The 115,343-nt window shown below is 35.0% G+C and carries 101 protein-coding genes, 4 tRNA genes and 1 CRISPR repeat array (2 of these 106 only partly in view); of the genes, 58 read left to right on the top strand and 47 right to left on the bottom strand.

Features of this window, described 5'->3' with window-relative positions:
• The 3 genes in view from ACM6F9_RS10785 to ACM6F9_RS10775 are tightly spaced (at most 50 nt apart) and all read right to left on the bottom strand, a layout consistent with a single transcriptional unit that may run on beyond the window.
• Nucleotides 1–27: the 5' portion of a hypothetical protein gene (locus tag ACM6F9_RS10785; RefSeq protein WP_414845731.1), read on the bottom strand. 411 nt of this gene lie to the left of the window's left edge; the window shows 27 of its 438 coding nt (coding positions 1–27); its start codon is at nucleotides 25–27; its stop codon lies off the left edge, out of view.
• A gap of 28 nt (nucleotides 28–55) precedes the next feature.
• On the bottom strand, nucleotides 56–2,881 hold the full coding sequence (locus tag ACM6F9_RS10780; RefSeq protein ID WP_414845730.1) for a T9SS type B sorting domain-containing protein: 2,826 nt from the start codon (nucleotides 2,879–2,881) through the stop codon (nucleotides 56–58).
• A 50-nt stretch (nucleotides 2,882–2,931) separates the two neighbouring features.
• The gene (locus tag ACM6F9_RS10775; protein WP_414845729.1) at nucleotides 2,932–7,443 is read right to left on the bottom strand and encodes a GEVED domain-containing protein; all 4,512 of its coding nucleotides are present in this window, start codon (nucleotides 7,441–7,443) and stop codon (nucleotides 2,932–2,934) included.
• A 790-nt stretch (nucleotides 7,444–8,233) separates the two neighbouring features.
• Here ACM6F9_RS10775 and ACM6F9_RS10770 point away from each other — a divergent pair.
• Entirely contained in the window at nucleotides 8,234–8,992 is a 759-nt protein-coding gene (locus tag ACM6F9_RS10770; RefSeq protein WP_414845728.1) for a response regulator transcription factor, read from the top strand.
• Nucleotides 8,993–9,130: 138 nt separating this feature from the next.
• Here ACM6F9_RS10770 and ACM6F9_RS10765 read toward each other — a convergent pair whose 3' ends face one another.
• Entirely contained in the window at nucleotides 9,131–9,490 is a 360-nt protein-coding gene (locus ACM6F9_RS10765; RefSeq protein ID WP_105703547.1) for a prevent-host-death protein, read from the bottom strand.
• Nucleotides 9,491–9,743: 253 nt separating this feature from the next.
• Between ACM6F9_RS10765 and gndA the strand changes: the two genes are divergently transcribed.
• From gndA to ACM6F9_RS10740, 5 genes are all read left to right on the top strand, one after another.
• Nucleotides 9,744–11,162, top strand: a complete 1,419-nt coding sequence (gene gndA / locus ACM6F9_RS10760; RefSeq protein WP_414845727.1) for an NADP-dependent phosphogluconate dehydrogenase — start codon at nucleotides 9,744–9,746, stop codon at nucleotides 11,160–11,162.
• A 14-nt stretch (nucleotides 11,163–11,176) separates the two neighbouring features.
• A complete protein-coding gene (gene zwf / locus ACM6F9_RS10755; RefSeq protein WP_414845726.1) occupies nucleotides 11,177–12,658 on the top strand; it encodes a glucose-6-phosphate dehydrogenase in 1,482 nt (493 codons plus the stop codon).
• A 27-nt stretch (nucleotides 12,659–12,685) separates the two neighbouring features.
• Nucleotides 12,686–13,396: a 6-phosphogluconolactonase gene (pgl, locus tag ACM6F9_RS10750; RefSeq protein WP_414845725.1), complete on the top strand. Its 711-nt coding sequence runs from the start codon at nucleotides 12,686–12,688 to the stop codon at nucleotides 13,394–13,396.
• A gap of 689 nt (nucleotides 13,397–14,085) precedes the next feature.
• Entirely contained in the window at nucleotides 14,086–14,724 is a 639-nt protein-coding gene (locus tag ACM6F9_RS10745) for a TetR/AcrR family transcriptional regulator (RefSeq protein ID WP_414845724.1), read from the top strand.
• 732 nt (nucleotides 14,725–15,456) lie between these two features.
• The gene (locus ACM6F9_RS10740) at nucleotides 15,457–16,095 is read left to right on the top strand and encodes a TetR/AcrR family transcriptional regulator (protein ID WP_414845723.1); all 639 of its coding nucleotides are present in this window, start codon (nucleotides 15,457–15,459) and stop codon (nucleotides 16,093–16,095) included.
• A 68-nt stretch (nucleotides 16,096–16,163) separates the two neighbouring features.
• Here ACM6F9_RS10740 and ACM6F9_RS10735 read toward each other — a convergent pair whose 3' ends face one another.
• The 4 genes from ACM6F9_RS10735 to ACM6F9_RS10720 are packed head-to-tail and all read right to left on the bottom strand — an operon-like array spanning nucleotide 16,164 to nucleotide 21,686.
• Nucleotides 16,164–17,690 (bottom strand): peroxidase, FMP-type, encoded by a 1,527-nt coding sequence (locus ACM6F9_RS10735; RefSeq protein ID WP_414845722.1) that lies wholly within the window; start codon nucleotides 17,688–17,690, stop codon nucleotides 16,164–16,166.
• Between the two features lie 18 nt (nucleotides 17,691–17,708).
• Complete coding sequence (locus ACM6F9_RS10730; protein ID WP_414845720.1) at nucleotides 17,709–19,163, bottom strand: ferritin-like domain-containing protein; 1,455 nt, start codon at nucleotides 19,161–19,163, stop codon at nucleotides 17,709–17,711.
• Nucleotides 19,164–19,167: 4 nt separating this feature from the next.
• Nucleotides 19,168–21,243 (bottom strand): GMC oxidoreductase, encoded by a 2,076-nt coding sequence (locus ACM6F9_RS10725; RefSeq protein ID WP_414845719.1) that lies wholly within the window; start codon nucleotides 21,241–21,243, stop codon nucleotides 19,168–19,170.
• On the bottom strand, nucleotides 21,240–21,686 hold the full coding sequence (locus ACM6F9_RS10720) for a hypothetical protein (protein ID WP_414845718.1): 447 nt from the start codon (nucleotides 21,684–21,686) through the stop codon (nucleotides 21,240–21,242). The genes ACM6F9_RS10725 and ACM6F9_RS10720 overlap by 4 nt, the downstream gene beginning before the upstream one ends.
• A 474-nt stretch (nucleotides 21,687–22,160) precedes the next feature.
• On the opposite strand from ACM6F9_RS10720, the gene ACM6F9_RS10715 reads away from it, so the two are divergent.
• The gene (locus ACM6F9_RS10715) at nucleotides 22,161–23,477 is read left to right on the top strand and encodes a M20 metallopeptidase family protein (RefSeq protein WP_414845717.1); all 1,317 of its coding nucleotides are present in this window, start codon (nucleotides 22,161–22,163) and stop codon (nucleotides 23,475–23,477) included.
• On the opposite strand, the gene ACM6F9_RS10710 is transcribed toward ACM6F9_RS10715, so the two are convergent.
• Both ACM6F9_RS10710 and ACM6F9_RS10705 read right to left on the bottom strand, forming a co-directional pair.
• Complete coding sequence (locus ACM6F9_RS10710) at nucleotides 23,474–23,890, bottom strand: RidA family protein (protein WP_414845716.1); 417 nt, start codon at nucleotides 23,888–23,890, stop codon at nucleotides 23,474–23,476. The genes ACM6F9_RS10715 and ACM6F9_RS10710 overlap by 4 nt on opposite strands.
• A gap of 286 nt (nucleotides 23,891–24,176) precedes the next feature.
• Entirely contained in the window at nucleotides 24,177–24,779 is a 603-nt protein-coding gene (locus tag ACM6F9_RS10705) for an FMN-dependent NADH-azoreductase (RefSeq protein WP_414845715.1), read from the bottom strand.
• A 102-nt stretch (nucleotides 24,780–24,881) separates the two neighbouring features.
• On the opposite strand from ACM6F9_RS10705, the gene ACM6F9_RS10700 reads away from it, so the two are divergent.
• Together ACM6F9_RS10700 and ACM6F9_RS10695 are read left to right on the top strand one after the other, a co-directional pair.
• The gene (locus ACM6F9_RS10700) at nucleotides 24,882–25,253 is read left to right on the top strand and encodes a winged helix-turn-helix transcriptional regulator (protein ID WP_414845714.1); all 372 of its coding nucleotides are present in this window, start codon (nucleotides 24,882–24,884) and stop codon (nucleotides 25,251–25,253) included.
• Between the two features lie 111 nt (nucleotides 25,254–25,364).
• Complete coding sequence (locus ACM6F9_RS10695) at nucleotides 25,365–25,961, top strand: Crp/Fnr family transcriptional regulator (protein WP_414845713.1); 597 nt, start codon at nucleotides 25,365–25,367, stop codon at nucleotides 25,959–25,961.
• Between the two features lie 160 nt (nucleotides 25,962–26,121).
• Here the strand turns inward: ACM6F9_RS10695 and ACM6F9_RS10690 are convergent, their stop codons facing one another.
• From ACM6F9_RS10690 to ACM6F9_RS10670, 5 genes are all read right to left on the bottom strand, one after another.
• A complete protein-coding gene (locus tag ACM6F9_RS10690) occupies nucleotides 26,122–26,964 on the bottom strand; it encodes a universal stress protein (RefSeq protein WP_414845712.1) in 843 nt (280 codons plus the stop codon).
• A complete protein-coding gene (locus tag ACM6F9_RS10685; RefSeq protein WP_414845711.1) occupies nucleotides 26,961–27,437 on the bottom strand; it encodes a MarR family winged helix-turn-helix transcriptional regulator in 477 nt (158 codons plus the stop codon). The genes ACM6F9_RS10690 and ACM6F9_RS10685 overlap by 4 nt, the downstream gene beginning before the upstream one ends.
• A 224-nt stretch (nucleotides 27,438–27,661) precedes the next feature.
• Nucleotides 27,662–28,867 (bottom strand): MFS transporter, encoded by a 1,206-nt coding sequence (locus ACM6F9_RS10680; RefSeq protein WP_414845710.1) that lies wholly within the window; start codon nucleotides 28,865–28,867, stop codon nucleotides 27,662–27,664.
• Nucleotides 28,868–28,955: 88 nt separating this feature from the next.
• On the bottom strand, nucleotides 28,956–29,870 hold the full coding sequence (locus ACM6F9_RS10675; RefSeq protein ID WP_414845709.1) for a helix-turn-helix domain-containing protein: 915 nt from the start codon (nucleotides 29,868–29,870) through the stop codon (nucleotides 28,956–28,958).
• A 177-nt stretch (nucleotides 29,871–30,047) separates the two neighbouring features.
• The gene (locus ACM6F9_RS10670) at nucleotides 30,048–30,563 is read right to left on the bottom strand and encodes a hypothetical protein (RefSeq protein ID WP_414845708.1); all 516 of its coding nucleotides are present in this window, start codon (nucleotides 30,561–30,563) and stop codon (nucleotides 30,048–30,050) included.
• Nucleotides 30,564–30,682: 119 nt separating this feature from the next.
• On the opposite strand from ACM6F9_RS10670, the gene ACM6F9_RS10665 reads away from it, so the two are divergent.
• From ACM6F9_RS10665 to ACM6F9_RS10625, 9 genes are all read left to right on the top strand, one after another.
• Complete coding sequence (locus ACM6F9_RS10665; RefSeq protein WP_414845707.1) at nucleotides 30,683–32,095, top strand: PLP-dependent aminotransferase family protein; 1,413 nt, start codon at nucleotides 30,683–30,685, stop codon at nucleotides 32,093–32,095.
• 306 nt (nucleotides 32,096–32,401) lie between these two features.
• Entirely contained in the window at nucleotides 32,402–32,578 is a 177-nt protein-coding gene (locus ACM6F9_RS10660; RefSeq protein ID WP_047377485.1) for a histone H1, read from the top strand.
• 206 nt (nucleotides 32,579–32,784) lie between these two features.
• The gene (locus tag ACM6F9_RS10655; RefSeq protein WP_414845706.1) at nucleotides 32,785–33,939 is read left to right on the top strand and encodes a carboxypeptidase-like regulatory domain-containing protein; all 1,155 of its coding nucleotides are present in this window, start codon (nucleotides 32,785–32,787) and stop codon (nucleotides 33,937–33,939) included.
• Between the two features lie 152 nt (nucleotides 33,940–34,091).
• Entirely contained in the window at nucleotides 34,092–35,663 is a 1,572-nt protein-coding gene (locus ACM6F9_RS10650) for a M28 family peptidase (RefSeq protein ID WP_414845705.1), read from the top strand.
• A gap of 104 nt (nucleotides 35,664–35,767) precedes the next feature.
• On the top strand, nucleotides 35,768–37,237 hold the full coding sequence (locus ACM6F9_RS10645) for a tetratricopeptide repeat protein (RefSeq protein WP_414845704.1): 1,470 nt from the start codon (nucleotides 35,768–35,770) through the stop codon (nucleotides 37,235–37,237).
• A gap of 266 nt (nucleotides 37,238–37,503) precedes the next feature.
• Complete coding sequence (locus ACM6F9_RS10640) at nucleotides 37,504–37,998, top strand: helix-turn-helix transcriptional regulator (RefSeq protein ID WP_414845703.1); 495 nt, start codon at nucleotides 37,504–37,506, stop codon at nucleotides 37,996–37,998.
• 344 nt (nucleotides 37,999–38,342) lie between these two features.
• A complete protein-coding gene (locus ACM6F9_RS10635) occupies nucleotides 38,343–38,834 on the top strand; it encodes a helix-turn-helix transcriptional regulator (RefSeq protein WP_414845702.1) in 492 nt (163 codons plus the stop codon).
• 798 nt (nucleotides 38,835–39,632) lie between these two features.
• On the top strand, nucleotides 39,633–40,343 hold the full coding sequence (locus ACM6F9_RS10630; RefSeq protein ID WP_414845701.1) for a hypothetical protein: 711 nt from the start codon (nucleotides 39,633–39,635) through the stop codon (nucleotides 40,341–40,343).
• Between the two features lie 783 nt (nucleotides 40,344–41,126).
• Nucleotides 41,127–42,080 (top strand): tail fiber protein, encoded by a 954-nt coding sequence (locus tag ACM6F9_RS10625; RefSeq protein ID WP_414845700.1) that lies wholly within the window; start codon nucleotides 41,127–41,129, stop codon nucleotides 42,078–42,080.
• 84 nt (nucleotides 42,081–42,164) lie between these two features.
• On the opposite strand, the gene ACM6F9_RS10620 is transcribed toward ACM6F9_RS10625, so the two are convergent.
• The gene (locus ACM6F9_RS10620; RefSeq protein ID WP_414845699.1) at nucleotides 42,165–42,815 is read right to left on the bottom strand and encodes an HAD family hydrolase; all 651 of its coding nucleotides are present in this window, start codon (nucleotides 42,813–42,815) and stop codon (nucleotides 42,165–42,167) included.
• 46 nt (nucleotides 42,816–42,861) lie between these two features.
• The gene (locus tag ACM6F9_RS10615; RefSeq protein ID WP_414845698.1) at nucleotides 42,862–44,985 is read right to left on the bottom strand and encodes a Tex family protein; all 2,124 of its coding nucleotides are present in this window, start codon (nucleotides 44,983–44,985) and stop codon (nucleotides 42,862–42,864) included.
• Between the two features lie 218 nt (nucleotides 44,986–45,203).
• Between ACM6F9_RS10615 and cas9 the strand changes: the two genes are divergently transcribed.
• The 4 genes from cas9 (at nucleotide 45,204) to ACM6F9_RS10595 (ending at nucleotide 52,980) form a co-directional block, all read left to right on the top strand.
• Entirely contained in the window at nucleotides 45,204–49,523 is a 4,320-nt protein-coding gene (gene cas9 / locus ACM6F9_RS10610; RefSeq protein WP_414845696.1) for a type II CRISPR RNA-guided endonuclease Cas9, read from the top strand.
• Nucleotides 49,524–49,527: 4 nt separating this feature from the next.
• Nucleotides 49,528–50,421, top strand: coding sequence for a type II CRISPR-associated endonuclease Cas1 (gene cas1 / locus ACM6F9_RS10605; RefSeq protein ID WP_414845694.1), 894 nt, complete (start codon nucleotides 49,528–49,530; stop codon nucleotides 50,419–50,421).
• On the top strand, nucleotides 50,418–50,756 hold the full coding sequence (cas2, locus tag ACM6F9_RS10600) for a CRISPR-associated endonuclease Cas2 (protein WP_414845693.1): 339 nt from the start codon (nucleotides 50,418–50,420) through the stop codon (nucleotides 50,754–50,756). The genes cas1 and cas2 overlap by 4 nt, the downstream gene beginning before the upstream one ends.
• Nucleotides 50,757–50,813: 57 nt before the next feature.
• Nucleotides 50,814–52,015: a CRISPR direct-repeat array (repeat unit 47 nt; unit sequence GTTGTGACTAATCACGAAGATAATAAATTTTGAAAGCAATTCACAAC).
• Nucleotides 52,016–52,302: 287 nt separating this feature from the next.
• Entirely contained in the window at nucleotides 52,303–52,980 is a 678-nt protein-coding gene (locus ACM6F9_RS10595; protein ID WP_414845691.1) for a YceI family protein, read from the top strand.
• A gap of 70 nt (nucleotides 52,981–53,050) precedes the next feature.
• Here the strand turns inward: ACM6F9_RS10595 and ACM6F9_RS10590 are convergent, their stop codons facing one another.
• Complete coding sequence (locus ACM6F9_RS10590; RefSeq protein WP_414845690.1) at nucleotides 53,051–53,407, bottom strand: hypothetical protein; 357 nt, start codon at nucleotides 53,405–53,407, stop codon at nucleotides 53,051–53,053.
• 182 nt (nucleotides 53,408–53,589) lie between these two features.
• On the opposite strand from ACM6F9_RS10590, the gene ACM6F9_RS10585 reads away from it, so the two are divergent.
• From ACM6F9_RS10585 to ychF, 7 genes are all read left to right on the top strand, one after another.
• A complete protein-coding gene (locus ACM6F9_RS10585; RefSeq protein ID WP_414845689.1) occupies nucleotides 53,590–53,844 on the top strand; it encodes a DUF1294 domain-containing protein in 255 nt (84 codons plus the stop codon).
• 88 nt (nucleotides 53,845–53,932) lie between these two features.
• Nucleotides 53,933–54,139 carry a bacteriocin-like protein gene (locus tag ACM6F9_RS10580; RefSeq protein WP_414845687.1) on the top strand — a complete coding sequence of 69 codons (207 nt, stop codon included), beginning with the start codon at nucleotides 53,933–53,935 and terminating at the stop codon, nucleotides 54,137–54,139.
• Nucleotides 54,140–54,276: 137 nt separating this feature from the next.
• On the top strand, nucleotides 54,277–56,082 hold the full coding sequence (gene typA, locus ACM6F9_RS10575; RefSeq protein ID WP_414845686.1) for a translational GTPase TypA: 1,806 nt from the start codon (nucleotides 54,277–54,279) through the stop codon (nucleotides 56,080–56,082).
• A gap of 195 nt (nucleotides 56,083–56,277) precedes the next feature.
• On the top strand, nucleotides 56,278–58,143 hold the full coding sequence (locus tag ACM6F9_RS10570; protein WP_414845685.1) for a DUF1028 domain-containing protein: 1,866 nt from the start codon (nucleotides 56,278–56,280) through the stop codon (nucleotides 58,141–58,143).
• 171 nt (nucleotides 58,144–58,314) lie between these two features.
• Complete coding sequence (locus ACM6F9_RS10565) at nucleotides 58,315–59,931, top strand: glycoside hydrolase family 10 protein (RefSeq protein ID WP_414845684.1); 1,617 nt, start codon at nucleotides 58,315–58,317, stop codon at nucleotides 59,929–59,931.
• A gap of 233 nt (nucleotides 59,932–60,164) precedes the next feature.
• On the top strand, nucleotides 60,165–60,716 hold the full coding sequence (locus tag ACM6F9_RS10560) for a ferritin (protein WP_414845683.1): 552 nt from the start codon (nucleotides 60,165–60,167) through the stop codon (nucleotides 60,714–60,716).
• 179 nt (nucleotides 60,717–60,895) lie between these two features.
• On the top strand, nucleotides 60,896–61,987 hold the full coding sequence (gene ychF, locus ACM6F9_RS10555; protein WP_414845681.1) for a redox-regulated ATPase YchF: 1,092 nt from the start codon (nucleotides 60,896–60,898) through the stop codon (nucleotides 61,985–61,987).
• A 392-nt stretch (nucleotides 61,988–62,379) separates the two neighbouring features.
• On the opposite strand, the gene ACM6F9_RS10550 is transcribed toward ychF, so the two are convergent.
• On the bottom strand, nucleotides 62,380–62,538 hold the full coding sequence (locus ACM6F9_RS10550; protein ID WP_414845680.1) for a bacteriocin: 159 nt from the start codon (nucleotides 62,536–62,538) through the stop codon (nucleotides 62,380–62,382).
• A 230-nt stretch (nucleotides 62,539–62,768) separates the two neighbouring features.
• Between ACM6F9_RS10550 and ACM6F9_RS10545 the strand changes: the two genes are divergently transcribed.
• On the top strand, nucleotides 62,769–63,008 hold the full coding sequence (locus tag ACM6F9_RS10545; RefSeq protein WP_414845679.1) for a hypothetical protein: 240 nt from the start codon (nucleotides 62,769–62,771) through the stop codon (nucleotides 63,006–63,008).
• Nucleotides 63,009–63,014: 6 nt separating this feature from the next.
• Nucleotides 63,015–63,512, top strand: coding sequence for an NAD-dependent epimerase/dehydratase family protein (locus tag ACM6F9_RS10540; protein ID WP_414845861.1), 498 nt, complete (start codon nucleotides 63,015–63,017; stop codon nucleotides 63,510–63,512).
• Nucleotides 63,513–63,596: 84 nt separating this feature from the next.
• Here ACM6F9_RS10540 and ACM6F9_RS10535 read toward each other — a convergent pair whose 3' ends face one another.
• Nucleotides 63,597–64,250 (bottom strand): hypothetical protein, encoded by a 654-nt coding sequence (locus ACM6F9_RS10535; protein WP_414845678.1) that lies wholly within the window; start codon nucleotides 64,248–64,250, stop codon nucleotides 63,597–63,599.
• 695 nt (nucleotides 64,251–64,945) lie between these two features.
• Here ACM6F9_RS10535 and ACM6F9_RS10530 point away from each other — a divergent pair.
• From ACM6F9_RS10530 to ACM6F9_RS10515, 4 genes are all read left to right on the top strand, one after another.
• Nucleotides 64,946–65,155, top strand: a complete 210-nt coding sequence (locus ACM6F9_RS10530; protein ID WP_414845677.1) for a helix-turn-helix domain-containing protein — start codon at nucleotides 64,946–64,948, stop codon at nucleotides 65,153–65,155.
• Between the two features lie 58 nt (nucleotides 65,156–65,213).
• A complete protein-coding gene (locus tag ACM6F9_RS10525) occupies nucleotides 65,214–66,152 on the top strand; it encodes a helix-turn-helix domain-containing protein (RefSeq protein ID WP_414845676.1) in 939 nt (312 codons plus the stop codon).
• An 89-nt stretch (nucleotides 66,153–66,241) separates the two neighbouring features.
• Nucleotides 66,242–67,006 (top strand): SDR family NAD(P)-dependent oxidoreductase, encoded by a 765-nt coding sequence (locus ACM6F9_RS10520; RefSeq protein WP_414845675.1) that lies wholly within the window; start codon nucleotides 66,242–66,244, stop codon nucleotides 67,004–67,006.
• A 575-nt stretch (nucleotides 67,007–67,581) separates the two neighbouring features.
• Nucleotides 67,582–68,823, top strand: coding sequence for a tail fiber domain-containing protein (locus tag ACM6F9_RS10515; protein WP_414845674.1), 1,242 nt, complete (start codon nucleotides 67,582–67,584; stop codon nucleotides 68,821–68,823).
• Between the two features lie 105 nt (nucleotides 68,824–68,928).
• Here ACM6F9_RS10515 and ACM6F9_RS10510 read toward each other — a convergent pair whose 3' ends face one another.
• The gene (locus ACM6F9_RS10510; RefSeq protein WP_414845672.1) at nucleotides 68,929–70,077 is read right to left on the bottom strand and encodes a methionine aminotransferase; all 1,149 of its coding nucleotides are present in this window, start codon (nucleotides 70,075–70,077) and stop codon (nucleotides 68,929–68,931) included.
• Nucleotides 70,078–70,548: 471 nt separating this feature from the next.
• Here ACM6F9_RS10510 and ACM6F9_RS10505 point away from each other — a divergent pair, with 471 nt between their 5' ends.
• The 7 genes from ACM6F9_RS10505 (at nucleotide 70,549) to ACM6F9_RS10475 (ending at nucleotide 79,354) form a co-directional block, all read left to right on the top strand.
• On the top strand, nucleotides 70,549–72,435 hold the full coding sequence (locus tag ACM6F9_RS10505) for a DNA topoisomerase IV subunit B (protein ID WP_414845671.1): 1,887 nt from the start codon (nucleotides 70,549–70,551) through the stop codon (nucleotides 72,433–72,435).
• A gap of 166 nt (nucleotides 72,436–72,601) precedes the next feature.
• Nucleotides 72,602–73,018 (top strand): hypothetical protein, encoded by a 417-nt coding sequence (locus tag ACM6F9_RS10500; RefSeq protein ID WP_414845670.1) that lies wholly within the window; start codon nucleotides 72,602–72,604, stop codon nucleotides 73,016–73,018.
• 6 nt (nucleotides 73,019–73,024) lie between these two features.
• Nucleotides 73,025–75,616 carry a DNA gyrase/topoisomerase IV subunit A gene (locus ACM6F9_RS10495; RefSeq protein ID WP_414845658.1) on the top strand — a complete coding sequence of 864 codons (2,592 nt, stop codon included), beginning with the start codon at nucleotides 73,025–73,027 and terminating at the stop codon, nucleotides 75,614–75,616.
• Between the two features lie 45 nt (nucleotides 75,617–75,661).
• Entirely contained in the window at nucleotides 75,662–76,303 is a 642-nt protein-coding gene (locus ACM6F9_RS10490) for a rhomboid family intramembrane serine protease (protein WP_414845657.1), read from the top strand.
• Between the two features lie 31 nt (nucleotides 76,304–76,334).
• Nucleotides 76,335–77,423 (top strand): helix-turn-helix domain-containing protein, encoded by a 1,089-nt coding sequence (locus ACM6F9_RS10485; protein ID WP_414845656.1) that lies wholly within the window; start codon nucleotides 76,335–76,337, stop codon nucleotides 77,421–77,423.
• Between the two features lie 159 nt (nucleotides 77,424–77,582).
• Entirely contained in the window at nucleotides 77,583–78,368 is a 786-nt protein-coding gene (locus tag ACM6F9_RS10480; RefSeq protein ID WP_414845655.1) for an SDR family NAD(P)-dependent oxidoreductase, read from the top strand.
• Nucleotides 78,314–79,354: an NAD-dependent epimerase/dehydratase family protein gene (locus ACM6F9_RS10475; protein WP_414845654.1), complete on the top strand. Its 1,041-nt coding sequence runs from the start codon at nucleotides 78,314–78,316 to the stop codon at nucleotides 79,352–79,354. The genes ACM6F9_RS10480 and ACM6F9_RS10475 overlap by 55 nt, the downstream gene beginning before the upstream one ends.
• An 18-nt stretch (nucleotides 79,355–79,372) precedes the next feature.
• On the opposite strand, the gene ACM6F9_RS10470 is transcribed toward ACM6F9_RS10475, so the two are convergent.
• The 8 genes from ACM6F9_RS10470 to ACM6F9_RS10435 form a co-directional block, all read right to left on the bottom strand.
• Nucleotides 79,373–80,914, bottom strand: a complete 1,542-nt coding sequence (locus ACM6F9_RS10470) for a lectin-like domain-containing protein (RefSeq protein ID WP_414845653.1) — start codon at nucleotides 80,912–80,914, stop codon at nucleotides 79,373–79,375.
• Nucleotides 80,915–80,921: 7 nt separating this feature from the next.
• The gene (locus ACM6F9_RS10465) at nucleotides 80,922–81,494 is read right to left on the bottom strand and encodes a hypothetical protein (protein ID WP_414845652.1); all 573 of its coding nucleotides are present in this window, start codon (nucleotides 81,492–81,494) and stop codon (nucleotides 80,922–80,924) included.
• Nucleotides 81,495–82,035: 541 nt separating this feature from the next.
• Nucleotides 82,036–82,395, bottom strand: a complete 360-nt coding sequence (locus ACM6F9_RS10460; protein WP_414845651.1) for a DUF4180 domain-containing protein — start codon at nucleotides 82,393–82,395, stop codon at nucleotides 82,036–82,038.
• Nucleotides 82,396–82,399: 4 nt separating this feature from the next.
• Nucleotides 82,400–83,422, bottom strand: coding sequence for a serine hydrolase domain-containing protein (locus tag ACM6F9_RS10455; RefSeq protein WP_414845650.1), 1,023 nt, complete (start codon nucleotides 83,420–83,422; stop codon nucleotides 82,400–82,402).
• Between the two features lie 27 nt (nucleotides 83,423–83,449).
• Nucleotides 83,450–84,298 carry a peptide chain release factor N(5)-glutamine methyltransferase gene (gene prmC / locus ACM6F9_RS10450; protein WP_414845649.1) on the bottom strand — a complete coding sequence of 283 codons (849 nt, stop codon included), beginning with the start codon at nucleotides 84,296–84,298 and terminating at the stop codon, nucleotides 83,450–83,452.
• Entirely contained in the window at nucleotides 84,299–85,057 is a 759-nt protein-coding gene (gene yaaA, locus ACM6F9_RS10445) for a peroxide stress protein YaaA (RefSeq protein ID WP_414845648.1), read from the bottom strand.
• Nucleotides 85,058–85,061: 4 nt separating this feature from the next.
• Nucleotides 85,062–85,763, bottom strand: a complete 702-nt coding sequence (locus tag ACM6F9_RS10440; RefSeq protein WP_414845647.1) for a lysostaphin resistance A-like protein — start codon at nucleotides 85,761–85,763, stop codon at nucleotides 85,062–85,064.
• A 44-nt stretch (nucleotides 85,764–85,807) separates the two neighbouring features.
• Complete coding sequence (locus ACM6F9_RS10435; protein ID WP_105703630.1) at nucleotides 85,808–86,419, bottom strand: L-threonylcarbamoyladenylate synthase; 612 nt, start codon at nucleotides 86,417–86,419, stop codon at nucleotides 85,808–85,810.
• A 101-nt stretch (nucleotides 86,420–86,520) separates the two neighbouring features.
• Here ACM6F9_RS10435 and ACM6F9_RS10430 point away from each other — a divergent pair.
• The 3 genes from ACM6F9_RS10430 (at nucleotide 86,521) to ACM6F9_RS10420 (ending at nucleotide 86,815) form a co-directional block, all read left to right on the top strand.
• Nucleotides 86,521–86,593, top strand: a tRNA-Met gene (locus ACM6F9_RS10430).
• Nucleotides 86,594–86,631: 38 nt separating this feature from the next.
• A tRNA-Met gene (locus ACM6F9_RS10425) sits at nucleotides 86,632–86,704 on the top strand.
• Between the two features lie 38 nt (nucleotides 86,705–86,742).
• Nucleotides 86,743–86,815 (top strand) — tRNA-Met (locus tag ACM6F9_RS10420).
• A 93-nt stretch (nucleotides 86,816–86,908) separates the two neighbouring features.
• Here ACM6F9_RS10420 and ACM6F9_RS10415 read toward each other — a convergent pair.
• Together ACM6F9_RS10415 and ACM6F9_RS10410 are read right to left on the bottom strand one after the other, a co-directional pair.
• Nucleotides 86,909–87,688, bottom strand: a complete 780-nt coding sequence (locus ACM6F9_RS10415; RefSeq protein WP_414845646.1) for a GLPGLI family protein — start codon at nucleotides 87,686–87,688, stop codon at nucleotides 86,909–86,911.
• Nucleotides 87,689–87,751: 63 nt separating this feature from the next.
• Nucleotides 87,752–87,967, bottom strand: coding sequence for a hypothetical protein (locus ACM6F9_RS10410; protein ID WP_414845645.1), 216 nt, complete (start codon nucleotides 87,965–87,967; stop codon nucleotides 87,752–87,754).
• A 220-nt stretch (nucleotides 87,968–88,187) separates the two neighbouring features.
• On the opposite strand from ACM6F9_RS10410, the gene ACM6F9_RS10405 reads away from it, so the two are divergent.
• Nucleotides 88,188–88,622, top strand: coding sequence for a hypothetical protein (locus tag ACM6F9_RS10405; RefSeq protein WP_414845644.1), 435 nt, complete (start codon nucleotides 88,188–88,190; stop codon nucleotides 88,620–88,622).
• Nucleotides 88,623–88,956: 334 nt separating this feature from the next.
• Nucleotides 88,957–89,029: transfer RNA gene (locus ACM6F9_RS10400), tRNA-Met, on the top strand.
• Between the two features lie 167 nt (nucleotides 89,030–89,196).
• Here ACM6F9_RS10400 and ACM6F9_RS10395 read toward each other — a convergent pair.
• Both ACM6F9_RS10395 and ACM6F9_RS10390 read right to left on the bottom strand, forming a co-directional pair.
• Entirely contained in the window at nucleotides 89,197–89,433 is a 237-nt protein-coding gene (locus ACM6F9_RS10395; protein ID WP_414845643.1) for an Ada metal-binding domain-containing protein, read from the bottom strand.
• A gap of 33 nt (nucleotides 89,434–89,466) precedes the next feature.
• Nucleotides 89,467–90,180, bottom strand: a complete 714-nt coding sequence (locus tag ACM6F9_RS10390; protein ID WP_414845642.1) for a 2OG-Fe(II) oxygenase — start codon at nucleotides 90,178–90,180, stop codon at nucleotides 89,467–89,469.
• 182 nt (nucleotides 90,181–90,362) lie between these two features.
• Here ACM6F9_RS10390 and ACM6F9_RS10385 point away from each other — a divergent pair, with 182 nt between their 5' ends.
• Entirely contained in the window at nucleotides 90,363–90,809 is a 447-nt protein-coding gene (locus tag ACM6F9_RS10385) for a GNAT family N-acetyltransferase (RefSeq protein WP_414845641.1), read from the top strand.
• 350 nt (nucleotides 90,810–91,159) lie between these two features.
• Here the strand turns inward: ACM6F9_RS10385 and ACM6F9_RS10380 are convergent, their stop codons facing one another.
• The 8 genes from ACM6F9_RS10380 to ACM6F9_RS10345 all read right to left on the bottom strand — a co-directional run bounded on the left by ACM6F9_RS10380 (nucleotide 91,160) and on the right by ACM6F9_RS10345 (nucleotide 97,766).
• Nucleotides 91,160–91,741, bottom strand: a complete 582-nt coding sequence (locus tag ACM6F9_RS10380; protein WP_414845640.1) for a hypothetical protein — start codon at nucleotides 91,739–91,741, stop codon at nucleotides 91,160–91,162.
• 320 nt (nucleotides 91,742–92,061) lie between these two features.
• On the bottom strand, nucleotides 92,062–92,628 hold the full coding sequence (locus tag ACM6F9_RS10375; protein ID WP_414845639.1) for a glutathione peroxidase: 567 nt from the start codon (nucleotides 92,626–92,628) through the stop codon (nucleotides 92,062–92,064).
• A gap of 35 nt (nucleotides 92,629–92,663) precedes the next feature.
• The gene (locus ACM6F9_RS10370; protein WP_414845638.1) at nucleotides 92,664–93,335 is read right to left on the bottom strand and encodes a Crp/Fnr family transcriptional regulator; all 672 of its coding nucleotides are present in this window, start codon (nucleotides 93,333–93,335) and stop codon (nucleotides 92,664–92,666) included.
• 150 nt (nucleotides 93,336–93,485) lie between these two features.
• Entirely contained in the window at nucleotides 93,486–94,253 is a 768-nt protein-coding gene (locus ACM6F9_RS10365) for a LytR/AlgR family response regulator transcription factor (RefSeq protein WP_414845637.1), read from the bottom strand.
• Nucleotides 94,228–95,160 (bottom strand): sensor histidine kinase, encoded by a 933-nt coding sequence (locus tag ACM6F9_RS10360; protein ID WP_414845636.1) that lies wholly within the window; start codon nucleotides 95,158–95,160, stop codon nucleotides 94,228–94,230. Before ACM6F9_RS10360 ends, ACM6F9_RS10365 begins: the two co-directional genes overlap by 26 nt.
• Before the next feature lie 224 nt (nucleotides 95,161–95,384).
• Nucleotides 95,385–96,278 carry a hypothetical protein gene (locus ACM6F9_RS10355; protein ID WP_414845635.1) on the bottom strand — a complete coding sequence of 298 codons (894 nt, stop codon included), beginning with the start codon at nucleotides 96,276–96,278 and terminating at the stop codon, nucleotides 95,385–95,387.
• A gap of 54 nt (nucleotides 96,279–96,332) precedes the next feature.
• Complete coding sequence (locus ACM6F9_RS10350; protein ID WP_414845634.1) at nucleotides 96,333–96,806, bottom strand: hypothetical protein; 474 nt, start codon at nucleotides 96,804–96,806, stop codon at nucleotides 96,333–96,335.
• 3 nt (nucleotides 96,807–96,809) lie between these two features.
• Complete coding sequence (locus tag ACM6F9_RS10345; protein ID WP_414845633.1) at nucleotides 96,810–97,766, bottom strand: heme-binding domain-containing protein; 957 nt, start codon at nucleotides 97,764–97,766, stop codon at nucleotides 96,810–96,812.
• 420 nt (nucleotides 97,767–98,186) lie between these two features.
• Between ACM6F9_RS10345 and ACM6F9_RS10340 the strand changes: the two genes are divergently transcribed.
• The 5 genes from ACM6F9_RS10340 (at nucleotide 98,187) to ACM6F9_RS10320 (ending at nucleotide 103,006) form a co-directional block, all read left to right on the top strand.
• Complete coding sequence (locus ACM6F9_RS10340) at nucleotides 98,187–98,552, top strand: BlaI/MecI/CopY family transcriptional regulator (RefSeq protein ID WP_414845632.1); 366 nt, start codon at nucleotides 98,187–98,189, stop codon at nucleotides 98,550–98,552.
• Nucleotides 98,553–98,557: 5 nt separating this feature from the next.
• Nucleotides 98,558–100,435 carry a M56 family metallopeptidase gene (locus tag ACM6F9_RS10335; protein ID WP_414845631.1) on the top strand — a complete coding sequence of 626 codons (1,878 nt, stop codon included), beginning with the start codon at nucleotides 98,558–98,560 and terminating at the stop codon, nucleotides 100,433–100,435.
• 64 nt (nucleotides 100,436–100,499) lie between these two features.
• Nucleotides 100,500–101,390 (top strand): GLPGLI family protein, encoded by an 891-nt coding sequence (locus ACM6F9_RS10330; RefSeq protein ID WP_414845630.1) that lies wholly within the window; start codon nucleotides 100,500–100,502, stop codon nucleotides 101,388–101,390.
• Nucleotides 101,391–101,559: 169 nt separating this feature from the next.
• On the top strand, nucleotides 101,560–102,126 hold the full coding sequence (locus tag ACM6F9_RS10325; RefSeq protein ID WP_414845629.1) for a sugar O-acetyltransferase: 567 nt from the start codon (nucleotides 101,560–101,562) through the stop codon (nucleotides 102,124–102,126).
• Between the two features lie 19 nt (nucleotides 102,127–102,145).
• Nucleotides 102,146–103,006 (top strand): GLPGLI family protein, encoded by an 861-nt coding sequence (locus ACM6F9_RS10320; RefSeq protein ID WP_414845628.1) that lies wholly within the window; start codon nucleotides 102,146–102,148, stop codon nucleotides 103,004–103,006.
• A gap of 71 nt (nucleotides 103,007–103,077) precedes the next feature.
• Here ACM6F9_RS10320 and ACM6F9_RS10315 read toward each other — a convergent pair whose 3' ends face one another.
• Nucleotides 103,078–104,058, bottom strand: coding sequence for a serine hydrolase domain-containing protein (locus tag ACM6F9_RS10315; protein ID WP_414845627.1), 981 nt, complete (start codon nucleotides 104,056–104,058; stop codon nucleotides 103,078–103,080).
• A 124-nt stretch (nucleotides 104,059–104,182) separates the two neighbouring features.
• The gene (fsa, locus tag ACM6F9_RS10310) at nucleotides 104,183–104,836 is read right to left on the bottom strand and encodes a fructose-6-phosphate aldolase (protein WP_414845626.1); all 654 of its coding nucleotides are present in this window, start codon (nucleotides 104,834–104,836) and stop codon (nucleotides 104,183–104,185) included.
• Between the two features lie 310 nt (nucleotides 104,837–105,146).
• On the opposite strand from fsa, the gene ACM6F9_RS10305 reads away from it, so the two are divergent.
• Nucleotides 105,147–105,635 (top strand): YdeI/OmpD-associated family protein, encoded by a 489-nt coding sequence (locus ACM6F9_RS10305; protein ID WP_414845625.1) that lies wholly within the window; start codon nucleotides 105,147–105,149, stop codon nucleotides 105,633–105,635.
• A gap of 73 nt (nucleotides 105,636–105,708) precedes the next feature.
• Here the strand turns inward: ACM6F9_RS10305 and ACM6F9_RS10300 are convergent, their stop codons facing one another.
• A complete protein-coding gene (locus ACM6F9_RS10300) occupies nucleotides 105,709–106,245 on the bottom strand; it encodes a tetratricopeptide repeat protein (protein ID WP_414845624.1) in 537 nt (178 codons plus the stop codon).
• A 195-nt stretch (nucleotides 106,246–106,440) separates the two neighbouring features.
• Here ACM6F9_RS10300 and pepE point away from each other — a divergent pair, with 195 nt between their 5' ends.
• The 4 genes from pepE to ACM6F9_RS10280 all read left to right on the top strand — a co-directional run bounded on the left by pepE (nucleotide 106,441) and on the right by ACM6F9_RS10280 (nucleotide 110,643).
• Nucleotides 106,441–107,133, top strand: a complete 693-nt coding sequence (pepE, locus tag ACM6F9_RS10295; RefSeq protein WP_414845623.1) for a dipeptidase PepE — start codon at nucleotides 106,441–106,443, stop codon at nucleotides 107,131–107,133.
• Entirely contained in the window at nucleotides 107,133–107,993 is an 861-nt protein-coding gene (locus tag ACM6F9_RS10290) for a hypothetical protein (protein ID WP_414845622.1), read from the top strand. Before pepE ends, ACM6F9_RS10290 begins: the two co-directional genes overlap by 1 nt.
• Before the next feature lie 93 nt (nucleotides 107,994–108,086).
• Nucleotides 108,087–109,460 (top strand): D-alanyl-D-alanine carboxypeptidase/D-alanyl-D-alanine-endopeptidase, encoded by a 1,374-nt coding sequence (dacB, locus tag ACM6F9_RS10285; RefSeq protein ID WP_414845621.1) that lies wholly within the window; start codon nucleotides 108,087–108,089, stop codon nucleotides 109,458–109,460.
• A 7-nt stretch (nucleotides 109,461–109,467) separates the two neighbouring features.
• On the top strand, nucleotides 109,468–110,643 hold the full coding sequence (locus tag ACM6F9_RS10280) for a sensor histidine kinase (protein WP_414845620.1): 1,176 nt from the start codon (nucleotides 109,468–109,470) through the stop codon (nucleotides 110,641–110,643).
• Nucleotides 110,644–110,765: 122 nt separating this feature from the next.
• Here ACM6F9_RS10280 and ACM6F9_RS10275 read toward each other — a convergent pair whose 3' ends face one another.
• The 3 genes from ACM6F9_RS10275 to ACM6F9_RS10265 form a co-directional block, all read right to left on the bottom strand.
• The gene (locus ACM6F9_RS10275; RefSeq protein ID WP_414845619.1) at nucleotides 110,766–112,622 is read right to left on the bottom strand and encodes a peptidase M61; all 1,857 of its coding nucleotides are present in this window, start codon (nucleotides 112,620–112,622) and stop codon (nucleotides 110,766–110,768) included.
• Nucleotides 112,623–112,754: 132 nt separating this feature from the next.
• Nucleotides 112,755–114,386 carry a M1 family metallopeptidase gene (locus tag ACM6F9_RS10270; protein ID WP_414845618.1) on the bottom strand — a complete coding sequence of 544 codons (1,632 nt, stop codon included), beginning with the start codon at nucleotides 114,384–114,386 and terminating at the stop codon, nucleotides 112,755–112,757.
• A gap of 134 nt (nucleotides 114,387–114,520) precedes the next feature.
• Nucleotides 114,521–115,343, bottom strand: the end of a protein-coding gene (locus ACM6F9_RS10265; protein WP_414845617.1) for a reprolysin-like metallopeptidase. Its footprint extends 2,138 nt past the window's final position; 823 of the gene's 2,961 nt are visible here — the last part of the coding sequence; its start codon lies beyond the right edge, outside the window; the stop codon is at nucleotides 114,521–114,523.

Raw genomic sequence — 115,343 nt, 5'->3', positions numbered from 1 at the left:
AAGGAATATATATAGTAGCTTTTTCATGCTTAAAATAGGTATTTAAATATTGATATTAGTTTCTGTTTTTTACCATAATCCATCCCGTATATTTTATTGGAGTCTGTTTTTTGTTGGTCTCATTCCAGCCCATGTCAAACCAGTAGTTTCCGGTAGAAACTTTTTTACCGCCTATACTTCCTTCCCATTTGTATCCGTTCAATTTACTTCCTTCATGGATTTTACTTCCATACCTGTCATAAATACTGAATGTGAAATTAGGTTTGTCAGATAAAGCAGAGTAGTCCAGTACATCGTTTATTCCGTCACCATTAGGCGTGATGATGTTGATCAGATTCGGAACCGTAATTTCTACCTCTACGGGAGTACAGTTGTAAGCATCTTTTACATAAAAAGTATGGCTTCCGCGAGGAACATTGGTGAATATATTCTCATTTTGCCAGCTTACATTATCCATCGAATATTGATAAGGCGCAGTTCCTGCAATTACAGTCAGGGTAACGGTATTATTACTGATATTAATTTCCGAAATAACAGGGTTTTCAGAAGGATAAACCTTTACGGTCTGTCTGGTAGTACATTCTCTGGTTTTCAGATCTACCCAGTACGTTCCAACCCCCACATTTTTAATGGATTGTGTGGTTGCTCCGGTACTCCATAGATAAGAAGTAAATCCTGATCCAGCATCCAGTGTGATGGTATTTTCCATACAGATAATCTGATCCTTTAATACATCTGAGTAAGTAGGAGGGATCACAGTAAGCGTTACTTCTGCAATTCTGTAACATCCGTTGGCATTGCTTACCTTAATATAAACTACTCCGTCAGGAGCGATATAATTGGCGGGAGTCAGAATTTCATTGGTTCCATTTTGGGCATCAGCCGGAGAAGGGTAATATTGTTTAATGGTTCCCGGCTGCACATTCACTCCGGCAGAGGTTAAGTCAAATTTACCAAGTACCGGATTGGAAGGCTCAAAACATGATCTTAAGGCTGCATTTTTAACAATGGGACTTTCAGAAACTGTTAAGGTTAAAGTTACTTGCTCGCAATCTGTAAAGTCCGGATTGTTTCCACAGAATTTGTAAACAATAGTATCTGTACCCATATAACCGAAGTTAGGCGTATAATTAATAACTCCAGCGGGATCAACGGTTGCTGTACCGTTTACCGGAGGTGTCAGAATTGTTACTGTACTCGGAACATAGCTTTGAGTAGAATTGGAAAATTCAGGAACGATAGCCTGATATCCTTCACAAACCGTCATAGTCTTGGTAGATTCCTCAAGACATGTATACACTTTATATACCGGAGTGATTGCGGGAGTACATGAGCCTACAGCAATTTTTACCGTATAATTTCCTGAAACCAAAGGTGTAAAGGTATTCGAATTGGCCCCGGTGATAGGATTTCCATTCAGAAACCATTGGTAGGTATCGTAGCTGTCATCAACCTCCAGTACAATACCGGGAATACATTCTCCTGTTTGTTTTGCAATTAATGGAATTGAAGAAAACCCAGCAAAATATCCTCCATATCCGGAAGTACTGTATCCTCCATTGATTCCCGCAGTTACTGCTTTGTCAGAAATAACTGTAACATTCCCTGTACTGGAAGGGATAGCATAGGTCACCCAGCTATTATTTCCTGTTAATGGAAAAGGGCCCTCCGATACGGCTGGCTGCACCCCGTTCACTGTTACATTGGCTCCGGCTTCAGTTAAAATATTCAATTTTACTATAGTTCCGTTCGGGACGGTACTTGTTGTTCCGGCTCCGGTTGGCATCTCGTTGATCTTTCCGATTTCGTCAATTTTTCTGGGTAGAAAACAGTTTAATGGCGGAATGTAGTTGTAACCACAGGTAGCACTGCTGTTTCCCACAGAAACCAACTGATACAAATACACATTTTTTGAAGTCGTTATAAACATATTAAAATGCCCCGAAGTTCCCTGCTGCACATAATTGCTTCCCGAAATTCTGTAAAAATCACCACTGTTGATGGTTGCAATTGGAGTGTTGGATCCATTGATAAATATTTGGGTATGATCTTCAGTTCCAATAATGATACCTCCTTCCAGATCATCATTGGTAGATCGGGTTCTTACCATGGCAAAAGTACTTCCAAGTCTTTCTGTAGGCACAGACTGATCGAGAATAGCATCCGAACCTGCACTGGTATTGCTTCCAAAATTTCCATTAACATTTCCATTAGTAAGCGTAATCGGTTTATTAGAAACAATTTTTGCTCCGATAAAAGCGGATTGATTTTGTCCACCTGTCCCTGGTCCACCTGCAAAAATAAAAGACTGCCCTTTATTAAGAGTAAACGTATGAGTATTGATCGCTGCAGGTGCTGCACCAAAGAATGCTACATTTCCACTCCATGTAGCAGTAATTATGGTATTGTTTTCTGTTGCCAATACCCCGGCTGTGAAGTTATTACCAGTGGATGTTGCTGTGGAAGGAGTTCCGGCCACATAAAATTCTTTTCCAATTCCGGCTTTTCCTTTACTTGTTATGATTTCAGCGTGAGTGGTACCACTTACAATTCTTAATGAACAATAGAATGGTTTGGTTCCCTGTACATGCAATCCTTTATTGATAATACTAAAGGCATCGGATGTAACATTTGCAGCGATAACAGCAATGGGGATAACAAATATCTGAGGGGCATTTTTACTGATTGTAACAGTGCCAATCGGAACATTATTGCTATTAACAGTAACTACAAAAGGTGTTGCAGAATCTGTAGAAAGGTATAATGCCTGCGTATAACTGGTTGAAGCATAATAAGGGGCAAACCAGTGATCCGTATCTCTTTGAGCCGAAATAGGGATGGCCAGTAATATAAATAATAAACTGAATATAATGTTTTTCATGAATTACAAAATTTTGATTCTAAAAATTGAAGTTTCATATCCAAAGGAGATTAAGATTCTTTTATAAATTTCTTCTGAACGATAACTCCTCCATCTTCTATTTCTATCATATACATTCCGTGGATAAGATTGCTGACATCAATAGCGTTGTTCAGGATAATCCCGGCTGATATTAATCTTCCGGCAGCACTGTAAATTTTATATTGAGCTTTGAAACTTATATTTTTTACATACAATACTGAACTTACCGGATTGGGGTAAATATGAATATCTGATTGGTTAAGCGAATTTGGTACTGGCAGTTTAGAAATTCTGACCGTATAATCTTCCACTTCACCATCCTTGAAATTCGTACAGTTCAGGGGAATACCATCCTTCTGTAAAGCGATTCTCATTACTACATATTTATAATCTGTCATGCTGATAAAGGCATTGTCAGGAACTGAGAAGGTAGTACTTGCCGTTGGGTTTCCATTAGGTCCGTCTGCCAGAATTCTTTCATTGATATCAAATTCTCCATTTCTGTTGAAGTCGATCCAGACTGCAACTCCTGCATTGATCCCCGAGCTTAGAGTCTTATCAATAGTAATTTGGTTACCTTTTGATCCCTGTGTTAATTCAATGAACTTTAAAGGATTTCCTGTGAAATTTGAATAGGTAGACGCCAGAGATTCATTGATCATTTCTTTATTACCATTAGGTTTTACCGTTACTTTTGAAATAAATTCTGTCGTAGAACTAGCTGCAGACATAGGGCAGTAGATTACTGTAGGAGTTGTGAAATAGTATAGTTTTGTGAAATTTCCCGGGACTCCGTTACAGATATTAGCCACCTGCATTTCATATTTCGTAAGTTCCAGTAAACCTGTGATGGTGTAAGTATTTGTGGGTACTACAACATCAGTCCAGCTTGGAATTCCTACTTTTCTGTACTTCAATATATAAGTTGCTCCTGGAAACGGATCCCATACAACCTCTGCAGTTGTCGGAAAGATCTGAGTAATCATCAATCCTGGAGGAGGAATTTCACAAATTCTCTCTGTCGTAAATACTTTTGGATTAGACCACGGATTGGCAGTTGTTTCTCCATTACAGATATTGGCTACCTGTACTTCATATGTTTTGAATGAATCAAGATTTTGAATCGTGTATGAATTAGCTGGTGGCTGAGGAACTGTCGGTGTGTTCCAAGGAGTACTGCCTACTTCTCGCCATCTTAAAATATAAGATGCACTCGGAACAATTGGGTTCCAGGTGATTAATGCTGAATTGGATGTTACGTTGCTTATGGTTACAAATGGAGGAGTAGGATCACATCTTGTTGTAAATGTTTTTATAGGAGTGTAAACTCCGATTCCGCCACTGCCACAAACTGCTGCAATTCTTACCTCGTAAGTCGTAGCAGGAGTTAAAGCATTGATTGTTACGGGTGGATTTCCCCCTAAAACAGACAGATTTAAAGGAGTCCATGCAGAAGCAGGAGTGGTAACAGGTCTGTATTCTAATATAAAGGCATTATTATTGGTTGCTGCAGTCCAGTTGATGTTTACAGAATTGTGTGTAATATTGGTGAATATTGGATTTCCCGGTGTCGCATTGCTGCAAGGTCTTAATCGTACAGCGTAATCTTCCACTTCTCCATTGGCAGCATCTGCGCACATGACAGGAGCACTGGTTCTTTTCAGTCCCACTCTCATGGTTGTCGTTAACGGACCTGTATAAACTCCCGTTGCCGGAACATCAAAATTGGCTGTGATTGGAGTTGTCGTACTCGCTGCAGAAGTCATTATTTTTTCAACATCGGTGAAAACTCCGTCTCTGTTCCAATCAATCCATGCATTTACTGCATCAGAATATTGAGTTCCTGCCCATTCTTTAGAAACTGATAATTGATTTCCCTGCGAACCTATTTCCAGATTAATAAGAGTAGCCGGTGTTGTATAGCTGATATAATTCGTCTGAACAGAAGTATTATCCATTACCGGGAAATTGACAGGTGTAACTTTTACATTTGAAATAAAGTCATTTGTACCTGTTCCGGTCATATTGCAATAAGTTAATGGTGTTGTTGTAAAGCTTACACTTGGAGAGAATGCTCCTTGACTTCCATTACATATGGTTGCAATTTGTACCTGATATCCTGTCTGTTCAGCAAGACCTGTAATCGTATAAAAACTTTGTCCTGCAGGCAGAGTTTGCCCTGCAGCACTTGGAAGCCACGCTCCTGTGCTTCCTTGTCTCCATCTGATAATATAAGTAGCATTGGATGCAGGGATCCATGATACATAAGCGGAATTATGAGTAAGGTTATTTACTGCAATATTCGTAGGGGCTGCAGTAGTACAAGACTGAAGATCTATGAATTTTACATAATAATCTTCCACCTCTCCATTACCTGTTAAAGGTCCGCAGGCATTGGCAGGAGTAGAAGAATATACAATGACACGCATTTTTATTTTACTTGTTCCTAAATAAGCATTGGCCGGAACCGCAAAAGCAGCAGTAACAGGTGTCGTGCTTGAATATCCAAGATTCATAATTCTTTCTCCGCCGGGAGTTGTCGTCGGATTATTATCAAAAATACCGTCACCATTAAAATCTATCCATGCATTGGTAGAATACGTTCCGGATATAATGGATCTTCCTACAGACAATGTATTATTGGCTGAATTTCTCAGAAGAGTAATTGTTTTTGTAGCATCTAAAGAATAGTCTGTGTAAGTTGTTGCTCCCGAATTGTTACTCGTTAAAGGCACATTGGTACCCATCATCGTTATATTGTTGATATAGCCGTTTGTAACGGTTGCTGTGGCAGCATTACAATAAGTCAATGCAGGTGTAGTAAAACTTATTGGTGCAGAAAAAGATCCCTGAGTTCCACAAATAGTTGCAATCTGTACTTCATACTGAGTTTGCTCAATCAGAGAGGTAAGCGTTATGCTATTGGTGAAAGGCGTCGTCACATTAATGGTTTGCCACGTAAGTGAAGGTGGTATTCTGTATCTTACAACATAAGTAGCGTTCGCAGTGGCAGTCCATGTAATATTTGCTGAGGTTGCGGTGATGTTGTTCACTGCAATATTAGCAGGAGGGGTATTCGTACAACTGGGCAATACTGTACCTGCTAACTGTACTCTTGGCAGAACGGCATATCTGCTTGTCCCAATAGGAGGGCTGGCAGGATCAGGATTTGTAGTAGCATTATAGTAAATTATACCACGGTTGTTTCCCGCAGAATAACTTCCCCAGTTTGCCGTACATGATGTTCCGGTAGAATTTTCGTCAACACCTATCACCACATTGCTTGTTCCGTCCCATAAAAAAGGTGTGGTTAAAGGTACTTCAACCCATGTACCAGGTGTCATTGTCGGCAAAGTACCGGAATATACCTGTGTTAGTGAAGATGAAGGGATCCAGCTTGTAGTGGTAGCAAAGTCTACTTGTGCGGTATTTCCCATATAGACTACCCATTGATTATAATTAGCTTGAGCAGTTCCAGTTGTAGAAACAAAAAACCGGATAGCTGTGATATAATTATTGGTTCCTACAGCAGCTCCGATTTCTGAAGCTAAATAAATTTGTTGAGAATAATTGAATGCAGAACAGGAGTAAACCGGTAAAAATGCATGGGTAGCAGTACCTCCTCCAATCTGTCCCGGCGTAAAAGGAGCACCTGGAATCCAAGGTGATTTGTCGGTAGGAGAGCACACAGATCTTACCCACCAATAATAAGTAGCTCCGGAAGTAAGTGATCCGATATTGGCACTTGTTCCCGGACTTCCTGTACCAACGGTTGTTGCTATAGGAGGAGTACTGTTGGTACTGTAATAATATTCATATCCATTGGCGGGTGCTGGTGCCGGAGCCATCGGTGGCGTCCAGTTGAGCGTAGCAGAAGCAGGCGCGATATTACTTGCAGGCAGCGTAGTAGGCTCAAAACAGGTGGGAGCTTGAATCATCTGAACCTCATCCAACAATACATCATCATAGAAATTCCCATTTCCTGCAACATCCTTATCTACAGTGAACTTTAACTGAATAGTTGCTCCCACATAGCTTGCAGCCAGAGGTACACCTACTGTTCTCCATTCAGGGGAATTGGTGTCGCTGGACCATACCTGTACCCACCCGGAACCGTCATTCACAGAGAGTTTTAATGCATTATTGTCAGCCGCAGGTACTGTTCCGTTAAGTGCGGTTAAGTGATCCTTAAGCCATTCAAATTTGATATAAGGATTTGTTAATCCCGCTAAATTGATCTGAGGACTTATAAGCTCCACTGTATGTTCATCCGCATAAGGGGTAGAAGCATCAACCCACGCAAAAGTTCCTGCAGGTTTTCCTCCGTTTCCGGTAACTCCATATCCGGCTGTTCCTGAAAATTTCCACTTAACATTCACGTTTGTAGAGGTTGAAGTGGGATTCTGACTGGTCCAGCAAGCCGGAAGTACCCCAGTACTGAATGACTGTAAAAAAGGCACCGGAACAGAAGTACAGGTCTGCCCCCTGGCATGGAATGTGAAAATCAGAAAAAATAAAATAATAGGTAGAATTTTTCTCATATAGTTTCATTTTAAGTTAAACTTCGAAATTCAATTGGTTTAAACGTTTCTTTAGACTGATATGCAGAGTTCTTCCACTGGATTTATTGGTAAATCCATAGAAAATACTCTCTGCTTTTAAGTTCACAGAGACGATAAACATATTAAAGTATAGTACTATGTTACCACCACACTTTTATAAAAGTGATGAATGGATAAACAGAAGTAGTAGGGTGTAAGTAAGTGAGAGTAGATTGACACGCAGATTAGTAGTCGTTTTTATATTTTTTAGATGATAAAAAACATTCACTTGGCTGCGTTGAAGTTTGAGATGATTTAATTTGTTTTAGTTTCTTTCATTTTTCTAAGAGATTTCTTAAATATTAATTTTGTTATTATGATTTGGGTAAAAATAATTTAATAAAAATTTAATATTACTATACTTTTGTATAGTTTTAACTCAATAGGTGATGAATTAAGTTGTAACGGAATTTAAAGAATTACTTTCAGAAGAGATAATACCCGGGTTTTTGTTTTGGAATACTTATTTTTTTTTAAAGCTATCTTTTAGTTTTATCTGTTTATTCAGTTTCTTCACTATTGAAGCATTGGAAAGTGCCTTTTATGGTATGTTAAAAATTCAACAAAATAATAAAGTTTAGATTTTTTTATTATTAAAATAAATGCTTTGTAGTTTTAAATTTAATTATAATTAAGTTTTAATAGATTTTTTATTTAGCCTAATTATGAATATGTTTGCAGAAAGTAGTCTAATAAAATAGTTTTTTACCCCAATTATCATGTCAAAAATATGAGTGATAAAATAAATTTATTGTATACCAGGAAAAGGTCTGGCAGTGTACCGATTTCTGAAGATAAGAGCGAAAATAAATACTTCAACGTACTGAAAGCTGTATCGAAAACCAGTTTAGGCTGTGTGTATGTTGCAGATCTCAAAACAAGAAAATTGGAATTCATATCTGAAAATCCTTTGCTTTTTTCAGGGCTGAGTTCTGCTGAGGTTGAAAAAATGGGTTATAATTTTTTCCGGAAATATACGAAGAAGGAGGATCTTGAAATTTTAAAAAAAGTAAACAGTAACGGGTTAAAGTTTTTCGAGTGTCTTTCACCGGAAGAAAAAAGAGTGCATACCATTACCTATGATTTCCATGTTAAATATGCTAATAGTGTGGATGTTCTTGTGAATCACAAAATCACACCCATAGAAATCTGTGATCAGGGCGAAATTTCTAAAGTAGTTTGTGTAGTATCTTATTCCCTAAGCCGGACTGCCGGAAATATCCGCATCATTTCCAATACATCTGATTCCTATTGGAAGTATAATATTTTTACCGGGAAATGGACGGAAGAGTGTAAAATCACTTTGAAAATAAGAGAAATAGAAATTATAAGACTCTATCTTCAGGGATTAACAATAGAAGAAATTGCAGAACAGTTGTTTGTGTCTCCCAGCACAATAAAGTTTCACAGGAGCAAATTGTTTGAAAGAATTGGGGTGAAAAATATTATTGAAGCAATTTCCTATGTAATATCGAATAATTTGATTTAAACTCTATTTTTTTAAAATTTTACCAGATATAATTTACAGTTTTCAAAATATTGAAAACCTGTCATATCCTGTGCGATAATATTTTTTTGAGAATTGCTCCTCTACAAGACATAATAAAGGAGCAATACCCGAAACAGCCTAATTAAGCTGGTAATTGGCAATCACTAAACTCAGGATGAAGTGCACATAGTTTTCTTCAACCTCCTTTCTATTGATCAGTTTGTTTTTGTATTCATAAGAACTAAGATCTCTGGATAATTTCTGATAAGTTTCAAAATCATCACCCTTAATCTTTACTCTTATATTACCGTCTCTTCTGTTGATAAGTACATCATCTAAAGTTCTCACTTTAAATAAAACTTCACATAATGTAGGACGAGCCTTCATGGACCCGATATATCTTTCAACTATATTAATCTTGAACGAATCAAATTTGACGTTATGAAAAACAATTTTAGAATTAGGCTCCTGAGTGTTGAGTTCAAGTTTATAGTTCATTACTTTATAAATTTTGGCAAATATAAGTTTAATTATGCCAAAAAACAGACAGTTTTAATAGATCATTACCATAATAATGATTGAATTTTATTCTGTAAAGATAAAATCATGTGAAAATGTGAATATTAGTGGCTTATAAATGAGGGACAAACGAGAATTTGTAGAACTTTTTCTTTCCTTTTATTTTTTTCATTATGCGCATTTGCGTAATTTTATTCTCTGTATAATAAAAATTCATATTAATACCAATAGAATGGAAAGATATAGTTATGGAATGGTTGGCCTTGGAGTAATGGGGCGGAATCTGCTTTATAATATCGCTGACAATGGGTTTTCAATCGCAGGATTTGACCTTGATCAGGAGAAAGTTAAAGAATTAGAGAGTGGAGCGACTCCGGAAATGAAAGTAAAAGGTACAGGCTCTTTGGAAGATTTTGTTTCCGCATTAGAAACCCCAAGGAAAATTATTCTGATGGTTCCTGCAGGAAAACCTGTAGATGCAGTGTTGGAAAACATTACTCCGCTTTTGAAAGAAGGTGATATTGTCATTGACGCAGGAAACTCTTATTTTGAAGATACCAACAGACGTGTTGCAGATCTGGCATCCAAAAAACTTCATTTTATGGGAATGGGAGTGTCAGGTGGCGAGAAAGGAGCAAGAAGAGGACCGAGTATAATGCCCGGAGGAGATCTTGAAGCTTTCAAACTTCTGAAGCCTATGTTGGAAGCCATTGCTGCAAAAGTAGATAACGAGGCATGTACAGCCTATATGGGCAAAGGATCTGCCGGGAACTATGTGAAAATGGTACACAATGGTATTGAATATGCCATTATGCAGCTTATCAGTGAAGCTTATGATTTGCTTAAAAGAGGAGCTGGCTTGAATAATGACCAGCTTTACCAGGTTTTCAGAGACTGGAATAATGGTGAAATGAACTCTTTCCTGATTGAGATCACAAGAGATATTTTTACGCAGAAAGATACATTCACAGACAATTATCTTGTAGATCAGATTTTGGATAAGGCAGGTGCAAAAGGAACCGGAAAATGGACTTCTGAGCAGGCTATGGAAATTGGAGTTTCTATTCCTACCATTGATATTGCGGTAACTTCAAGAATTTTATCAGCCTATAAAGAAGAGAGAGTTCAGGCTTCTAAAATATATTCTGAAACAGAAATCATCAAACCGGAAAACACGGAATTGTTTATTCAGGAAGTAGGTGATGCGCTTTTCCTTTCTACATTAATCAGCTATGCGCAAGGTTTATCTTTATTGGTAAAAGCATCTGAAGAATATGGCTTTGAAATTCCGTTGAAAGATGTTGTGAAAATCTGGAGAGGAGGATGTATCATCCGTTCTGTATTGCTGGAGAAATTCTATGCTGCATACACTCAAAACCCTAATCTTTCTAATATTCTCCTTGATCACGATATTTCTGAGCTGGTAAAATCAAGAATCAAAGCTTTAAGAAAAACTGCAGGATATGCTGCTACAAACGGAATCTCAAGTTTAGGAATTCAGACTGCTTTAGGATATTTTGATGCCTATACTACAGAATCCCTTCCTGTAAATCTGATTCAGGCTCAGCGTGATTATTTCGGAGCTCATACTTATCAACGTATTGACAGAGAAGGCGTTTTTCATACTTCTTGGCAAACAGCAAACAACTAAAATTCGGAAAAAAAATGAATCAAAATAGAATCTTGCAGCCAACATCTATCGTTATTTTTGGTGCTACAGGAGATCTGGCAAAAAGAAAACTTTTTCCGGCATTTTATAACTTATATATTGATGGCAGAATGCCCAAAGGCTTTAATATTGTAGCATTGGGAAGAGCCGAAAATACTAACGAAAATTTCAGAAATTATATCAAAGAAAACCTCGAAAGTTTTTCCAGAAAAAAAGTAACTTCTGAGGATTGGGCTGGCTTTCAGGCTCATATTACTTATTTTCAGCATCAATTGGATGAAGAAAGCTCTTATCAGAATCTACAGCAGAAGCTTCAGGATTTTGATTCCGTTTACGGAATAAGAGCCAACAGATTATTTTACCTGTCAATAGGTCCTAATTTTATTACTACGATTTCCAATCACATCAAAACGACATCTTTAGCTTCAGATCCGAAAAAAGACCACATTATTATAGAAAAACCTTTTGGACATAATAAACAGTCGGCGATCGAGTTGAACAGTCTTCTAGCAAAAACATTTGAAGAAGAACAAATTTATCGTATTGATCACTATCTTGGAAAAGAAACAGTACAGAATATATTGGCGTTCAGATTCGGGAATTCTATTTTTGAACCTTTATGGAAGCATAAATATATAGAATCTGTGCAAATTACCGTAGCTGAAGAAGTAGGAGTTGAAACCAGAGGTGCTTTTTATGAACAGACGGGAGCTTTGAGGGATATGATTCAGAATCACTTGTTACAAATTCTTTGTATGGTGGCAATGGAACCGCCTGCTTCATTGCAGTCTGGGGAAATCAGAGACCGTAAAGTAGATGTTTTAAAATCTATCCGCAGAATTTCTGCCGATCAGGTAGATCATTATGCTGTACGAGGTCAATATGGAAAAGGTACCATCAATGGAGTGGAAGTGAAAGGTTATCGTCAGGAAGACGGAATTGCTTCAGATTCCAATACAGAAACGTTTGCAGCAATTAAGTTTTATCTGGATAACGAAAGATGGCAGGATGTTCCTTTCTACGTTCGTACTGGAAAGAAAATGAAAGAAAAGCACTCTTATATTACCATCCAGTTTAAGCCGCTTCCTCATTCTACATTTTCAGACGGTCCGCATCTTTTGTCAGCTAACAGGTTGATTATTAATATTCAGCCGATGATGGATATCAGACTGCAGTTTATGACGAAAAAACCGGGACTTACATTGGATCTGAAACCTGCAGAAATGATTTTTGATAATTTTGCTTGTCAGGATGATACTCCGGAAGCTTATGAAACCCTTTTACAGGATGCTCTTTTAGGAGATCTTACTTTATTTATGCGTTCCGATCAGGTGGAAGAAGCATGGGATGTTGTTACCACGATTCAGGAAGCATGGGAAAATAATAAAGATTTATCTTTCCCAAATTATAAAGCAGGAAGCTGGGGCCCGGAAGATGGTAATGCTTTGGTTGAAAGACAGGGACACAGCTGGGTATAATACAATAAAAATTTAAACAGAAAAAAAATGAATATTACAGTATTTGACGATCTGGAAAAACTGTACAAAAAGGCTGCAGATGCATTTGTAGACCTTTCGAAAAAATCTATTCAGAAAAATGACCGTTTTGTAGTTGCTTTGAGTGGAGGATCTTCTCCTAAAGCCATTTTCAAACTATTGGCAACTGAAAAGTATGCAGAACAAATTGAATGGAATAAAGTTTACTTTTTTTGGGTAGACGAACGATGGGTACCTTTAAATGATGACAAAAGCAACTTCCGAATGACGGATGAAGCGCTTCTAAGCCAGGTTCCTGTTGATAAAAACAATGTTTTTCCTATGTATGCTGATGGAATTCTTCCGGAAGACTATGCAAAAACTTACGAACAAAATATCAGAAATGTTCTTAGTGATGAAGGTATATTTGATTTTATCCTTTTAGGAATGGGAGATGATGGTCATACTGCTTCTTTATTCCCGGGTGAAGAAGTTTTAAATGAAAAGGAAAAATGGGTATCTGTCTACTACCTTAAGCCTCAGGAAATGTTTAGAATCACATTAACTGCACCATTGATCAACAAAGCTGAAAATATTCTTGTTGTAGCATTTGGTGAGTCGAAAAAACATGCGCTGAATGAAGTGCTGAACGGTGATTATAATCCGGCATTATACCCAATGCAGCTTATTGAAAGAAAAGAAGGATTCCAGTTTTTCACAGACGAAAAAGCGAAAGGCTGATTTGATTTACTTTAATCTTTAAAATATAAGAGACTGTCGTGAGACAGTCTCTTTTCATATCAACTATTTTAAAACCGAATCATCGGTATATACAGTCTTCTGTAGTTTAGAAAAACAGTATCATTAAATGGTTAACGATACTGTTACATTTAGTGTTTTTACCCTAGTTGCTTGTCTTTGAAAACTTTTCATTTTTCTCAAATCAATAGTGCTTCTATGTAAAATGGTTATTAGTTTGAAGCAAATATACAAAATAAGACACTTCAAAGTGTCTAAAATGTGAAAAAAATCAAAAAAATAGTGTTAAAGTTTTTTTTTAATCAATAAAACCCTTTGATATAGGGCGTTTTAAGCAGAAGTAAAATTCAAAAAAATAGATTTAATTGTATAAAAACTGAAATATGACATTTTTTATGATCATTTAAAGCTAAAAAATACATCCATTCATAAAAACAGCACCTTTAGTAGACTAATGATGCTGTTTGAGTAATGTTTTACCTCAGTTACTAAGATGCAAAAGTATTTAAACTGAGGGAACTAACGGTACAATCTGATCTCTCTTAATCTCACAACTTAGATTGTCTGTTTATAAAAAATGGTTATTAGTTTCTGCAAATATATACATTTAGACACTAAAAAGTGTCTAAAATGAAAAAAAATTCTTAAACTTGTACGATTGAAAGTTTACCATGGAAAGAAAATCAGCGGCAGGAAGTATCCGGAACACGGAACGCAGTAAAAAAAAGTTTTTAGATGCAGTTGGAAAAATATTGAGAACAAAAGGGTACACTGCGTTGAAGGTGAGTAGTATTGCCGCTACTGCCGGGGTAGATAAAAAAATGATTTATTCTTATTTTGGGGGAATTGATGGTTTGATTGATGAATATATCCGGTTACAGGATTTTTGGAGCAAAGTGACCACTGAAGAAGTAGAAAAAATAAAACCCAAATCAGATGATGGAGGAAGATCTTTTATGGAGGAAATGTTATTGAATCAATTTGATTATGTTTATACTCATAAGGAAGCGCAAAAACTGCTTTTATGGCGGATATCAGAACCACGTAAAGCATTAAGAAAATTAACCGATACCCAGGAGGAAAATGGGGAATATATTTTTAAACTGTTGATGGATCCTCATTTTAAAGAAAATGCTGAGGATTTCCGATCCATAATGGCCATCATGGTTTCAGGATTGTATTATATCAATATGTACGCTGCAATGAATGGGAGTATTTTCTGTGGGATAGACGTTAACAGTACTGTGGGAAGAGATAAAATAAAGAAAGCTATTTCTTTTCTGTTGCATCAAACCTATGAAAATTTGTAATTTACAGATTGATTTTTGGAATTATTGATTTCTTAAAAAAACAAAACCATTAGAAATCTAATGGCCAGTTTGTTTGTTGTGTTTCTACCTTAGTTGTTTCGAATTCGAAATTGTCTTAAAGTAAGGGAACTGAAATAATACAATCTAAATTGTTTTATTTTTCAACCTAAAGTGTTTTTAAATATATAGATGGTTTTAGTTTGTACAAATATATAAAATAAGACACTGTGAAGTGTGTAAAAATGTTAAATTTTCATTAAATTTATTTAATGTTTTGATTATCAGGTTATTTATTTTTTTAACGTTTAAAAATATTGTACCTTTTTTATTGGAATTATAATTCATTTTGTACTATTAACAGTTTAAAGGAGATTTCAGTAATGAGTAAAAACATACATTGTGGAGGGAAAAATTGGGAGCAGGGTAAAGTATCAGTAAAAAAGTATTTCGTGGAAGATTGCCAATGTCTATAGAAAATAAAAAAAACAGCATTATTATGGAAAATAATACTGTTTGGTTGTGTTTTTACCTCAGTCGTTTTATGTCGAAATATTTTAAACTGAGGGAACTAACGATACAATCTGAATAATTTTTAATTTTTCAATCTCGGTAGTGTTTTATATATAGAATGGTTTTAGTTTGTGCAAATATATACAAATAGTTGATATTAGACACCGATTAGTGTCTAAAATAAAAAAAAATTTCTTAAACTTGTATTTTGAATGTTTAGTCATGGAAAGAAAGTCAGCATCAGGAAGTATTAGAAACAAAGAACGCAGTAAGAAAAAATTCTTAGATGCGGTTGGGAAAATCCTGAAAACGAAAGGTTATGGAGGATTGAAGATTAATGATATCGCTGCAACTGCCGGAGTAGATAAGAAAATGATCTATACTTATTTTGGCGGAATGGATGGGCTTATGGACGAATATGTTCGTACACAGGATTTCTGGGTAAAAGTAACCAGCGAGGAAGTGGAAAAGATGAAACCGAGTCTTGAAGATGGAGGGAGAGAATTTATCGAGCATATGCTTCTTTCACAGTTTGATTACGTGTATGCCAATAAAGAAGCTCAAAAATTATTATTGTGGACTATTTCTGAGCCCAGGAAATCATTAAAAAAACTGATTGATACCCAGGAAGAAAATGGAGAATATATTTTCAAATTATTGATGGAATCTCATTTTAAAGATAAAATGGATACCTACCGTTCTATTATGGCCATCATGGTTTCCGGATTATATTACCTGAATATGTTTGCTTCTCAAAATGGCAGCATTTTCTGCGGTATAGATACCAATACTCCTGAAGGACGGGAAAAAATCAAAAAAGCGATATCTTTTATGGTAGAGCAGACCCACGATAATCTTTAATCTATTATAAAGAACAAAAAAAAGAGGCAATAATTTGCCTCTTTTTTTGTATCATACTTATAACAAGCCTAACCTTTATGGTAAGGACATCCTGAAGCAGCATCAGAACTTCCGACAGTATTATAAAACTGCTCCTCAATTACTTTTCTCTGCTCCTCAGGGATATCCTGTATCTTACGAAGCGTGTTGACCTGGATGTGAGGCCAGCTTGTAGTACCTCCATCATTTCCAAAATCAAATTCGAAGAATACAATTTGCTCGTACTGAAGCTGAAGAATTTCTTTTCCGTCTTCAATAACTGTTTCAATCCACATGTCCATATCCACTTCCACAGTTGGAACAAAACGGTTAACAAAAGGAACATTTAAAACACCTCCCTGCGCTCCGGTTTTCATCTTGGAAGACATTCTTACATGAACATAATTGCTGACCTTCTGACCTCTTAATGTATCCCTAAGTCTCAGATCCGGTCGTACAGAATAGGGATATAGATCGTCTGCAAGTATTCTCTGAGTATAAATTTTATTTGAGCCCGGATCATTATCATCATCGAGTTTTTCATATACCCAAGCCGGTGCCGGTTTATCAAGATCAATGATTTCCTCAGGCGTTACTCCTGCATTACCCATTGTACGTGAAATAGAAAGGTGATTGGTTTCCCAAGCTTCTTTACCGTAAGGGAATTGAGGCGAGCCTTCAATTAAATAAAACGTTGTTTTGTCTTTATTTTGAGGAATAATATCTCCCAATAAAGTAATAGTACTTCCATGAGGGATCACACCGCTTCGCGAGATAGAGTAGTCCGGAATAAAATAAGGGCCGTCAAGTCCTGCTCCCGGTTTTATTTCCTGAGCCGGAATAATCTCGTAATAAGGCTGTCCCGGCTGCAGCTGGCTTTGAAGGATATATTGAGGATTTTCTACTCCGTCTGGTGTAATTCTTAACAAAGGCTCATCTCTGTATTCTCCTGTATATCCATATTTCGCATCTTCTGTGGAAACAGCATGAATACCACGGTCTCTTTCAATAGATTCTTTAGTTGCTGCATGGTTGTAGACATCACTCAGCCAAAGATACATTCCATTTTCTTCATGAATAGGCGTATATTTTAAAGCGTCCTGCCCCTGAACGGCATTTACACTTTTAATGCTCTGCTCATATTTCACAGCTCCACAGAAAAGCTCACTTGCACCACCACGGTTACGAACTCCGCCCGGAACAATGGAGAATGTTAGTTTCTCAATATATTCTTCACTGTCAAAAGCAAATTTTCCGGGTATCGTTCCTGAATTTGTTCCCGGAGAAGGCATAATCGTAGTATGTACCCCGCTTGCTAATGAAGGTTTGGTAATGTCTTTATTGTAGTTTACATTATAGCTTACCCATGTACCGTCTAATGCAGCAAGGATTCCATAATCTACATTATTCTCGATAGCCTGAAGGTTGTCTTCTCTGAAAGGTCTTACCGGATCATCAATAAGAAGCTTTGAATATCCGTCCATAATCTCAGCCAAATTAGTTTCCTGTTTGCCCGGCATTTTACGGAATAATTGTTCACCTCCTGCCTGGATACTTTCTTTTTTTCTTTTTAACATGATATATCGTTTTTATGGTTATAAATTGATGTATTCGAAAGTTGGGCCCGCATTGGTTTGGGCATCCAACGGTTGTTTCATTAGATTGACAGCCTGTTCTTTCAGGGCATACATATACATGATGGACTTTTCAAGCTCCCTTTGATTACCTTCTACAGCACTTTGTATAGCATCTAATAATCTTCTGTAGGTTTTATTAAACTCAACAGCCTGGGTATGTAATTCTTTGTTTTTTACATAGTCTTCCATTTTCGGATTGGGTTTCATAGGATAAGCCTCATCCCAGTCTACCGGAAGATCTTTTCCTGTAGGTGGAGTGGTTACAGGCATCATTCCGTCTTCATCCATGAAAGGTTCATAATTTCCTCCCAGGTAAAAATGCTCATGGAAAACCTCTTTAAATCTAAAATAATGAGCCAGTTCCACACCTTCTTCAAACTGAGACGGATCAACATCGAAAATAGAATCATCAGCCCCTTCACCCTGTCCTTTGATCTCCTGGAAAACTGCAATTACTCCTGCTAAAGCTTCTACAGAGTGTAATTTTCCGCCACTTCCGTAGTATTGCTCAGGACGGATCTGTTTAGATGGATTTCCTGTGAAAATTCCTCCGGTATTCAATTCTTCAAATGTTTTCGGAAATGTTCCGTGCTCTTTGTAATAAGCAATGATTTGGAAAATAACGATATAGAAGAATAAAACATCATAATATTCACCGATGGTATGTACATTTTCCATAATGAAGCCCTTCATATTTTCAAGCGTCCAGAAGTTGTTTTCCTGTACAGCTGCTCTTTGGGAATATAATGCCGAAGTGTCGGTTTCGTGATCATATTTCGGAGCTTTTACCAAGGGTTTGCTTGGACTTTCAATAGCAATAAATGTCGCAATACTGTTGCTTGAGAATGTCTCCAGTCCTACATAGAAATCAACATTCATAGGTAATTTCATCGGGTAAGTAGGATAGTTCTCTTTTTGATTGACAGAAGGTTGAATATCAATGGCATTCAGAACATTACAAACCATAATCAGGTGAAGCATTTCTTCTACTGCAACGCTTCGGATAATTTGTGAAGCCAAAGCATTAGTTCCATCCTTTATAGAATACAAAGCGGTAAGATAGGGTGGAATAGTAGAGTGCTCAATAAGAATAGCTGTCTGTAAAAGATCCTGTAAAACCGGTTTATAATCAATTTCGGTTAATCCTTTTCTGGATTCAGAAGTTTCAGAACCGAACTGAGATTCCAGATAAGCATTAAAATCTTTGATCTGATCATTGAGCAAAAGATTAGTTAAGGTTTTGCTGTGATGCTTTAAACCTTCAATCCAGTCTTCTTTGCTAAGTGTTGAATCAAATAATAAAGAAGGCAATGAAGGGGCATCTGCAACAACAGCGCTTCTGCCTGCCATTCCGGCTCCTTTTAATAATGTCTCTTGTGGTTGTGCTGTTTTATTGATAAGTTTTTGTCTCATGTTGTTATTTTTTAAGTTGAATTTCAAGATCAGCAAGGATAGATTCTACAGAACGGATCGTGAATGCTGATAAGGTTAAAGTAGGGTTTGAAGTTCCCAGAGTCGTCATATTTCCGGCTCCTACGATGTATAAATTAGGATGATCCCAGGCTTTACAATAGCTGTTGGTAACAGAATCTTCCGCTGTAGAACCCATTCTGTGCGTTCCCACAATGTGTCCGGCTCCGTTGTAAGAATATCTCACACCATTGTAGATTACGGAATTCTTATCTGCTGCTGTATATTTTGTGAAATCTTCGATATTTAATCTTTTGAACATCTGATCAGAAGCATGTTTGGCCTGTTCCATCGCCTTCATCTCATATTCTGTCAGTTCATAATGAATAACAGGTCGCGGAATTCCAAGAACATCCAGATATTGATCATTGATTGTAACTCTGTTGTTGGGATTAGGGAGCTGTTCAATTTCAAAATGGAATAATACCTGTTTTGAAAGTCTGTTTGTAAGTTCTTTTCTCAAGTCAGCCCCGAAAAGTCCTTGACCAACAAATTCTGACACATCAGATCCCGGAGAAAATGCAGGCCAGCCCCATCCCCAATTGTCAAGAGGAGAGATCCAAGCTGAAAATTCACCTCTGAAGTTTCCATCACGGAAAGACGAAATATTGGTAGTAGAACCAGGTCCTCTGTAAGGATAAACCGGCTCAGGGAAAAGTCCCCAGGTAAGCATTACCATGTGATCCATTAAGTTTCTTCCTACCTGATCACTGCTGTTGGCAACTGTTTTTGTTACATTATTGGCTGTATATTTAGAATTCAGAAGGATTTTTGGATTTTCAAAAGCATTTGCAGCCAGAATTACAATCGCATCAGAAGTATCAATGGATTCTTCAATAAAATCTGTTTTCTCTCTTGAAGTATATCTTCTCAGGTGTACTTTGGAGATTTTATCTTGATCATTCTGATCAACACTCAATCTGTAAACCACACTCTGAGCCTGAACCTGCATAAACGGATTACGGCTTAGATTTTCATTATCATTAATTTTATACAAAGCTTTTTTCAATGTTTTTAAAGCATTGTATTTGGCCTGTACAGGGCAGATTGGAACACAGGAAGCATTTCCTTCACAACGTTCCCCCATATAAGGATTCCATACGGAGCCAAGAGCTTTGTATTCTTCTTTTTCAGAGCTGTCTAAAATCAGTTTATATCTGGAATCTTTAGGTTCAGCTTTAATGATTTTCGTTTTTCCGTATTTTGGATTCGGAATAGAATTTCTTCCCTGTGGAGAAGGCACCATCATCAATGGAATCTCTCCGGAACTTAGCTTTACGCTGGTACCTTTAAGCCCTTCGACGATTTTATGATCCATATAACTCTGAGGAATTTCTTCCATAGGGAATACATAATTTCCGTAATATTCTTCCATATTCTCAGCAATTGGATACTCCTGCCTTGAAACATCTCCGGAAACCCCGATTTCAAATTCTGCCATTTCATAATAAGGCTTCAGCTCATCATAATTTACCGGCCAGTTGACCGGAGTAGGTTCATTAGAATTTGGTTTAGGGATTGTAATGCCATACTTTTCTGTAAGTTTGAAATCGTTCGGAAGCATTCTTGGAGTGGTTCCCAACCAGTGAAGTGTTGTTCCGCCACCTACTCTGATAGCATCACTTGCAAATGGCATTGGCCCAAACTGAACCAGATATCCCTTTTTATCAGGAAATGGCTGTACAATGTGTTCCATATCCAAAACATTGGGTGAAGGAGCTTGCTTCAGGTTTGGATAAGGGGAATTAGGAACCTTGGCTTCTTCTCTGTAAAAAGTACGGATATACTCATTATAATTGGTCATTGAAGATACCGAATCCAGTTCCAGACCAGCTTCTAATCCGGCTTCATACATCAGTATTGATATTTCACGGATATTGTCAGATTTATTGGCATCTGCACGGTGAATCATTTTTCCTTTTGTGGCATCAAATACATGATCCGACAGTAGTTTTGCGATCAATGATCCTGCGATTCCCGTTCCTACGATAATCACATCTTTTTTAGGGTTGTTCTGATTCATGAGTGGTTGTTTACAGGTTTAATATTCCAAGATTTGTAGCCAGGTTGTTTGGCTCCCGGCGGGTGAGAATACATAAGATTCCAGACAAGTCCTTCTTTGTAAGAAAGATCATTGATATAAGCACCTTCCCAGGTTCCTAAATACCACATAGTGATCACTTTTCCTGAAATATCAGTCATCCCCGGGTTTTTAATAATTTCAGATTGAATGGCTTTTTTCAATTCCTCTCCAGGGGGATATTTTTCGAGAATATTTTTCGAAACGGTCAGAAATTCTACGAAAGTAGCTGCATCTAAGCTTTTGAGGATATAAGTGTAATAGGTTTCTGCCAGGCCGGTAGACTGCAATTCGTTGACTGTGAATCCGGTGAGATTTTCCGAGATAGACATAAACACGTCGAAATAATAATCGTCGACGTTGAGGATTTTGTTAATGATGTTCATTTCGTTAAAAATTTAGGTTAGATATCTTCAACTCCTTTTTACAGGAGCTAATCATGCCGATTGATCTATAGCTGCCGATTTTTCAGATACCACCTCTTTTTCAGAAATGAATGTCCAGGTTTCAAGCTATCCATAGTTTGTCAGTTTTTGTTTATCCGAAATTAATCAGATCCCTGCAGATTAGATTCAGTATTTCTACGTAATTTGTAGTAGAGGTTATTTTAATTTTTGTTAACAAACCCTTTATTCAAGGGTGTTTCAAGGTGTTTTGTTTTCACCTAGTTTAGAATTAATTTAAATAGTGTGGTATTGAATTCAGGATAAGATTTTGAAACCGGAAAGATTCAGTGACTTAAAAAAATAATAATAAATTGATGATCAGGATGTAACGAAAGTGAAACAGCGAATGTCTAATCTCTATAAATGAATTTTTGATTCAGTAATTACCAATTATAAAACCAATTATCACTGACCATGAAACAACTTACTTTAACTTTATTGTGTTTTGCTTCCTCTGTTTTGACAGCTCAAGGTGTAAACAGCAAAAAAGAAACAAATATTCCTTCCAAAAGTTTGAATGAACAAACAGTTCATCAATCTGTTCAAGAGGAGACGGACAGAATATTCAATAAATTGGTGAATGTAAGAAGACAGTTTCATGAAAATCCGGAATTGGCAGGTCAGGAAAAACATACTCAGGAAAAAATTAAACAATATTTGCTGGATTTGGGGCTGGAAGTTCAGACAAATAACTATGGACACAGCGTTGTAGGAATTCTGAAAGGTGATAAAAAAGGGAAAAAGATAGCCTGGAGATCAGATATGGATGCGTTACCCAATGATTATCCCGATCCTGAAACTTTCAAATCAAAAATAAAGGGCATTCAACATGGTTGTGGTCATGATGTACACATGGCGATTGGGCTGGGGATTGCAGAGGTTCTTTCTAAAAATAAAAAGTCTTTGAAAGGAACCGTATATTTTATATTCCAGCCTGAAGAAGAAACCTTCAAAGGAGCAAAAGAAATGGTTAACAAAGGATTGCTTTCCAAAATAAATCCTGACGAAATCTACGGATTACATGTAACAGCTACACCTGTAGGGCAAATTATGGTGAAACCTAATGAAATGTTTGCTTATCAGAAGAGAATACGAATTCAGCTGAAAAACGGATTATCTGAAGAACAACTCAACGGATTGACAAAGAAAATCGGCAATGCTTTATTCCGAACATCTAACGGAAGTAAGCCTTGGGAAATACAATCTATTGTTGATCCTAAAATCGGGTTGACCAATCCTGATACTATTTTCAAAGATTACCTGTTCACGGACGGAAAATTTAATATTTATTCCAAAAATAATCAGTCTTTTCTTGAAGCCTATCTGTATGAAACGAATGCTTCTCGTTTAGATAAAATAATTCCTGCAGTTCATAAAGTGATTGAAGACAGCGGATATCAAAATCAGCTTGTTTCTGTTTCATTTGTTCAGGAAAATCCAACGGTTATCAATAATGAAAAACTGACGCATTCAGCAATGGAGATTCTTCAGAACATCTATGGAAAAAATGCAGTTGCTGCAGACTATGGCCAGGTTCCGTTTTTCAATGATGATTTTGCCTATTTTCAACAAAAAATTCCGGGAGTTTATTTCTTTCTCGGTGGTTCCAACTTTGAAAAAGGTGTGATCGCAATGAATCATTCTCCCAATTTTCAGGTGGATGAAGAAAGCATCAGAACCGGAGTGAAAAGCTTTTCATCATTAATCATTGAACGTCTTAACAAAAATTAATTTTTCACTGCAATCGCATCAATCTCAAACAACATCCCAGGCAAAGCAAGCTGGCTCACCGGAATAAGTGTACTGGTTGGCAGGAATGATTCTTTCCAAACTTTTTTCGCTTCTTGAGCCCATATTTCAAGTTTTTTCTGATTATGGTCTACAATGAGAAGAGTAATTTTAACAATATGATCAAATGTCATAGAATGACTCTGTAAAATGATTTCCATATTTTTCAAAGCATCCTGAACCTGAGTTTTAAAGTCATCAGCCAATACATGATTTTCTCCGACACCGCCGCTCTGCCCAGATATAAAGCATATTTTGGAAGGATTTTCCACAGAAATGCTATGTGAAAAACCATAAGGGCTGGGATTAAATAATGCCGTTGGATTGATCAATTGAGGTTGTTGAGTTTTTTCCATAATTTTGATTAGGTAAAAATGAGAGATAAAAACAATAAAAGTCTTTACATATGTTGAGAAAAATATTCTTTTAATTGCGTAAAGATTCTCTTTAGTAGTAATGAAATCCTGATATAAAAAAATGCTGTTTCCTAAAGAGAAATAGTTGGGTTTTTGTCATTCTGACACAGAATGAAGTTCTGCGAACATTGTTCAAAGAATCTCGTTAACAATCAGTCACATGAGATTATTTATTACATTTTATTTCATTCAGAATAACAGTTTTGAAACAGCATTTTTTGATTTTTTATTCTACAACTATACTTTCAATCCCTTTTTGCAGAGCTGTTTCCTGAATGACCGGAACGGAAAGTCCTTCTGCGCGGACAACAGAAATATCCGTCATTCCCATAAATCCTAACGTTTTTTCTAAGTAAGGTACTACAAAATCATAAGCCTGTCTTTCTCCTTCAGAATACACTCCGCCACTTGAAAAGGCAAGATATACTTTCTTGTTCTTTACCAGCCCTTCAGGACCATTTTCACTGTAGCTGAATGTTTTTCCCACTCTTGCAATGTGATCAAGCCATGATTTCAAGGTAGAAGTGATGCTGAAATTGTACAATGGAGCTTCAATAACGATAATATCCGCTTCATGCAGTTCATCAATTACTGTATCCGAAAGTTTTACAGTTTCCAGCTGCTCAGCAGTACGGTGTTCCGCCGGAGTGAAAAATGCATTGATGTGTGCTTCTTCCAGATGAGGAAAAAGAGGATTGGCCAAATCACGTTTTTTAAAAACACTGTCCGGATATTTGGCTGTAATTTTTTCTACAACAGCATTTCCCAGTTTTTTACTGATGGATGACTCGCTTCTTGGGCTTGAGATAATATGAAGTACTCGTTTCATTTTTGATTTTTTTTAAAATTGATGTTTCAAAATTATCTATATTTACTAATAAAAAGATAGTAGTTACCAAAAGGTTAGTAATAACATTTAGGTTAGTAATCAATGAAAACAGGAACAATGGAAGAAGAAAAAATAGTGTATTCAAGACCGCAGTGCAGTACTCATCTTGCTGCGACTGAGGATGCTTTGTATGTTTTAGGAGGCAGATGGACCATCAGAGTGATGATTGCAATTTTGGGCGGACATACCCGTTTCAACGAATTACAGCGAACCATCAAAGGGATTTCAGCAAGAGTATTATCCAGCGAACTGAAGAAGCTGGAAGTGAATCACTTGGTGGAAAGAACTGTTATTACCGATCAGAAACCAGTGTTGGTAGAATATGTCCCTACAGAATACAGTGAATCCCTGAAAGATGTGATTGCCGCTCTTGCGGATTGGGGTTCAAAACATAAAAAGAAAATCACAGCATAATAAGATAAAAGAAGAGAGTATTGATATCGAAAGAACCCCTTTATGTGGTATTTAATAGGTTGCAATATTGCTCATACTTTAAGTATTTTTACTCAATTTAATAATAGCAAGATGATCATATGTGAAGACTTATTATTCTCCCATGAAGCCACTCTGGAAAATTATGAGGCAGGAAGTTCTGTTTTTCAGGAAGGTACCATGGCTAAATATTATTTTCAGATCAGAAGTGGTACTGTTAAACTGAATACTTTTTTGGAAGACGGAAAAGAATTTGTTCATGGACTGCCTTTTGACGGTCATTGTATTGGGGAAAGTTATTTGTTTACAGATCATCCATATGCTATCAATGCTATAGCAGTTACCAACTGTGAAATTATTAAGATTTCCAAAGCCAAATTTCTGCAGATACTGGTAGAACAACCTGATCTTATGCTGGAAATCAATAGATATATAGCAGACAGAATGCATTTCAGGTACATGATCTCCAGCTTTCTGGCTATTTCAGACCCTATCGTAAAGCTCATGAAGCTGTTTGATCATATCAAAAAATATTTCGGATTTGAAGATGCTTATTCCTTTCTGATTCCCTACACCCGGCAGCAAATAGCAACTTTAACCGGTCTTCGGGTAGAGACGGTAATCAGATATGTCAAAAAAATGGAGGAACAAAAAATGGTTAAAATTGAAAGTACTAAAATTTATTACTAGCTTTCAGTCATTCACTTTAATTTTTTGAAACATTAAGATTAGATTAAGGTGTTTAGAATATTAAGATGAGCTTCGCTTTAAGCAAAAAAACTTAACTATACTTTATTTCTTAAATTTATTCTTAATGGTTTATACAGAACATTTTTAGATTCAAATGTTTCTATTTTAAAATTAAAACAGGTTGGTGCGTGTTCTGGTAAATTCCCTCGGAAATACTTCTGCTCGCCAGATAATACAGAAAGCTGTGCTTGCCTGGTAAAGCAATAATAAGATCTGCTTCGTTGGAAGAAGCAAAATTAAGGATCCCATTAATTACATTCTCTTCATAAGAATAATGGATACTGCTCGGAATTTCAGTTAAATGTTCGCGAATATAATCTTCCAGTTCTCTTTTTTTGTTGTCATCCTCCTTTTCACCTTTGTTGATATTCAAAAACATCAAACGTACGTCCTGCTTATGAATAACAGACTTGTGATGAAACAGTCTTTCCAGTCTTTTAATCCCATTGATATCACAAGGAATAAAGATATTTTTAATAGGAGTGTAGTGATAGCTGTTAGGAACAATTAAAGTCTTCACAGGACTCGTTCTTGCAATACTAATGATGTTGTCGGAAACAAAACTTTCAGTAGAAGAAGTCTGATCATCACTTCCCAGAATAATCAGTTCTACAGACGGCTGATTTTTTAAAAGTTCGTTGATACTTCTGGTAAGAGCCCAGTCACTTAATACCTTAGAAACTTTTATTTCAGGTGATTTTTCCTTTATGATTCCAATTAACTGATCAAATAGTAACTCCGTTCTCTGTAACAGATTATTGACACTTTCTTCATTCACAAATGAATGCCCTTCTGCGATATGCAGATAATCAAATTCAGACTCTCCCGCGGTTTTTAGTAAGATAATGTTTTGATATTCATAAGTTTTTGCCCAGTCTGCGGCAATTCTTACTGCATTTTCCGTAGTTGATGTAAAATCAATAGGTACAAGGATTGTTCTCATATTGTATCATTTTTTGATCCCGGCTCTTCCAGGTTTGCTGTCATTTTTTTTACCAATAGCAGCGCTTTGCTGATCTCTTCCACATTAATATCGCCAGCTGCTTTTTTATAAAGATCCAATGCCCATGGGTAAACGGTTTCTACAATCTGCTTGCCCTTTGGAGTCAAAAAGATCTGCTTATTTCTTCTGTCATTTTGATAGGCTATCCGTTCTACCAAATCCCTTTTTACAAGGCTGTTGATGAGATATGTAATGCTTGATTTGTTTTTACTTACTTTATTTCCTATTTCCTGCTGGTTGATACCGTCATTTCGTGAAAGCAATCCCAGAATTTCGATCAGTTCAAAAGAAAGATCCGGATTATATTCGTTAACCGTAGTCTGAATCTTCTGCCGAAGGCGGCTTTTCATTTCACTCATTGCAAGGCCAAGTTCAAGAGCCAGTTCTGATATGTTATTCTGTTTTGCAGGCATACTTTGATAATAATAATTGAGCAGGATAAGGTGCGTATCTTAAAGAATCTTGTTCATAACTTATCATATCAAATATACGGAAAATTAGTTTTAATTAAAACTAATTGATAGTAAAATATTATTTATTTGAAATGAAATATAGAAAATATAAATCTGCAGGAATGGATTTTACTGTCTGATGGCTAAGAATTTAAAAAGTACAAAACAGAAAAAAAAAGCAGAGATTAATTCCCTGCTTTTTCTTTTTTTACTGCCTGATGCATGATAAGAATAATTCCTAAAAGGAAACATGCAATAATCAGATAGCGCCAGGAAAGGTCTTTTTGTTCACTTACAGCGCCACTTACAGAAATGATAAAGCTTGTTATCGAAGTGATCACATACACCAATCCACCCATCAGTCCTCCGGCAGTTCCTGCATTTTTAGGAAAGTAAAGCATACTTGTCGTAAAAAATGAAGTAAATAAAATTCCGGAACAGATATGAATAAAAAAGGCAAAAGGGATCATAATGAAAAGGCTTTCTGCAAAATAACTGGTTGTGATTAGTCCTGCAATCAAAATAAGCTGCAGTAAGATAGGCTGTAAGATTCTGGGTTTAAAATCCAGAGTCAGTCTGCGCTTCCCGATAAATCCTCCAATCATCCAGGAGAAACCTAAGATCAGTGTACAATATCCAATGACTACCGGGGTAAAATGAAACGTGTTTTCAATAATAAAAGGTCCGGTAATATTAAACAGCATCACAATAGAGTAGCTCAGTCCTAAAATGAAAATTCCCAGCATAAAAATCCTGTTCTTCAGCATCATTTTATAAAGGCTGATGTTCTCAGACAGATCCAGTTTCTTTTTCTGGGGAAGGCTCTCCCCACTGAAGAACCATTCAAATAAGAATATAAATCCTGCATAGGCTGCCAAAAAGTAAAAATTCGCATGCCAGTTAAACATTTTCTCAAGATAACCACCCAGGAAAGGTGCCAGAATAGGTCCACAAGACCATACAATGGTGAAATAACTCAAATAATGTTTCACCCTCTCTGCATCATAAATGTCCACAAAAATAGCACGTGTAGCTACAACAAGCACCGAAACCGCAGCTCCCTGAAGAATACGAAGCAGACAGATTAGTAAAATACTGTTGGTCATCGTAATTAAAAAACTGGTCAGGATCAATAAGAACAATGCAATTAGCTTGGGACGATAACGGCCGATACTATCTAAAATTCCCCCTACAAATAACTGGGAAATTCCATAGCTTAACAGATATGAAGTCAGGGTTATCTGAATATCTTTTTCTGAAACCATCATTTCTTTGGCCATAGAAGGGAACGATGGTAAATAAATGTCCGTGACAAATCCTGACAGCGGAATCGACACGAAAGCCATAATGGTAATTAATCTGATTCTTTTCTCAGATGCTTCTCTCAACATATTCATTCATTTTTTACCCTGCAAAAATAAGTCAAGAAATATAAAATTGGATTTTAAAAGACAAAGTAAAAATTACAAAAATCAAATATTAAGATAAATTCTTGAATTTTAGGGGTGAAGTTTGAGCGTGTTTTTTGAAAAAGTTATTAAAATGAGCAGGTTGATCAAATCCCAAAGTATACCCAATCTGGGCAATATCCCAATTCGTATACTTTAGAAGGTTTTTAGACTCTTCGAACATTTTTTCTTTAATGATCTGTGTTGTAGTAAGATTGGTTACAGATTTTACAGAAGAATTCAAATGATTCACATGTACATTCAGATGATCTGCAAAATCGGAAGGGGTCTTTAATGCCAACGGATAAGCAGGGGAGTCCAGAGGAAACTGCTTGTTGAGTAATTCATCAAACAGTTTATACAAACGTACATTCGCGGGAAGTTCATGAGGATTGATATCTTCCACCCGGTTTTCCAGTGCCAGATGCATTACAGAGGCAAGGTTGCTTTTGATACTGCTGCATCGGAAAGGATATGTTGAATTATTCATCCTGTAAATCTGATCAAAATACAAAGTGGCAAGCTGGGTCTGTTCCTCATTGAGAAAGACAACCGGTTTGCTCCATTCTTTGAACATGGAAGTTTTTTTAAACAGATTAAATTCTGAATTTCCATTAAAAAACTCCTGATTGAACAGACAGAAATAGCCCTCCTGTATATCGCTTTCGCACTCCCAGGAATACGGAATACTGGGAGAAGGAAAGAATAAAGCCGGACCATCAATAAACAACTGATGTGCTCCATAATGAATCGTACCTTTTCCAATGATAAAGCTAATTTTATAATAATCACGGCGGTTGTAAGGGCTCTTGAAACTGCAATACCTCCGCATGGAAATATTGAAATGAGATTTTCCCATCTCAAAATCCTCAGAATCAAACATCTTGACCTCATCCTTGCGGATGCGTCTGTAATAATCTTCTATTGTTTCCAGCTGATCACTCATAGGTAAAAATTATAAAAATCAAAGATAAGGAAACTATTCTTACCTAAAATAATTTTAAGTGATATAATAAAAATGAGAATAATAGCTTCGCTCAATATCATCAATGTTAAGATAACGAACCATTTATTATAAGCCATCCGTACAAATCTGTAAAATCTGTGGTTGAAAATAATCGAATTAACCTTTATTAATTTCCAGTTCTAAAATATGAGATGGCAGTTGAAAAGCTCCGGCCTTTGAACTCAATACAGGAATAAATCCAACCTCTTTTAGAAATTGAGATAGCGGATCATGATCCAGCATATTGATCCATATTATATCTGTAAAACTCACTGCTGACCTGCATTTTTTCCAAAGGGATTGTCTTATTTCAGGAGAGTCAAATTCGGAAAGAATCACAAAACTGATTTCGGTGGCTCTTTTTCCTTCAGAAATTCCGGGATGTAAAGAACCGCTTTTGATAATGCTGTATCCTATAGGTTTCTGATCAGCATAGGTCATAATAAGCTGGTTGGAAAGATCGTTCAGATCATTGATCATCTTTCTCGGATCTATTTCTTTTTGAATATATCTTTTAATATCTTCTTCACTTATAAACTCTTTGTGTAGCGTATAAATGGAAGAATCAATAATGGCTATAAGATCAGAAATTCCCTCTTCAGAACCTACTGTAAATTTTGAAATGATATCCATGGGATTTTTTTTATTCAAAATTATAAGATTAATCCATTCTTCAGGGATACAGTTCGTTAAAATATAATCGGTACAGATGAATGTTTTTGTAAATTTGTTCAGTACAGTTGATCCATATTATGAAGCCTTTTAAATACGAAGTTTTTACAACCATCATAGAAAAACAGATCCGAAGTGGAATTTTACAGGAAAAAGATAAGCTTCCTTCTGTCCGGGAGATCAAAGAAAAATACAATCTGAGTACAAGTTCAGTACAGAGTGGGTTTGAATATCTTATGATTAAAGGTTTGATCACCAGCCGTCCGCGGTCTGGTTACTTTGTAGCTGGTATTCAGGAAGAAAATATTCCGGAAGTGAGGACAGAGCTTCCAGTAGTAGTGCGGGATGAAGCATTTATGAAAAATATGATGCTTACTTCCAAAAGAACCTCAGAGTCAAGCTCGTTTAATACGGCTGTGCCGGGAGATCTCCTGATCCCACAGAAACTTATTCTCAGGACAATGCAGGAGGTAATTCGTGAAAAAGGAGCGTCATTACTGAGATATTACCCTTCAAACGGTCTGGAAGCATTAAGGAAACATATCGCAAGACAAATGAATATGTATGGCTGTACCATGAATTATGATGAGATCATTATTACAGATGGCGCCCTCCAGGCACTTACAATTGCTTTAAAATCGGTTACAAAAGCCGGAGATGGAGTTGCTGTTGACAGTCCCTGTGTATTTTCCGTACTGGAAGTGATGGCACATCTTGAATTAAAAGTAATCGAAATTCCTGTGCATTACAGAAATGGTTTTGATATAGAATATTTCAGGGCAGCCTGTGAAGAAAACAATATTAAAGCTCTTGTGGTTACCCCAAATTTTCATAATCCTACAGGAATTGTAATGAAAGATGAAACGAAAAAGGAAATTCTGAGGATTGCAGAGATCCATCAGTTGTGCATTATTGAAAATGATATGTACTCTGATCTTTATTTTGAAGAACAGAGGCCGCAAAGTATAAAAAGCTTTGATAAAAAAGGAATGGTAATGACCTATTCATCATTTGCAAAAACACTGGCGCCAGGAATCCGTTTAGGCTGGCTGTATGCAGGGAAATTTTTTGCTAAATCGGAAAGAATAAGGTTTACTTTAGGGCGGTCTGTTTCTCCCATTTATCAGGAGCTTGTTCTGAAATTATTGCAGGGAAACAGCTATGAAAGGCATCTTCGGACATTTCGGAAGAAACTTAATCAACAGGCTGTACAGATATTGGATGCTTTAAGAAATTCGTTTCCTGAAGGTTCTTATTTTCACAGACCTCAGGGTGGTTACAGTATCTGGGGGCAGCTTCCCGAACATACGGATATGAATAAATTCTATGAATATTGTGAAAAGCATCAGATTTTATTTACTCCAGGAGACACTTTTTCGTTCACCAATACGTATCATTATCATTTCCGGATCGTTTTTGCGGAACGTATTACATCCGAAAGCTTTGTTTTATTGGAAAATGCAGGCAGGAAGGCAAAACAACTACAGTTGTAAGCCGTTAAGAGCTATAAAGTTATTAAAGAAGGCTAAATGATTTTATAAGTAATCCTTTTTAAGGCATAGAGGTCATTGTTTTCTTCGATTCTTATTGATCCTGAGTGATTTATTTAAATATGAACCTATATATTAGATAAAATCCAATTACATGGCTGTTTTTCTGTAATAATTTGATTTTATTTTAAAAATTAAATTGAATTTAAGAAAGACTCAAAAAAAATAATTAAATCAACCATTTTTTTTCAACACAATTAGGCTGGAATCACCATAAAACCTATATTTGCAGCCTAAATTTTTAAATAAATGAAAGAACTAATTGAAAAAATCAACGCAGAATTTGAAGCGTTCACAACAGAAGCAAACCAACAAGCGGAAAAAGGAAACAAAGCAGCTGGTACAAGAGCTCGTAAAGCAGCTTTAGAACTAAGCAAATTGTTCAAAGATTTCAGAAAAGTTTCTGTAGAAGAAGCTAAGAAATAATTCAACTTTTAGCCGGCTTTTGAAGCCGGCTTTTTTTATGCTTTTTTTCAAGACATAATCGTCTGCTTTTTTATATTTTCTAATGATAGTAGATTTTGATCATACAATGAATTTGCTTTGAAGATTTTTTTAATTCAAATATTCATTTTTTTCTTTGTAAAACATCTATAATGTGTATTTTTAGAAATATCAATAACTAATATATCATGAAGTATTCTTTTCTACTGTTGCTGTTTTTCAACTTTTTTTCAGCACAAAAACTAAAAGTTATAGATGTGGAAAACGGAAAACCTGTTTCTAATGCAAGAGTTCTTTTGCAGAATCAGATTGTTTATACCAATGAAGATGGTTTCGCACCAGTGGAACAAGGTTCTGCCAACTTTGAAATTTCAGCTTCTGGTTTTCAAAAAGCAAAACTTCAGGAGTTTCGTTCTGTTGTAAAGCTGAAGCGGGTTTATAAAAGTATTGATGAGGTGAAACTTGAAAAAGTAGATATCAGAAAGCTATTTGAAGATGTAAATAATAATTATAAAAAAAGATATTATAGCGAACCATCACTCTATGATGTAGTTTACAAAGAAAAAAAGAGTGATAATAACAAGCTTTATTTTTTAGTCATTGCAGAGACCAAATTATGGAGCAAGACTAATTATTATAATCATAATAGATCTCATGATAAGAATCTTCAAATGCAGCTGAATAATGTGAAAACCTTTAAAAATATAAAGTCAGATAGTATTTTTACAGCAGGAATAAAAGATTTCTCTGATGAATATATGGGGAATTATTTTTTCAATTTTGAATTGAAAAGAGTGGTTTCACATTTAAAAGATGAAGGATCAAAATATTCTGGGTGGATGATTTTCGAAGAGGGTAATGAACAGCTGGTAACATTTACCATTAAATCAGGATTGGGAATTGAAATGGAAGGTGAGTTTAAGTTTAATAAAGAGGATAAAGTGATCACCTATTTTGAGATCCATTATTTACAGGATCAATATCCAATGATGAAAAGAAAAACTGGAGAAGGTGAAGAATATGATTATCAACTAGGAAATGCAATACTTGTTTTTGATTTTTATAAAAATGATGGAGTATATGTTCCTGCAATGAGCAGACTTGAAGGAAACAGATATATTGCCTATTATAAAGGTGTTAGACATGAAAGAAGGAGCAGCAGGGAACTTATCTATAATACCTTTAAAAAATCTGATGAAAAAGGACTTAATCCTAAAATGGATTTTAGTAAAAATATTTGGGATAATATTCAAGTGAAAGAAGATAAAAATAATACCATTTTACTTTCCGGGGATGAGCAGGCTTTTATCAATAGAAGATTACCAGATTTTGGATCGAAATAACATCAGTATTCTTGATATTTACCATTGATGGGATAATTTGTGACGTAAAAAATATTTTTTTGAATAGAAATGGTTTAAATTATACTATTTAAAGCCTTTTTTTGTTTTCTTTTCTCTAATTTCCTTTATCTTTAAAGCAATCAATAAATAGTATGAGGATAAATAGATTTTTTGCAGTACCTGCAGTAGTGCTGGCTGCCCAGTTTTCATGGGCTCAGGTAAAGGTTGACCCAAAAGAAAGGCTTAGCCCTATCGTAAAAAGTTTTGTAGATGAAGTAAATAATAATTCCCAACTGGAAAACCTCGCATCTGAGCTGCTTGACGGGATTGGTCCCCGCCTTGTAGGAACACCTGAAATGCTTGCTGCAAACGAATGGAGTGCTAATAAGCTTCGTTCCTGGGGTGTGGATGCCAATCTTCAACAATTTGGAACATGGAAAGGCTGGCAAAGAGGGACAACTCATGTAGATATGACGTATCCGCGTGTGAAATCTCTTTCTGCAACACAGCTTGCATGGAGTCCTGCTACAAAAAAAGCAATTGAAGCAGAAGTGATTATTCTTCCAAAAGTAGCTTCTAAAGCAGAATTTGATCAATGGCTTCCTTCCGCAAAAGGGAAAATAGTATTGATGGCACAATATCAGAAAATTGGACGTTCTGATGAGCAGATCAAAGAATTTGCTACTCCGGAGCTGTATGAAAAACTTAAAGCAGAAAAAGAACAGGCTGCCAAAGATTTTGCTGCTTATATCAAGAATATTGGATATGATAATAACAGTCTTCCTGATGCTTTGGAGAAAGCAGGAGCAGCAGGGATTGCTATTTCAAACTGGACTGGAATTATGGGCGCCAACAGAATTTTTGGCGCGAAAACAACCAAAATTCCAATGATTGATATCGATGTGGAAGATTATGGAATGCTTTACAGAATGGCAGAAAAAGGGACTCAGCCAAAAATCAAAATTGATGCTCAGTCTAAAATACTTCCTGAAGCCAAAAGTTTTAATACGATCGGAATGATCAAAGGAAAAGAAAAACCTGATGAATATGTGATTCTTTCAGCTCACCTTGATTCGTGGGACGGAGCTCAGGGTGCTACAGATAACGGAACCGGAACAATCACTATGTTGGAAACCATGAGGATTCTGAAGAAATATTATCCTAATAACAAGAGAACGATCGTAATCGGGCTTTGGGGAAGTGAAGAGCAGGGATTAAATGGTTCGAGAGGTTTTGTCGCAGATAATCCTCAGATTATTAAAGGAGTACAGGCCGCTTTTAATCAGGATAACGGAACCGGACGTGTTGTGAACATCAGCGGTCAGGGGTTTGTAAAAGCTTATGATTATGTCGGAAGATGGCTGGACGGAGTTCCAAAAGCAGTAAGAGGCCATATTAAAACAGATTTCCCAGGAATGCCTGGAGGAGGAGGTTCTGATCATGCTTCATTTGTAGCTGCAGGAGTACCCGGAATTTCTTTAGGTTCCCTGAACTGGGGCTATTTCGGATATACATGGCATACAACGAAAGATACTTATGATAAGATCGTTTTTGATGAGGTGAAGAATAATGTGATATTAACGGCAGCATTAGCTTATATGGCTTCCGAAGACCCTGAGTTCAGTAACAGAGAAAAGAGGGTAATGCCTCAGGATGAAAAGGGAGAGACAGCAAAATGGCCGGAAATAAAAGAGCCAAGAAGAAGTTCAAAAGATTATAAGTAAATGATTTTATTGCAGAAATAGTTATTTTTTTAGTGTTTAGATATAATTCGACAAGACATAAAAAATATAAATAAATGAATTATTTTTGCAATAAATATACTTAGATGGAAAAAAAACCAAGGAATATATTAGTTAAAATCATATTTATTCCGGTTTTTGTTATTTTATTAACTTCGAATATCAAAGCTACCTCAGGAAATACCAAGGAGGTAGATTCTTTGTTAAACTTAGCTAAAAAAGCATCGGATACTCAAAGTCCTACTCAAACTATTTTTTTTGCTAGAAAAGCCTTATTGTATTCAGAGAAGATAAGGGATAAAGAAGGAATGGCAGAAAGCAATTTTTTGATAGCATTCGGATTGTGTAATGCCGGGAATTATTCTGAAAGCTTTGTCTATATTAATAAATTAATAAAAGATTATAGTGATTATATTGCGGACAATTTAGATTTCAGGTTTAAATTGACAGATCTTGCCGGAAGAAATTATCTCGCTTTAGGTTTTAGAAAGCAGGCAATAGCCGAGTTTAAAAAAGAACTTACTATTGCCGATTTAGGAAGTATCCAAAATGAAAAACTAGAAAAGTTGTACAATGCAAATATACAGCTTTCAGCATGTTATGAGAATTATAAATCAGATAGCGTCATTTATTATCTTAATAAAGTAAAGGCAATACATAAAAATTATCATGCGCCTCGTCATATCTCTAAAGAGGTTCTATATTTTAATTTAGCAAACTATTATTTTTATAATGGAAAAAGACTTGACTCAGCATCGTATTATAATGAGCAGCTTCTTAAGATAGTCAAAACAAATCCTTTTGATTATTTTGAATGTTCAGGTTTTAGACAAAAGGCTGAGATTTTGTATACCCAAAAAAAATATGAAGAATCATTAGAATATAGTCTTAAAGTTTTGGCTCTTGCAAAAAAGAAAAGTAATCTTGAAGATAGAATATCTATATATAAATTATTGGCAGATAATTACCGGGCATTAAAAAGAAATGAAGATGAACTATTCTATGTAAACAAATATGTAAGTATCAAAGATAGTGTGGCTAAAGCTAGTGCTATGGGGATCCAAATTTCTGCTGATAGAATTTCTGATGAGATTGCAAATTCAAAAAATAAAAGTCTGAATCGCAAGTTGGGATTTGTATTTTTATTTTTAGCAGCTATTATAGGAATTGCTATAATCGGAATAAAAAGAATAAAGAAAAGAAATAATAATATTATTGATCTGAAAGAAAACCAGATTAATAAACTACAGGACACAAGGCTGGATAAGGCCAGAGAAGAACTTATCAATTTAGCCAAAGAAGATGCGCCTGAAATTACGATGAAATTCAAGGAAGCATATCCTGAACTCAATGAAAAGCTTTTACAAATTCAGCCTAATCTGGTGAATACTGAAATTGCGTTTTGTGCTTATTTAAAACTTAATTTCACTACAAAAGAAATAGCTACGTTCATTGGAGTTACCCCAAGAGCTGTTCAGATCAGAAAAAACAGGCTCCGAAAAAAATTAAATATCCCTTCTGATGAGGATATCTATCTGTGGATGGATGGGCTGTGAATCAATTATTGATTTTCAGTTTTTTATTTTTTATTCTGTAATTAAGAATTCTTTTTTGTAAACTTTTTTTGCTTTTCAAGATTTTAAAAACAATTGGATTGGTAACTTATTGATTGTTAATGCATGTGTATTTAGAGATATCTATGTGATAGTATGTTTTTCGTTATGCTTTATGAAAAAAAATAAATTTGCTACACAAAAATATCATATGTGATTTTTTAACTGATTGATATTTCGCTTAAAAAAACATAAAAAGGAAGAAAATAGTGAAAAGGAAAAACAAAAAAACACTATCTGCTGGCAAGGTATCTTATAAACCCGATCTAAAGTATAAAGAAGTTTGGTATAGTATATTGTTAGGAGCTGTAGTTGTAGGGATTGCTATGGAAAGAATATGGAGAATAAATAAAAAGAATAATAATATTTCAGATCTTAAGCAAATTGCTAATCATCATGACATAAGCATGTATAAGGCTAAAGAAGAACTTATCATTTTAGGCAAAAAAGATGCACCCGAATTTACAATGAAATTCAAAGAAGCATATCCAGAACTCAATGAAAAGCTTATACAAATTCAGCCTAATCTGGTGAATACTGAAATTGCGTTTTGTGCTTATTTAAAACTTAATTTCACTACAAAAGAAATAGCTAGGTTCATTGGAGTTACCCCCAGAGCTGTTCAGATCAGAAAAAACAGGCTCCGAAAAAAATTAAATATTCCTTCTGATGAGGATATCTATCTGTGGATGGATGGGTTGTGAATCAATTATTGATTTCAGTTTTTTACTTGTTATTCTGTAATTAAGCATTCTTTTGTATAAAATTTTCTTTTTGCTTTTCAAGGTTTTAAAAATAAATGGTATTTGCAGAAGTACCTTTCTTAGTAGTATTAAAAATAGTAAATACAATTTTACCTATTTTCTTTATAAACTTTAATGGATAATTTGCTAATTATCAGAATATTATATCTTTAGAGATATCTATGTGATAGTATGTTTTTCGTTATAATTTATGAAAAAAAATAAATTTGCTACACAAAAATATCAGATGTGATTTTTTAACAGCTTGATATCTCGCTTAGAAAAACATAAAAAGGAAGAAAATAGTGAAAAGGAAAAACAAAGAAACACTATCTGCTGATATGGTATCTTATAAACCCGATCTAAAGGATAAAAAAGTTTGGTATGGTATATTATTAGGGGTTGCAGTTGTAGGAATTGCTATGGAAAGAATATGGAGATTAAATAAAAAGAATAATATTACGGATCTTAAGCAAGTTACTAATAATCAGTACATAAACCTGTATAAGGCTAAAGAAGAGCTTATCATTTTAAGCAAAAATAATACTTCAGGATTTTTTTTGAAATTTAAAGAAATGTATCCTGAGTTTTGTGAAAAACTACTACAGATAAAACCTGATCTTATTAATTCTGAGCTCAAGTTTTGTGCTTATTTAAAACTTAATTTCAGCACAAACGAAATTGCTAAATGTAATAAAGTAACAGCAGGAGCTATTCAAATCAGAAAGAACAGGTTGCGGAAGAAATTAAATATTCCTGCGGGAAAAGATATTTATCTGTGGATTGATAGTTTATAAATAAATGTGTTTTTTTTGATGTTTTGTTAAGCCTGAGATGTATATTATATCTCAGGCATTTTATTTGAAAGTTAGATAAATGAAATTAATTTTGGTTTGCTGAATATAAAAAAATACTTACTTAATGATCTTCTTACTTATTTTAAATTTCTGTATAGAAAATTAAATGCTAAAAGATACAGGTTTGAAGATAACCTTATTATTAAGCCCATAATGCTAATTATTTTTTCACAATTATTCTTCGAAAATTTAATTTAATTATTTGATTTTGAGTTTATTGTGTGATTGAGATACGAGTGTGATACCTTGTTTTTTGCTTGGTTTGTTTAGCTGAAATACATTTGCCAAATAAAAAACAATTAGTATTTGCTGATATATCGAAATTGTTTTTACAAAGAACAAATGAATGTTAAAATAAAACATTAATATATACACAATGATGAAAAAAACTGTTACATTATCACCTAAGTTATTGATTAAAAAATTATCCAAATACTTTTTGGGAGATTTTTAGATACTTATATTAATTAAAATACTTGCTTTTACCTCCCTTTTATGATTCCCTCGTTCGTTCGTTCGTTCTTAGTTTTGATGGTTAAAATTTATTTACCAGGGAGGTTAAGAGCTTGTAAGATTCATAATTTTTATAACGATTAGGTTTAACAAGTACATACGTTTTTAAACTTCATTTCTAAAATAAAATAATTGTGAGAAAATATAACAGATTGTTTTATTATTAAAAAAATTCCACCAATAAAGAATTAGAAAACACAGATATAAATTTAAATTTTTAATACGATGAAAAAGAAACTAATTATTTTAACAGCAATGGTCTCTTCGACTTTTGCATTTTCGCAGATGGGAATTAATACGGCAACTCCCAATGCAGCACTGGATATTGTAAGTAAGGGTAATACTAATGCAACGAAAGCACTAAAAATAAATGATAATACCAATAAAGAACTGGTAAGTGTTTCAGATAATGGAAGTGTACGCCTTGAAAATTATAAGAATATTAATTTATTGGGAACAGATGCTAATGGTAACCTTATGAGTGCACAAACACTCAATATTCCTAGCTTGTCAGCCATTGGCAGTGCAGTTGTACAATCTACATTTAATACTGCTAATTTTTGGTATACAGTACCATTTACGGCTAATAAAATTGATCCATCCTGTTTGACCTATGATGCTGCCAATAAGCGTTTTATAGTACAAAAAGCAGGATACTATGCCATTACTACATATATAAAACTTAAGTTAGACGGTACCACTGGTACTGGAGGTTCATCTGGATTTAATATAGGAAAAGTAGCAACAAATGGGACGACAAAATCAATTATTTCTTATAGTAATGGGGCCTATGGAGACGGAACACAGGGAGTTGGAGGACACCTCGGCACTACTACTTATTTTAATGCTGGTGAAGCTATATATATAGAAGCAATCTATACACTAAAATTTTATATAGAGCAGGGATCTATTAACATTATATACTATGGAGCTTAAATGATCAAATAAACCTCGGGTCAATTAACGTGAAGCTTAAAATTATTGTCGTTGAAGTTTTTTAGCGCATCATTTTTTCCAAAAAACATTTCTATAAGAATGACAGCCTCTTCTTGTTTGAAAGAAAGATGTATGAAATAAATTCTGGTTTTGCTGAGTTATGACGTATTAGCTTGTAGTACTATAGGGGGAGCGGACCTAATCTTTGTACGATAAACAATCCAGCAGGTGGAACAATGGGTCTTGATATTGGTACTGCTCCGGGATTTACGATAAATTTAATTAATAATGTTACAAATGGTGTATATTCCAACTTGTACTATATTGCAGAATACTCCAAATATTAATGAGTTAATATAATGGCTTTTACCTCCCTATTTCCTCCTTTATTCATCCCCTTATTCAATATTGTTAAAAGGTTTATTTACCTATAGGGAGGTTAAAAGCTTAATAGAGTTTTGTTTATTAATATAAGAGATTATTGACCTGCAACTTTTAAATTTCACTATAGAAAATACATCTTAATAGATTACTGTTGACCGTAAAAGATTGAGTTTTGGATATTTTCTTCTTTAACTTGTTTAGTTTGAAATAATTAAAATATATTGATAATCAATCATTTATGTATGTGTGATACGATTGTGATATGTCATTTTTTGTTTAATATGACCAGAAGAAAATACTTTTGACCCAAGATAATTTTCAATTGTTATGTATTGATTTTTAATGTATAAATAAAAATGTTATCTGGTGATTTAATAAATAATTAAAATTTTTAAAGTGATGAAAAAGAAACTTATTATTTTAACAGCAATTGTCTCTTCGGCTTTTGTATTTTCACAGGTTGGAATTAATACCACAAACCCTCAAGGAACTCTGCACGTTGACGGAGCTAAAGATAATCCTGCTACAGGAACTCCAACAGCAGCTCAGCAGCTTAATGATTTTACTGTAACTAATACAGGAAACGTAGGGATTGGAACGACTACTCCAAATAGTAATGCCGCTTTAGATGTTACAAGTCCGAATAAAGGAGTAAAGCTTCCATCAGTAGCTTTAGTAGCAACTAATAATTCTTCTCCCTTAAGTGCACATATTGGTGGAATGATTGTTTATAATACTGCTACAGCTGGAACTGTACCTAATAATGTAATTCCCGGTTTATATGTAAACGATGGTACGAAATGGGTTAATTTAGGAACTCAGGGAGAAGGAGTTCCTCCAGGAAGCGTGTTTTATCGTGCAAGCAGCACCATACCTACAGGATATTTAGAATGTAATGGTTCTGCTGTAAGCCGTACTGCTTATGCCGACTTATTTTCTGTTATAGGAATTACATACGGTACAGGAGATGGAAGTACAACTTTTAACCTTCCGGATTTAAGAGGGGAATTTATAAGAGGATGGGATAATACCAGGGGAATTGATAACGGAAGAACGTTGGGAAGCTGGCAAAAAGGATCTTTTCTTGCTGGAGGAGCAGGTCCAAATGCTGATAGTGTAATTCCATTTGTTAATTCTTCATCAACTATGCCTACCTTAACAGCTGCTTTAGGATGGGATTTACCTACAACTGCACAATTTAATTCTATTTATGGTGCTACTGTGAGAGCTAATAATAGCCAAAGTGCCGGTGCAACAATAACTTTGTCAACTCCATCTGATACGGCTAATGATTATACAAATGGTGTTTCTCGTCCACGTAATACAGCTTTAATGCCTATTATAAAATATTAATTAAGTATAATGATTTTATATATAAGCCAAAAACAATATTGTTTTTGGCTTATATATTTTAAAAATTTAAAATATTCTGATATTCTATTTTGTAACAGCAGAAATAAGAGTTCTCAAGTCTGAAAATGCAAGAATTGATGGCTCGTATAGTGAATCAGAAAGTTTTCCGAATCCATATGTACAGAAAATAAATGGCAATCCATTCGCCTTTGCGGAATCATAATCGGTTTGAGTATCGCCAATGTATACGGAATCATCAGTGGATAGCTGATTTCTTTCCATGAGGAGCTGTATATTTTTAGATTTTGGTTTTTGGGTTCGTCCGTGAGATTCAAAATCGGCAAACAGATCATTGAATTGATAATACTCTAAAAATGATTCAATATAACCATTCTGACAGTTACTTACAATAAAAAGAGAGTGGGTGCTAGCCAGACTTTTCAGGGTATTTTCAACACCATCGTATAAAATACCTCCCTGTTTGTGTAATGTTTTATTTTCTTCAGCAACAATTTCAGAAAGAAGGGCCTGAGCCTGTAAATCTGAAATGCCTGGAATAATATCTTTTACAATATCATGAGCCAATAATCCCATATATTGATTCATATCTTCGGGTTTCAGTTCTCTTTGGATCAACTGATGTCTGCCCAATACTTCATTCCATATTTTGATGATCGTAGCTCTGGAATCCCATAGTGTTCCATCCAGATCGAAAATTAAATGTTTTGTGCTCAAAATAAATATTTTGTGTTTATCTTTTGATTAATCTGTAAATAAAAAATTACAAAATCATACTCAATTGTACTCTTTTTCTTGCTTCATCCACTTCCGTTACTTTTACACGGACATGCTGGTGAAGTTTTACCACTTCGTTCACATCGGATACAAATCCGTCTTTCAACTGAGAAATATGAACCAGTCCGCTTTCTTTGATTCCAAGATCAACGAAACATCCAAAAGCTGTAATATTATTGACAATTCCCGGAAGAATCATGCCTGCTTTCAGATCTTTAATGCTTTTAACATTCGGATCGAATTCAAATACTTTTGCCACTTTTCTTGGATCCAATCCAGGTTTCTCAAGTTCTTTTAAAATATCTTTAATTCCTAAAATTCCAATTTCCCCTGTAATATAGCTTTCCGGTTTTACCATAGCTATTTTATCCTTATTGGCAATCAGTTCATCGGTTTTAATACCTAAATCTTTTGCCATTTTCTCTACAATTCCGTAAGCTTCCGGATGTACCGCAGAATTATCCAGTGGATTTTTAGCATGGGCTATTCTTACAAAAGCGGCTGCCTGCTGAAATGCTTTTTCCCCAAGTCTTGGAACTTTTTTAAGCTGTTTTCTGTCTTCAAAAGCTCCATTTTCAGCACGATAATTAACGATGTTTTCAGCCATTTTTTCTCCGATTCCGGAAACATAACTTAGTAGTGATTTGCTTGCTGTATTGAGATTAATTCCAACAGAGTTTACGCATTTCATTACTGTAGAATCAAGTTCATTTTTTAATTGAGTCTGATCTACATCATGCTGATACTGCCCGACACCAATAGATTTGGCATCAATTTTCACCAATTCTGCTAACGGGTCAGAAAGTCTTCTTCCGATAGAAACTGCTCCACGCACTGTTACATCATATGTGGGAAACTCTTCTCTTGCAATCTTGCTTGCAGAATAGACTGATGCTCCCGCTTCCGACACTACAAATACCTGCAAAGGCTTATCAAAAGCAATCTTTTTAATGAAAAATTCGGTTTCACGGCTTGCAGTTCCGTTACCAATAGAAATGGCTTCAATATTATAAGCATTCACCATAGAACGGATTTTTTTCATAGCCATTCCGCTTTCATTCTGTGGAGCGTGAGGGTAGAGGGTTTCGTTATGGAGTAAATCTCCTTTTTCATCCAGGCATACTACTTTACATCCGCTTCGGTACCCCGGGTCTATTGCAAGAATCCTTTTCTCTCCTAAAGGGGGAGCCAGTAGAAGCTGACTTAAGTTTTCAGAGAAAATTTCAATGGCTTTTTTATCTGCTTTTTCTTTGGCTTCCTGCAATGCTTCATTGGAAATAGCAGGCTCCAGAAGTCTTTTATAACTGTCTTTTATGGCCAATGAAATTTGTTCAGAACTTTCATTATTAGATTTGATAATAGCCTTTTCAATGAAGTCAATGGCTTCTTCTTTGTCTATTCCTACATTTGTTTTTACAAAGCCTTCTGCTTCTGCCCTTAACATCGCCAAAAGTCTGTGAGAAGGAGTTCTGCTAAGACTTTCTTCCCATTCAAAATATTGAGAGAATTTCTGTGCGTCTTCTTCATCTTTTTTAGCCTTTACAACCTTTGAGGTAATCATTGCCTTGCGTTGAAAAAGTCTTCTGAGGTTCTTACGAACGTACATGTTTTCATTAACCCATTCTGCCATGATGTCTCTCGCTCCCTGAAGCGCTTCTTCTTCAGAGGAAACTTCATTGTTAAGATATTTTGAAGCCAAAAACTGAATGTCATTATTTTTCTGGCTCATAATGATCCTGGCTAAAGGTTCAAGTCCTTTTTCCTTCGCTGTATCAGCTTTTGTTTTTTTACGTTTTTTGAAAGGAAGATAAAGGTCTTCCAGTTCCTGAATGTCGAAACTGTCTTCAATTCTTTGTTGAAGCTCAGGAGTCAGGACATTTTGTTCTTCTATCGATTTTAAAATAGATTCTTTTCTCTTGACAATGTCTTCAAACTGCTTGCTGATCTTGGAGATCTGTTCGATCTGTATTTCATCAAGATTTCCGGTTTTATCTTTTCGGTAACGGGAAATAAAAGGAATTGTGCAGTCTTCTGCTAATAATTGTAAAGTATTGTTGATGCTCTTTTCAGAAATATTGAGCTGTTTCTGTATAAATTCTACGGTCGTCATTGTTCTGTTTTCGGATAGCTAAAATAAGGTTTTAAAACGAAAAAAGGCGAGTTACCCCGCCTTGAATGTTTTCACAACGGAATAATCCTTATTGTGAATTGCTTTCAAAATTTATATGACAAATATAGAAGAAAAAATATTTAATACAATTATGGGAATCCGTAATTTGAATGCTTTTTTTATTTATATTTTTAGGTGATATTCAAAACATAACTGTGATGATTAAAAATAAACTTGGCTTAGATTTGGGAACGAACTCCATAGGATGGGCATTGATAAGACAGGATTTTGAAAACAAATACGGAGAAATTCTTGGGATGGGAAGCAGAATTATTCCAATGTCACAAGATATTCTGGGCGATTTTGGAAAAGGGAATTCTGTTTCGCAAACCGCAGAACGAACAAAATACAGAAGCGTACGAAGACTACGGGAACGATTCCTTCTAAGAAGAGAGAGGCTTCACAGGGTTTTACATATTCTGAACTTTCTTCCGGAACACTATTCTTCACAAATTGATTTTGAAAAAAGATTCGGAAAGTTTAAAGTAGAAACCGAACCAAAACTGGCTTGGAAAAATATTGAAGGAAAATTTTCATTCCTTTTCCAAAACTCTTTCAATGAAATGCTTGAAGATTTTAAGGCAAATGGACAGGATTTAAAAATTCCTTACGACTGGACAATTTATTTTCTCCGAAAAAAAGCACTTTCTCAAAAAATTGAAAAGGAAGAATTGGCATGGATTCTTTTAAACTTTAATCAGAAACGAGGATATTATCAATTGCGTGGCGAGGAAGAAGAAGAAAATCCTAACAAATTGGTTGAGTTTTATTCTTTAAAAGTTGTGGATGTTTTGGCAGATGAACCGCAAAAAGACAAATCAGAAATTTGGTATTCTTTGGTTTTAGAAAATGGATGGATTTACAGACGGGCAAGCAAAATACCCTTATTTGAATGGAAAGATAAAACAAGAGATTTTATTGTAACCACGGATTTGAATGATGATGGAAGCATTAAAAAAGATAAAGACGGAAATGAAAAAAGAAGTTTCCGTGCACCGGGTGAGAACGATTGGACTTTGGTAAAAAAGAAAACCGAGCAGGAAATTGAGCAATCTCATAAAACCGTTGGAACTTATATCTACGAAATACTTCTTCTAGATCCGAAACAAAAAATTAAAGGAAAATTGGTTCGGACTATTGAAAGAAAATTTTATAAAGATGAGCTAAAACAAATTTTAGAAAAGCAAAAGGAGTTTCATCAGGAATTACAAAATTATGATTTGTATAATGACTGCATTCGTGAGTTGTACAGAAACAACGAATTACATCAGCTGACTTTGAGCAAGAAAGATTTTGTTCATCTTTTGATGGATGACCTTATTTTCTACCAAAGACCTTTGAGAAGCCAGAAATCATCTATTTCCAATTGTACTTTAGAGTTTAGAAAATATAAAGATGAAAATAGAATAGAGCATACACAATATTTAAAAGCCATTCCAAAATCAAATCCTTATTATCAGGAATTCCGCCTTTGGCAATGGATATATAATCTGAATATTTACAGAAAGGACGATGAAGCGAATGTTACCAAAGAATTTTTAAATACGAACAAAGATTTTGAAAATCTGTTTGAATTTTTAAATAATAGAAAAGAAATTGAGCAAAAGCCATTGATTAAATTTCTTTTGGAACAAAAAGAGATCAATAAAAAATTGCTTAACGCTGAAGCAGAAAAATATCGCTGGAACTATGTGGAAGACAAGAAATATCCTTGCAACGAAACTAAAACGATGATTTCTTCTCGATTGGATAAAGTGGATAATATTTCTGATGATTTCCTGACAAGGGACATTGAGCAGAAAATTTGGCACATCATTTACTCCGTTAATGATAAAGTAGAGTACGAGAAAGCCTTAAAATCTTTTGCGAAAAAGCATCATCTGGATGGAAGTTCTTTTTTTGAGGCTTTCAGAAAATTTCCTCCATTTAAAAGTGAATATGGTTCCTTTTCGGAAAAAGCAGTTAAGAAATTGTTGCCTTTGATGCGATTAGGAAAATATTGGAACTATGCAGATATTGATAAATTTTCAAAAGACAGAATTCAGAAAATCATTAATGGAGAATATGATGAAAATATTAAAGATAAAGTGAGAGAAAAAGCAATAAATCTCACATCAGAAAATGATTTTCAGGGGTTACAATTGTGGTTGGCTCAATATATAATATATGGAAGGCATTCAGAAGCATCTATGATTGGAAAATGGAATTCTGCGGATGATTTAGAAATGTTTTTAAAAGATTTTAAACAACATTCGCTTCGCAATCCGATTGTAGAACAGGTGATTACAGAAACTCTTCGTGTGGTAAAAGATATTTGGTTAAAATATGGAAATGGAGCAAAAGATTTCTTCAATGAAATTCATATTGAGTTGGGAAGAGAAATGAAGCTTCCTGCGGATGATCGAAAAAAACTCACGAATCAAATTACCGAAAACGAAAACACCAATCTCCGCATCAAAGCTCTTTTGGCTGAAATGATGAATGACGGTTCGGTAGAAAATGTTCGTCCGTTTTCGCCGATGCAACAAGAAATTTTAAAAATTTATGAAGATGGCGTTTTGAATTCGGACATGGAAATTGAAGATGATATTCTGAAAATTAGTAAAACCGCTCAACCTTCTCCGTCAGATTTAAAAAGGTATAAACTCTGGCTGGAACAGAAATACAAATCGCCTTACACAGGACAAATTATTCCTTTGAATAAACTATTCACGCCAGAATATGAAATTGAACATATCATTCCGCAAAGCCGCTATTTTGATGACAGTTTTAGCAATAAAGTGATTTGTGAATCGGCGGTCAATAAACTGAAAGATAATTACATCGGTTTAGAATTTATTAAAAAATTAGGCGGAACCGTTGTAGAATGTGGAAACGGGAAATCGGTAACGGTTTTAAAAGAAGATCAATACGAAGATTTTGTTAAAAAACATTATGCGAACAATCGCAGTAAAAGAAATAAGCTTTTATTAGAAGATATTCCTGAGAAAATGATTGAACGGCAATTGAATGATACCCGCTATATCAGTAAATATATTTCCGGTATACTTTCTAATATTGTCCGTGTTCAAGATGGTTCAGATGAAGGTGTAAACTCTAAAAACATTGTTCCTGGAAACGGAAAAATCACTACTCAACTGAAGCAAGATTGGGGATTGAATGATGTTTGGAACGATATAATTTTACCACGTTTTGAAAGAATGAATCAACTTACTAATTCAAAAGATTTTACCGCCTGGAATGAAAATCATCAAAAGTTTTTACCTACCGTTCCAATTGAGTTTTCCAAAGGATTTTCAAAGAAAAGAATTGACCATCGTCATCATGCTTTAGATGCTTTGGTGATTGCCTGTGCCACAAAAGATCACGTGAATTTATTAAATAATCAATCGGCAAAATCGGATACCAAACGATACGATTTAAAAAAGAAATTGATGAAGTTTGAAAAAATTGTTTATCATCATACGCAAACAGGGGAGAAAATAGAAAGGGAAATACCAAAACAATTTTTAAAACCCTGGGAAAACTTTACAGTTGATGCAAAGCATAATCTGGAGTCCATTATTGTAAGTTTTAAGCAAAACCTTCGTGTTATTAATAAAGCAACTAATTATTACGAAAAGTATGTTGAGAAAGACGGTACAAAAAATAAGGAAAGAGTAGAGCAGACCGGAACAAACTGGGCGATTAGAAAGCCAATGCATAAGGATACGGTTTCCGGAAAAGTAGATTTACCTTGGGTGAAAGTTCCAAAAGGAAAAATTTTAACAGCAACGAGGAAAAGCCTTGATACTTCATTTGATTTAAAATCAATAGCATCTATTACTGATACAGGGATTCAGAAAATTCTCAGAAATTATCTGGAATTCAAAGGCAGTCCGGAACTTGCATTTTCACCAGAAGGAATCGAAGATCTGAATAAGAATATTCAGAAGTACAATGATGGAAAATCTCATCAACCGATCAATAAAGTAAGAGTTTTTGAACTGGGAAGTAAATTTCAGGTAGGACAAACCGGAAATAAAAAAGAAAAATATGTAGAAGCTGCAAAAGGAACCAATCTGTTTTTTGCTGTTTATGAAAATGAAAATAGAAACAGAAGTTATGAAACCATTCCTTTGAATGAGGTTATAGAAAGACAAAAGCAAGGTTTATCTGTGGTTGATTTAAAAGGAACAATTGATTTTTTTCTTTGCCCGAATGATTTAGTTTATATTCCTTCAGAAGATGAACTTGAAAATAGTAGCAACATTGACTTCAAAAATTTTAAAGAAGAACAAAACAAAAAAATTTATAAAGTAGTTAGTTTTAGTGGAAGCCAGTTGTTTTTTATAAGACAAGAAATTGCCATATCAATTGTAAATAAAGCAGAATTTTCCACCTTGAATAAAATGGAGCGTAGTATTGAGGGGGTAATGATTAAGGAAAATTGTATCAAATTACAAGTAGACCGTTTGGGAAATATTTCTAAAGCATAATATTATGATTACCCGCTCCATCTACATCGGCAATCCCGCTTATCTCAAACTCAAAGATGAGCAGATGAAAATCCTCTGTCCGGATACCAAAACGGAAAAGGGGAGTGTTCCTGTGGAAGATTTGGGATTACTCATGTTGGATCATTATCAGATTACCATTTCGCACAATCTGATTCAGAAAATGATGGGGAATAATGTGGTGGTGATTAGTTGTGATGCACATCATTTACCCCACGGAATTATGCTTCCGCTGTATGGTCATACGGAACATTCTGACAGGGTAAAAGATCAGCTGGAAGCCAGTGAGCCGCTTAAAAAACAGCTTTGGAAACAAACGGTGGAATGTAAAATTGAAAACCAGAAAAATGTTTTGATGAAACTGGGAAACTATTATGAGCCTATGATTCAATATCAAAAAAATGTACTGTCCGGAGATACAACCAATATGGAAGGCATTGCAGCTCAGCATTACTGGAAGTATCTCATCAGCCTGGATTTTTTAAGACAGCGTTTTGGAGATTCTCCCAATCAGTTTTTCAATTTCGGTTATGCTGTTCTCAGAAGTATTGTGGCAAGAGCTATTGTAGAAACCGGACTATTGCCGGTTATGGGAATTTTTCATAAAAACAAATACAATCCCTATTGTCTGGCTGATGATCTGATGGAACCTTACCGTCCGTTTATCGATTTGCTTGTCATGCAATGGCTAAAAATACATCCGGATATAGACGAACTGACTAAAGAATTTAAGGCGCATATTCTACAGATTGCTACCAAAGATGTGAATATTGATAGTAAAATAAGACCGTTGCTCGTTGCTGTTAAAACAACAGCTTCGTCACTTTATAAATGTTATACAGGAGAAAAGCGGCTGATCTCTTATCCTCAACTGTTATGAATTCCGAAAGGTTTAATGCATACCGAATTATGTGGGTTTTAGTATTATATGATCTCCCGACTGAGACCAAAGCTAATATGAAAGATGCCAACCGCTTCCGGAAAGGACTCATGGATGATGGTTTTATCCTGTTTCAGTTCTCTATGTATGTACGTCATTGTCCGAGCCGCGAAAATGCTGAAGTTCATATTAAAAGAGTGAAATTCATGCTTCCAAAAGCCGGGAAAGTTGCTATTATGTGCATTACAGACAAACAATTTGGAGATATTGAAATTTTCTTTGCCAGAAATAAAGAAGAGCCTCCTCCAACCTTTCAGCAGCTCGAATTATTCTAAATTGCAAATTCTAATTATAAAAATAATCTACTGAAAATCAGTAGATTATTTTTTGAGGTTGTGACTAATCACGAAGATAATAAATTTTGAAAGCAATTCACAACTGTGGAAATAAAGAGGATAATAGCTGTACCGTTGTGACTAATCACGAAGATAATAAATTTTGAAAGCAATTCACAACGATATTGATGGTGCAGATTTGGAGTATTCCGTTGTGACTAATCACGAAGATAATAAATTTTGAAAGCAATTCACAACAGGTGGTGGTATGTCTCCAATGTTAATTAGGTTGTGACTAATCACGAAGATAATAAATTTTGAAAGCAATTCACAACTATATGGTCAAGGTAGTAACGGGAATTCATGTTGTGACTAATCACGAAGATAATAAATTTTGAAAGCAATTCACAACATCCATGATTTGATATATTAATTCCTACTGGTTGTGACTAATCACGAAGATAATAAATTTTGAAAGCAATTCACAACACCTCTCAGCGCCGCAAGATCCATCTTTGTGTTGTGACTAATCACGAAGATAATAAATTTTGAAAGCAATTCACAACACTACGGATGTTATAAAATGGCTGATAGTAGTTGTGACTAATCACGAAGATAATAAATTTTGAAAGCAATTCACAACCTCGTTAATGGCTAGTCCTCTACTTACATAGTTGTGACTAATCACGAAGATAATAAATTTTGAAAGCAATTCACAACGTCAGCAAGTTCCTTGCGGTAAATGCCTTGGTTGTGACTAATCACGAAGATAATAAATTTTGAAAGCAATTCACAACGGTAGAGTTCTTGATGAATCTGGTATTACTGTTGTGACTAATCACGAAGATAATAAATTTTGAAAGCAATTCACAACGTGTTGGTGAGTATGGTTCCCAGACCCACCGTTGTGACTAATCACGAAGATAATAAATTTTGAAAGCAATTCACAACGTAAAAACCATTCATTTAGTCGATTCTTTGGTTGTGACTAATCACGAAGATAATAAATTTTGAAAGCAATTCACAACTTACGTTTACGTACGATGAAAATTCGTTATGTTGTGACTAATCACGAAGATAATAAATTTTGAAAGCAATTCACAACTGCGATTGGAAAATAGTATAACTTTTTGCTGTTGTGACTAATCACGAAGATAATAAATTTTGAAAGCAATTCACAACTGTTTTTATTCAGTTTAGAATTTTTGATTAGTTGTGACTAATCACGAAGATAATAAATTTTGAAAGCAATTCACAACAAGGTAAAAGACATTTACTCTACTAAAGTAGTTGTGACTAATCACGAAGATAGTAAATTTTTTTATTTTTGCCTTGAAACAGTATTTCTGAAATTTTAAATGTATAAGATTCAGGCTGTTTTGATTCTCAATACAGATAGAGTTTATACCGCAATTTGGAAGTATGATTGCAAATAATTGAAGATTTTTATATTTCTTGATATATGATAAGATCATACAAATCTGGTTTTTCTATTTTTGTACCCGAAAACAACAAAATTTCAATAAACTTTTTAAAACAGTTCAATATGAAAAAAATTAGCGTAATTGCATTAGTAGGAGTAGGATTGCTTTTGGCATCATGTGATAAAGGAAAATCTGCAGAGACTGCAGCTACCGCTCAGGAACAAACCGTAGCAGAAAGCAAAGGTGAAACGCTGGCAGTAGATACAGTAGGTTCAGTAGTAAACTGGAAGGCTACCCACAAAGGAGGTATGGCTCCACGTTGGGGAACACTTACTATAAAGTCTGGAGATCTTAGTGTAGATGCAGGTCAGGTTTCAGCAGGAAACTTTGTTATTGATATGAACTCTATCAAAGTAGATCCGGCTTCAGTAACAGAAAAAGATAAAAAACCGGCAGATCTTGAAAAACACCTTAAAACTCCTGATTTCTTTGATGTAGCGAAAAACCCTACTTCAGATTTCAAAATTACAAGTGTTGCAGATTTGAAAGAAGCACCAAAAGATGCTGTAGCAGGAGCTAATAAAACAGTAAGCGGAAACCTTACCTTATCAGGAAAAACAATGAATGTTACTTTCCCTGCTAAAGTAGAGGTAGCTGAAAACTCAGCGGCTATTCAGGCTAAATTTACAGTGAACAGAGCAGACTGGGGACTTAAATTCGGTACTTCTGAAGCAGATCCTGCAGAATGGATGATTAGCAAAGATATCGAGATTGCTATCGACGTAAAAGCTAAAAAATAAGTTATTTAAAATCTTAATAACTACTGAGCTGCCTTCATGAAGGCAGCTTTTTTATTTAATCCAAAAGAAATTAATTCAAAATCTTTGAATTCTGAATTCTTACACCATATTCACTTCCAAGATACAAAGGATTTCCATGCTTTTCAGACCAGAATCCATCCAATATGTCTTTGCTTAAGCATCTGTATACCGCAACTCCTTTATAAATTGTATGATCTTCACCTTCATAGTTGAAATTGATCACTAAAATTTGATCCTTATAAAACCCTGTTCCGTTTTGCTGGTGTTCACCAATCATCCACTGAGCAATAATGCGGTTATTTTCATCAACAGATAAGGTTAATATACCATGATAAGTTGGCAGGGAAGATTCCTCCTGGTTGCTTCCTTCAATAGAGTAGCTTCCCACCAGATCGTGTACTGTCATTGATTTATTTTTAAGAGAACAAATTTAAAGCATTAAGTTTATATTAAAATAGTCTTTATTTAAGCTTAAAAAATCAGAATGATTAATCTTAACTATAGTCTACTTCTTAATGGTCTAAAAAGATTAAACATTTGAGCATATTCTATAAATTATGCCTTATTTTTGCCCAAATTAAATGAAGAATGATTCCTTTTTTGTTGATAATGAACGTGCTTACATTAGGGGTGTTTGGTTTTGATAAATGGCAGGCCAAAAAACATCAGTGGCGGATATCAGAAAATACCCTTTTGGGAATTTCTTTGCTAGGTGGAATCATTGGAGCTGCTTCAGGAATGATTCTCTTCAATCATAAAGTTTCCAAAAAAACCTTTCTAATGAAATTTGTATTGGTTGTTTTGGTAGACCTGTTTGTGTTTTATAGATTGTTAAGACATTGATATTGAGTGTTAAATGTTTTAATAATATACTTTGTTATTGTATTTTTTTATATTTTTATCAGGCTAATAACAAATAAACAAAAACAACATGAGAAATCTTAGAAAAATTTCCAGAACAGAGATGAAATCAGTTCAGGGAGGAATCGTTAAAGGAATGGTAAGATGTAAAGATGCTGATACATGTACTGTAAGATGGGGTTGGGGGACCGGATTCTCCAGTAATTGTGGGGAGTTTGACATTATATGTGGAGAACCGCCTGCAGTAGATCCATGCGAAGTACAGATCTGCATATAGATAGTTTAAAGAGTGTTTTTTGAACACTCTTTTTTTATGATTCTGGCAATAAGTATTTTAAACAAAATATTAAATATTTGTATAACTAAATATTTTTTCATTAAAATTCACTACTTTTGCACCCGTAAAAATCTTTTATGCAAAACATTAGAAATATTGCGATTATCGCACACGTTGACCACGGAAAAACGACTTTGGTTGATAAGATCATTCACGCTACCAACATTTTCAGAGAAAATCAGGAGAGTGGGGAGTTAATTATGGATAACAACGATCTTGAAAGAGAAAGAGGGATCACTATCTTATCCAAGAATATTTCTGTTACTTATAAAGACACAAAAATTAACGTAATTGATACTCCTGGTCACGCCGATTTTGGTGGAGAGGTAGAAAGAGTATTGAAAATGGCTGATGGGGTTATTTTGTTGGTGGATGCGTTCGAAGGACCAATGCCACAAACAAGATTCGTACTACAGAAAGCATTGGAATTAGGATTGAGACCATTAGTGGTTATCAATAAAGTAGATAAACCAAACTGTCGTCCGGACGAAGTTCATGATAAAGTATTTGACTTGTTCTTCAACCTTGAGGCTACAGAAGAGCAATTGGATTTCCCTACATTCTACGGATCTTCAAAACAAGGATGGTTCAATACTTCATTAGAGCAAACTGAAGATATTTTACCACTATTAGATGGTATTTTACAATATGTTCCTGAACCGAAAGTAACGGAAGGAAATCTTCAGATGCAGATTACTTCTCTTGACTTCTCTTCTTTCTTAGGAAGAATTGCAATCGGGAAAGTAACAAGAGGTGAGATCAAAGAATCTCAGTGGATTGGTCTTGCTCAGGCAGAAGGTAAAATTGTAAAAGGAAAAGTAAAAGAACTTTACGTTTTCGAAGGATTAGGAAAGAAAAAAGTAACTGAAGTAAAAGCAGGAGATATCTGTGCTGTAGTAGGTTTCGATGCTTTCCAGATCGGTGATTCTTTCGTAGATCTTGAAAATCCTGAACCATTGGAAAGAACAGCAATTGATGAGCCTACGCTGAACATGACGTTCTCTATCAACAACTCACCTTTCTTCGGTAAAGACGGTAAATATGTTACTTCTAACCACCTGAAAGAAAGATTAACTAAAGAATTAGAGAAAAACCTTGCATTAAGAGTTCAACAGACTGACGATGCAAACACATTCTTGGTATTCGGTAGAGGTATTCTTCACTTATCAGTTTTGATCGAAACAATGAGAAGAGAAGGGTACGAAATGACAATCGGTCAGCCGCAGGTTATCTTCAAAGAAATTGACGGTGAGAAATGTGAGCCTTACGAATCTTTGGTTGTAGACGTTCCTGAAGAATTTGCTTCAAGAGTAATCGACTTGGCAACTCAGAGAAAAGGTGATCTTCACATTATGGAAACTAAAGGTGAAATGCAGCACATGGAGTTTGAAATTCCTTCAAGAGGTTTGATCGGACTACGTTCTCAAATGTTAACAGCTACTGCAGGTGAAGCTATTATGGCACACCGTTTCACAGAATATAAGCCTTTCAAAGGAACTATCCCTGGAAGAAATAATGGTGTTTTGATTAGCAAAACTACAGGTCCTGCTACAGAATATTCTATTGCTAAACTACAGGATAGAGGTAAGTTCTTCGTTGATCCAGGTGAGGAAATCTACACAGGGATGATCATCGGTGAACAAAACAAACCTGGAGACCTGGTAGTAAACATCGTAGAAGCAAAACAGTTGAACAACATGAGAGCTTCAGGAAAAGATAAAGATACAGGGGTTGCTCCAAAAATCTTATTCTCTCTTGAAGAGTGTATGGAATACATCCAGGGTGATGAAGCGATTGAGGTAACTCCAAACTTCATCAGAATGAGAAAGAAAATCCTTTCTGAAGAAGAAAGGAAAAGAGTAGAAAGATCTGGAAAAGCATAATAATTTTCTGATTTAAGATAATAAAAATAGCCTGGGAAAACTCTCAGGCTATTTTTTGTGAATAATATTCTAGTATATTGGATTTTATCATATTTCACTATGTTTTGATGTATTTTTAAACGTAATTTAAATGCTTGAAAAGATTATTAACAATCATTTATAATATGTAAGAAAACTTTAAAACCAAATCCAATTATGAAAAACAAACTCATTCAGTCACAAATGAAAAGTAAATTATTTTTCACAATTCTTTTTTTTTCAATTGCTTTAAAATTGCAGGCTACACTTAGCATTGTTGGTGTAGATCCTGCAACAGGTAAAGTAGGAACTGCAGGTTTTACCTGCATTTGTAATTTTGATTTAAGAAATAATATTGCAATGCTGGTTCCGGGAAAAGGAGCATTCAATACTCAAGCTTCTACAGGCATACTCTCTTTTCCAAATGCAAAAAATTATCTTGAATCTGGATATAATGCTTTCGAAGCTATTAATGCTAATATAGCTGATAAACAAGATATCAATGTTTCTCAGTTACTGGCCGCGACTTTAAACCCAGGAACAGGATTAAACGTTAACGGTTCTCCAAATGCATTTGCTTTTACGGGAAAGGGAAATGGTAATGTAAATTATTATCGCTATGGGCAAAATTTTGCTATTGCTGGAAATATTTTAATAAGTAAGGCTGTTTTGGATGATGCTTACAATGCATTTTTAAACAACCCTGGAGAGTTGGAAGATAAGTTAATGGCTGCTCTTTTGGCAGCTAAAAGACCTGGAGCTGATTCTCGCTGTCTTCCGAACGGAACTTCTTCTAGTGTTGCCTATATTGCAGTGGCTAAACCAATGGATCCATTTAATAAAGGTTTCTTAGAACTACAATACATAAATCCTTGTGGCGTTAATAAAGAGCCTATTGATATTTTATACAGAATGTTTAAAAACTGGAAAAATATAAATGCCGGACTTCCTGCTAATAATCTTCCAATACTAAACATTACCAGTATAAGTAATAACAGACAACCTTCCGGGGACAGAGGATATACTTTTGATGGTGATAAAATGGAAAATTCACGGGCTAAAGTTTTAAATGCAGATAATTTTGGTGTTTATGGTTATTCTGGGTTTAAAACTAACATTACAGACGCGTTTGATAATCAAGGATCAATTACTCAAACAGTACTTAATAACTTATCAACAGATCTTTTTTTTATTGGAACATTTAATAAAGCAGCAATGGGGCCTTCAAAAAATTTTACGATAGGTGAGATCAATGAAGCTTATAACTGGTCTTTAACGCCAAATAAAACCGTGTTTTTATTTGAAAGTGGGGGTGATGGAAATTCCTTTTTTTCAAAATGGGGATATCAGCTTACTCAGGAAATAGCCAATCCAAATAAATCTTTTATTGATAACAGTAGTTTACCAATAAGTAAAAAAATTTTTAGCGGACCTTTTGGGAATATTACAAGTTTTCAACAAGGAGGAGGTACACAAAGTTATTTTTCAAAAATGCCTTTGAATGCTGTAGTATTAGGTGTGAATGCTAATAATAAGCCTGTCTTGGTATATGATTGTACTACACGTGACATTCTTTGTGCAGATACGGATATTTTTACCAGTTTGGGAACCGTAAGTACTGGTTTATTGATTAATAATGATAATGATCGAATTTTGAGTAATTTGATTAATCTGGCATATGAAATGAAAGAAAATCTCGTTAATCTACCCGCTTGTAATAATGTATTGAATAGGATATCAGTTGATTATAATAAAATAGGTGTTTCCGAAACTGAACGGAAAATAGACACAGAAATAAACATTTATCCCAATCCTGTAAGGGATAATTTTACTATTGATTTAAATTCTTTTAAGAATCAAAATTTAAAAATTTCAATTTATAATCAAAGTCAAAACCTTTTGTTTGAAAAAACTGTATCTAAAACAAACGTTCAGAAGGTAACTGAAATAGATGGAAGTTCACTTCCTGAAGGTGTTTTATATGTTGTAGTTACTGATAGTGAAGAAAATAAAAAAATTAAAAAGATAATAATTAAACATTAATATCTTATCTATATACTGAAGACTAATTAAATATAAGCATATTTGTAAATGGTTGTAAGAGCTTTAGATAAAGCTCTTTTTTTATGACTTCTTTATAAAATATCTCTGTAGATTTTAAATTGTAAATTTACAAACTATCTAAATAATTAAAGTTTCAATTAAATAAAAAGTATGAATTTTAAACCTGTCAGATTTATTGTATTATTAGGAACTCTTACTTCTCTGGCTAACTGTTCAGTACAGAATAATATTGTAAAAACAATTCCACCTACAAAAAATGCTGCAAAACCCACAAACAATACAGCTCCACCAAAAGTACCTGTCGTAACAACAAAACCGACTACAGGAACTACTGCCTCAACTGATGAAAATTTCAGAACCAACCTTCCGGAAATCAAAAGAGAGTTTCGTGGTGCATGGATTGCGAGTGTAGCCAATATCAACTGGCCTTCAAGAAATGACCTTACGGTGGATCAACAAAAAGCAGAAGCTATCAATATGCTTGATATGTTGAAAGACAATAATTTCAACGCTGCTATTTTCCAGATCAGACCTTCCGCAGATGCACTTTATACCAGTAATATAGAGCCATGGTCTTACTTCCTGACCGGAGAAACAGGAACTGCTCCTTCTCCAAATTATGACCCGCTTCAGTTTTGGATTCAGGAAGCTCATAAAAGAGGCTTGGAACTCCATGTCTGGTTAAACCCTTACCGTGCACACCACACGAATGGAGGTGCTGTAAATAACCTGTCAATGGCCAATAAGCTGTCTGATATCGTTGTAAGGTTAAAGAACGGAATGTACTGGTTTGATCCGGCTAATCCGAAAACACAAGGCCACGTATCCAATGTGGTGAAAGATATTGTAAAAAGATACGATATTGATGCCGTTCACTTTGATGACTATTTCTATCCCTATGCTACCTACAATAAAGGAGCAGATTTTCCTGATAATGCTACGTGGAATGCTTATGTAAGCAGCGGAGGAACATTATCCAGAGCAGACTGGAGAAGAGATAACGTGAATAAATTTGTAGAAAGAATCTATAAAGAAATTCATGCAGAAAAAAATAATGTAAGATTCGGGATCAGCCCATTCGGAATCTGGAAACCCGGATATCCGGCAGGAATTGTAGGTTCCTCTCAATATGACGAATTATATGCAGATGCAAAACTATGGTTAAATAAAGGCTGGGTAGATTATTTCTCACCACAGCTTTACTGGCCTATTGATTCCAAGGGACAAAGTTTTGAAGCCCTGTTGAGCTGGTGGCAGTCTGAAAATACAATGAACCGTCACTTATGGCCGGGATTGAATACCGTTGAGATTAAAGTATCAGACCGTCCTACAGAAATCAAAAACCAGATTGCTATTTCCAGAAATATCCTGAAAAATGATGCCGGAGAAATTCACTGGAGCATTGGTGGGCTTACCAAGAATCCAAATATGCTTCCTGCTTTGAAAAGCGGACCATACAATGAAAAAGCATTAGTTCCGAAATCCCCATGGATCAAAGCTGTACCATTGCAGACTCCTACCTTATTCATTACGGATAATGGGAGCTTTGCACAGACAAGCTGGAGTACAAAAAATGCTACTGATGTCTTTCTGTGGGCTCTTTTTACACAATACAACGGAGTTTGGCAGACTGAAATTTTAACACTTGATACTCTTTCTAAAGACATTCCTAAATTTAAAGACGGTAAAAAACTAAATGCTGTTGCCATTAAAGCCATTGACAGATTAGGAAACGAAAGCGATTATACAGCCAGAAAGATTAAGTAGATAAAGAAAAATCCTAAGTCATTGCGAACCTTTAGGTGAAGCAATCTCAATAATAAAATAAAAACCAGTTCTCAAAAAGAGCTGGTTTTTATTTTAGAATAACTATAAATTATTAATTTAAATAACTGAAAATCAGTTTATTTTGAGGTTGATTATTGATTTTAATATAAAATAACAATCTTATCGGAACCGTTTTTGCATGATTCATTCCATAATCACCAAAATATAAAATTATGAATACTAAAAGACTTTCCGCAACTGTGGAAAAAGCACTTAGTGATCAGATGAATAAAGAGATTCATGCATCACACGTTTTTTTATCTTATGGAATTTGGGCTGATGATAAAGGCTATCAGGGAATAGCTAATTTCCTTTACCGCCATGCTCAGGAGGAGAGAAATCACTCCATCAAATTCATGGAATATATTCTGAACAGAGGCGGAAAACCAAAAGTGACAGCCATTCCAGCCCCTCCAGCTGATCCTAAATCACTCACAGCCTGTTTTGACGGTGTTTTTAAACATGAAGTAGACAATACAACTGCCATTTATAAAATTGTAGATCTTTCTATGGAAGAAAAAGACTGGGCAACCTGGAACTTTATGCAGTGGTTTGTACAGGAACAGATTGAAGAAGAAACTTTAGCTCAGAATCTAATTGATAAATTGAAAATTGCCGGAGGAGACAGAGCTACTGATGAATCTTTATTTACTTTAGATAAAACTTTACAGGAAGCACCAAATGATGTTCCGTTAGCTCAAAATGCTACAGGAGCCAATCCATAAAATATCCGGTGAATACAAACCTTTTTAAAATCTGTCAGAATATCGGCAGATTTTTTTATTATGAAACTCCCCCAAAAATCACTATCTTTGCACACTCGTAATTCAAGGTTCTAAGTTCAATGTTTAAAGTTGAGAATACCTTGGGTTGCTCCTAAACCTTAAACTTTGAATTTTACAATATGAAATGTGGAATCGTAGGCCTGCCGAATGTAGGTAAATCAACACTTTTTAACTGTCTGAGTAACGCAAAAGCTCAATCAGCAAACTATCCTTTCTGTACTATTGAACCGAACCTTGGAACAGTATCTGTACCGGATCAGAGATTGTTTGAACTGGAGAAAATCGTAAAACCTGAGAGAGTTTTACCAGCTGTAGTTGAGATTGTTGATATTGCAGGTCTTGTAAAAGGAGCCAGTAAAGGAGAAGGATTGGGGAACCAGTTCCTGGCTAATATCCGTGAGTGTGAAGCAATTATTCACGTTTTAAGATGTTTTGACAATGGAAACATCATTCACGTAGAAGGTTCTGTAGATCCGCTAAGAGATAAAGAAATTATTGATATAGAGCTTCAGCTGAAAGACCTTGAAACCGTAGGAAAAGCAGTAGAGAAAGCTAAAAAATTCATTAAGTCAGGGAAGAAAGAAGATCTCCTTACGTATGAAACCCTTCAGAATTTACAGAAATTCTTAGAAGATGGTAAAAATGCAAGAGAATTTGCTGTCGATGATTTTGCGAAATCAGTTATCGGAGAAGTGCAGTTGTTGACCAATAAGCCGGTTCTTTACGTTTGTAATGTAGACGAGAATTCTATCAAAAACGGAAATGAGTGGATTGCTAAGATTGAAGAAATGGCTAAAGGTGAAGGTGCTGAAGTAGTAGTATTAGCAGCACAGATCGAAGCAGATATCAATGAGCTTGAAACTTTTGAAGAAAGAGAAATTTTCCTTGATGAGTTAGGTCTTACTGAGCCGGGAGTTAACCGTTTGATCAGAAAAGCATATGATCTTTTAAAACTTCAGACCTATTTCACTGCAGGAGTAAAAGAAGTAAGAGCATGGACTATCGGTCAAGGATGGACTGCACCACAGGCTGCTGGAGTAATCCACACAGACTTCGAAAAAGGATTTATCCGTGCAGAAGTAATCAAATATGATGATTATATCACTTACGGTTCTGAAGTAAAGATAAAAGAAGCCGGAAAGCTATCTGTAGAAGGTAAAGAATATATTGTACAGGATGGGGACATCATGCACTTCAGATTCAACGTATAAGAAAATATTAAAGTTCGTTATAATAAAAAGCGCTTCCATGTATTTGGGAGCGCTTTTTGCGTAGAATATAAGAATAAAACCGCTTCCTTGAGGGGAAGCGGTTTATATTATTGAATTGGTGGCTCTAAGTTTGGCCAGCATGGTGGCTCTACACAACTGAAAGACTTTTTTATACATGTATTTGATAAAGGCATACATACTTCTGTTACCCCAGGTCTGCATTGTGGCTCTATACACCCAGTATTAATTTGGGCACATCCACCACCACTTGTGGAACAAACTATTTTTCCTCCTGTAATGGATTTCAACTTTTTTTTATTGAGTTTCTTCCCATTGTTTACATGTTGATTTTTCATTCGTTATAGTTTTATGGTTTAGCTTTTTTGTATATCTTACAATTCAATACCCGGTTGGCATTGTAGTTCTCCACAAGCAAAAGAAATCTTCTTGTATGTCATATCCGGAAGCAGACACATTTCTTTTCCTCCAGTAATAACTTTTAATTCTTTTTTGTTCAGTTTTTTTCCGATTTGATTGATTTGATTTTTCATAGGTTTGATTTTTAATGAGTTGGTTTTGACGAAAATAATAAAAACAAATGAATTATATCACTTTGTTTGGATTAAATAAAGAAATACTTTAACAATATCTGGTGATATTGATAATTAATTTCAAATTAAATTAATATTTTATTGAACGTCTCAACACAATTAAAATGGACTTTTCAGCATAGTAGCGTAATGTTTTATTTTGGAAATTTGTCTTACTAATATTTCAGAAAATGGAAAATAAAGAAACGGTTTTGGTAACAGGAGGTTCAGGTTTCATAGCCTGCTATTGCATGATTGCCCTGCTTAACAATGGATATAAAGCAAAAGCGACCCTTTGTTCTTTGGAGAAAAGCGAACTGGTAAAACAGATGTTGAAAGAAGGAGGAATATTGTCTTTTGAAGATTTATCATTTGCAAAAGCAGATTTAGAAGACGAAAAAAGTTGGGAAAAAGCAGCTGATGGCTGCTAGTATGTTATTCACACTGCTTCACCCACTCCTCATACCAACGCCAAAACAGAAGATGATTTTGTAGTTCCTGCCAAAAACGGAGTTTTGTTTGTATTGAGAGCAGCAAAAAAAGCAGGGGTGAAAAGAGTAGTGCTCACTTCAGCATTTGGAGCAGTAAGCTATGGAATTTGGAAAAACACACCCTATACAGAAGAAGATTGGACTGTGCTTAATGATTCAGTAGCTCCTTATCAAAGTTCTAAGACGATTTCAGAAAGAACGGCGTGGGATTTTATCCAAAATGAAGGCTATGGAATGGAATTATCTGTAGTGAACCCAACAACGGTGATGGGACCTGTTTTATCGAATGATTATGCGTATTCTATTCAACTCATAAACACATGTTTAATGCAGAAATGTTATTATTATAAAAGGGAAGGTTTTATATTTTATAGAATGAAGTTGTTTAAAGTTCATAAAAATCCGGAAAATAACATCTTCCGGATTGGTATTTTAATCGAATAACTTATCTATAAACTTATTTTTCAGGATTAGTCAATAGTAAAAAGGGATGTCTCTTGGAGGCAGTCTCTTCTAAATTTTAAATCTCTATAATGGTGTATAAATAATATGTAAAAAAGCTTTCCCTTGTTGATAATTAGTTGAACTTCCCGTATTGGTTGTGCAATAAATTATATCGTTTGCTTCTAGCACTTTCACATATGTGCCATTTGCAGAAAACAAATTACCAGCAAGACCTATCCCGCCAACCTGCAGCAGATTTGCTGGTGTTGGACCTGTTCCCGCATATATCCTTAGAGAAGTATTTGATCCAGCATTATTTAGCAAGACACCTGCTACGATATGGTATATTCCAGCCTTAGTAACAGTATAGATATTAGTATTGCTATTCCATGTCCCTGCATTAGTATCAATAAGATTAATCGTTCCAAATTGTACTTTATTGACAGTGTTATTTCCACTCAGGTTATCGGTTAAATTTGTTGTTTGCTCAGCATTAAAGATATTAGCCGGGGTTTTTAGATCTTTCAAAAAGTTCTGTGTAGTAATCCTAGAAACAACACCAGTGTTATTAGACATTAAAACATCCAAATTGTTTGTGCTGGTATTTGTTACAGTAGAACGAACCCTAAGGTCACCATTTATATCAAGTGTATTAGTTGGTGTTGGAGTATTTATTCCTATCTGACCATATGTTATTGTAGACAGAGTAAAGATTAGGAGGGAAATTTGTTTTTTCATTTTAGTATTCATTTATTTTACAAATATAGGAAAATAATTTTATTAAACTTATTTAAACTTTTATTTTTTTATCTTAAAAACAAAATAAAAAAAGCCATATAATGTACTCTGAATTTTTTACTGTCAAAACCTGGATCCGCATTCATAAACAATCCTTTTATGCTCTATATCAGCATCATTTAGAAGACCGAGAATCCCATATAAACTTTAATATTATATAAATCATGATGCTCACCGCTTATTGGATTCCCCATTGAAAGCATTTGCCCTGGTTATCACAAAGGAAAATACAGTTACTGGTACTAGATGATTCTCTTTCTGTTTGCTATGGGTATGACTTCCATCCAATTGTATGCTGGAAAGATCCAGTTTCCTTTTATTGTTATACAAATATACAAAGAGAAATCCAAATTCTTTTGAAAGAACTGTCTTTCCACTATTTATTAAAGTAATATATAAAGCAATTGCCAGTTTATTGTTTCTTTTGAAAAATATTCTTTCAGGCTTAATACACGCTATTGACAGCTTGTTTTCAAGCGTTTAATAATGAGTATAAAGATTTTCCCTAAATCAAATCTCGTAGAAAATCCTCGTTTGCCTTTGCTTAAATGAGGTAAAATCCATTTTCCCAGTTTATATTTGTTTATGAGTTCCAGATTAATCTGGAACTTTTTGCATTCCTTACTGGACGTAATTTGTCTGCTTTTGAAAGAGATTTAAAAAAAATATTTAATGAAACACCTAATCGCTGGCTGGTCAAAAGGCGTTTACAGGAAGTCAGGTTTTTGATTGAAGAAAAAAAACAGAGGCCTTCAGATATTTATATTGATTTAGGATTTGAGGATCTATCACATTTTTCATTTGCTTTTAAGAAAGAGTTTGGAATCCTGGCGAGTAATCTGTAAGATATTTAAGCAGTCTGTTTCATAAGTTCGTATATTTGAATTTTACAAATCATCTGCAATGGAAAAAGTAGCACATACCTCACTGGAAGATTTCTATAAAGAGATGGCTGCCAAACTGGGCAAAGATCTTGAAAGTATTTTTCCAAAAGGACTTCATAAAGATATCGGACACTTTAATGTTTTTGATATAAAGCAGACCATTGAAAGAGTGAGAACTACTTCAGAAATGCCTTATAACAGGAGGAAATACTACAAAATAAGCCTTATAAGAGGGAAAAACAGAGCGGAATATGCAGATAAAATCATTACCGTTGAAAAAAATGCTTTATTGTTTGCTACTCCAAAAGTTCCTTATCACTGGGTGCCGGAAGATCCTGACCAGTCGGGAAGTTTCTGTGTGTTTACAGAAGATTTTTTTATCAAGGCGCAATCCCGGTTTTCATTAGAAGATCTGCCCATTTTTCAGCCGGGTAATATTCCTGTGTTTGAAATTGAGGATGAACTGGCAGATGAAATAGAAATTCTGTTTGCAAAAATAAAAAATGAAATAGCTTCCGATTATATTTTTAAATATGATTTGATCAGGAATTATGTGCTGGAACTGATTCATTATGGACAGAAATTGCAGCCAGCCGCAAAACTTTCAGCCTCCAACGATGCTTCACTAAGAGTGGTTTCATTATTTATAGAACTGCTGGAAAGACAGTTTCCAATCGAATCCTCAGATCAGAGATTACAGCTGAAAACAGCAAAAGATTATGCTGACAGATTAGCAGTTCATGTCAATTATTTGAATAAAAAATTAAAGGAGAGCACAGGAAAAACAACTACTGAATTTATTTCTGACCGTATTATTCAGGAAGCTAAGATTCTCTTAAGGCAAACAAAATGGAATGTTTCAGAAGTTTCTTATGCCCTGGGTTTTGAAGAAATAGCCCATTTCTCCAACTTTTTTAAAAGAAAGACTTCATTTACTCCCATGGAATTTCGATCGTGATTTGAATTTTGCAAATTTCAGATTGATTCAAGCAAACGATCCAGTCTGAAAATATCCCAACTTTGTACCATCAAAATAATCAAAATACAATGAACACAAAAACAAATATCGCACTGGTAACCGGAGGAAGCCGTGGATTGGGAAAAAACTCCGCGCTTAAAATAGCTCAAAAAGGATTGGATGTTATCATTACTTATAGAAGCAACAAAGAAGAGGCTGATGCTGTAGTGAATGAAATCAAATCAATGGGAAGGAATGCTGTTGCCTTCCAGTTGGATACAAAAGATTTAAAAAGTTTTGATGCTTTTGTAAAAGAAGTGACGGATCATCTACAGCAAAATACAGGGAGCACTCACATTGATTATCTTATCAATAATGCAGGAACTGCTTTATATTCACCGATTACGGAAGTGACGGAAGAACAATTGGATGATGTGGTAGATATTCACTTTAAAGGAGTATTTTTCCTGACTCAAAAGTTATTACCATTCATTAATGATGGAGGTGGAATCATCAATGTATCTTCAGGATTGGCAAGGTTTGCAACGCCGGGATCCTCTGTTTACGGATCAATCAAAGCTGGAGTAGAAATGCTTACTAAATATATGGCTAAAGAATTAGGTTCAAGAAAGATTAAAGCCAATGTGGTAGCTCCGGGAGCTATTGAAACTGATTTCGGAGGAGGAAGAGTAAGAGATAATGAAGAGATCAATGCAGTGGTAGCAGGTGCCACAGCTCTTGGAAGAGTGGGGCTGCCCGATGATATCGGTGGAGTGGTAGCTTTCCTATGTACAGAAGATGCAAGATGGATCAACGGACAAAGAATCGAAGTTTCAGGAGGAATGTTTTTATAACATATAATAGCAGTAAGTAATCTGAGGATAAAAAAAGAACGTATCATAATTGATGCGTTCTTTTTTATTGTAATAATTCTGCAATATTTCATTTAAAAATAAACAATACAAACAATGAAAACAGCTGAATATTTTTTAAAAGAATTTTCGTCATGGGCAGTTGAGAACACCAACTAAAATTGCATAAACGGTTTTATATTATGTTTTAGAGTTTATCATCATTTAAAATGATAAGAACTCGATTTTCTTCTATAGGCATTTTTAATGAAATATTACATAAGATGTAGATTTTGCACATTGTAAATCAGTGTGTTATTTAAATGTTGTGCCGGTGTTGTATGGTGGTTTTTCAGCGTGATGTGTATTTGATGTAGTGTGTTTTTTCTATGTATTGAGTGGTAATTTTCACCTTTGTCAAAATTTTTCAATCAACAAACTATCTTTTCTCTGATGTATTATCGAGATATATAAAGTTGATTAATTATAGAATGCTTTACTCTATCCGATCTTTTTACTATAACAAATAAAAGATAGTTGAGAAGAATAACAATAATAATTAAAAACACATTTAAAAGATGAAAAAGAAAAACACAGTTTCTCTACTGGCCTTGGTATTACTATCACCGGCATTCATGTATTCACAAATCGGCGTTCAGACTTCAAATCCACAAGGAACGTTTCACGTAGATGGAGCAAAGGATAATCCGGCTTCCGGAGCACCTTCAGCAACTCAGCAAAATAATGATTTGGTTCTGCAGCAAAACGGAAACTTTGGTTTAGGTACTACAGCTCCTGAGAATAAGTTTCAGGTTATAACGACAAAGTCTGTAAATAACCGATATACTTTAATAGATGCTCCTAATGCTGGTATTAAACACCCTATACTAGCATTGAGGAATACATCACCTGTAGCAGCGAATAATTTTTCTCTTATCGGTTTTACAAATAATGGACCTGGAGGAGGGGGGGCATCCTGGGGAATAGGATCCATACGTAATCAAACTAATACGAATGAAGATTTCTATTTTGGAAACTCTCCGGTTAATAATGAATATGCCGAGCGTATGAGAATAAGAGCTAATGGGTATGTAGGTATCAATACCAGTACTCCTGAAAACAGATTTCATGTTGTAACATCGGAAGCTGTTAACAATAGATATACCTTAATAGATGCTCCTAACGGTACTAACCAATATCCTATACTGGCGGTTAGAAATACTTCAGCAACAGCAGCAAATAATTTAGCGCTTATAGGTTTTACAAACGATGGAACAAATATTGGCGGAGCAAACTGGGGGATTGGTTCTATACGTAGTGGTGCTGATGACGAAGATTTTTATGTTGGATACTCTGTAGGGGGATACTATCAAGAACGTTTAAGGGTTAAGGGTAACGGATCTCTTGGTCTTGGAACAAGTGCACCAACAAGCTTACTTTCTGTAAACGGTACAGCAGATAAACCGGGAGGAGGAAGCTGGGGAACTTTCTCAGATAGAAGAGTTAAAAAAGATATTGAAAGCTTTAAAGATGGTTTAAATGTTATTAATCAATTAAAGCCTGTCACTTACAGATATAATGAAAAGTCAGGATATGAAGACCAAAATAAGCAGTACGTAGGTTTTATTGCTCAGGATGTTGAAAAAGTAGCTCCTTATATGGTAAATACTATAGATGATAGTGCGAAAAGTGGTCTTAAGGACAAAAGAGAGTTTGATGAAAGCGCACTTACAAAGATCTTAGTGAATGCGGTGCAGCAGCAACAGCAGGAAATTAATCTGCTTAAAAAAGAGATTGCAGAGCTTAAAAAACATAATTAAGAACTAATCAAAAGATATTTAGTGTTTGATAGATATATTTTGTGAAAGGCTGAGGAAATTATTCCTCAGCCTTTTTTAATGGAAATATTTTTATATTTTTTTTTCTTAAATTTTTGATAAGTTTTCAATCGCCCTTTCTAAAGTTTCCTGTTTCTTGGCAAAACATAATCTGATTACATTTTCATTCAGTTTATTGTTATAAAATGAAGAAAAAGGAACACTGGCCACCTTATGATTGATAGTAAGCTCAGAAGCGAAATCAAAATCATTTTTATCTGATATTTTATCATATTTTACAGCCTGAAAATAAGTTCCTTCACAATCCAGCAGCTCAAAAGAAGTTCCGGCCAGACCTTTTCTCAGAAAATCTCTTTTTTCCTGAAAAAACTGATTCAGGTAGGTGTAATGATCTTCATCTTTCATATATTCTGCCAAAGCAAGCTGAATAGGTGTGTTTACACAGAACACATTGAACTGATGTACTTTCCTGAATTCATTAGTTAAACTTTTAGGCGCAGCGCAATAACCCACTTTCCAACCGGTAACATGGAAAAGTTTCCCAAAAGAGGCAACAAGAAGACTTCTTTCTTTCAATTCAGGATATTTGCAGATGCTTAAATGCTGCTTTCCGTCAAAAACAATATTTTCATACACTTCATCACTTAAAATAAGAATGGAAGTCCCTTTTACCAGCTGAATAAGTTCTTGGATATCATTTTCTTTCAGGATTTTTCCTGAAGGATTATTGGGATTATTAAGAATGATCATTCTGGTCTTGTCACTGACCATATTTTTTACAGCTGTCCAGTCGATTTCATAATCCGGAGCTTTCATTTCAAAACGTTTTACAATACCTCCGAAAAGTTCTACAGTAGGCTCATAACAGTCATATGCTGGTTCAAAAATAATCACTTCATCGTCTTTCTTGATAAAAGAAGCGATAGCGGTGAAAATAGCCTGAGTTCCGCCTGCTGTAACTGTTATTTCAGCGTCGGGGTGGTAGACTGCCTGATGACTGTTCTCAATTTTTCTGGCAATTTCTTCCTTCAGACCAATCATTCCTCCAAGTGGAGCGTACTGGTTAAATCCTTTTTTAATAAAATGATCTACGTGATTTAGTAATTCCGGATCCGGCATAAAGTCTGGAAATCCCTGAGACAGATTGATGGCTTCATTTTCATTGGCAAGCTGAGTCATCTGACTGAAAATAGTAGTTCCTACATTGGAAAGTTTAGACAAAGGAAGTTGTATCATAAAAAAGTTTTGTTGACCGAAATTAATGAAATATTTAAAATGGTTTGAACTTAAAAAAATAAAATTAGATAAAACATAGATTTAAATCCGAAATTCAGAGATTTCACGACTCGAATATTGGATTTTATGGATATAATGATTTTAAACATATATTGGATTTTTTTACCCGTTTATTCTTTTCATAAGCTTATTATTCCTGCTATACTCAAAAATATCATACATGAACTGGAAAATATAAAATAAAATACTTTTTGGTATGTAAAAAGCAATATTTTTACAATATGTTATATATTAACGAAAATTTTGAGATTTAGAATGGACTCTGATTGTTTTTGTGCTGTTACAAATTTAATTGACTTAAAATTCTATTGGTATTCTCCCGACTGAACGATAAAAGTTAGGAAAAAATGATTTTTAAAATTCGGATAATTTTAGACAATTTTGTACTTTTGTATGTTTGCTGAAATCTATATGTCACAAGAAATAAATCCAACCTACTCCGAAGATAATATCAGAACCCTCGATTGGCAGGAACATATCCGTCTGCGACCCGGCATGTACATCGGGAAGCTCGGTGATGGTTCTTCTGCTGATGATGGTATTTATATCCTGCTTAAAGAAATCCTAGACAACTCTATTGATGAGTTCAGGATGCGATCGGGGAAAAGAATCGAAATAAAACTGGACGACGGAAAAGTTACCATCCGTGACTTTGGACGTGGAATTCCTCTAGGGAAAGTTGTAGACGCTGTATCCAAAATGAATACCGGTGGTAAATACGACAGTAAAGCGTTTAAAAAATCTGTAGGATTGAACGGGGTCGGTACCAAAGCGGTAAATGCTCTTTCGGATTACTTCCGGGTGCGTTCTTTCCGTGACGGAAAAATGAAAGTTGCCGAATTTTCCCGTGGAATGATTACAGAAAACCTTGAGGAGAAGGATACTTCGGACAGAAATGGTACTGAAATATCTTTTATCCCAGATGGGGAAATATTCCTGCATTTCAAATACAGAAAAGAGTATATCGAGAGAATGCTCCGCAATTATGCCTATCTGAATCCAGGATTAAAAATTCTTTTCAACGGAGAAACCTATTTTTCTGAAAATGGTCTTAAAGATTTATTGGAAGAAGAACTGGAAAGTGATATTCTTTATCCGATTGTTCATTTGAAAGATGAGGATATTGAACTGGCTATTACCCATTCTGATAAATCACAGACCGAAACTTATTTTTCATTCGTTAACGGACAGAATACAACCCAGGGTGGAACACACCTTAATGCATTCCGTGAAGCGTATGTGAAAACCATTCGTGAATTTTTCAATAAAAGTTTTGATGCATCAGACATCAGAAAATCTATTATTGCTGCAATCTCGATCAATGTAGAAGAACCTGTTTTCGAATCTCAGACTAAAACAAAGTTAGGATCTAATGATATGGGGCCAAATGGACCTACTGTAAGAACATTTATCATTGATTTCCTTAAAAACAAACTGGATAACTTCTTACATAAGAATCCGGAAATAGCTGAAGCGATCCAAAGAAAAATATTGATTTCCGAGAGAGAAAGAAAAGAACTTTCCGGAATCCAGAAACTGGCAAGAGAGAGAGCTAAAAAAGTTTCTCTTCACAATAAAAAGCTTCGTGACTGCAGACAGCACTACAATGATCAGAAAGCGGAGAGAAAAGGAGATTCTCAGATCTTCATCACCGAGGGAGATTCTGCATCAGGATCTATCACAAAATCAAGGGATGTAGAAACTCAGGCTGTATTTTCACTGAAAGGTAAACCATTGAACTGCTATGGTCTTACTAAGAAAGTAGTATACGAAAATGAAGAATTTAACCTTCTTCAGGCCGCTTTAAATATTGAAGAAAGTCTGGAAGACTTGAGATACAATCAGGTGATTATTGCTACCGATGCCGATGTAGATGGGATGCATATCCGTCTCCTGATGATTACTTTCTTCCTGCAGTTCTTCCCGGATCTGATTAAAAATGGACACCTTTATATTCTTCAGACCCCTTTATTCAGGGTGAGAAATAAGAAGGAAACAAGATACTGTTATTCAGAAGCCGAAAGAGTAAAAGCATTAAATGATTTGGGAAAAAATCCTGAAATCACACGATTTAAAGGATTAGGAGAGATTTCTCCTGACGAATTTAAACATTTCATCGGGAAAGACATACGATTGGAACCTGTAGTGATAGGAAAAGATCAGACCATTGACCAGCTTTTGGAGTTTTATATGGGAAAGAATACTCCAGACAGGCAGGTTTTTATTCTTGAAAATCTTGTCGTAGAAGATGATACTGATATTGATAAAAAACAATTGTTGGATGAAGTAGAAAATTAAAAAATCACTTAAAAAAATAGCACGTTAAAACCGATGTATAGACTGAAAAAAAACACAATTTTGGATGAAGTAGGAAATTATAGAACTTACACACCCAAAAATTAAAATGAGACTGAGTAACCGTAATAAATTATCAATTTATAATTCTTTAAGCACGCTGCTTTTGATGACAACAATATTCGGAATAATCACATTTGCAGCCAATGAATACAGATTTAATGCACTAGGTAAAGAAAGTTATTTATTGATTATTGTTCCTGTTCTGCTGCTGATGATCTTTTATATCAGCGGAAGGCAGATTTTTGAATATGACAGCGATGGAGAAGCTCTGAATTTTAAAAACAGAAATATTATTCCTTTTTTAGACAAGCCTCTTCACGATGAGTTTCCAAAATACAAACTGATAAAATATGATGTGGTAAGTATTTTCTTTTTCAAAAGATTATATATTACCGTTTCCAGTAAGAATAATGGTTCTACAATACTTAAATACCAGATTTCTTATCTGACCCAGAAAGAAGTAAATGATTTGAGACTCTCGCTGAACAAAGTAGTGAAAGCTAATAAAGAGAAAAAAGATTAAAAACAGATGACGACAGAAGAACATTCGCATGAGGGTGAAAGCCTAAAAAAAGTTTCTGGTCTATACAAAGACTGGTTTCTGGATTATGCTTCCTATGTAATTTTGGATAGAGCTATCCCTTCGGTGTATGATGGTTTAAAACCTGTTCAGCGAAGAATCATGCACTCTATGCGTGAACTGGAAGACGGCCGTTATAATAAAGTGGCCAATATCGTGGGGAATACGATGAAATATCACCCACACGGAGATGCCTCCATTACAGATGCTATGGTACAGGTCGGACAGAAAGAACTGTTGATAGATACTCAGGGAAACTGGGGAAATATCTATACAGGAGACTCTGCAGCGGCGGCAAGATATATTGAAGCAAGACTTACTCCTTTTGCTCTGGAAGTGGTTTTTAATCCTAAAACTACAGAATGGACCAAGTCTTATGACGGAAGAAATAATGAACCTATCGATTTACCTGTAAAATTTCCTTTGCTTCTTGCACAGGGAGTAGAAGGTATTGGAGTGGGGCTTTCTACGAAAATACTTCCCCATAACTTTAATGAGCTTATCAATGCATCTGTAGCCTATTTGAAAGGAAAGAAATTTGAGCTGTATCCGGACTTCTTAACAGCCGGTTATCTCGATGTTTCTGAATATAATGACGGTCACAGAGGTGGAAAAGTAAGGGCAAGAGCAAGAATTACCCAAACGGATAAACATACATTGGTAATTTCCGAACTTCCTTATTCTAAAACAACGACTGATCTTATTGACTCTATCTTAAAAGCCAATGAGAAAGGGAAAATCAAAATCAAAAAAATTGAGGATAATACTTCAGATAAAGTAGAAATCCTGATTCATATTCATAATGATGTATCTCCTGATAAGACGATAGATGCTTTGTATGCATTCACAGACTGTCAGGTAACTATTTCTCCGAATGCCTGTGTAATCGTAGGTGACAAGCCTATGTTTATGAATGTTTCAGATATTCTGAAAATGAATACGGATCATACCGTATCATTATTGAAGAAGGAACTTGAAATTGAACTTCATGAGCTTCAGGAAAGCTGGCATTTTTCTTCATTGGAAAGAATTTTCATCGAGAACAGAATCTATCACGATATCGAAGAGGTGAAAACCTGGGAAGACGTAATAAAAACCATTGATGCCGGATTAAAACCTCATACCAAACATCTTTTAAGAGCTGTTACGGAAGAAGATATTTTAAAACTGACAGAGATCAGAATCAAAAGAATTTCAAGATTCGATTTAGATAAATTTAAAGAAAATATTGCATCGCTGGAAGGTAAAATAGAGCAGGTGAAATACCACTTGGCTAACCTGATTGCTTATGCTATTGATTATTATTTAAATATTCAGAAAAAATACGGTAAAGACAAACAGAGAAAAACAGAACTTAGAATCTTTGATACCATTGATGCTACAAAAGTAGCAGTAGCCAACGAAAAATTCTATGCTAATTTTGAAGAAGGTTTCATTGGAACATCTTTGAAGAAAGACCAGTATCTGTTTGATTGCTCTGATATTGATGACATCATCATTTTCAGAAAAGACGGAAGTATGAAAGTGGTAAAAGTAGAAGCTAAAACGTTCGTCGGAAAAGATATTCTGCATGTTGCCATATGGAAGAAAAATGATAAAAGAACCGTGTATAATATGATCTACCGTGAAGGCAGAGAAGGACCATATTATATGAAACGATTCTCTGTAACCGGAGTGACCAGGAATACAGATTATCCGTTAGCTTCAGATAAAAAAGGCTCAGAAACCCTTTATTTTTCTGCAAATCCCAATGGTGAAGCAGAAACTGTAACGGTATTGTTAAAACCCAATCCAAGAATCAGAAAGAACAAAATGGAGATCAATTTCTCCGATCTTGCCATCAAAGGGCGTGATTCCAAAGGGAATCTGGTTACCAAATACTCGGTAAAGAAAGTGGATATGAAGGAAGAAGGAGTTTCTACCCTGGCACCTAGAAAAATCTGGTTTGATGATACTGTAAGAAGACTGAATGCAGATGTAAGAGGAACATTACTGGGAAATTTTAAAGGTGATGATAAAATTCTTACAATCAATACCAATGGTGAAGTAAAACTGGTTTCTTTTGACCTTGGCAACCGTTTTGATGATGAATATCTGGTTCTTGAAAAATGGAGACCTGCACAGCCAATTACTTGTATCTATTATGATGGAGAAAAAGACATTTATTTCATCAAGAGATTCTTACTGGAAAATACGGTCAATGTACAGACTTTCATGCCATCTGAACACCCGAAATCATTCATTGAGAACGTAATTGTTGCCAATGATGTAACAGCAGAAATCATTTTTGCAAAAGATAAAGGAAAAGAACGTGAGCCGGAAACGATAAACATTGATGAATTTATTGCCGTAAAAGGAATAAAAGCAATCGGAAACCAGTTTACAAAGTTCAAAGTAAAAGCAATTAATATTACGATTCCTGAACCTATAGAAGAAGAACCTGAAGTATATGAAGATCCGGAGCCAACCGGAGATATGGATGAAGACGGTGGAGTTATTGGTGACCTGTTTCAGGAGGATGGGAATAATGAAAATGAATAGACTTTAGAATTGAATGTCTGTTCAGGTATAACATAAAAAAATACGATGGATACAGTTGTTTTAATTATCATTGCAGTCACATGTATTTTCAGTTACATGGGATTCAACAATATAGCGTTGTTTGAAAAATATAAATTCAATGTAGGGGCTATTGCGAATCGTAAAGAATATATAAGGCTTATCAGTTCTGCATTTTTACATGCAGACTTTATGCACTTATTTTTTAATATGCTTTCTCTGTACTTTTTCCAGGGAGTTGTTGTGAGTTTCTTTGGTGAAATAGGATTTGTAATTCTTTATTTTGGATCTATGATTCTTGGGAATTTATTCAGTTTGCTGATTTATAAAAATCAACCTTGGTATTCAGCTATCGGGGCATCTGGAGCCGTTTCGGGAATCATTTTTGCTTCCATTGCGATGGCACCAAACGAGATCAGTGTAAACTTCTTACCGGGATGGCTGTTTGGAACATTATATTTTGGGTATTCTGTTTATATGATGCTGAATCCAAAACAATGGGATAATCTGGGACATGCAGCTCACCTTGGAGGTGCCTTTTTCGGGCTGGTTTACTCCATTGTAATGCATCCGCAGCTGGCCATGAGTAATATTGTTTTCTTAGGAATCATGTCGCTTCCGTTAATTTATTTAGGATATGAAATTTTTGTAAGGAAACGAATAGGATAAAAGACTATTTTTAATCAAAATATCAAAACCAATGAACACATCAGAGTTAAACAGTTTCATCGTGATACTTATCTATGGTTCATTGGTTTTGCTTTCTCTGCTGAAGCTGGCCAATCCTTTACAAGTAAATCATAAAGCTAATTTCTGGTTCGGAATATTTCTTTTTCTGTGGTCTACCTTTTGGCTGGATGAAGTTTTGTTTCTCATTACAGGCTCCATCATTGATTTTCATTCCCTGTTTTGGGTTAAGTTTATTCAGTTTTTTACCCCTATTGTTTTTTACTTTAGTGTACTGTTCTATACCAATCCTTCTTTTACCTTTAAAATCACCGATGCAAAGTTTTTAATACTCCCGGCAGCTTTTCTTGCCTGCCTTGTATTGATCAAATTGGGATATGCAAAACCATTTGACTATCTGAGTGTTATTCTCATTCTGATTCAGGCGCTTTTCTATACTGGCCTTTCTTATATTACCATCAGAAAGCATCAGCGGAAGATTCAGCAGTTTTCGTCCAATACAGAAGGAATAAATCTGAATTGGTTGGAGTATATCATACTGGTACTTCTTATGGTGAACATCATTTATGTGATCTATAACTTGTTCTATGACCCAAAATCACTGAATTTCTTTATCAATGCTGTCTTTTTATCCGTTATTTATTGGGTGGGATATTATTCTCTGAAACAGAAAGAAATTTATCCTTTAGAAGAAAAACAAAGACAGGAACTTATTTCTATTGATGAAGATTCCGATCTGGAAGAAGTAAAGAAAAAACTAATTTCAGATGAAGAATTAGTAAAAATTAAAACCTCACTAGAAAGCATTATGGAATTGCGAAAACCCTACCTTGACAGCGAACTTAACCTGATCAGGCTGGCTGAAATGTTATCCGTTTCAACGCATCATCTTTCCTATGTGATTAATACAGGCTTTGGAAAAAATTTCTTCCAATACGTGAATGAGTACAGAGTAGATTATGCCAAAAAGCTTTTGAAAGAACCGAACAGCAAATTGTCAATTCTGGGAATTGCTTACGAGTCAGGATTCAATTCTAAAACCTCTTTCAATACTACCTTTAAAAAAGTGACCGGACAAACGCCTTCTGAGTTTAAAAAATAAGTTCCGGTTTATAAAGTTTTACTTTTAATTGAATTTAAATTATTGATTTTTAAAACTTTATGTGTTTGTTGGTTTTCGTTTGGAAATCAGTTCGTTCAGATAATCCGGAACATTTAAACCTGCTTTTCGAGATAGCTTTGTACCATAAAATGTAAACTTATGGACACCAAAGAATCATATGCAGTGGTCACGGGGGCAAGTCAAGGGCTCGGTAAATCATTCGCTGAAAATCTGGCCAGGAAAAAGATCAATGTTATTCTTGTAAGCCTTCCGGATCAGAATCTCAAAGAATTTTCTAAGGATTTAAAGGAGCTGTATGATGTAAAAGTTCATTACTACGAAACAGATCTCTCTGTTCATGAAAATGTAATGAAGCTTACAGAATGGCTTAACCGGTCTTTTGATATTCATATCCTGATCAATAATGCAGGGCTTGGCGGAACTAAAAAATTCACAGAAGCTTCTTCGGATTATATCAACACTATTTTACAGGTGAATGTAACGGCCACTTCACTGATTACCCATCAGCTTCTTCCCAATCTTTTAAAACAACCCAAAGCCTATATTCTGAATGTCTCAAGTATGGCTGCCTTTTCTCCTATTGGTTTTAAAACGGTATATCCTGCCTCTAAAAGCTTTATTCATTCATTTTCAAGAGGACTTCATGAAGAACTGAAAGATACCAACGTCTTTGTAAGTGTCGTGAATCCGGGGGCGATGAAAACCAACAAAGATGTATGTAAAAGAATAGAAAAACAAGGTTTTATGGGCAGGTTAACCCTTTTAAATCCTGATAAAGTAGCTTCCTACTGTATTCGCCAATTGTTTAAAAAAGATTCCGTAATTATGGTGAATCCAATCAGCTGGCTGGTGATGAAAATTTTACCCATATGGATCAAACTTCCATTAATGACCCAGGCTATAAAAAGAGAAATCGAAGCATGAAAAAAGTGTGTGTAACAGGAGCTACAGGGCTTCTTGGAACTAATGTTATCATTAAATTATTACAAAATGGTTATTCTGTTATTGCTCTGGTGCGCAAGAAAAGCAACTGGCTGGGTGAAGAAAACGAAAATCTGAAACTGCTGGAAGTGAATCTATCATCCGATATCTCAACACTTCTTACTGATATCGACTGTATCATTCATATTGCGGCAGAAACACGCCAGCATTTCATTAATTATGATGAATATAGAAAAGTGAATTATGATACCGTTGTGAATCTGTTTACCCATGCAGAACTGATGGGGGTAAAAAAGTTTTTGTTTGTGAGCACAGCAAATACCCTGGGATTTGGAAATACGGCGTTCTGGGGAAGTGAAAAAGCACCACAAATTTATCCTTTTACCCATTCATTCTATGCCCAAAGTAAGCTGGCAGCGGAAGATTATCTTTTAAAAAACAATAAAAATACAGAGGTTACTATCGTTAATCCAACCTTTATGATTGGTGCTTATGACAGTAAGCCAAGCTCCGGAAAAATCATCTTCTGGGCGTGGAAGAAGAAACTGCTTTTTTATCCGAAAGGAGGGAAAAATTTTGTACATGTAGAAGATGCAGCCACCGGAATAGTAAATGCTGTTGAAAACGGAAAAGCTGGCGAAAAATACCTCTTAGCCAATGAAAACTTAAGTTATAAAGATTTTTTTAAAAAAGTAAACCGGATTACCAGTCAAAACCCAATAATGATAGCTATTCCCAATAAAGTGTTAAGCTTTCTGGGATTGATAGGCGATGGTTTAAGAAGATTCAAAATAAAAACAAATCTCAGTACCTCTAATATGAAAGCATTGCAGATCTGCAATTATTATTCTAATCAGAAATCGGTAGAGGAGTTGGGTATTCAATACCAGCCTGTTGACAAAGCGATTGAAGATGCTATTCAGTATTTTATTAAAAATCCTGTTAATCATAAAAAAACCAGCTCTTAAAAGCTGGTTTTTATTAATTTATCTTATGATTTTCTGAGTTACATTTTTGTTGGAAACAACGCAGGCTTTGCTGCAGTTATTCGCACTTGAAATATTAACCTGTACCAATGCAGGTAATGATCTGTATTCCTCCTTATTGTAGGGAGCTTCAGTACCATTACTTCCACCGCCTTTAATATCATACTGTACCTGGGCAACTCCTGTGAATCCAACCGCAGGTCTGAAAGAAAGCGCTCCGGTAGTAGGATAATAGGTCCACGTTCCCTGGCTGTTGGTATAAACACCTCCAGTAATATTAGGAATCACCGCTCCATTGTTATCTAAAAAACGGAATGAATTAAAATCAAGGTTATTATAGGAAAGCGTTGGCGGGTTTTGACCGCTTGCTGAAGAATAAGCTGCATCATTAAGCAAAGGATAATACGTTGATTTTATCCCCGGACATCCTGCAAACAGATCATCTGTTACTTCCGCTGCATAAGGTCTGGTAACTCCTAAGTTTCTCAATAAATGGATGTTTTTAGCGGCTCCTGTAGAAGCTGCAAACCCAATTCTGAAAGTAGAAGGTGCTGAAGTATCCAAAGTTCTTACTGTAGTGTTGGATATCGTAGTCTCAGTATATTTCAGTGAAGTAGGATAATAATAATTATCAATTACTTTTTCTTTCACGGTTCCGTGCTGAATTTCCAGGGTTATATTGTAACCACCGGCAGGATTGGGCACTAATGTGACAAATGCTTTACGGAATCTCGCATCGTTTTCATTAAGTGGAAAAGTTGTTCCACCACTTTCAATGCTGAATTGCTGAAGAGTCGTATTTTTAATACCAATATATTTTCCCGTTGCAGGATCCAGATAAGCAGACCTGTTATTGCTGGAAGGGGAGGCGTTCGTAGCTGTACTGTAAAGCAGCGGGTAACCATTGTATCCCGCAGGCTCAGCTGATGACAGAGACTGATTTCCGCGTTTAGCCCTTAAAGAAACATTACTTCTTCCATCGGCTAATCCAACACCAAAAATTCCATTTCTAACCCTTTCACCCTGATTAAAGCTTGTTTTAAAATTTCCGTATTCATCAAGACCTATCCCTAGATAGGCTCCTCTAAGTCCTTCTGTAGATTCACCACCGCGTATAAAACTATATCCTAATCCCCCACCAAAATATCCTAGATTAAGCTGGGCTTTAGGAATAGATCCATCTACTAAGAATATAGAAATACCATCTCCTCCGTTTGTATTTCCTCCATATATGGCGAATTCAAATTCGAATTTAATTCCCTGATCACTTTTGAATATTTTATCAGCAAGGATTACTCCCCCTGAAATATTATTTACACTGCGGGTAAGTCGTAATCCGTCTGTGGTAAAAGTAGCATCATTCTGGACTCCGCTTGTCGCCACTTTATAAGCTTCCTGAGGTTGTAGCCCCTGGGTGAAGTTCACGAAATACGGATATCCTGTTCCCTGTTCATTCTGTGCCTTTATATTTTGGGACAGCATAAACAGCGGAAATGCAAGTAGAAGTCTTTTGTATCGTACAATTGAGGTACTTTTTATCATAACTCAATTATTTAACAACGAAAACAATATTAATAAAAGAACAGTCTGTAGCGGCTGCTTTTACATCATACTTCATTACGCCATCGTCTGAAATAGTTATATTACTGAATACATTAGTGTCCGCATCAGTTACATAATAATAAAGATCTTTACTGGACGGGAAAAAAGGAATAGATGCAGGAGCGCTGGTGCTCTTTGCTCTTGGAGACCCGAACTGAGTTTTATATAAAGTATATAAGTCTTTGGTTCTACCTATTGCGGTAGTGGAAGTATCGAAAGAAACACTTGGCATGTAAAACATTTTTACAGCATTGTTGCTGATGCATAACCAATCTGGACTGGTAGGTGTTCCCACATTCTGACTAAGACACTTTTTATCAGTATCATAGATAAGAAGGGAGCTCGCCGGATTAACAATAGCATTTCTTTGTGCTGTAGTAAGCCTAGGCATTAACATTCCCTTACTTTGACTGTAAACATCAAGTGCTGCACTGGCATCAGGTGTGGGTAAGTTTATCCCTATCTGTGCAAATGAAAATGAACTTACTAAAACGATTGGTAGAAATAATTTTTTAATCATGATGTTCTTAATAATTTTTATCTGTGTATGTTTTTTTATGTTTTTTTGAAAGGCATTTTTTCAGCCAGATCAGTTCCATCAAAGGAATAAGTATCAAAAACAGTTCATTTCAATAATGAATTGTGTCCATAGAATGACATGAAGAAACCTTTGGGTTCCTAAAAGCCAATAACAGATAATAACATAATGCCCTATAGAGGACAACTTCATGCCTTATCTGAAATAGTCGGAAAAATAAATTGAATTATGTAGCCGTATAAGCTCTTAAATAAGTAAGATTCATATTCCCTCGTGTTTTTTTGCAAATATACAAAGAAATATCAATAGGTTGATGTTTATAGAATTAATTCTAAATTCTCCTTAATGATTAACATATTTTGGCTTAAAATTTTACGTATTTCACAAATAAATGAGATTGTTTTTACTATGCAAATCTTTATATTTTAGTGAAAAATCTTAAAAAATAGATTTTATGGAGGCATTGATATTGGAAAATGAAGAAAAATTTTCCCTTTTTTACTATAAAGAATTGAAAAAGAGTCTATTTTGGAAAATTATTTAACGCATCTTCCAGAGTGCTTACAAAATTGATATGTTTTGTTTTATTACTTTCAAAAATAAAGTCCTTCATACTTTTGCTTTCGTATTTGCTGAAATTACCTACAATAGCCAGCCCGATACGATAGTTCGAGAATTTCTGAAGAATTTCTCCTGCAATTCTGGTTTTTAAGTCAAAGAATTCGGGAGTAATATTTTTTTCGTAAAGAATTACTTTATCAAAACCCTGATAATAAATGTTTCCCATAAGATCTAACCCGTCCTGAACAGATTGAATAATCATATCATCGGAAATGATTTCTGCAATTTTTATCGTATTAATTTCGTGAGATTGAATGGTCATTGTGTTATTGTATTGTTTTTTTGATATCCTGTAAAAATTGATCTAAAGGAAATGTATCTCCTTGATTCGTAAAGGCGATGATACAGCTGTTATGTTTAAGATCTCTCCAGAATAAAGCTTTGAAACTATTGAGTCCACCTGTATGCATTGCGATTTTTTCACTCTTATTTTCCTCCAAAAACCAGGCAAATCCGTAGTTTGAAACCTGACCATCAGATAGTTTTGATGGAGTAAACATGAGCGTTGTATTTTCTTTATTGATAAGAGTATTATTCCTCAAAGCCTGATCAAACTTATAAAGATCTTCAGGGGTAGAGTAGATCCCGCCATCGCCAGTGGTTAATATGGAGTAGTCATCAGGGGTCTTCTCTTTATTATATCCCAACGCTTTATTTTGGATCATGGTGTCAGGTTCATAAACATAAGTATTACGCATTTTTAAAGGCATCATAATCTGTTCATTAATGAAAGCCGGATAAGATTTTCCGGAAACCTTCTCTATAATCTGGGAAAGAATGATATACCCACTGTTACTGTATTTAAACTGACTATCTGGAAGAAAGTCAAGTTTTTTAAGTTGAAATAACCAATTGATTACCTCCAGATTGGTCAATCCTTTTTTCGAAAATAAATTCTCATAATCTTTAATTCCGGAAGTATGATGCAAAAGTTGCCTTACAGTGATATCTTTGGCGTAGTCAGGAAGTGAGATGAATTGAGAAGCTCTGTCATCAAGTTTCAATAGGTCTTTTTGCTCTAACATTAAAATTGCTGCAGCAGTGAATGATTTACTGAGAGAGGCAATATAAAATGAAGTGTTTTTATCCGCTTTTAACCCTTTTTCAATATTACGGAAACCCAAGGCGGTATCACAAACAATCTGACCGTTTTTAACGATCAGAACAGAGCCGTTGAATTCTCCTTTACTATAATATTCATTCACAACATCTCCGGGATGCTGTTTGCAGGATACCAGTTGTATGATCAGTGAAATACCAATGAGGAAATTCCATAGCAAAGTTTTCATAGGTTAGGTGTATGGAAGCAAAATTACTTATTTCCTTCCATAAATAAACCTGTCATTTTCAGATAAATCCTTCAATAATTGAGCGTTAGAAAAATTTTGGTACAATTCCAGGGTTTCGGGTCCTAATTTTTGATTAATTTCTAAAAATAAAAAACCGTCCTTATTCAAATGCTTTTGGGCATCATCAGCAATTTTTCTGTAAAATATTAAAGCATCATCTGTAGGAGAGAAGAGAGCCATTTTAGGTTCAAACCCTTTCACAGAATCTGCGATTTCAATTTCTTCTTCAATCCCAATATAAGGTGGATTTGAAATAATGATATCATAACTTTCAGTTGGTTCGAAATGAAGATAATCAGCGTGAATGAACTGTATTTCCAACTGATGGTAATCTGCATTTCTTCGGGCTGTTTCCAGTGCTTTTTCAGAAAAATCTATTGAGGAAACTTCAGCTTCGGGAAAATGCTTTTTTAAAACCAAAGGAATTACTCCGCTTCCGGTTCCTATATCCAGAATCTTTAAACCTTGAATCTTAAACTTCGAATTTTGAATTTCCCGAATAGCAATTTCCAACAGTTCTTCCGTTTCAGGACGGGGAATCAGTACATTTTCATCTACGAAGAATTTCATTCCATAAAATTCAGTTTCACCAAGAATCTGCTGATAAGGTCTTCCTGTTTTAAGTTCTGAAACCAGTTGACAAAGTTTTTCTTCATCATCAGTCAGAAGTTCCTGTTCAGAAAACCTTCTTTGCTGAAAATGGTCAAAGCCTACGATCTGATGAATGAAAAGTGATGATAAAAACATACTTTCCGACTCAGTATAAAGGTCGGAAAGTTCTGCTTTGAAATATTTTTTAAATGCTGAAATTGTCATTTATCTTGTAAAAACCAGTTTTGTATCCGTAGATTTTTCTTCATCAATTCTGTAACCTTCATAGTTGAATGCTTTTACATCTTCCAGTGTTTTGGCATTGGTCTCAGCACAGAATCGTACCACAAGACCTCTTGCATGCTTGGTGTACACTACGATGGTTTTCAGTTTTCCATCTTTTAGTTCATAAAAATCGAAGTCAATTACTTTATGATTTAGTTTTTTTCTGTCGATTACTTTTCCATACTCATTGCTGGCAAGATGAAGAAGAATTTCTCCTTTTTTCATTTCAGAATTCAGTTGTTCTGTAATCTTTTCTCTCCAGAATTCATACAGGTTTTTGTATTGTTCAAACTGAAAAGGACGTCCCATTTCCAATCTGTAAAGCATTACTTTATCAGAAGGCTTCAGTAAGCCATACAATCCGGAAAGCATTCTGTAATTTTTCTGCAGATAATCTACTGCACTTTTATTAAGTGTTTTGGCGTCCAGACCTCTGTAAACTTCTCCTGCAAAGGCAAACATAGCCGGAGCGGATTCTTTTGCGGTAGGTTTGGATTTCCATTTTTGATTTCTTTCCCAGTTTTCATCAGCCAGTTTTGGAGATATTTCCATCAGCTCGGAAAGATATTTTGGTGATTTTTCTTTTAAATAAGACTGTATCAATGCTGCGTCTTCAATGAATTTTGGAGTAGAAGATTTCAACAGATCTGTTGCGTTTTCTACGTTCATTAATTTGGCAGGTGATGTTATAATTTTCATAATGTTAAAATAAAGATAAGTGTTTAATATCCATAAAATTCATAGCCATCAGAGAGATAAAATCAATCAGAAAATGACAGATGATCAGGATCTTAATATTTGAATAAATTTTATAAAACATAGCAAAAACGACTCCAATAAAGAAAGGAATAATAACCTGACCTATGGTTCCGTAAGTGCTGTGCAGAATTCCAAAGAGAATAGCTGAAACGAAAACTCCGAGAAGAGGACTGTTATACATTTTTTCAATCCTTGGCTGTACATAGCCTCTCATCAGGAATTCTTCTACAGCTCCTGCTGTAAAGCAGGTAAAAATAAGTAAAAAATAATTGTTTTTAAAAATGGGTGTGAGTTCAAAAAGTTTATCACTTATCTTTTCCTGGATCAGAAGATGAATCATTACATTCAATAATGCTCCGCCAATACTGCAGATAAAATATAAACAGATCACTGCTTTTATATAAAATAATATTGAACATTGTGTTTCTTTTTTTAATAGGAACGATCCTTTTTCGATAAAAAAGGTGTAGAGAAATACCATAAGAAAAATCCCCCAAATGATAAATCTGGTAAGAAGAAAATTGGTTTCTGTAATCCCCCGCACTCCCGTCATCAATGTAACAATAGGAAAAGCGTAAAGCATTGCAGCCGCCAAAAGCACAAAAGTGAGTAAAATTCCTATAGAATATTTCCCATTAATCCCCATAACCTATATCTCTCAACCGTAAACTTCGAACTTTAAACCTTAAACTAAATAATCCCTTTTCCCTGACGGATAATCTCCGGTTCACCTGAAGTAAGATCCACAATAGTAGAAGCCACATTATCTCCATATCCGGAATCAATCACAATATCTACCAAATGATCATATTTTTCAGCAATAAGCTCAGGGTCGGTAGAATATTCAATGATTTCATCATCGTCTTTAATGGAAGTGGAAGCAATAGGGTGTCCCAATTTTTCCACAATAAGCTGTGGAATCGGATGGTCAGGCACACGGATACCAATTGTTTTGTGACCTTTATAGGCTAATGGTAAACTTTTGTTGGCATCAAGGATAAATGTAAATGGTCCTGGGAGATGACTTTTCAGAAATCTGAAAACTGAAGTTTCAATAGGTCTTGTAAAGTCGGAAAGATGACTCAGATCATTACAGATAATCGAGAATTTTGACTTCTCAAGCTTCATTTTTTTGAGCTGTGCCAGCTTTTCCATGGCTTTTATATCAAAAATATTACATCCTAATGCATAAATCGTATCCGAAGGATAGATAATCAGCCCTCCATTATTTAGAGTTTTAATAACCTCATTCACAAGATTTTCCTGTGGGTTGTCTGGGTAAATTTTTAATATTTTTGCCATAAAACAAAGATACAAATAATAAAATAGTTTTCATAAAAGTCCTTTATTTAAAAGAAAAATTAGGATTTGTAAAAAATATTCGTACCTTTGCAATCCAATATCGCGGGATGGAGCAGTAGGTAGCTCGTCGGGCTCATAACCCGAAGGTCATCGGTTCGAGTCCGGTTCCCGCTACTAAGCAAGTGTTTTCGGTAAGCACTCTAAAAATACACCGCGGGATGGAGCAGTAGGTAGCTCGTCGGGCTCATAACCCGAAGGTCATCGGTTCGAGTCCGGTTCCCGCTACTAAGCAAGTGTTTTCGGTAAACACTCTAAAAATATACCGCGGGATGGAGCAGTAGGTAGCTCGTCGGGCTCATAACCCGAAGGTCATCGGTTCGAGTCCGGTTCCCGCTACTAAACAAAAAATCGATATGACTTATTGTTATATCGATTTTTTTATATTGTCAATATCTGTTAAAAGATATTTTTCCAAATAATATAGTAATTCTAATAAATACTTAATTCAATAGGATTATAATCTTTTGCAGCAGCTTCTGTGTTTCTCCTTATCATTTCAAGATCATCCTTATTTTCAATAAACTGTTGGTGTACTTGCATTCTACCTGCCACTTTATTTTTTAAAAGATCCCATACCTTATCTTTTGTTGTTTTTTTGGAGTTATTTGCAACATTAGCAGATTTACAAGTGTATTTTCTTTTTCTAAAGGAATAAAGCGCATAGTGGTAGTCATCTTTGGAATCATATAATTCTGTGATTAACCCAGGTAAACCATTAAATTTATAAGGCCCATATTGGAAAGGAATATCAGTTGTAAACCAAGCTGTCCAGGTTCTTCCGTATTTTGTTGTTTCTGCTTTCTGACATTTAAAGCCAAGAACAGTTTTAAATTCATTTTTTATTTTCCAAGCAATATTATTTGGTTCTTCATATGAATAATCTACATAATTAATTTCTGTAGTTACGTAAAGTTTAGCAGATGTTGTACCAATTGTCTCTCGAAAATCTGTTACATATTTCATAGATTCTTCCATTGGAATGGTAATTTTTTCAACTTCTAGAGAGTCGGCAATATATTTATTCATGTTCTTAAAAAAGGAGGCCTCTTGATTTATCAACAAAGCAAAAGTTGTTGTTTTTTTATAATTGCTTGATTTTGATAATTTAGAATTTAATTTATAATCTGCTTCATAAACTACATCAAATTTTTTCTGGCAAAAAGCAGATGTTATTATTAATAAATTAATTAGCAGGATAATCTTTTTCATAAAACTTCTATTAAAAAAGACCGCCAAAATTATGACGGTCTTCGTTGCAATTTTTTTAATTTTTTAGTGGCTGTAAATTACAGTTACAACAGTGGAATTTGCATGTTGTGGACATGTTTCACCGTTAAGATCTGTAAGATAATTTGATAATTGATTTTGCGTCATGTTGTTAGCGATAGTTTGGCTAACCTGAAGAACTGTTCCACAAGAAGTCCTGAATGGAAATGCACTAACTACACTAGCAACAAATAGACCTGCTACTAATAATGTTTTTTTCATAATTTTTTGTTTTGATGATTAATAATTATTCTAATTCAAACCAAATATAAAAAATAAATCCAATCAAGTGAGAATTATTTTTTTATGTTAAGTGACTTTATCACTTATATTTACATAGATATTAATAATGTATTATTTTAAAAAATGGTTTTCCGTAATACTTTGATATTAAAGAATAAATTTTAAATTTGGTAGCAAAATAATTATAATAAAAGACTAAATGAATCAAGAATCAGCAGATAAAATAATAAAGGAATTAGATCAAGCAATATCTGAACTTGAGTATAAAATTGTTGAACTTAAAACGTTAAAGATTGAACCTGATTTGAGCTACATAAATTCATTCTATAAAGAAAAAACTGAAGAAAATATTAATAGACTTAATTCCCAAATTAAAATCCCAAAACTAAGCCTTTATTTATGGGGCTCATCTTTTGCAATGCTTATTATTAGTTTTATGGTTTTCTTTTTTGTTTTCTCCAAACTAGAAGAGACAAAGGAAAATTCAATAAAAGAATATAAAAATCAACTTTCTAAAAATAGTGTGATCATGTCAAAAGAAAACGCAGAGCTTTTAAAAGACATGGATTTGTGGTTTAAAAGCGATCCCCAATCAACAAGTAAATTTATTCATTGGCGACAAAATCAAAAATAATAATTCTAAAGAATATCTTTTGTATTATCTTTCTATATTAATATTATACAATTCTTGGTCATTTTTGCCTAATCTTCATAAAAACTAGATTTGTCAGTTGTAGATCAGTCTTTTTTTCCATAATAACGTTTTTACATTCCTATTCATAACAATGAGTTTTTTTAACTGTCGGATCTGATTTTCTAAAAAAATTTGCAGAGGCCTACATTTTACCAATTGAGATAAAAATATTTTTTTTCTTACTGATTCTCCGAAGACTAAGGTAAACACAAAATGAATATAGAACGAATGTTTTTATGTTTATGAAAAAAGCTCTATATTTGCACCACAATATCGCGGGATGGAGCAGTAGGTAGCTCGTCGGGCTCATAACCCGAAGGTCATCGGTTCGAGTCCGGTTCCCGCTACTAAACGAAAGAGAAGCAATACTATTGCTTCTCTTTTTTCATTTATAAGCCAGTCATTCCGAACAAGGTGTAGATTAGCTTTGGAATCAATGAAGTTGATTCCATCTTTGTTCCCTTAAGAATTTAACATCAATTATTGAATCTTTGCGCTTAATGAATATAAATATTCATTTCTTCCACTTTTTATAAGCTTCCCTCATACAATGTCCACAAGGCCGGAATTTATTTTCCAGTGCTTCTTTTTCATCTGTGAAGAAAACTCTGTTTTCCTTTTTCATTCTTTTCCCTGAGCGGCAACTGAGCAATCCGTAGATCTTTAATTTTTTATTTCCTCCAAAATGAATTTCTTTGCTGTGAATTTTGCACTTTAGATTTTCACTTGATATTTGAGAATGCTGAATCATTGTAATATATAATTTACGGTTGTTGATACATAACTAACTTATTGCATCATGGAAGATAATTCCTAAGGCATAGCGGCTGCCTTCTTTTACTTCACTTATTCCATGTTTCATATTCACTCTGTAATATCCTTTAGTTCCTTTTTCAGGTTTAAACTGCGTTGTAAAAATAAGAACATCTCCTTTTTTAGGCTTTAAAACAATGGCCTTTGACTGTGCTCTTGGAATCTGCTGGGTAAGGACAAATTCTCCTCCTGTAAAATCATGATCAGGCTCACTAAGCATTAATACAATCTGGATAGGAAAGTACACATCACCGTACAAATCCTGATGCAAAGTATTAAAACCTCCTTCTTTATATTTCAGAATCAAAACAGTTGCTTTCTGCTGACCGTTGAGATGGCATTGCTGTAGAAACTCCTGATGATTCAATGGAAACTGAGTGTCGATATGTAAAGCGTTGAACCATGAATTGGCTATAGAAGCCAGATGTGGATAGATATTGGCTCGTATGGTCTGAATGATTTCAGGAAGCGGATAATTAAAATATTTATATTCACCCAATCCAAAACGATGTCTGGCCATGACAACTGTTTTTCGGAAAAGAGCGGAATGGTCGTAGTCGGATTTTAATTGTTCACATTCATTATCTGATAACAGATTAGAAATTACAGCATATCCGTTTTTATGCATTGTTTCCGTAAGGTGCTGCCAATCTGTATTTTCTATTTTTTGGATGATATCTTTCATTGTCTTGATTTAATACTGCAAAATTCTGAAGATGTTTATTATGATAAAATCCGAAACATGTGGTATTTATCTTCTAATGATTAAGAATTAAAACTATTGGACTACCTGTATAATCCTAATCTGGAATATAAAACCAGTCCTGTTTAAGGCTATTTTTGCCCTGTTAATTAAAATACATAACTATGAATTACAGCATTAAAAAAGCAAGTCTTGAGGATCTTAATGAAACGGCAGAATTATTCAATCTTTACCGTATTTTTTACAGACAGGAATCAGATATTGAAAAAGGAAAGGCTTTTCTCAAAGAACGGTTTTTAAACAGTGAATCGGATATTTTTCTTGCAGTGGCTGATGGCAAAGCAGTTGGCTTTGTACAACTTTATAAGCTCTTTCACTATACAAAATTACAAAAACAATGGCTGCTAAGTGACCTGTTTGTTCATCCTGATTATAGAGGAAAAGGACTTTCTGTAGCATTGATTGACCGTAGCAAACAATGGTGTGAAGAAACAGGAGCATGCGGACTGATGCTGGAAACAGAAAAAACGAATGATATTGGAAATGTATTATATCCACGCTGTGGATTTGAATATGATGGACTTCATAATTATTACCATTGGTGGAAATAAAAGTGACAGAAGATTTTAGGTTGGAAGCTGGAAGTATAAAGTAATATACTTTCAGCTTTTTTCTTAAAAAGTAGTATTAGTTCTACAATTCTGAACGTTTAATTCTACAGGGATTTTCAGCCAGCAGAAGGGGATAGTTCTATTTTTGTAAAGCTCTTACAGATCATGGGTAGGACAGTTGATCTGTAGAGTGTATGCAAAAAAATCTCCGCCTAATTTTCTACTTTTTCCCCAAGGGTTTTATGATTAGTACCACAAAACTGCTTTTTCCGGCGGAGATTTTTTGCTTTTAAATAAAAAGAGAACCGCAATTGCAGTTCTCTTTTTTATTTTTTAATATGATTTAAATATTATTGTGCCAGTTGAGCGTAAGCAGTAAGCTTGTTATCATCAGACATTGTTTGTCCTAAAAAGTCTCTTTTCTGATCAGCCTTCATTCTTCCAGCAGCTTCGTTTGCATTCAGATAAGCTTCACCTAGTTTTGCAGCGATATCAGCAGGTTTAAATTCGAATTTTGTATCTCCTTCAACACCCAGATATCCATTTTTTCTTGTAAGATTGGTAATATAATTGTTGTAGTTGATCATTGTACCTCTGAACATGTTGTTATGGTATTCCATACATTTTTTAGCTTTTTTGGAAGAATTGTTCAGGATACAGTTTTTCATATTATTTCGGTATAAATACCATTCAGATTCTAAAATGCCGTATTGTTTACCTACCGCTATTTTTCCGTTGTTGACAATATTGTTATCTCCTTCTTTAGTTGCAATCGTCTGAAGATGTTGAATTACCAATGGAACGGTAGCTTCTATTTTTGATTTCGTATCTTTTAATATGCTAAGATCGGCAGCAGGAGAACCCTTCTTTTGTGCTGTAGTAACATTGAAAATAAGCAGTAATAGTACAATCAATAAATTATATCTTTTCATGAGAAATTTTTAAAGCACTAAAATAAATATAATTTTCCGGTTAAAACAAATACATTTTAATATTTATTTAATAAATTTTAACAAATTTATAATGTATCGTATTCATTGTTGTATAAATGATGCGTTTAGAGTCTTTATTGAGGTGATTTTTGTAATTTAAAAATGTTAATAAAACTCAATGTATCGGTCTGATTTGCTTTTTCTTGTGGAATATTATTCTCTGCTTTGGTGATTATGGTTTAAGAATAATAGTAAGGATGAGGGCATATAAATAAAAAAACACTACTATGATCATGATAGTAGTGTTTTTTAAGAATTATTTATTTAAAATAATGAGTGATTTTTTCACTTTCAGGAACTACTTTAGAATCAAAATATTCCAGTAATTTTCCTTCCGGGCTGATCAGAAACTTGTTGAAATTCCAGCTTATTTTCGCATCCATTACTCCATTTTGAGACTTATGGGTAAGATAATCAAATACCGGAGTGATTTTTGCCCCTTTTACATCCACTGAAGTGGTAAGAGGAAAGGTTACTCCATAATTTTTTTCACAAAAAGATTTGATTTCCACATTGTCATGAAATTCCTGATCTGCAAAATTATCAGATGGGAAACCTACAACAACCAGTTTGTCACCATACTCTTTGTAAAGCTGCTCCAATCCTTTGTATTGAGGAGTATATCCGCACTTGGATGCTGTGTTTACAATAAGAATGTATTTCCCTTTGTAATCAGAAAAATCAATTTTTCCGCCGTCTATGGATTCAATCTTAAAATCATAAATTGATTTTGCAGGTTTTGGACCTGTAGAATCATCTGATTTAATAAATGATGAAAGGCTTATGATTCCTATAAGCACCATTCCGATAAAAAGTATTTTTTTCATTTAAAAAAGATTTTACTATTAATTTATATGTTGAATTATTTATTTAATGGAATAAGCATTTGATCTGCTAATACTATTTTCCCTTCTTCATCTTTAAAGATTTTCCCTTCATTTTCTATTTTTTTCAGGACTCTGCTGACTACTTCCCTTGAAGTGCCCAGACTTCCTGCTATTTCTTTGTGCTTGATTTTTACAGGCTGATTTCCTGCCAAAATTACTTTTCGTTTAATATAATTTACAACTCTGGTATCCAGATGATGGAACATCGCTTCGTTGATCATATCCATTACCGCTGAAAACCGTCTTTCATATTCATGAAAAAATATTGTATTAATAGCGGGAAATGCTGTCAACCATCTACTCATAGCTGTCAGCGGAACCAAAAGTACCTCGGAATCTTCTTCCGTCATGGCATATACCTTACTGATGTTATTATTAAAAATTGAAGAAAAGGTCATCAGACAGTTTTCTTCATCGCCAATATAATAATATACAAGTTCACGGCCATCATTCAGAGAGTAGACTTTAATAGCGCCTTTTATTAAAAACAAAACATGTTTGACACGGTCACCTTCGCGTATAATTTCCTTTCGGGTCTCTATTTTTTCATGGATCCCGTGAGTTCTTATCTCTTCAAGAAAGTTCTCCCCAAGAAAACCAAATTTACGGCTAATAAATCCGTCTGCAATATTATTTTTTTGATCCATATTCAATTGTCCTTTATTTTCGGTAGTCGTTGAGTTCTATTTTCTATTTATGCTTTTTAAAAATTACTTCTGATTGGGCAAAATAGTAGCTTTCTCCAATGTTAATCAGAGATTTATTTATTTTGTATGTGTTATTTTTAATTGATTATTTTACCGTTCTTCAAGCCACTGAAGGAATCGGGAAGCCTTGTCTTTGGTAACCAATGGTTTTTCCGGAGTTGTAATTTTCATGCTGACAAGAAGTTTGCGTGAGAAATAATGTTCCACTTCGACAATTGCCGTGAAGTTGATCAGATATTGTCTGTTGATCCTGAAGAACTGAGCTCCTGAAACAAGCTGTCCTATCTCATCCAATGATTGGGGAATCGAATATTCTTTCTGATCGAAAGTCACCAGTACCGTACTTCCGAACTGGCTGTAAAAGCAGGCAATCTTTTCGATATGGATATTATTATATTTATTGTTGGAAAAGACCAAAAAATTGGTTTTTCCTCTTCCGGTTGTCAGGTTATTCAGAATATCTTCCAGTTTCCGGTCGGGAGAGGGGGAATTCTGAAAGAAGTTTTTAAGGTTGTTGATTTTTTCAAAAGCCGACTGAATATCTTTTTTCTCAAAAGGTTTTAAAATATAATCTACTCCGTTACTTTTAAAGGCTTCAATAGCATATTCATCAAAGGCTGTACAGAAAATGACGGGTACTTTTATTCTGACCTGATTGAATATCTCAAAACAGTTTCCATCTGCCAGCTGAATATCCATGAATATCACATCCGGAATCTCAGTGCCTGAAAGATATTCAACAGCCATAGCAACACTTTCAATATACTGTACTATGGTAGCTTCCGGCTGTACAGCAATGATCATCCGCCCCAATGCCTTTGCGGTTTTTATCTCATCTTCTATTACTAAAACTTTCATCTACTATGGGTAATTTGACTGTGAAATTATGATCATTCTGGAGTATCGTCAGTTCCTTTTCAGCAAAGTGCTTATAACGTTCTCTGATATTTTCAATTCCTATTCCGGCAGATTCCTGTGGAATATTCTTAGGTTGAAAATTGTTTTCAATAACAATATATTCGCTATCACTGTATAATTTTATGATTAATGGATTGGCCAGTGATACAATATTGTGCTTGATACAGTTTTCACACAACAGTTGCAGCGTAAACGGAGGAATAGAAGAATTTAAGATCTCTTCCGGAATATCTATTTTGAACTCTATACCATCTTCAAATCTTGAGGTCAAAAGAAAAACATAGGCATCCAATATGGCAAGTTCCTTTTTTAAGGGAATGAGATCCATTTTTCTGTTGTCTAAAGTAAAACGGTAGAAATCTGCAAGTCTCACTACAAAATCCCCGGAATTTTCATCTTTTATGTCAATCATAGACTTCAGTGTATTGAGACTATTGAATAAAAAATGAGGATTAATCTGCTGTTTCAGCAGTTCATACTGAGCATTGAGATTATCTGTTCTGATCTGTTCCAGCTCAAATTTAATCTGCTGAGAATTATAAGTCTGATACAAAAGATACAAGAACATATAAATTGTCAGATTGATCAGTACTCCCCGGAATTCATACATCAGTACCATGGTATTAAATCCGTATTTCGGAAATATGATATGATGAATAAGCACTATGGCTGCCATCACTACCACACCTATTGATAAGCTGATCACCAGTTTTTTATTGAAAAATCTGGTAGATATATTCTGAATAGAAAACTTCGGCAGACTGTAAATATTAAAATACCATACAAACAGCGAGAATAAAAAGGAGATAGAAAAATCTATGGTGAGCTCTCCCAATGTAATATGCATACGGAGTATTTTTGGCACTGAAGCCAGAATCCCCATAAAAAGAGCGCTAAAGAGAATGATTCTCGGATCAATCCTGAATACCTTTCTCCCGTTGGTGTTTATATATTTTGCATAGATCATAAATAAAAATCAGGCAGTTAAGCAGTCACAAAGATACAAAAGCTAAATAACGGCACGGCAGCACGACCGCTATTTAGCGTTGAGATTTCTATAAAAACACAAAATTAAGGCATAGCTGCTGCCATATTTTTCACAGGTACAGGCCAAACACCGCCTGGAGTAGGAAATGAAACCCCTTTATTAGATCCCATCACCATATTATCCTGACCAAAACGGTAAAGTGGCCATCCTTTATAAGTAAGCTGTTTTCTCCCGAATACCGTAATAGACCCGAAAAGTGTCTTATCCAATCCGGAAGGAACTACAATTTTATCTGTTTCATAAATTGGCCATACTCCATTATTTGAGAAGTCAGAAGCTGTAAAATTGTTCTTATTTTGTTTGTCATTCTTGAAAGTGTACAGGGTTACTCCTTTAGCATCAGTAAAATACAATGTTTTTCCTGTGCCTTCTGTATAAGTAGAGGTATAGTTTTTTCCGTCATGTCCTACAAGCTGTGCATTGGTTAGCATAATCGTATAATCAGGTTTTGCCACAAACCATACACCTCCAACATTTTCCCCGCCGGTTTTTCCTGCATCTTCTTTTACATTAGTTCCGTTTACTAATGGTGCATAGTAATAAAGAGGCCTTCCTTTGTAAGTAACCTGCTTTTTCCCTGAACCTGTTGTTATCGTAGTGAAATCAGAAAGTTCTAATCCTGATCCCAGTTTTTCTGCAGAAAGATTATCCACATTGAATATGGGCCATACCGGTTCGCATCCTCCGGTACAATTGTTTGCTGCAGTAGGATCGTTCGCAAAATAATAAAGAGTATGCCCTTCTTTATCCGTTAGGACACTTCCAAGGTTTGCATCATTTCTTAATTGCACTTCTTTAACGGCAGGATCAGATGACTCGTCCTGATTATCCTTTGAACATGAAACAGAGGTGAAAAGCAGTAATGCTGCCGAAATGCATCCTGTTACCAGGTTTGAACTGAATGTGAATTTTTCCATTTTTAATAGTTTAATGAATAGTATTTTTTAATGTTTTGATTTAAAAATCCTTTACTAAGGCATTATTGAAGGTTTCATACTCAGAATTGTATGGATTCTGTCTACACCCTCTGCATTAACTTTCTTAAGGTCTTTTCCTTCATATTTTTGATACAGAATTTGTGAGTTTTCTGAGAATGGTTGTTGGCTTTTAATGATTTCTACAGAAAGCAGATTATTTGGGATTTTGGCTCCGTACCAATAAGGATCTTCCTTCTGTGACCAGGTAATAAGTGCCAATATTCTTTCTTTACCTTTTATTTTTTCAGCATCATCCTTCAAATCATCAATCGCAGAATCAGTACCGTACAACGTCATCATGGTCTGTTTTTTATGATTGATTGAGGAGGTTACCACCTTTAAGTTCATGGCATTAAAATCAAAACTTTCAGGAAGGGAAGCATTTTCATTCACAGGTTCGTATTGCTTTTTGGAACCGCAGCTCACAACCAATACACACATTATTAAATAAACAATCAGATTCTTCATAGCTTAATGGTTAATAGGAGAGGTAAATACGAAATCGTTGTCTTTCATCGGGCGGTGGCAGCTGATGCATTCGTTGGCAAAGTCTGCTGTCTTCCCATAGGGTTCAAGTTTAGGAGATAAAAATCTTGCCCATCCCCATCCTTTTGTAGAGGCGAACTTTTTAGAATCCTTAATCATATATTCCACCTGTTTAAAAGCCCCGGTAGTAACATTGCCCTCACTGTCTATAATCTGTTCCCACGCTACTTTTGCGAATATGGTTCCGTCTGGCCATGGGTTGGTTTTATGTTCTTTTGCCGCCTTTACAGCAATATCATTCCCGAATATGATACGCATTGTACCATTGTCAAACCTCTCTGTAGAACTTATCGGCTTCCAGTTTTTATAATCCGGAATATAACTGATTCCGTTCAGCGCAGTGGGAAATGATGGTTTGGATGTTTTTGTATAAGTTGTATTAACTTGCTTAAGTTGTTTGTTATAAGCAGAAACCTTTGCTGTATCCGGTTTTTGTTTAGGGGCAAGAGAAGTCACATAATTTTTCAGGATACGAATATCATTTTCAGAAAGCTTAGCTTCAGGATGTAGTAATTCGTAGCTTTTTAGAGGCATCGCCTTCAGATTAATCTGATTAAAAGCTTCCCAAAGTTTCGCATTTTGTGCAGGAGGAGCCAGCTTATCCCATTCAGAAAAGTTCAGTCCCTCTTTTCCTTTTTTTATATGATCTGCTACCAGCCAGTAAGCCGGAGCAATCTGATCAAACCATTTCAGATCTGTCTGATTAGAATGGCAGTCAAAACAGGATCGTTGCAGTATCGCTCTTACATCGCTAGGAACATGAATCTCAGCGGTTATTGGCTTTTGTACAATTTCAGGTCTGTAAAACTGAATTCCAATAAAAACTGCAAGCACAAGAACCAGGATATTTTTTGTCTTTAATTTTTTCAAAAAACGATTCATATCTCTTTGTTTTTTGTTCAAATTTCAGAACTTTTTGATATATGTTTTTCTGAAAATTTGATCAATCGGACAAATTTTACTTTGAATCTGACAATTGTGATTATGAATTTTTTTTCTTTTATCAGGGTAACGATTAATAGTGTTTAAGATCTTTGAGCAATTGGAACTTTTTAGTGTAAAATAATAATTCTATCGAATGCTTTTCTATAAAATAAACACCCAATAATTCCATTCATTAAAAATTTAATAAATTTTAACTATTTTTATTTCATTGATATTCAATTATTTATACTTTTAAATAGTTTATCACTAAAAAAATAGTTGTTTGATTCGTTTTTATTTCTACATTTGTATAACTAATTTATTAGTGATATAGAATGTGATGATTGTATATCACTATAATTAATAAATGAACAGAATATGAAAATTCAGACTCTAACCAAAGCAGAAGAACAGGTAATGCAGTATTTATGGAAATTAGAAAAAGGCTTCCTAAAGGATGTGCTTGATCTTTTTCCGGAACCTAAACCGCATACCAATACTGTTTCTACCATTTTAAAAGTATTGAAGGATAAAGAGTTTGTAGATTATGATGTACATGGAAGACAGCATGAGTATTTTCCTTTGGTTTCAAAAGAACAGTACTCCGGGAAGACGATGAAGAGCCTTGTGAAAAACTATTTTAAAGGTTCTTACAAAAGCGCCGTTTCATTTCTGGTAGAAAAAAATGAGATGACAGTAGAAGACCTTGAGATGTTATTAGATGAACTCAAAAAGAAAGACTAAGACCTATGGAAGCAATACTTTTATACTTTGGAAAAACTATTTTATGTTCGGGTGTAACGTTTTTGTACTATCAGTTGTCTTTAAAAGACAAGACATTCCATCATTATAACAGATTTTATCTGCTGGGTGCAATTGTGATATCACTTTTGTTGCCACTCATCAGGGTAGACGATTTTACGATAGAAGTAAATAATGATATGTATATGCTTCTTGACAAGATTCAGAATTTTAACACAGAAAAAAACATAGACAATGGTAACCTTTATTTTAACATTATTTTTTCAGCTCTGGGACTGGTTTCTTTCTATTTTTTAGGAAAGCTGCTGTATGGGATTTTCAAAATCCAGCAGTTTAAAAACCAATTTCAGAAAGAAAGTTTTGACGGGATCAACTTTTACCGTACAGACCTTACCGAAGCTCCATTTTCTTACTTTAAAAACCTGTTCTGGAAGAATACAATCACCTTGCATTCTGATATTGGAAAACAGATTTTAAAGCATGAAATGGTACATATTGAACAGAAACATTCCTTTGATAAAATCTTTATCGAGATTATTACTTCTATTTTCTGGTTCAATCCGTTCTTTCATCTCATTAAAAGAGAAATTAATTTAATCCATGAATATCTGGCTGATAAAAAAGCCGTAAAACAATCGGACACCAAAGCATTTGCGCAGATGCTTTTAGCAAGCCACTTTTCCGGAACACAGTTGCCTGTTACCAGTCCGTTTCTAAGCTCAAACCTTAAAAAAAGACTTAAGATGTTACAAAAACCAAAAACCAAATTCGGATATGCGCGAAGAATTTTTGCATTGCCGGTAGTATTCTCTATAGCTTTTGCTTATCTGGTAAATGCTAAAAACAGAGAAATTGAAGAAACAAATTTTTCTATAAAAAAAGTAGTTTCAGAAATCAAGAAAGATACGATAAGACCTGAAAAATCTGGTCAGGAAAAAATTGCAGAACTGAAAACCGTATCGCCTGAAGACCATACAAAAATTGCAGGCCTTGAAAAGAAAATAAAAGAAAAAGAGAAAGAACTGGAAGGTTTGGATCCTGAAAGTGATCTCTTCAGTGATAAAATAGAAGAAATAAGCAATCTGGCATCAGAGATAGGAGAGGTAGCTTCAAAAGTTGAAGTTGATCAGTATTTCAATTCTGCGGAATGGAAAAATCAGATGAAGGAGCTCGAAAATATGGAACCTCTTAGTAAAAAAGATCTCCGTAAAATAGAAAGAGCAGCAAAAAAAGCGGAAAGAGCCGCTGCAAAAATAGAAAACCTGCCACTTCCTCCTAAAGCGCCAAAAGAACCGAGAATAACCTATTTTAAAACAAACAAAATTGTTAATTATAAAGATTTAAGTGCTAAAGAGAAGGAAGAAATAAGTAAAGCAATGGCAGAAGCTAAAAAAGCAATGGCCGAAGCAACCAAAGCCAGAGTAGAAGGAGACAAGGCACGAATGGAAGGTGACAGAGCCAGAGCTGAAGGAGAAAGAATAAGAGTAGAAGGAGAAAGAATCAGGATTGACGGAGATAGAATCCGAAGAGACGTTGAAAAAGCCCGTGCGGAAGCCGAAAAAAGATCAGCCAGCTTCAGAGACGGTACCTTTATTAAAGTGAGTAGCGGCTCACCTGGTGTTATTGTAATGAATGCAGATTTTATCAAAAAAGATAGCGACGGAAACATCGCAATGAATGGGGTAAAGAAGTTTAAAATATCCGGTACTGATGACGTAAAGTATAAATATTATATTGACGGAAGAGAAGTTTCTCAGGATGATGTGAACTCATTAGATACAAAGAATATCTCGAGAGTCAATGTCAACACTCAGAAAAAAGGAGATTCTAAACAAGGAGAAGTAAGAATCGAGACAAAGAAATAAAGTTCCATCAGGCTTTGTCAATATCAGTTTGGCAAAGCCTTTTTAATACGATTTAAAATAAATTATGGGAAAAAAATATTTGATTTTACTAGCATTTTTAGGAGTGTTTGCTAACGCACAGGTTAACAGATTCTTTTATGACTATAAATATATATCTGATTCTACCAATAAAGCAGACGTGAAAAGTGATGTAATGTTTCTGGATATTGATAAGAATGGATCAAAATATTATAGCCGCGAAAAGTTTGTTTCAGATTCAGCAACAAAAGCAGATATTGCCAAGCAGATGAAAGGAGGATTTGGAGGGAATATTAATATCAGAAGAAAAACGAAACCAGGTACAATTTCCTCAACGGTTACAAAAAAGTATCCGGATTACAGTGTTTCATTCTCAGAAAACATTGGGAATACGAGCTATAAAATGCTGGAAGATCAAAAACCTGAATGGAAAATTCTTCCTGAAAAGCAGAAAATCGGAGAGTATAATACCCAGAAAGCTACTACCAATTATGGAGGAAGAAGTTGGGTAGCATGGTTTTCTACAGATATTCCTTTTCAGGATGGTCCTTATAAATTCTATGGATTGCCAGGACTCATCATTAAAATTGAAGATACCACAGGCTCTCATATAATGACCCTAATCGGTAACAAGAAAACAGAAGCTGCATCACAGGAAGATATTCAGATCCCCGGACTTACTACCATAGGTTTAGGTGGTAAAGAAATAGAGATCAGCAAAAAACAGTTTAAAAAAGCCTGGAAAGATTATCTGCTGGATCCTACAAAGGATATGAAGCAGACTATGAGTACTCTTCCGGCAGGAGCTGTAGTGCAGATGAAAAATCAGGACGGAAAAAGTATTGATGTAAATGAATTGTATAGAAGCATTGAAAAAAGAGCAAAAGAAGATCAGTTAAAAAATAACAATAAAATAGAACCGGATTTGTTCAAGTAAAATTATATATTTTCTAATATCAGCGGGATGGCAAGAGTGTCATCCTGTTTTGTTTTTGGGCAATACAAACCAAGGTACAGAGGCAAATGATAAAGGTCAACTAAGTTTATCAAAACAGATTTCTTATCTTTCAATAAACAATAAGTAACTATAATCAACGTTATATCTCATGACAGAAAAGGAAAAATGTGCAGCCGGGCTTCTATACAATGCCAATTATGACAAAGAACTGATTCAGGAGCGGATACAATGTAAAGATCTGTGCCAGGAGTATAACGGATTGAAAAATTCTGATACAGAAAACAGATACAGACTCCTTCAAAGAATTTTGGGCAGCATCAAAGAAAATATCTGTATAGAACCTAGTTTCTGGTGTGATTACGGCTATAATATAAAAGTAGGAGAGAATTTCTATGCCAATCATAACCTTGTTATTTTAGATTGTGCTAACGTAGAGTTTGGTGATTATGTATTTATCGGCCCCAACTGCAGTTTTTATACAGCAGGTCATCCGTTGGATGCAGAACAGAGAAATGCAGGTTTGGAATATGCACACCCAATCAAAGTAGGTAATAATGTGTGGTTGGGAGGTAATGTAGTTGTGCTTCCAGGAGTTTCTATTGGAAATAATTCTGTGATTGGAGCAGGAAGTGTGGTCACCAAAGATATTCCGGATAATGTAGTTGCAGTGGGGAACCCTTGTAAGGTTGTAAAAAATATTACAAAAGAAAATTAAAAACTATAACAAACTAACCATGAAAAAAGTAATCATTCTATTCAGCCTGATAATGGCTGTGATGGCTAATGCCCAGAATCAGAGATTTATCTACGAGTACAAATTTATCACAGACTCTACCGCCAGAGATAAACAGGAAACAGAAACCATGTATCTTGAAGTAGCCTCCAAAGGATCCAAATTTTACAGCAAAGACTATTTCCAGTCAGACTCTACAATGCAGGCCATAGTAGCAAAAGATACCCAAAGTCTGAATATTAATCTGGGAAATTTTAAATTTAAAGGTAAAATACGCTACAATATTGAAAAAATGTACCCGGATTATTCTACCAATTTCTTTACTACCCTTGGTTCTGACGAATACCAGGTTCAGGAAAACAGAAAACAAAACTGGAAAATTCTGCCGGAAAAAGAAAAAATAGGTGAGTTTAATGCACAGAAAGCGGTTTGTGATTTCGCCGGAAGAAAATGGACGGCGTGGTTCACAACAGATCTTCCCATTCAGGATGGGCCGTATAAATTTTATGGACTTCCGGGGTTGATTGTAAAAGTGGAAGATAATACCCATTCTCATTCATTCGAATTAAAAGGAAGCCAAAAACTTCCGACTGGATATGAATGGAAAAGTACCAAAGATAAAGAACGTTATAACCCTCTGGTGACCATCAATGAAGCGAAGTATAAAAAAGCTCTTACCGACTACCGTTTGGATCCGATGAAGAGCCAGAAACAAATGCTGGCACAAGGAACCATTATTGAAATGAGAGATAGCTCAGGAAAAGTGCTGGATCCGGTAAAGGCCAGCAGAGATCAGGAAGCTACAGCGAAAGCCAATATCAAAAGACAAAATAATATTCTTGAATTGGATCTGATAAAATAAATCTGTTTTATCATAAAAGCAAAAGGCAGCCTCAGGAGAAATATAATGTAACTCTTGAGGCTGCCTTACGTTTATTGTAAAATCTTATTCCAAAGCTCTCTGTGAAATTTTATCATATTGCTGTATGCATTCGGGTTTCCTCCCATTCTGATAATAATGAGATTTTTACTGGGAATAATATCAAGGATCTGTCCGTTTTTACCCAAAGCACAAAACATATCTTTGGGAGCATCAGGAACCAGTGACTGCTCAAATCCTGGGACTCTTATACTGTTTTTCCCATTAAGCCACCACAAATAACCATATGAAGGGTTGACTTCCTGAGAAGTATCTGTCATCTGCTGAAAGTAATTGTCATATTGATAAAAGACTTTATCATTCAGTTTTCCTTTATTTAAAACAAGCTTTCCGAATTGTAAAAAACTCTTTGCACTACTGGAAAATACAAGACCATTTTCATAAGGAATCCATTTTCCGGAAATACCGGAACCTGAAAGCTTTTCAGAAGTATACTCATCAATACTTTTATGACTTGCTTTTTCGATTACTTTTGCCAGCTGAGAATAGGCTGAGGTATCATAATACCAAAAGCTCCCTGCCGGATTTTTCATAGCAAAACAGTTCCCGTAATTACAGGTTTGATCCTGAGAATAGTCAAGTCCGGAAGTCATGGTCAGAAGAGTTCTGATGGTGATTTTATCTTCGGTATTCTTATCCATTCCGGTCCATTTTCCCAGATACTTTGATACTGGATCGTTGATGTTTAATAAATTCTCCTGTTGGGCAATTCCGATAAGAACAGCTGTCAGGGATTTCCCTGCCGAAGCCCAATACCAATTGGAATTTTCATCGAAAGGCTCTTTGTCTATAATTTTTGTTCCGAAATATTTTTCATTAATGATTTTTCCATCCTGAAAAATGATAAAAGCCCGGCTCTTGTTTTCAAGATTAAATTGATTAAGCTGTTCTAGTTTTTCTTTTGAAAAAGTAATGTTTTGAGATAACCCGAAAACAAAAGATAATAATGCCAATAGAAGAATACTTTTTTTCATGGCTCTTTTTGTTTTTGATTCGGGTACCATCCATTAGTTAAATTTGAAAATAATTCAGGGTTGATACCACAAAAAATCCCGAAACAATGTTCCGGGATTTTTATATCTGAATAAGAGTCAGTGATTATGCTAATTTCTGAGAATCTGCAATAAACTGAGCCAGTCCGCTGTCTGTTAATGGGTGCTTCAATAAGCTCAAGATCGGAGGAAGTGGAGATGTGATAACATCAGCTCCAATTTTAGCACAGTCAATGATGTGCATTGAGTGACGGATAGAAGCTGCTAAGATTTCAGTTTCGTACATATAGTTATCGAAAATCAATCTGATTTCCTGGATAAGGTTCAGACCGTCTGTAGAAATATCATCTAATCTTCCTAAGAACGGAGAAACATAGTTTGCTCCTGCTTTTGCTGCTAAAAGAGCCTGCCCCGGAGAGAAGATCAATGTACAGTTCGTTTTGATTCCTTTATCAGAAAAATATTTTAAAGCTTTGATACCGTCTTTGATCATTGGGATCTTTACAACGATATTTGGGTGAATAGCAGCCAATTCGTCTCCTTCCTTAATCATTTCTTCATACGTTGTAGAAAGAACTTCCGCAGAAATATCTCCGTCTACAAGTTCGCAGATCGTTTTGTAGTGGTTTTTGATTGCTTCAGCTCCCTGAATACCTTCTTTAGCCATTAATGAAGGGTTGGTAGTTACACCATCCAAAATTCCAAGATCTCTGGCTTCTTTGATTTGCTCTAAATTAGCTGTGTCAATAAAAAATTTCATTTTGATAAATAGATTTATTGTTACAAAGATAGGGAATTAATTGGGTTCTTAGATATGAATTTTGAGTTACGAGGTTCTGGATTCGGGGTTTTGGGTTTGAGGGTTTGAGTGTAGGAGAGTGAGAGGGTTTGAGAGTAAATGGGTTTGGAAGTGTAGAGAGTTTGAGAGTAATTGTTTTATGAAGTAATAAAAAAGAAATTTTATACCTATTCATCAAACTGTTATTTTTGTTTCTAGTTTCTAGTTTCTAGTTTCTAGTTTCTAGTTTCTAGTTTCTAGTTTCTAGTTTCTAGTTTTTAAATTTATATCCATGAAAGAAAACAGTTTCACAGGCCCATTGGAAATTATAGGAATCAATCCTTTTGTGTTTATTCCGGAAGAGATTCTGGAAAATATTTTTGATGAATCAGGAAGAAATAAAAGTCCCATTGCTGTAAAAGGAACGGTGAATGGGAAAGAATTTAAGCAAAACCTGATGAAATACCTGGGCGAGTGGAGGCTGTATATCAACCTGACCATGTTGAAAAATTCTCCAAAGAGAATAGGAGAAGTCATTGAAGTCGTGCTGGAATATGATGATTCTGACAGAAGTCTTTCTATTCATCCTCAATTGGAAAAGGCTATCAAAGAAAGTTCTTTGGCAACAGAAAATTTCGAAAACCTGACTCCATCAAGAAGGCATGAGCTGATCCGTTATATCAATAATTTAAAAACTGAAGCCAGTATTCAGCGGAATATTGAGAAAATAATCCGGCACTTACATGGTGAAACAGACTTTTTTGGGAAGAAAATAGAATAATGATAAGCATGGATCTCATCATCTATCATTTATAAAATAAAAAGACCGGAAAAACTTTCCGGTCTTTTTTTTACTAAGAATTTAATGTTTTGCTAAGTTTTACAGCATCCTGGTTGGTAGGATCGTACTGTATCGACTTGGCGATGTGTTCTTTTGCTTTATTAGGATCGCTTTGCTGCTCCGAAAAGGCAAGATAGAAATAAGCATATGCAAGGTTTTTCTTGTTTTGCTCTACTTCTTCAGGCTTCACCGTTGCAATATATTTTTCGTAAGCAATTTTTGCATTGGCATCATCTTTTGCAGACTGGTAAGCATAAGCCTGGCTGTAATAAGACGGCGCCCAGTCCGGTAATAAAACAGATATTTTTTTCCATGTAGCAATGGAGTTAGTCCAGTCTGATGCTTCCTGGTAGGCATTTGCCAATTTTGCTAGTGATTCTACATCTTTCGGATTGGTCTCGATCTGTTTTTTAAGACCTTCAATCGTTGGATTCGTTGTTTGACTCGTTGAAGCCGAAGTTTCCGGCTGAGTCGTTTGTGCATTTACAAGACTTACACTTCCTGCCAGTATTAACCCTAAAAAAAGATTTCTACTATTAATTTTACTCATTTTCATAATCTTATATTTTAAATTCATAATCTAAAATTCAAGAATAATTCCACAAAACTGTAAATTTTAGAGGCTTTAAGGTTTTTTAGAAAATATTAACGGGAAACAGGATTTTTTTAGATTAATTTTTGATTCGTTGATCTTTGAGGCTATCTTTGTGATTCACTTTTTTAATAATACACATAATTTAGTGGTATGAATATCATATTAGCTTCAACATCCACGCTTTTTGGTGGAGAATATCTGGAATACTTAAGAGAAGAATTAATCCAATTATATAAAGGAATTGATGAAATTGTGTTTATCCCTTTTGCAAGACCAGGCGGAATTTCTCATGATGATTATACAGCAAAAGCCCGTTCTTTCTTTGAAACGATCAATATAAAAGTAAAAGGACTTCATGAATTTGAAGATAAAAAAGAAGCCATTCATCAGGCAAAAGGTTTTTTTACCGGAGGCGGAAATACTTTTTTATTGGTTAAAACATTACACGAAGAAGGATTAATGTCTGTCTTAAAAGAAAATGTATCAGCAGGAAAAGCCTATCTTGGATGCAGTGCAGGGAGTAATATTGGCGGTCAGAATATGAAAACAACCAACGATATGCCGATTGTATATCCTCCAAGTTTCGACTGTATGGGATTGGTTCCTTTTAATATCAACCCACATTACCTTGATCCTAATCCGGATTTGAAACATAATGGTGAAACCAGAGAAACCCGTATTCAGGAGTTCCTTACCCAAAATGATATCAAAGTGATAGGTCTTAGAGAAGGAAACTGGATCAGAAGAACAAATGATGTTATTATAGTGGAAGGAAATGAACTGACCAGGATTTTTGAAAAAGGGAAAGAACCTTACGAAATAGAAGCAGGAAGCAAGCTTTAATGAATAGAGAAGAAATTAACCTTTTTATCGAACATAATCTGACCAATTTTTCAGTGAACAGTACCGGATGGAGTGATCTGATCCGGAAATTGCTGTTTGAATTTGCGATCGCAGGCTGGAATCTGGAACATCAGGTTTTTGGGAAAGAAAAGTTTGGCGAATTGAGATGCTACACGTATTCTGAAGATGAAAGACTCAATATCAGGCTTAAAAATATCAAAGATAAATATTCACAATTGTCTGTAAAAATGTGTGAAATCTGTGGCAGTGAAGGAAAAATGAGAACAATTGGTTCATGGCAGACGACGTTATGTCTGAACCATTTTCTGGAACAGCAGCCCGTTATTGAAATTGATGATGAACAGAACGTCAAACTTAATAATAAGACGATTCTGAATATTAGAAATGTGGTGAAAGCTGAGGTAGAATACGATCTTCAGAAGTTGTGTCTTCACACAGGACAGAATGATTGGGAAAGGAAGAAATATTTTTCATGGCAGGAACCTAACTATTATCTGCTTTTAAAAACAATTCCATTATCACTATTTACGAAAGACATACAGCAGGAAATTTCTATGTTGTTTCAAAGCTTAAATGATTGTGAAATATGCGGTCATAAAGCCGTATACCAGAGAAGCTGTTTGCGCTGTCATCAGGAACCGTGGAATGATTCGGGCTATTTTATTGAGGATTATGGAGACAAATCAAATTACATCAAAGAATGCCAGATGGATATTTTTGTAGATGAAGATGATTATGAAAAATATTTTATTAATGACCGGTCATTTGAAAAGCTTCCTGATCATCAGATTCTTTTCAGTTCCGATGATCTCAGGGAGTATGAAAAGCTTTTATTTTAACTATATTTGATTTAGAATTTAAATAAATGAAAAGGTTCAGATATTGCCTAACAGTATTTGAAATCTATGAATTTAGCCTCAAACAACAATGCAATGAAAAAAACACTTGCTGTTCTCACGCTTTCTGTACAGATGGTAGCTGCGCAGAATATGGGTCAGAAATTAGACAAAGCAACAAAGGATCTTATGGATTCTTCAGGAGCTGCTTCTTCCAGTTTATCATTTTATGTTTCAGACGAAAACGGCAACTTTATATACGAATATCAGGGGAGTAAGGGGCTTTCTACAGCTTCTACACAGAAGATTTTTACTGCAGGTGCTGCACTGGAAACTTTAGGAAAGAATTATACTTTTACAACCACTTCAAGCTATTCCGGAAATATATCCGGAGGTACATTGAACGGAAATCTTTTCATCAGTTCCAACGGTGATCCTACTTTGGGAAGCTGGAGGTACGATGCCTATAAACCTGAAAATTTTAAAAAGAAACTGATTGATGCTATTAAAAATTCAGGAATAACAAAAATATCAGGTGATCTGGTGATTGATGATTCTTATTTTGATCATCAGACGATTCCGGGAGGCTGGCCATGGGATGATCTTGGAAATTACTACGGAGCCGGAGTTTGGGGAATCAACTGGAAAGAAAATCAGTTTGATATCAATATCAACGGAACAGATTTTAAAAACTTTTCTTATCCTCTGGAAGGCGTAAAATGGCTGAATGATCTGAAAGCCGGCGGAAGTTCAGACCAAAGTCTTATTTTCACAGCTCCTCATTCTGAAGTGGCTTTAATTAATGGAATGCTTCCGGCAGGAAAAACAGTAACAGTTTCAGGATCTACTCCTAATCCTCCATTACAGCTGGCTGCGGAAGTAAAACAATGGCTGAAAGAATCAGGAATTGAACTTTCAGGAAAAACGGTGACGAATTCACAGCTTGAACTAGAAGGGAAACAAGCGTTGGAAGCTCCTAAAAATAATATTCTTCTCACTTATCAATCGCCAACTCTGGATAAAATTGTATACTGGTTTCTGAGAAAAAGTGTCAACTTGTACGGGGAGACTTTGATTAAAACCTTAGGAAAAGAGAAAAAAGGAAATTCAAGTTTCAAAAGTGGAGTTTCTTATCTGAAAGAGTTCTGGAAATCAAAAGGAATTAATCCTAATATGATCAATTTTGCTGACGGAAGCGGGCTTTCACCACAAAATTATGTGGCGGCAAAAGCTGAAGTACAGGCACTGTTATATGCGAAGAAACAATCCTGGTTTGATGCTTATTATGACGGTTTTCCCGTTCAGGATAACGGAATGAAGATGAAAAGCGGAACCATGAGAGATACCAAGTCTTTTGCCGGATATCACACTGCAAAAGATGGAAAAAAATATGTATTTTCGATTATTATCAACAATTATCAGGGAAGTGGGAATGCAGAGCTGCAGAAAATTCTGAATGTTTTAAAATAAAATACCTTTGAGAAAATCCATACTTACAAGGCTGAATAACTGGATCATTTTTGTGGTCATGACTACTTTGGTGATTGCCATTGTAGTGGCTTCCACATCCCTTATTAATTTTCTCAGAAAAGAGGAGATCAAAAGGATCAGCCTTCTTTCCAAAGCGATAAGAATACAGCAGGAAGTGAAAACTCCTGATACGGATGTTCTGGACCTTTTGCCGGATATCCTCAATATCAACAATACCATTCCGTTTATTGTAACGGATAAATTTAAAAATCCTATCCTTGACCTCGGATATTACAGAAATATCCCTGAAAGTACTATTAAAGATCCCGAGAAACTTCAGGATCTGATCCGGAATATGGAGAAAAATTATGATCCTATTGAGATCAAAGTGCCGGACGGAAATAATCAGTTTGTGTACTACGACAATTCGCGTATGCTGAATAATCTTCGGTATTCGCCTTATATTTTAGGATTATTTATTTTGCTGTATTTTGGTTTTTCTTTCTGGTTTTTCAGAACCATCAAAAAGACAGATGAAGGATATCTTTGGGCAGGTTTGGCTAAAGAAACTGCTCATCAGATCGGAACTCCTTTATCCTCTATGATTGGCTGGATAGAGATCATGAAGCTAGATAACCCTGATTCGGATGGTGTACATGAGATTGAAAGAGATATTGAAAGACTGAGAACTATTTCTGAAAGATTCTCCAAAATAGGTTCGGTTCCGGAGCTGAACGACAGAAACTTCAATGAAACCATTCAGGAGAATTATGATTATTTAAAAACCAGAATTTCCAGAAAAGTCAATTTTACGTTGAATCTTCCCAACTATACCGTTTTGGTACCACATAATAAAATTCTGATGAGCTGGGTGATTGAAAACCTGGTGAAAAATGCAGTAGATGCTATGAAAGGCGAAGGCGCTATTACGATGTCTGTTTTTGAGAGAAACAAAAATATTCTTATCGAAGTGAAAGACAACGGAAGCGGAATGACCAAGCAGCAGGCAAGAAATGCTTTTAATCCTGGGTATTCTACCAAAAAAAGAGGCTGGGGGCTGGGATTGTCATTGGCTAGAAGGGTAATTCATGAATACCATAACGGAGATATTAAAATTTCGCAGACTGAGGTAGGAAAGGGAAGTACCTTTAGAATAACCATCAGAAAAGCAGAAAATATTTAACTTGAAATTTGTTTTGCAAACAAGAAACCTTATAGATTTTTAAAGCCTATAACATTTGAATATAAGAATACAAGATCTACTTGAGGAAAGTAAAAAGCGGGGAAATTTCCCCGCTTTTCTTATTATTTTTTACCAGTAAGCCACTGGTTCTGTAGCTTCAGTTCTTCCGGAGTTGGATTCGCCTTAAATGAAAGTGCTTCCATGGTCATTTTATCCAGAATTGCTTTTCCTTTCAGCGTCATTTTCTCTTTCTTGCCGGCATTATCTCTTAAAATAGTTACCGTAACGCCCTGTCCATCTTTAATGGTTTTGGTATATTTAATAAAATCCTGTACATTTTTGATGTCTACCGTTCTTCCATCCAAAGCAAGTACCTGATCAGTGATTTTGAATCCGATACTTTTTGCAAATGGAGACAAAGAAGAATGATCGTTAAAAGCAAAAGCATTGGTCTTTTGATCAAAATCTGTTTCATTCGGGTTTTTGATGAACCAGAAAATAGGCTCGCTTTCCTGCTTTTTAATATCTACACCTACCATGCTCAGATATTGTGCATAAGGAGTTGGTTGGTTTCCTGCAATATATTTGTTATAGAAATCTTTTACCTGAGGATATCCGGTTACCGTTACCAGTTCGTCAATCAGTTTATCATCTTTGAAAGGTTTGTTTTCACCAAATCTCTGTGATAGTTTTCTGATCATATCACGATATCCCATTTCCCCGTTGGAAAGCTTTCTAAGCTCGATGTCTAAACACATTGCTAAAAGAGCTCCTTTCTCATACACGTTTCTGTACTGATCTTTATAAGGCTCAACTAATACATTTTTACTCATTACGGTAAATGGCATTGTATCATCATAGCTTTTGGAATTGGCAATTTTCTCACCCATTCTTTCAAGGAACTGTTTTTTATCAATCAAACCTTCCTGAATCTGGAACAGGTTGGCGAAATATTCAGTTCCACCTTCGTACATCCATAAGTGCTGAGACATTTTCGGATCTGCATAATCGAAATAGTGAATCTCTTCTGAATGCGTTTTCAAAGGGTTTACAGTATGGAAAAACTCGTGAGAAACTACATCTGTAATAGCGTTATCAATAGCATCTTTCGGCATTGCTTCAGGAAGCACTACACTTGTAGATTCGTGGTGTTCCAATGCTCCGAAACCTTTCACTTTAGGTCCGTCACCTCCGGAAAGGTAAAGCATGATTGCATACTTTTTATTGGTATTCATATCACCCAAAAACTTCTTCTGAGCGATTACCATTTTCTCCAGATTTTCTTTGAAATCGGCAGCTTTGTATTTTCCTGTCGGAGAATATACACCCAGTACAAGATCCATTCCCCCAGCATTGAAGGTAATATAATCCGGTTTTGTATACATTAACGGAGAATCTGTTACCTTGGCATAATTGGCAAGAGTATAAGTATCTGTAGACTCAGATTTGTCCTGATCTACCAAAGCAGTCGTTCCGTAGAAATCTGTTGGTTTCTGTACGATCAGCTGATAAGGAACATCCTGCATATTATCAATATATCCAATGAACCCGTGGGTATTGATCATATATACTTTTCCTTCCTCAATATCTGTTCCTGACGGAGAAAATACTGCTTTATGCTTTGATGTATCCAATTCATCATCAAAACTGTCATTCACAAGATAAGAGATTTTGGAAAGTCCCTGAGCGTTTTTCAATGAATAAGTATTATCATTTACTTTGGTGAAAGTAAGCTCTCTTCCTTTATTATCGTAAAATTTAATCCCTTCGATGAATCTTCCATAGTCGTCTACAGAATAAGTACCAGGAACCGTTTTAGGGAAATGAAATTTAACATCTCCGGATTTCATTTTCGGAAATTCCATGGTAACGGCTACTTTATCATCTTTTACATTGACAAGATCAATAGTTGTTTTTATAGACTGAGCATTTGCTAAAAAAGAAGCAAAAATGCCAAGACTAAGGACTGTTTTTCTCATTAGATTTACATTAATAGTTAAATAGTTGCTCTTTTTGTCATTTTGTTACGGAAGAAGTATTAAACTTTTCTTAAAATTTAAAATTAAAAAGTGAAAAGGCAAATCTGTTTATCTACAAATTTGCCTTTTTCTTTATTTATTATTGTAATAATTGATATAATAATTAGGATTAAATTCTACCGGACTATTCTTTTTAAGCTTTACCGTCTGCCATTCTTCAGTAGGATTGATCGTCTGATCTCCATTAATAATGATAGGTAACTTCAGATTTTTCACCACATCTGTATAACGGAATTTTAAAGTATCACCATTCTGATTATACTCAAGAGTAGGGATCTTTATTGTTCTCAGATACTGATCAAAAACAGTTGAGAAATCAATCCCTGATTTCGATGAAATATAATTTTCAATCTGCTGAGTGGTAACAGTCTGATGATAAAAATCTTTATTCAGACCTCTTAAAATCTGTCTGAATTTTTCATCATTATTGATCACCTGTCTTATCGTATGAATCATATTGGCTCCTTTCGGGTACATATCTCCGCTGCCTTCATTTCTTACACCATACTGGCCAATAATAGGAACGTCATTGTCTATCAATTTCCTGATTCCCTGAACATAGATTTCAGAAGATTTTTTGTCCATATATTTTTCCGTGAAAAGAGTTTCGGAATAGTTGGTGAAACTCTCATGAATCCACATATCAGCCTGATCTTTGGCAGTAATATTGTTAGCAAACCATTCATGGCCGCTTTCATGAATAATAATGAAATCCCATTTTAATCCAACTCCCGTCCCTGAAAGATCTCTTCCAAGATAGCCGTTCTGATATTTGTTTCCATATGCCACATTACTCTGATGTTCCATACCAAGGTGAGGAGATTCTACAAGTTTGTATGAATCTTCATAAAACGGATATGGGCCAAACCAGTATTCAAACGCTGAGAGCATAGGTTTTACCTGTTGGAATTGTTTTTTTGCCTTGTCTAGATTGTAGTCAAGTACCCAATAATCCAAATCCAGTTTTCCTTTTTCACCCTCAAATATATCTTTAAAATTTACATATTTTCCTATACTTGGAATAATAGAGTAGGCGTTGATAGGGTTTTTCACTTCCCATGTATAAGTTGTCTTATTTCCCTCTGTCTTTTTGTTGGTAAGCCTTCCATTTCCTACTCCTACAAGATCTTTGGGTGTAGTAATATTCATGACAATACCATTGTCAGGTTCGTCGCTCCAGATATCTTTGGTAGGAAGCCATATGGAAGCTCCTATTCCTTCGTCAGCAGCAGTCATCCAGGGATTTCCCTTTTCATCTTTGGTGAAAACCCAGCCTCCATCCCACGGGGCGTTTTTAGCAATCGTAGGTTTCCCGGAATACAGAACATTGATGGTGTATTTTTCTCCTTTTTTGAATTTTTTATTGGCTGTAACCCAAATAAAATCTCCATCCTGCTTATAATTGGCAATCGGAAAACTTCCTTCCACTTTATCCGCTTTCATAGGCTGCTGAAGGTCAATCTGGAAAACAGGATTGGTGACATCTTTTATAATCTCAAAGCTGATTGTATTATTTCCTTTAATACTTCTCTGTTCAAAGTCCGGTTCTACAGACAGATCATATTTTTTGACATCCCAAAAATTTCTGAACTTAGTATTAGACCCTTTTAAAGTATCTTGTTTGGTGAAAACTTTACCCTTCTCAAAGAACTGCCCGAAAGCCAGCCCTGAAACAAATAAGAGTGTATATGACAACTTTTTCATTTAAGCTTTTATTAATAATCTTTTCAAAAGTATAAAATTAAATTAATAGCGACATGCCGTAACTCAAATTAAATACAGATTTTAAAGCATAAAAAAAAGCCCGGCAATGGCCGGGCTGTAAATATGGATTGGTTTTATTTTTTAATGAATTTCAGGTTTGTAGAGGTTCCCTTATCGTCAATTGAAATGATATAAGCTCCTGTAATCAGTTTTGATACAGCAATTTTATTGTCTGTAATCTGACCATTCATTACAATTTGTCCTGCAGCATTAGTAATCGTAAACTGAGCTTTGGATGAAACTTTAAGAACGTTCAGTACATCAGTTGCCGGGTTAGGGAAAATTTGAACTGTATTATTGTCTTTTGTTACATCTTTTGTGCTAAGAGCATCCTGAATAAGGATAGGATAGTCTTCAGTTTCCCCATATTCAGGGCTGGTACAGGCATCTGTTGGCTGGGCGCTGTAAGCCAGCATCACTCTCATAATGATATTTCCTCCGGTATATGCATCATTAGGAACGGAGAATGTTCCCGAAACCGGAGTTAATTTACTAGGTGCACTTGTATAAATCTGCTCAGAGCTTGAGAATATTCCATCTTTATTGAAGTCTATCCATGCAGTTACTCCTTCGTTGTATTTGGTGCCTGACCATTGTTTTGCTATGCTGATGGTGTTGCCAGAAGAACCTTTTTTAAGAGTAATCAGTTTCGTAGCATCCGTAGTGTAATTAGTGTAAGCTGATCCAACACTGTTATTCGAAACGGCGGCCATTCCGGTAGGAGTCACCGTAACATTGGATATAAATTCATCAGAAGGATCTGAGGAAACGGCACATACACTAAATGAAAGTGTTGTGAAATTAGCAGATGTAGAATAAGTTCCTGTTGCAGATCCGCATACATTGGCTATTTGTACTTCATACTGTGTGGCTTCTTCTAATCCTGTAAAAGGATAA

Source organism: Chryseobacterium sp. IT-36CA2, assembly GCF_949767875.1.
Classification (GTDB): Bacteria; Bacteroidota; Bacteroidia; order Flavobacteriales; family Weeksellaceae; genus Chryseobacterium.
The sequence above is the reverse complement of the archived record's forward strand: the minus strand, read 5'-3'. Positions and strand labels throughout refer to the sequence as shown.

Excerpts from the sequence above, each read along its gene's own strand:
- ACM6F9_RS10780 (WP_414845730.1), bottom strand. The coding sequence starts at position 2,881 with ATGAAAAACATTATATTCAGTTTATTATTTATATTACTGGCCATCCCT.
- ACM6F9_RS10775 (WP_414845729.1), bottom strand. The coding sequence starts at position 7,443 with ATGAGAAAAATTCTACCTATTATTTTATTTTTTCTGATTTTCACATTC.
- ACM6F9_RS10770 (WP_414845728.1), top strand. The coding sequence starts at position 8,234 with ATGAGTGATAAAATAAATTTATTGTATACCAGGAAAAGGTCTGGCAGT.
- ACM6F9_RS10765 (WP_105703547.1), bottom strand. The coding sequence starts at position 9,490 with ATGAACTATAAACTTGAACTCAACACTCAGGAGCCTAATTCTAAAATT.
- gndA (WP_414845727.1), top strand. The coding sequence starts at position 9,744 with ATGGAAAGATATAGTTATGGAATGGTTGGCCTTGGAGTAATGGGGCGG.
- zwf (WP_414845726.1), top strand. The coding sequence starts at position 11,177 with ATGAATCAAAATAGAATCTTGCAGCCAACATCTATCGTTATTTTTGGT.
- pgl (WP_414845725.1), top strand. The coding sequence starts at position 12,686 with ATGAATATTACAGTATTTGACGATCTGGAAAAACTGTACAAAAAGGCT.
- ACM6F9_RS10745 (WP_414845724.1), top strand. The coding sequence starts at position 14,086 with ATGGAAAGAAAATCAGCGGCAGGAAGTATCCGGAACACGGAACGCAGT.
- ACM6F9_RS10740 (WP_414845723.1), top strand. The coding sequence starts at position 15,457 with ATGGAAAGAAAGTCAGCATCAGGAAGTATTAGAAACAAAGAACGCAGT.
- ACM6F9_RS10735 (WP_414845722.1), bottom strand. The coding sequence starts at position 17,690 with ATGTTAAAAAGAAAAAAAGAAAGTATCCAGGCAGGAGGTGAACAATTA.
- ACM6F9_RS10730 (WP_414845720.1), bottom strand. The coding sequence starts at position 19,163 with ATGAGACAAAAACTTATCAATAAAACAGCACAACCACAAGAGACATTA.
- ACM6F9_RS10725 (WP_414845719.1), bottom strand. The coding sequence starts at position 21,243 with ATGAATCAGAACAACCCTAAAAAAGATGTGATTATCGTAGGAACGGGA.
- ACM6F9_RS10720 (WP_414845718.1), bottom strand. The coding sequence starts at position 21,686 with ATGAACATCATTAACAAAATCCTCAACGTCGACGATTATTATTTCGAC.
- ACM6F9_RS10715 (WP_414845717.1), top strand. The coding sequence starts at position 22,161 with ATGAAACAACTTACTTTAACTTTATTGTGTTTTGCTTCCTCTGTTTTG.
- ACM6F9_RS10710 (WP_414845716.1), bottom strand. The coding sequence starts at position 23,890 with ATGGAAAAAACTCAACAACCTCAATTGATCAATCCAACGGCATTATTT.
- ACM6F9_RS10705 (WP_414845715.1), bottom strand. The coding sequence starts at position 24,779 with ATGAAACGAGTACTTCATATTATCTCAAGCCCAAGAAGCGAGTCATCC.
- ACM6F9_RS10700 (WP_414845714.1), top strand. The coding sequence starts at position 24,882 with ATGAAAACAGGAACAATGGAAGAAGAAAAAATAGTGTATTCAAGACCG.
- ACM6F9_RS10695 (WP_414845713.1), top strand. The coding sequence starts at position 25,365 with ATGATCATATGTGAAGACTTATTATTCTCCCATGAAGCCACTCTGGAA.
- ACM6F9_RS10690 (WP_414845712.1), bottom strand. The coding sequence starts at position 26,964 with ATGAGAACAATCCTTGTACCTATTGATTTTACATCAACTACGGAAAAT.
- ACM6F9_RS10685 (WP_414845711.1), bottom strand. The coding sequence starts at position 27,437 with ATGCCTGCAAAACAGAATAACATATCAGAACTGGCTCTTGAACTTGGC.
- ACM6F9_RS10680 (WP_414845710.1), bottom strand. The coding sequence starts at position 28,867 with ATGTTGAGAGAAGCATCTGAGAAAAGAATCAGATTAATTACCATTATG.
- ACM6F9_RS10675 (WP_414845709.1), bottom strand. The coding sequence starts at position 29,870 with ATGAGTGATCAGCTGGAAACAATAGAAGATTATTACAGACGCATCCGC.
- ACM6F9_RS10670 (WP_414845708.1), bottom strand. The coding sequence starts at position 30,563 with ATGGATATCATTTCAAAATTTACAGTAGGTTCTGAAGAGGGAATTTCT.
- ACM6F9_RS10665 (WP_414845707.1), top strand. The coding sequence starts at position 30,683 with ATGAAGCCTTTTAAATACGAAGTTTTTACAACCATCATAGAAAAACAG.
- ACM6F9_RS10660 (WP_047377485.1), top strand. The coding sequence starts at position 32,402 with ATGAAAGAACTAATTGAAAAAATCAACGCAGAATTTGAAGCGTTCACA.
- ACM6F9_RS10655 (WP_414845706.1), top strand. The coding sequence starts at position 32,785 with ATGAAGTATTCTTTTCTACTGTTGCTGTTTTTCAACTTTTTTTCAGCA.
- ACM6F9_RS10650 (WP_414845705.1), top strand. The coding sequence starts at position 34,092 with ATGAGGATAAATAGATTTTTTGCAGTACCTGCAGTAGTGCTGGCTGCC.
- ACM6F9_RS10645 (WP_414845704.1), top strand. The coding sequence starts at position 35,768 with ATGGAAAAAAAACCAAGGAATATATTAGTTAAAATCATATTTATTCCG.
- ACM6F9_RS10630 (WP_414845701.1), top strand. The coding sequence starts at position 39,633 with ATGAAAAAGAAACTAATTATTTTAACAGCAATGGTCTCTTCGACTTTT.
- ACM6F9_RS10625 (WP_414845700.1), top strand. The coding sequence starts at position 41,127 with ATGAAAAAGAAACTTATTATTTTAACAGCAATTGTCTCTTCGGCTTTT.
- ACM6F9_RS10615 (WP_414845698.1), bottom strand. The coding sequence starts at position 44,985 with ATGACGACCGTAGAATTTATACAGAAACAGCTCAATATTTCTGAAAAG.
- cas9 (WP_414845696.1), top strand. The coding sequence starts at position 45,204 with ATGATTAAAAATAAACTTGGCTTAGATTTGGGAACGAACTCCATAGGA.
- cas1 (WP_414845694.1), top strand. The coding sequence starts at position 49,528 with ATGATTACCCGCTCCATCTACATCGGCAATCCCGCTTATCTCAAACTC.
- cas2 (WP_414845693.1), top strand. The coding sequence starts at position 50,418 with ATGAATTCCGAAAGGTTTAATGCATACCGAATTATGTGGGTTTTAGTA.
- ACM6F9_RS10595 (WP_414845691.1), top strand. The coding sequence starts at position 52,303 with ATGAAAAAAATTAGCGTAATTGCATTAGTAGGAGTAGGATTGCTTTTG.
- ACM6F9_RS10590 (WP_414845690.1), bottom strand. The coding sequence starts at position 53,407 with ATGACAGTACACGATCTGGTGGGAAGCTACTCTATTGAAGGAAGCAAC.
- ACM6F9_RS10585 (WP_414845689.1), top strand. The coding sequence starts at position 53,590 with ATGATTCCTTTTTTGTTGATAATGAACGTGCTTACATTAGGGGTGTTT.
- ACM6F9_RS10580 (WP_414845687.1), top strand. The coding sequence starts at position 53,933 with ATGAGAAATCTTAGAAAAATTTCCAGAACAGAGATGAAATCAGTTCAG.
- typA (WP_414845686.1), top strand. The coding sequence starts at position 54,277 with ATGCAAAACATTAGAAATATTGCGATTATCGCACACGTTGACCACGGA.
- ACM6F9_RS10570 (WP_414845685.1), top strand. The coding sequence starts at position 56,278 with ATGAAAAACAAACTCATTCAGTCACAAATGAAAAGTAAATTATTTTTC.
- ACM6F9_RS10565 (WP_414845684.1), top strand. The coding sequence starts at position 58,315 with ATGAATTTTAAACCTGTCAGATTTATTGTATTATTAGGAACTCTTACT.
- ACM6F9_RS10560 (WP_414845683.1), top strand. The coding sequence starts at position 60,165 with ATGAATACTAAAAGACTTTCCGCAACTGTGGAAAAAGCACTTAGTGAT.
- ychF (WP_414845681.1), top strand. The coding sequence starts at position 60,896 with ATGAAATGTGGAATCGTAGGCCTGCCGAATGTAGGTAAATCAACACTT.
- ACM6F9_RS10550 (WP_414845680.1), bottom strand. The coding sequence starts at position 62,538 with ATGAAAAATCAAATCAATCAAATCGGAAAAAAACTGAACAAAAAAGAA.
- ACM6F9_RS10545 (WP_414845679.1), top strand. The coding sequence starts at position 62,769 with ATGGAAAATAAAGAAACGGTTTTGGTAACAGGAGGTTCAGGTTTCATA.
- ACM6F9_RS10535 (WP_414845678.1), bottom strand. The coding sequence starts at position 64,250 with ATGAAAAAACAAATTTCCCTCCTAATCTTTACTCTGTCTACAATAACA.
- ACM6F9_RS10525 (WP_414845676.1), top strand. The coding sequence starts at position 65,214 with ATGGAAAAAGTAGCACATACCTCACTGGAAGATTTCTATAAAGAGATG.
- ACM6F9_RS10520 (WP_414845675.1), top strand. The coding sequence starts at position 66,242 with ATGAACACAAAAACAAATATCGCACTGGTAACCGGAGGAAGCCGTGGA.
- ACM6F9_RS10515 (WP_414845674.1), top strand. The coding sequence starts at position 67,582 with ATGAAAAAGAAAAACACAGTTTCTCTACTGGCCTTGGTATTACTATCA.
- ACM6F9_RS10510 (WP_414845672.1), bottom strand. The coding sequence starts at position 70,077 with ATGATACAACTTCCTTTGTCTAAACTTTCCAATGTAGGAACTACTATT.
- ACM6F9_RS10505 (WP_414845671.1), top strand. The coding sequence starts at position 70,549 with ATGTCACAAGAAATAAATCCAACCTACTCCGAAGATAATATCAGAACC.
- ACM6F9_RS10500 (WP_414845670.1), top strand. The coding sequence starts at position 72,602 with ATGACAACAATATTCGGAATAATCACATTTGCAGCCAATGAATACAGA.
- ACM6F9_RS10495 (WP_414845658.1), top strand. The coding sequence starts at position 73,025 with ATGACGACAGAAGAACATTCGCATGAGGGTGAAAGCCTAAAAAAAGTT.
- ACM6F9_RS10490 (WP_414845657.1), top strand. The coding sequence starts at position 75,662 with ATGGATACAGTTGTTTTAATTATCATTGCAGTCACATGTATTTTCAGT.
- ACM6F9_RS10485 (WP_414845656.1), top strand. The coding sequence starts at position 76,335 with ATGAACACATCAGAGTTAAACAGTTTCATCGTGATACTTATCTATGGT.
- ACM6F9_RS10480 (WP_414845655.1), top strand. The coding sequence starts at position 77,583 with ATGGACACCAAAGAATCATATGCAGTGGTCACGGGGGCAAGTCAAGGG.
- ACM6F9_RS10475 (WP_414845654.1), top strand. The coding sequence starts at position 78,314 with ATGGATCAAACTTCCATTAATGACCCAGGCTATAAAAAGAGAAATCGA.
- ACM6F9_RS10470 (WP_414845653.1), bottom strand. The coding sequence starts at position 80,914 with ATGATAAAAAGTACCTCAATTGTACGATACAAAAGACTTCTACTTGCA.
- ACM6F9_RS10465 (WP_414845652.1), bottom strand. The coding sequence starts at position 81,494 with ATGATTAAAAAATTATTTCTACCAATCGTTTTAGTAAGTTCATTTTCA.
- ACM6F9_RS10460 (WP_414845651.1), bottom strand. The coding sequence starts at position 82,395 with ATGACCATTCAATCTCACGAAATTAATACGATAAAAATTGCAGAAATC.
- ACM6F9_RS10455 (WP_414845650.1), bottom strand. The coding sequence starts at position 83,422 with ATGAAAACTTTGCTATGGAATTTCCTCATTGGTATTTCACTGATCATA.
- prmC (WP_414845649.1), bottom strand. The coding sequence starts at position 84,298 with ATGACAATTTCAGCATTTAAAAAATATTTCAAAGCAGAACTTTCCGAC.
- yaaA (WP_414845648.1), bottom strand. The coding sequence starts at position 85,057 with ATGAAAATTATAACATCACCTGCCAAATTAATGAACGTAGAAAACGCA.
- ACM6F9_RS10440 (WP_414845647.1), bottom strand. The coding sequence starts at position 85,763 with ATGGGGATTAATGGGAAATATTCTATAGGAATTTTACTCACTTTTGTG.
- ACM6F9_RS10435 (WP_105703630.1), bottom strand. The coding sequence starts at position 86,419 with ATGGCAAAAATATTAAAAATTTACCCAGACAACCCACAGGAAAATCTT.
- ACM6F9_RS10415 (WP_414845646.1), bottom strand. The coding sequence starts at position 87,688 with ATGAAAAAGATTATCCTGCTAATTAATTTATTAATAATAACATCTGCT.
- ACM6F9_RS10410 (WP_414845645.1), bottom strand. The coding sequence starts at position 87,967 with ATGAAAAAAACATTATTAGTAGCAGGTCTATTTGTTGCTAGTGTAGTT.
- ACM6F9_RS10405 (WP_414845644.1), top strand. The coding sequence starts at position 88,188 with ATGAATCAAGAATCAGCAGATAAAATAATAAAGGAATTAGATCAAGCA.
- ACM6F9_RS10395 (WP_414845643.1), bottom strand. The coding sequence starts at position 89,433 with ATGATTCAGCATTCTCAAATATCAAGTGAAAATCTAAAGTGCAAAATT.
- ACM6F9_RS10390 (WP_414845642.1), bottom strand. The coding sequence starts at position 90,180 with ATGAAAGATATCATCCAAAAAATAGAAAATACAGATTGGCAGCACCTT.
- ACM6F9_RS10385 (WP_414845641.1), top strand. The coding sequence starts at position 90,363 with ATGAATTACAGCATTAAAAAAGCAAGTCTTGAGGATCTTAATGAAACG.
- ACM6F9_RS10380 (WP_414845640.1), bottom strand. The coding sequence starts at position 91,741 with ATGAAAAGATATAATTTATTGATTGTACTATTACTGCTTATTTTCAAT.
- ACM6F9_RS10375 (WP_414845639.1), bottom strand. The coding sequence starts at position 92,628 with ATGAAAAAAATACTTTTTATCGGAATGGTGCTTATAGGAATCATAAGC.
- ACM6F9_RS10370 (WP_414845638.1), bottom strand. The coding sequence starts at position 93,335 with ATGGATCAAAAAAATAATATTGCAGACGGATTTATTAGCCGTAAATTT.
- ACM6F9_RS10365 (WP_414845637.1), bottom strand. The coding sequence starts at position 94,253 with ATGAAAGTTTTAGTAATAGAAGATGAGATAAAAACCGCAAAGGCATTG.
- ACM6F9_RS10360 (WP_414845636.1), bottom strand. The coding sequence starts at position 95,160 with ATGCATATTACATTGGGAGAGCTCACCATAGATTTTTCTATCTCCTTT.
- ACM6F9_RS10355 (WP_414845635.1), bottom strand. The coding sequence starts at position 96,278 with ATGGAAAAATTCACATTCAGTTCAAACCTGGTAACAGGATGCATTTCG.
- ACM6F9_RS10350 (WP_414845634.1), bottom strand. The coding sequence starts at position 96,806 with ATGAAGAATCTGATTGTTTATTTAATAATGTGTGTATTGGTTGTGAGC.
- ACM6F9_RS10345 (WP_414845633.1), bottom strand. The coding sequence starts at position 97,766 with ATGAATCGTTTTTTGAAAAAATTAAAGACAAAAAATATCCTGGTTCTT.
- ACM6F9_RS10340 (WP_414845632.1), top strand. The coding sequence starts at position 98,187 with ATGAAAATTCAGACTCTAACCAAAGCAGAAGAACAGGTAATGCAGTAT.
- ACM6F9_RS10335 (WP_414845631.1), top strand. The coding sequence starts at position 98,558 with ATGGAAGCAATACTTTTATACTTTGGAAAAACTATTTTATGTTCGGGT.
- ACM6F9_RS10330 (WP_414845630.1), top strand. The coding sequence starts at position 100,500 with ATGGGAAAAAAATATTTGATTTTACTAGCATTTTTAGGAGTGTTTGCT.
- ACM6F9_RS10325 (WP_414845629.1), top strand. The coding sequence starts at position 101,560 with ATGACAGAAAAGGAAAAATGTGCAGCCGGGCTTCTATACAATGCCAAT.
- ACM6F9_RS10320 (WP_414845628.1), top strand. The coding sequence starts at position 102,146 with ATGAAAAAAGTAATCATTCTATTCAGCCTGATAATGGCTGTGATGGCT.
- ACM6F9_RS10315 (WP_414845627.1), bottom strand. The coding sequence starts at position 104,058 with ATGAAAAAAAGTATTCTTCTATTGGCATTATTATCTTTTGTTTTCGGG.
- fsa (WP_414845626.1), bottom strand. The coding sequence starts at position 104,836 with ATGAAATTTTTTATTGACACAGCTAATTTAGAGCAAATCAAAGAAGCC.
- ACM6F9_RS10305 (WP_414845625.1), top strand. The coding sequence starts at position 105,147 with ATGAAAGAAAACAGTTTCACAGGCCCATTGGAAATTATAGGAATCAAT.
- ACM6F9_RS10300 (WP_414845624.1), bottom strand. The coding sequence starts at position 106,245 with ATGAGTAAAATTAATAGTAGAAATCTTTTTTTAGGGTTAATACTGGCA.
- pepE (WP_414845623.1), top strand. The coding sequence starts at position 106,441 with ATGAATATCATATTAGCTTCAACATCCACGCTTTTTGGTGGAGAATAT.
- ACM6F9_RS10290 (WP_414845622.1), top strand. The coding sequence starts at position 107,133 with ATGAATAGAGAAGAAATTAACCTTTTTATCGAACATAATCTGACCAAT.
- dacB (WP_414845621.1), top strand. The coding sequence starts at position 108,087 with ATGAAAAAAACACTTGCTGTTCTCACGCTTTCTGTACAGATGGTAGCT.
- ACM6F9_RS10275 (WP_414845619.1), bottom strand. The coding sequence starts at position 112,622 with ATGAGAAAAACAGTCCTTAGTCTTGGCATTTTTGCTTCTTTTTTAGCA.
- ACM6F9_RS10270 (WP_414845618.1), bottom strand. The coding sequence starts at position 114,386 with ATGAAAAAGTTGTCATATACACTCTTATTTGTTTCAGGGCTGGCTTTC.